Origin of the sequence: Bacillus sp. FSL R5-0286 (assembly GCF_038593245.1) — a bacterium.
Classification (GTDB): Bacteria; Bacillota; Bacilli; order Bacillales; family Bacillaceae; genus Bacillus; species Bacillus altitudinis.
On record NZ_CP151977.1, the window covers coordinates 1,323,068 to 1,438,410 of the forward strand.

122 protein-coding genes and 1 riboswitch (2 of these 123 running past the window's edge) are annotated in these 115,343 nt (G+C 40.2%); of the genes, 89 read left to right on the forward strand and 33 right to left on the reverse strand.

The window, feature by feature from the left end:
- Nucleotides 1-422, reverse strand: the 5' end (the start) of a protein-coding gene (locus tag NST24_RS06700; RefSeq protein WP_007498739.1) for an ATP-binding protein. It extends 1,078 nt beyond the left edge of the window; 422 of the gene's 1,500 nt are visible here — the first part of the coding sequence; it begins with the start codon at nt 420-422; its stop codon lies off the left edge, out of view.
- Nucleotides 423-626: 204 nt separating this feature from the next.
- On the opposite strand from NST24_RS06700, the gene NST24_RS06705 reads away from it, so the two are divergent.
- Nucleotides 627-1,082, forward strand: a complete 456-nt coding sequence (locus tag NST24_RS06705; protein ID WP_003211701.1) for a MarR family transcriptional regulator — start codon at nt 627-629, stop codon at nt 1,080-1,082.
- Nucleotides 1,083-1,268: 186 nt separating this feature from the next.
- On the opposite strand, the gene motB is transcribed toward NST24_RS06705, so the two are convergent.
- From motB to NST24_RS06720, 3 genes are all read right to left on the reverse strand, one after another.
- Entirely contained in the window at nt 1,269-2,036 is a 768-nt protein-coding gene (gene motB / locus NST24_RS06710) for a flagellar motor protein MotB (protein ID WP_024719648.1), read from the reverse strand.
- Nucleotides 2,029-2,823 (reverse strand): flagellar motor stator protein MotA, encoded by a 795-nt coding sequence (motA, locus tag NST24_RS06715; RefSeq protein ID WP_008346088.1) that lies wholly within the window; start codon nt 2,821-2,823, stop codon nt 2,029-2,031. The genes motB and motA overlap by 8 nt, the downstream gene beginning before the upstream one ends.
- A 562-nt stretch (nt 2,824-3,385) precedes the next feature.
- Nucleotides 3,386-5,491 carry an ATP-dependent Clp protease ATP-binding subunit gene (locus NST24_RS06720; protein WP_039169142.1) on the reverse strand — a complete coding sequence of 702 codons (2,106 nt, stop codon included), beginning with the start codon at nt 5,489-5,491 and terminating at the stop codon, nt 3,386-3,388.
- A 245-nt stretch (nt 5,492-5,736) separates the two neighbouring features.
- On the opposite strand from NST24_RS06720, the gene NST24_RS06725 reads away from it, so the two are divergent.
- From NST24_RS06725 to NST24_RS06750, 6 genes are all read left to right on the forward strand, one after another.
- Nucleotides 5,737-6,780 (forward strand): membrane protein, encoded by a 1,044-nt coding sequence (locus NST24_RS06725; protein WP_039169140.1) that lies wholly within the window; start codon nt 5,737-5,739, stop codon nt 6,778-6,780.
- 71 nt (nt 6,781-6,851) lie between these two features.
- A riboswitch (PreQ1 riboswitch) is annotated at nt 6,852-6,896 on the forward strand.
- A 159-nt stretch (nt 6,897-7,055) separates the two neighbouring features.
- Nucleotides 7,056-7,712, forward strand: a complete 657-nt coding sequence (queC, locus tag NST24_RS06730) for a 7-cyano-7-deazaguanine synthase QueC (protein WP_008348090.1) — start codon at nt 7,056-7,058, stop codon at nt 7,710-7,712.
- Nucleotides 7,713-8,153 carry a 6-carboxytetrahydropterin synthase QueD gene (gene queD / locus NST24_RS06735; RefSeq protein ID WP_024719651.1) on the forward strand — a complete coding sequence of 147 codons (441 nt, stop codon included), beginning with the start codon at nt 7,713-7,715 and terminating at the stop codon, nt 8,151-8,153.
- Nucleotides 8,146-8,877, forward strand: coding sequence for a 7-carboxy-7-deazaguanine synthase QueE (gene queE, locus NST24_RS06740; RefSeq protein WP_047946004.1), 732 nt, complete (start codon nt 8,146-8,148; stop codon nt 8,875-8,877). The genes queD and queE overlap by 8 nt, the downstream gene beginning before the upstream one ends.
- A gap of 15 nt (nt 8,878-8,892) precedes the next feature.
- Entirely contained in the window at nt 8,893-9,390 is a 498-nt protein-coding gene (gene queF / locus NST24_RS06745; protein WP_003211403.1) for a preQ(1) synthase, read from the forward strand.
- Nucleotides 9,391-9,648: 258 nt separating this feature from the next.
- The gene (locus NST24_RS06750) at nt 9,649-9,867 is read left to right on the forward strand and encodes a nitrile hydratase subunit beta (RefSeq protein WP_136944411.1); all 219 of its coding nucleotides are present in this window, start codon (nt 9,649-9,651) and stop codon (nt 9,865-9,867) included.
- A gap of 124 nt (nt 9,868-9,991) precedes the next feature.
- Here the strand turns inward: NST24_RS06750 and NST24_RS06755 are convergent, their stop codons facing one another.
- Nucleotides 9,992-10,180: a DUF2187 family protein gene (locus tag NST24_RS06755; protein ID WP_003211747.1), complete on the reverse strand. Its 189-nt coding sequence runs from the start codon at nt 10,178-10,180 to the stop codon at nt 9,992-9,994.
- Nucleotides 10,181-10,347: 167 nt separating this feature from the next.
- Between NST24_RS06755 and NST24_RS06760 the strand changes: the two genes are divergently transcribed.
- From NST24_RS06760 to NST24_RS06835, 16 genes are all read left to right on the forward strand, one after another.
- Nucleotides 10,348-10,542 carry a hypothetical protein gene (locus NST24_RS06760; RefSeq protein ID WP_008348081.1) on the forward strand — a complete coding sequence of 65 codons (195 nt, stop codon included), beginning with the start codon at nt 10,348-10,350 and terminating at the stop codon, nt 10,540-10,542.
- Nucleotides 10,543-10,851: 309 nt separating this feature from the next.
- Complete coding sequence (locus NST24_RS06765; RefSeq protein WP_096881334.1) at nt 10,852-11,511, forward strand: cell wall hydrolase; 660 nt, start codon at nt 10,852-10,854, stop codon at nt 11,509-11,511.
- A gap of 113 nt (nt 11,512-11,624) precedes the next feature.
- Nucleotides 11,625-12,941: a polysaccharide biosynthesis protein gene (locus NST24_RS06770; protein ID WP_110487279.1), complete on the forward strand. Its 1,317-nt coding sequence runs from the start codon at nt 11,625-11,627 to the stop codon at nt 12,939-12,941.
- Nucleotides 12,942-12,995: 54 nt separating this feature from the next.
- Complete coding sequence (gene stoA, locus NST24_RS06775; RefSeq protein ID WP_045035136.1) at nt 12,996-13,484, forward strand: endospore biogenesis thiol-disulfide oxidoreductase StoA; 489 nt, start codon at nt 12,996-12,998, stop codon at nt 13,482-13,484.
- 294 nt (nt 13,485-13,778) lie between these two features.
- Nucleotides 13,779-15,698: a heavy metal translocating P-type ATPase gene (locus tag NST24_RS06780; protein WP_342462471.1), complete on the forward strand. Its 1,920-nt coding sequence runs from the start codon at nt 13,779-13,781 to the stop codon at nt 15,696-15,698.
- A 104-nt stretch (nt 15,699-15,802) separates the two neighbouring features.
- Nucleotides 15,803-16,897, forward strand: coding sequence for a Xaa-Pro peptidase family protein (locus tag NST24_RS06785; protein WP_007498720.1), 1,095 nt, complete (start codon nt 15,803-15,805; stop codon nt 16,895-16,897).
- Between the two features lie 292 nt (nt 16,898-17,189).
- Nucleotides 17,190-18,179 (forward strand): LacI family DNA-binding transcriptional regulator, encoded by a 990-nt coding sequence (locus NST24_RS06790; protein ID WP_342462472.1) that lies wholly within the window; start codon nt 17,190-17,192, stop codon nt 18,177-18,179.
- Between the two features lie 55 nt (nt 18,180-18,234).
- Entirely contained in the window at nt 18,235-19,089 is an 855-nt protein-coding gene (locus NST24_RS06795; RefSeq protein ID WP_017359435.1) for a transcription antiterminator, read from the forward strand.
- A gap of 202 nt (nt 19,090-19,291) precedes the next feature.
- Complete coding sequence (gene ptsG, locus NST24_RS06800; RefSeq protein WP_342462473.1) at nt 19,292-21,391, forward strand: glucose-specific PTS transporter subunit IIBC; 2,100 nt, start codon at nt 19,292-19,294, stop codon at nt 21,389-21,391.
- 93 nt (nt 21,392-21,484) lie between these two features.
- A complete protein-coding gene (locus tag NST24_RS06805; RefSeq protein WP_003211078.1) occupies nt 21,485-21,751 on the forward strand; it encodes a phosphocarrier protein HPr in 267 nt (88 codons plus the stop codon).
- Nucleotides 21,751-23,469 carry a phosphoenolpyruvate--protein phosphotransferase gene (ptsP, locus tag NST24_RS06810; RefSeq protein WP_008348058.1) on the forward strand — a complete coding sequence of 573 codons (1,719 nt, stop codon included), beginning with the start codon at nt 21,751-21,753 and terminating at the stop codon, nt 23,467-23,469. The genes NST24_RS06805 and ptsP overlap by 1 nt, the downstream gene beginning before the upstream one ends.
- Nucleotides 23,470-23,568: 99 nt before the next feature.
- Entirely contained in the window at nt 23,569-23,811 is a 243-nt protein-coding gene (locus tag NST24_RS06815) for a transcriptional regulator SplA domain-containing protein (protein ID WP_034646394.1), read from the forward strand.
- An 80-nt stretch (nt 23,812-23,891) separates the two neighbouring features.
- Nucleotides 23,892-24,920, forward strand: coding sequence for a spore photoproduct lyase (gene splB / locus NST24_RS06820; protein ID WP_007498710.1), 1,029 nt, complete (start codon nt 23,892-23,894; stop codon nt 24,918-24,920).
- 115 nt (nt 24,921-25,035) lie between these two features.
- Complete coding sequence (locus tag NST24_RS06825) at nt 25,036-26,997, forward strand: methyl-accepting chemotaxis protein (RefSeq protein ID WP_268382274.1); 1,962 nt, start codon at nt 25,036-25,038, stop codon at nt 26,995-26,997.
- A 76-nt stretch (nt 26,998-27,073) separates the two neighbouring features.
- Nucleotides 27,074-27,859, forward strand: coding sequence for an SDR family oxidoreductase (locus NST24_RS06830; protein WP_342462474.1), 786 nt, complete (start codon nt 27,074-27,076; stop codon nt 27,857-27,859).
- 13 nt (nt 27,860-27,872) lie between these two features.
- The gene (locus tag NST24_RS06835) at nt 27,873-28,745 is read left to right on the forward strand and encodes an NAD(P)-dependent oxidoreductase (RefSeq protein ID WP_024719662.1); all 873 of its coding nucleotides are present in this window, start codon (nt 27,873-27,875) and stop codon (nt 28,743-28,745) included.
- A 113-nt stretch (nt 28,746-28,858) separates the two neighbouring features.
- Here NST24_RS06835 and NST24_RS06840 read toward each other — a convergent pair whose 3' ends face one another.
- Nucleotides 28,859-29,656, reverse strand: a complete 798-nt coding sequence (locus NST24_RS06840; protein WP_007498701.1) for a CAP domain-containing protein — start codon at nt 29,654-29,656, stop codon at nt 28,859-28,861.
- Between the two features lie 336 nt (nt 29,657-29,992).
- Here NST24_RS06840 and NST24_RS06845 point away from each other — a divergent pair, with 336 nt between their 5' ends.
- Together NST24_RS06845 and NST24_RS06850 are read left to right on the forward strand one after the other, a co-directional pair.
- Nucleotides 29,993-32,119 carry a penicillin-binding protein 2 gene (locus NST24_RS06845; RefSeq protein WP_342462475.1) on the forward strand — a complete coding sequence of 709 codons (2,127 nt, stop codon included), beginning with the start codon at nt 29,993-29,995 and terminating at the stop codon, nt 32,117-32,119.
- Nucleotides 32,120-32,275: 156 nt separating this feature from the next.
- Entirely contained in the window at nt 32,276-34,102 is a 1,827-nt protein-coding gene (locus NST24_RS06850) for a PAS domain S-box protein (RefSeq protein ID WP_342462476.1), read from the forward strand.
- Between the two features lie 25 nt (nt 34,103-34,127).
- On the opposite strand, the gene NST24_RS06855 is transcribed toward NST24_RS06850, so the two are convergent.
- Nucleotides 34,128-35,300 carry an aminotransferase A gene (locus NST24_RS06855; RefSeq protein WP_007498694.1) on the reverse strand — a complete coding sequence of 391 codons (1,173 nt, stop codon included), beginning with the start codon at nt 35,298-35,300 and terminating at the stop codon, nt 34,128-34,130.
- A gap of 294 nt (nt 35,301-35,594) precedes the next feature.
- Here NST24_RS06855 and NST24_RS06860 point away from each other — a divergent pair, with 294 nt between their 5' ends.
- Entirely contained in the window at nt 35,595-36,479 is an 885-nt protein-coding gene (locus tag NST24_RS06860; RefSeq protein ID WP_342462477.1) for a cation diffusion facilitator family transporter, read from the forward strand.
- A gap of 64 nt (nt 36,480-36,543) precedes the next feature.
- Here the strand turns inward: NST24_RS06860 and NST24_RS06865 are convergent, their stop codons facing one another.
- On the reverse strand, nt 36,544-36,696 hold the full coding sequence (locus tag NST24_RS06865) for a hypothetical protein (protein WP_017367142.1): 153 nt from the start codon (nt 36,694-36,696) through the stop codon (nt 36,544-36,546).
- Nucleotides 36,697-36,996: 300 nt separating this feature from the next.
- Here NST24_RS06865 and NST24_RS06870 point away from each other — a divergent pair, with 300 nt between their 5' ends.
- The 3 genes from NST24_RS06870 (at nt 36,997) to NST24_RS06880 (ending at nt 39,954) form a co-directional block, all read left to right on the forward strand.
- The gene (locus NST24_RS06870) at nt 36,997-37,536 is read left to right on the forward strand and encodes an RDD family protein (RefSeq protein ID WP_045035146.1); all 540 of its coding nucleotides are present in this window, start codon (nt 36,997-36,999) and stop codon (nt 37,534-37,536) included.
- Between the two features lie 125 nt (nt 37,537-37,661).
- Entirely contained in the window at nt 37,662-38,972 is a 1,311-nt protein-coding gene (locus NST24_RS06875; RefSeq protein ID WP_007498688.1) for an MFS transporter, read from the forward strand.
- Between the two features lie 73 nt (nt 38,973-39,045).
- A complete protein-coding gene (locus NST24_RS06880; protein WP_024719666.1) occupies nt 39,046-39,954 on the forward strand; it encodes a chemotaxis protein in 909 nt (302 codons plus the stop codon).
- A gap of 36 nt (nt 39,955-39,990) precedes the next feature.
- On the opposite strand, the gene NST24_RS06885 is transcribed toward NST24_RS06880, so the two are convergent.
- Together NST24_RS06885 and NST24_RS06890 are read right to left on the reverse strand one after the other, a co-directional pair.
- The gene (locus NST24_RS06885; RefSeq protein ID WP_007498684.1) at nt 39,991-40,452 is read right to left on the reverse strand and encodes a YkyB family protein; all 462 of its coding nucleotides are present in this window, start codon (nt 40,450-40,452) and stop codon (nt 39,991-39,993) included.
- 477 nt (nt 40,453-40,929) lie between these two features.
- The gene (locus NST24_RS06890; RefSeq protein ID WP_008348016.1) at nt 40,930-41,145 is read right to left on the reverse strand and encodes a hypothetical protein; all 216 of its coding nucleotides are present in this window, start codon (nt 41,143-41,145) and stop codon (nt 40,930-40,932) included.
- A 167-nt stretch (nt 41,146-41,312) separates the two neighbouring features.
- Between NST24_RS06890 and NST24_RS06895 the strand changes: the two genes are divergently transcribed.
- Nucleotides 41,313-41,489 (forward strand): hypothetical protein, encoded by a 177-nt coding sequence (locus tag NST24_RS06895; protein WP_340959700.1) that lies wholly within the window; start codon nt 41,313-41,315, stop codon nt 41,487-41,489.
- Nucleotides 41,490-41,636: 147 nt separating this feature from the next.
- On the opposite strand, the gene NST24_RS06900 is transcribed toward NST24_RS06895, so the two are convergent.
- The 4 genes from NST24_RS06900 to NST24_RS06915 all read right to left on the reverse strand — a co-directional run bounded on the left by NST24_RS06900 (nt 41,637) and on the right by NST24_RS06915 (nt 45,990).
- Nucleotides 41,637-42,989, reverse strand: a complete 1,353-nt coding sequence (locus NST24_RS06900; protein WP_096880954.1) for an IS1182 family transposase — start codon at nt 42,987-42,989, stop codon at nt 41,637-41,639.
- A 138-nt stretch (nt 42,990-43,127) separates the two neighbouring features.
- Nucleotides 43,128-44,405: an MFS transporter gene (locus tag NST24_RS06905; protein WP_234879695.1), complete on the reverse strand. Its 1,278-nt coding sequence runs from the start codon at nt 44,403-44,405 to the stop codon at nt 43,128-43,130.
- 73 nt (nt 44,406-44,478) lie between these two features.
- A complete protein-coding gene (locus NST24_RS06910; protein ID WP_073414335.1) occupies nt 44,479-44,976 on the reverse strand; it encodes a L,D-transpeptidase family protein in 498 nt (165 codons plus the stop codon).
- Between the two features lie 156 nt (nt 44,977-45,132).
- The gene (locus NST24_RS06915) at nt 45,133-45,990 is read right to left on the reverse strand and encodes a metallophosphoesterase (protein ID WP_342462479.1); all 858 of its coding nucleotides are present in this window, start codon (nt 45,988-45,990) and stop codon (nt 45,133-45,135) included.
- A gap of 139 nt (nt 45,991-46,129) precedes the next feature.
- Between NST24_RS06915 and fadH the strand changes: the two genes are divergently transcribed.
- The 15 genes from fadH (at nt 46,130) to NST24_RS06990 (ending at nt 57,183) form a co-directional block, all read left to right on the forward strand.
- A complete protein-coding gene (fadH, locus tag NST24_RS06920) occupies nt 46,130-46,894 on the forward strand; it encodes a 2,4-dienoyl-CoA reductase (RefSeq protein ID WP_061418951.1) in 765 nt (254 codons plus the stop codon).
- 64 nt (nt 46,895-46,958) lie between these two features.
- Entirely contained in the window at nt 46,959-48,179 is a 1,221-nt protein-coding gene (locus tag NST24_RS06925; protein WP_024719569.1) for an EAL-associated domain-containing protein, read from the forward strand.
- A 262-nt stretch (nt 48,180-48,441) separates the two neighbouring features.
- Nucleotides 48,442-49,338 carry a manganese catalase family protein gene (locus tag NST24_RS06930; RefSeq protein WP_335352726.1) on the forward strand — a complete coding sequence of 299 codons (897 nt, stop codon included), beginning with the start codon at nt 48,442-48,444 and terminating at the stop codon, nt 49,336-49,338.
- Nucleotides 49,339-49,522: 184 nt separating this feature from the next.
- Nucleotides 49,523-49,765, forward strand: coding sequence for a DUF1797 family protein (locus NST24_RS06935; RefSeq protein ID WP_003212254.1), 243 nt, complete (start codon nt 49,523-49,525; stop codon nt 49,763-49,765).
- A 139-nt stretch (nt 49,766-49,904) separates the two neighbouring features.
- Nucleotides 49,905-50,420 carry a ribonuclease H-like YkuK family protein gene (locus NST24_RS06940; RefSeq protein ID WP_024719568.1) on the forward strand — a complete coding sequence of 172 codons (516 nt, stop codon included), beginning with the start codon at nt 49,905-49,907 and terminating at the stop codon, nt 50,418-50,420.
- Between the two features lie 149 nt (nt 50,421-50,569).
- Entirely contained in the window at nt 50,570-50,761 is a 192-nt protein-coding gene (gene abbA / locus NST24_RS06945; RefSeq protein ID WP_008347999.1) for an antirepressor AbbA, read from the forward strand.
- A gap of 146 nt (nt 50,762-50,907) precedes the next feature.
- Nucleotides 50,908-51,351, forward strand: a complete 444-nt coding sequence (cbpB, locus tag NST24_RS06950; protein WP_007498671.1) for a cyclic-di-AMP-binding protein CbpB — start codon at nt 50,908-50,910, stop codon at nt 51,349-51,351.
- Nucleotides 51,352-51,447: 96 nt separating this feature from the next.
- Complete coding sequence (locus tag NST24_RS06955) at nt 51,448-52,329, forward strand: LysR family transcriptional regulator (RefSeq protein WP_039168691.1); 882 nt, start codon at nt 51,448-51,450, stop codon at nt 52,327-52,329.
- A 95-nt stretch (nt 52,330-52,424) separates the two neighbouring features.
- The gene (locus NST24_RS06960) at nt 52,425-52,832 is read left to right on the forward strand and encodes a DUF4275 family protein (RefSeq protein ID WP_342462480.1); all 408 of its coding nucleotides are present in this window, start codon (nt 52,425-52,427) and stop codon (nt 52,830-52,832) included.
- A gap of 190 nt (nt 52,833-53,022) precedes the next feature.
- Nucleotides 53,023-53,499, forward strand: coding sequence for a flavodoxin (locus NST24_RS06965; protein ID WP_008347992.1), 477 nt, complete (start codon nt 53,023-53,025; stop codon nt 53,497-53,499).
- Complete coding sequence (locus tag NST24_RS06970) at nt 53,489-54,382, forward strand: hypothetical protein (protein WP_047946368.1); 894 nt, start codon at nt 53,489-53,491, stop codon at nt 54,380-54,382. The genes NST24_RS06965 and NST24_RS06970 overlap by 11 nt, the downstream gene beginning before the upstream one ends.
- Before the next feature lie 16 nt (nt 54,383-54,398).
- On the forward strand, nt 54,399-54,857 hold the full coding sequence (locus NST24_RS06975; protein WP_008347989.1) for a flavodoxin: 459 nt from the start codon (nt 54,399-54,401) through the stop codon (nt 54,855-54,857).
- A 109-nt stretch (nt 54,858-54,966) separates the two neighbouring features.
- Entirely contained in the window at nt 54,967-55,677 is a 711-nt protein-coding gene (gene dapD, locus NST24_RS06980; RefSeq protein WP_008347987.1) for a 2,3,4,5-tetrahydropyridine-2,6-dicarboxylate N-acetyltransferase, read from the forward strand.
- 34 nt (nt 55,678-55,711) lie between these two features.
- Nucleotides 55,712-56,890: an N-acetyldiaminopimelate deacetylase gene (locus NST24_RS06985; protein ID WP_045034211.1), complete on the forward strand. Its 1,179-nt coding sequence runs from the start codon at nt 55,712-55,714 to the stop codon at nt 56,888-56,890.
- Nucleotides 56,891-56,940: 50 nt separating this feature from the next.
- Nucleotides 56,941-57,183, forward strand: coding sequence for a YkuS family protein (locus tag NST24_RS06990; protein WP_003211408.1), 243 nt, complete (start codon nt 56,941-56,943; stop codon nt 57,181-57,183).
- Between the two features lie 22 nt (nt 57,184-57,205).
- Here the strand turns inward: NST24_RS06990 and NST24_RS06995 are convergent, their stop codons facing one another.
- Complete coding sequence (locus tag NST24_RS06995; RefSeq protein ID WP_135008956.1) at nt 57,206-58,015, reverse strand: mechanosensitive ion channel family protein; 810 nt, start codon at nt 58,013-58,015, stop codon at nt 57,206-57,208.
- A gap of 271 nt (nt 58,016-58,286) precedes the next feature.
- Between NST24_RS06995 and ahpA the strand changes: the two genes are divergently transcribed.
- From ahpA to NST24_RS07010, 3 genes are all read left to right on the forward strand, one after another.
- On the forward strand, nt 58,287-58,829 hold the full coding sequence (ahpA, locus tag NST24_RS07000) for a biofilm-specific peroxidase AhpA (protein WP_007498654.1): 543 nt from the start codon (nt 58,287-58,289) through the stop codon (nt 58,827-58,829).
- A 276-nt stretch (nt 58,830-59,105) separates the two neighbouring features.
- Nucleotides 59,106-59,564, forward strand: coding sequence for a TlpA disulfide reductase family protein (locus NST24_RS07005; RefSeq protein WP_008345174.1), 459 nt, complete (start codon nt 59,106-59,108; stop codon nt 59,562-59,564).
- A 481-nt stretch (nt 59,565-60,045) separates the two neighbouring features.
- The gene (locus NST24_RS07010) at nt 60,046-60,627 is read left to right on the forward strand and encodes a hypothetical protein (RefSeq protein ID WP_007498648.1); all 582 of its coding nucleotides are present in this window, start codon (nt 60,046-60,048) and stop codon (nt 60,625-60,627) included.
- Nucleotides 60,628-60,689: 62 nt separating this feature from the next.
- Here NST24_RS07010 and NST24_RS07015 read toward each other — a convergent pair whose 3' ends face one another.
- The gene (locus NST24_RS07015) at nt 60,690-61,607 is read right to left on the reverse strand and encodes a hypothetical protein (protein WP_041507373.1); all 918 of its coding nucleotides are present in this window, start codon (nt 61,605-61,607) and stop codon (nt 60,690-60,692) included.
- A gap of 83 nt (nt 61,608-61,690) precedes the next feature.
- Between NST24_RS07015 and NST24_RS07020 the strand changes: the two genes are divergently transcribed.
- From NST24_RS07020 to moaD, 6 genes are read left to right on the forward strand one after another with little or no spacing between them, the layout of a single operon-like run.
- Nucleotides 61,691-62,272: a molybdenum cofactor guanylyltransferase gene (locus tag NST24_RS07020; RefSeq protein WP_342462481.1), complete on the forward strand. Its 582-nt coding sequence runs from the start codon at nt 61,691-61,693 to the stop codon at nt 62,270-62,272.
- Between the two features lie 29 nt (nt 62,273-62,301).
- Nucleotides 62,302-63,318 carry a thiazole biosynthesis adenylyltransferase ThiF gene (locus NST24_RS07025; protein WP_113766986.1) on the forward strand — a complete coding sequence of 339 codons (1,017 nt, stop codon included), beginning with the start codon at nt 62,302-62,304 and terminating at the stop codon, nt 63,316-63,318.
- Between the two features lie 9 nt (nt 63,319-63,327).
- Complete coding sequence (gene glp, locus NST24_RS07030) at nt 63,328-64,602, forward strand: gephyrin-like molybdotransferase Glp (RefSeq protein WP_342462482.1); 1,275 nt, start codon at nt 63,328-63,330, stop codon at nt 64,600-64,602.
- Complete coding sequence (gene mobB, locus NST24_RS07035) at nt 64,584-65,111, forward strand: molybdopterin-guanine dinucleotide biosynthesis protein B (protein ID WP_024719560.1); 528 nt, start codon at nt 64,584-64,586, stop codon at nt 65,109-65,111. The genes glp and mobB overlap by 19 nt, the downstream gene beginning before the upstream one ends.
- Nucleotides 65,104-65,595 (forward strand): molybdenum cofactor biosynthesis protein MoaE, encoded by a 492-nt coding sequence (locus tag NST24_RS07040; RefSeq protein WP_041092418.1) that lies wholly within the window; start codon nt 65,104-65,106, stop codon nt 65,593-65,595. The genes mobB and NST24_RS07040 overlap by 8 nt, the downstream gene beginning before the upstream one ends.
- Nucleotides 65,588-65,821 carry a molybdopterin converting factor subunit 1 gene (gene moaD, locus NST24_RS07045; protein ID WP_008345159.1) on the forward strand — a complete coding sequence of 78 codons (234 nt, stop codon included), beginning with the start codon at nt 65,588-65,590 and terminating at the stop codon, nt 65,819-65,821. Before NST24_RS07040 ends, moaD begins: the two co-directional genes overlap by 8 nt.
- Nucleotides 65,822-65,868: 47 nt before the next feature.
- On the opposite strand, the gene NST24_RS07050 is transcribed toward moaD, so the two are convergent.
- Nucleotides 65,869-66,246 carry a hypothetical protein gene (locus NST24_RS07050; protein ID WP_039168668.1) on the reverse strand — a complete coding sequence of 126 codons (378 nt, stop codon included), beginning with the start codon at nt 66,244-66,246 and terminating at the stop codon, nt 65,869-65,871.
- Nucleotides 66,247-66,764: 518 nt separating this feature from the next.
- On the opposite strand from NST24_RS07050, the gene NST24_RS07055 reads away from it, so the two are divergent.
- From NST24_RS07055 to lepB, 8 genes are all read left to right on the forward strand, one after another.
- The gene (locus tag NST24_RS07055; protein WP_047946882.1) at nt 66,765-67,385 is read left to right on the forward strand and encodes a YIP1 family protein; all 621 of its coding nucleotides are present in this window, start codon (nt 66,765-66,767) and stop codon (nt 67,383-67,385) included.
- A gap of 20 nt (nt 67,386-67,405) precedes the next feature.
- Nucleotides 67,406-68,512, forward strand: a complete 1,107-nt coding sequence (locus tag NST24_RS07060; protein ID WP_342462483.1) for an efflux RND transporter periplasmic adaptor subunit — start codon at nt 67,406-67,408, stop codon at nt 68,510-68,512.
- Entirely contained in the window at nt 68,509-69,195 is a 687-nt protein-coding gene (locus NST24_RS07065) for an ABC transporter ATP-binding protein (protein ID WP_163116680.1), read from the forward strand. Before NST24_RS07060 ends, NST24_RS07065 begins: the two co-directional genes overlap by 4 nt.
- Complete coding sequence (locus NST24_RS07070; protein ID WP_251210762.1) at nt 69,196-70,389, forward strand: ABC transporter permease; 1,194 nt, start codon at nt 69,196-69,198, stop codon at nt 70,387-70,389.
- 335 nt (nt 70,390-70,724) lie between these two features.
- Complete coding sequence (locus NST24_RS07075; RefSeq protein ID WP_008345143.1) at nt 70,725-71,480, forward strand: DeoR/GlpR family DNA-binding transcription regulator; 756 nt, start codon at nt 70,725-70,727, stop codon at nt 71,478-71,480.
- Entirely contained in the window at nt 71,477-72,388 is a 912-nt protein-coding gene (gene pfkB, locus NST24_RS07080; RefSeq protein WP_342462484.1) for a 1-phosphofructokinase, read from the forward strand. Before NST24_RS07075 ends, pfkB begins: the two co-directional genes overlap by 4 nt.
- A gap of 13 nt (nt 72,389-72,401) precedes the next feature.
- Nucleotides 72,402-74,294, forward strand: a complete 1,893-nt coding sequence (locus NST24_RS07085) for a PTS fructose transporter subunit IIABC (RefSeq protein ID WP_008345139.1) — start codon at nt 72,402-72,404, stop codon at nt 74,292-74,294.
- Between the two features lie 210 nt (nt 74,295-74,504).
- The gene (gene lepB / locus NST24_RS07090) at nt 74,505-75,077 is read left to right on the forward strand and encodes a signal peptidase I (protein WP_342462627.1); all 573 of its coding nucleotides are present in this window, start codon (nt 74,505-74,507) and stop codon (nt 75,075-75,077) included.
- A 63-nt stretch (nt 75,078-75,140) separates the two neighbouring features.
- On the opposite strand, the gene NST24_RS07095 is transcribed toward lepB, so the two are convergent.
- Entirely contained in the window at nt 75,141-75,416 is a 276-nt protein-coding gene (locus tag NST24_RS07095) for a hypothetical protein (RefSeq protein ID WP_024719551.1), read from the reverse strand.
- Nucleotides 75,417-75,560: 144 nt separating this feature from the next.
- On the opposite strand from NST24_RS07095, the gene NST24_RS07100 reads away from it, so the two are divergent.
- The gene (locus NST24_RS07100; RefSeq protein ID WP_007498620.1) at nt 75,561-77,180 is read left to right on the forward strand and encodes an ATP-binding cassette domain-containing protein; all 1,620 of its coding nucleotides are present in this window, start codon (nt 75,561-75,563) and stop codon (nt 77,178-77,180) included.
- A 40-nt stretch (nt 77,181-77,220) separates the two neighbouring features.
- Here the strand turns inward: NST24_RS07100 and NST24_RS07105 are convergent, their stop codons facing one another.
- From NST24_RS07105 to mreBH, 3 genes are all read right to left on the reverse strand, one after another.
- Nucleotides 77,221-78,453: an aminopeptidase gene (locus NST24_RS07105; protein ID WP_008345134.1), complete on the reverse strand. Its 1,233-nt coding sequence runs from the start codon at nt 78,451-78,453 to the stop codon at nt 77,221-77,223.
- A 107-nt stretch (nt 78,454-78,560) separates the two neighbouring features.
- Nucleotides 78,561-78,692, reverse strand: coding sequence for a protein YkpC (locus NST24_RS07110; protein WP_003210922.1), 132 nt, complete (start codon nt 78,690-78,692; stop codon nt 78,561-78,563).
- Between the two features lie 74 nt (nt 78,693-78,766).
- Nucleotides 78,767-79,774, reverse strand: a complete 1,008-nt coding sequence (gene mreBH / locus NST24_RS07115) for a rod-share determining protein MreBH (RefSeq protein WP_017359401.1) — start codon at nt 79,772-79,774, stop codon at nt 78,767-78,769.
- 276 nt (nt 79,775-80,050) lie between these two features.
- Here mreBH and NST24_RS07120 point away from each other — a divergent pair, with 276 nt between their 5' ends.
- The 5 genes from NST24_RS07120 (at nt 80,051) to ade (ending at nt 85,333) form a co-directional block, all read left to right on the forward strand.
- Nucleotides 80,051-80,329, forward strand: a complete 279-nt coding sequence (locus NST24_RS07120; RefSeq protein WP_017359400.1) for an AbrB/MazE/SpoVT family DNA-binding domain-containing protein — start codon at nt 80,051-80,053, stop codon at nt 80,327-80,329.
- Between the two features lie 144 nt (nt 80,330-80,473).
- The gene (locus tag NST24_RS07125; protein WP_110487262.1) at nt 80,474-81,763 is read left to right on the forward strand and encodes an ATP-binding protein; all 1,290 of its coding nucleotides are present in this window, start codon (nt 80,474-80,476) and stop codon (nt 81,761-81,763) included.
- Between the two features lie 27 nt (nt 81,764-81,790).
- Nucleotides 81,791-82,633, forward strand: a complete 843-nt coding sequence (locus NST24_RS07130) for a gamma-glutamylcyclotransferase (protein ID WP_342462485.1) — start codon at nt 81,791-81,793, stop codon at nt 82,631-82,633.
- Nucleotides 82,634-82,670: 37 nt separating this feature from the next.
- The gene (locus tag NST24_RS07135) at nt 82,671-83,339 is read left to right on the forward strand and encodes a TrkA family potassium uptake protein (RefSeq protein WP_008345123.1); all 669 of its coding nucleotides are present in this window, start codon (nt 82,671-82,673) and stop codon (nt 83,337-83,339) included.
- Between the two features lie 263 nt (nt 83,340-83,602).
- A complete protein-coding gene (gene ade, locus NST24_RS07140) occupies nt 83,603-85,333 on the forward strand; it encodes an adenine deaminase (RefSeq protein WP_342462486.1) in 1,731 nt (576 codons plus the stop codon).
- 99 nt (nt 85,334-85,432) lie between these two features.
- On the opposite strand, the gene rnjA is transcribed toward ade, so the two are convergent.
- Nucleotides 85,433-87,100: a ribonuclease J1 gene (gene rnjA / locus NST24_RS07145; protein WP_008345116.1), complete on the reverse strand. Its 1,668-nt coding sequence runs from the start codon at nt 87,098-87,100 to the stop codon at nt 85,433-85,435.
- Between the two features lie 5 nt (nt 87,101-87,105).
- Nucleotides 87,106-87,315: a DNA-directed RNA polymerase subunit epsilon gene (locus NST24_RS07150; RefSeq protein ID WP_008345114.1), complete on the reverse strand. Its 210-nt coding sequence runs from the start codon at nt 87,313-87,315 to the stop codon at nt 87,106-87,108.
- A gap of 394 nt (nt 87,316-87,709) precedes the next feature.
- Between NST24_RS07150 and NST24_RS07155 the strand changes: the two genes are divergently transcribed.
- The gene (locus NST24_RS07155) at nt 87,710-88,489 is read left to right on the forward strand and encodes a Cof-type HAD-IIB family hydrolase (protein WP_047946859.1); all 780 of its coding nucleotides are present in this window, start codon (nt 87,710-87,712) and stop codon (nt 88,487-88,489) included.
- A gap of 38 nt (nt 88,490-88,527) precedes the next feature.
- Here NST24_RS07155 and def read toward each other — a convergent pair whose 3' ends face one another.
- Nucleotides 88,528-89,085 carry a peptide deformylase gene (gene def, locus NST24_RS07160; RefSeq protein ID WP_342462487.1) on the reverse strand — a complete coding sequence of 186 codons (558 nt, stop codon included), beginning with the start codon at nt 89,083-89,085 and terminating at the stop codon, nt 88,528-88,530.
- A 112-nt stretch (nt 89,086-89,197) separates the two neighbouring features.
- A complete protein-coding gene (locus NST24_RS07165) occupies nt 89,198-89,377 on the reverse strand; it encodes a YjcZ family sporulation protein (RefSeq protein WP_026050085.1) in 180 nt (59 codons plus the stop codon).
- A gap of 235 nt (nt 89,378-89,612) precedes the next feature.
- On the opposite strand from NST24_RS07165, the gene NST24_RS07170 reads away from it, so the two are divergent.
- The 5 genes from NST24_RS07170 (at nt 89,613) to lpdA (ending at nt 95,813) form a co-directional block, all read left to right on the forward strand.
- Nucleotides 89,613-90,281: a YkyA family protein gene (locus NST24_RS07170; protein ID WP_338704979.1), complete on the forward strand. Its 669-nt coding sequence runs from the start codon at nt 89,613-89,615 to the stop codon at nt 90,279-90,281.
- Nucleotides 90,282-90,847: 566 nt separating this feature from the next.
- A complete protein-coding gene (gene pdhA, locus NST24_RS07175; protein WP_007498599.1) occupies nt 90,848-91,963 on the forward strand; it encodes a pyruvate dehydrogenase (acetyl-transferring) E1 component subunit alpha in 1,116 nt (371 codons plus the stop codon).
- Between the two features lie 3 nt (nt 91,964-91,966).
- Nucleotides 91,967-92,944: a pyruvate dehydrogenase complex E1 component subunit beta gene (pdhB, locus tag NST24_RS07180; RefSeq protein WP_007498597.1), complete on the forward strand. Its 978-nt coding sequence runs from the start codon at nt 91,967-91,969 to the stop codon at nt 92,942-92,944.
- Between the two features lie 108 nt (nt 92,945-93,052).
- A complete protein-coding gene (locus NST24_RS07185; RefSeq protein WP_327878361.1) occupies nt 93,053-94,396 on the forward strand; it encodes a dihydrolipoamide acetyltransferase family protein in 1,344 nt (447 codons plus the stop codon).
- A gap of 4 nt (nt 94,397-94,400) precedes the next feature.
- Nucleotides 94,401-95,813, forward strand: coding sequence for a dihydrolipoyl dehydrogenase (gene lpdA, locus NST24_RS07190; protein WP_003211097.1), 1,413 nt, complete (start codon nt 94,401-94,403; stop codon nt 95,811-95,813).
- Between the two features lie 326 nt (nt 95,814-96,139).
- Here lpdA and NST24_RS07195 read toward each other — a convergent pair whose 3' ends face one another.
- Nucleotides 96,140-96,520, reverse strand: coding sequence for a hypothetical protein (locus tag NST24_RS07195; RefSeq protein ID WP_223255627.1), 381 nt, complete (start codon nt 96,518-96,520; stop codon nt 96,140-96,142).
- A 316-nt stretch (nt 96,521-96,836) separates the two neighbouring features.
- Here NST24_RS07195 and NST24_RS07200 point away from each other — a divergent pair, with 316 nt between their 5' ends.
- Entirely contained in the window at nt 96,837-96,956 is a 120-nt protein-coding gene (locus NST24_RS07200; RefSeq protein ID WP_003212464.1) for a GapA-binding peptide SR1P, read from the forward strand.
- Between the two features lie 43 nt (nt 96,957-96,999).
- On the opposite strand, the gene NST24_RS07205 is transcribed toward NST24_RS07200, so the two are convergent.
- Complete coding sequence (locus tag NST24_RS07205; RefSeq protein ID WP_017359394.1) at nt 97,000-98,472, reverse strand: aminotransferase class I/II-fold pyridoxal phosphate-dependent enzyme; 1,473 nt, start codon at nt 98,470-98,472, stop codon at nt 97,000-97,002.
- A gap of 189 nt (nt 98,473-98,661) precedes the next feature.
- Between NST24_RS07205 and NST24_RS07210 the strand changes: the two genes are divergently transcribed.
- On the forward strand, nt 98,662-98,931 hold the full coding sequence (locus NST24_RS07210; RefSeq protein ID WP_008345089.1) for a UPF0223 family protein: 270 nt from the start codon (nt 98,662-98,664) through the stop codon (nt 98,929-98,931).
- Nucleotides 98,932-99,156: 225 nt separating this feature from the next.
- On the opposite strand, the gene NST24_RS07215 is transcribed toward NST24_RS07210, so the two are convergent.
- Complete coding sequence (locus NST24_RS07215) at nt 99,157-99,792, reverse strand: DUF1054 domain-containing protein (protein ID WP_342462488.1); 636 nt, start codon at nt 99,790-99,792, stop codon at nt 99,157-99,159.
- Nucleotides 99,793-100,079: 287 nt separating this feature from the next.
- On the opposite strand from NST24_RS07215, the gene NST24_RS07220 reads away from it, so the two are divergent.
- The 6 genes from NST24_RS07220 (at nt 100,080) to NST24_RS07245 (ending at nt 104,303) form a co-directional block, all read left to right on the forward strand.
- A complete protein-coding gene (locus NST24_RS07220) occupies nt 100,080-100,268 on the forward strand; it encodes a hypothetical protein (protein WP_008345085.1) in 189 nt (62 codons plus the stop codon).
- 133 nt (nt 100,269-100,401) lie between these two features.
- The gene (locus tag NST24_RS07225; protein ID WP_342462489.1) at nt 100,402-101,208 is read left to right on the forward strand and encodes an inositol monophosphatase family protein; all 807 of its coding nucleotides are present in this window, start codon (nt 100,402-100,404) and stop codon (nt 101,206-101,208) included.
- 183 nt (nt 101,209-101,391) lie between these two features.
- Nucleotides 101,392-103,242 (forward strand): hypothetical protein, encoded by a 1,851-nt coding sequence (locus NST24_RS07230; RefSeq protein WP_342462490.1) that lies wholly within the window; start codon nt 101,392-101,394, stop codon nt 103,240-103,242.
- Entirely contained in the window at nt 103,232-103,495 is a 264-nt protein-coding gene (locus NST24_RS07235) for a hypothetical protein (RefSeq protein WP_058337388.1), read from the forward strand. Before NST24_RS07230 ends, NST24_RS07235 begins: the two co-directional genes overlap by 11 nt.
- Entirely contained in the window at nt 103,495-104,013 is a 519-nt protein-coding gene (locus NST24_RS07240; protein WP_025207276.1) for a sigma-70 family RNA polymerase sigma factor, read from the forward strand. Before NST24_RS07235 ends, NST24_RS07240 begins: the two co-directional genes overlap by 1 nt.
- Entirely contained in the window at nt 104,010-104,303 is a 294-nt protein-coding gene (locus NST24_RS07245; protein WP_274660253.1) for a zf-HC2 domain-containing protein, read from the forward strand. Before NST24_RS07240 ends, NST24_RS07245 begins: the two co-directional genes overlap by 4 nt.
- Before the next feature lie 44 nt (nt 104,304-104,347).
- Here the strand turns inward: NST24_RS07245 and NST24_RS07250 are convergent, their stop codons facing one another.
- Nucleotides 104,348-104,983 (reverse strand): hypothetical protein, encoded by a 636-nt coding sequence (locus tag NST24_RS07250; protein ID WP_047946848.1) that lies wholly within the window; start codon nt 104,981-104,983, stop codon nt 104,348-104,350.
- Between the two features lie 273 nt (nt 104,984-105,256).
- Nucleotides 105,257-105,436: a DUF5325 family protein gene (locus NST24_RS07255; RefSeq protein WP_003211596.1), complete on the reverse strand. Its 180-nt coding sequence runs from the start codon at nt 105,434-105,436 to the stop codon at nt 105,257-105,259.
- 113 nt (nt 105,437-105,549) lie between these two features.
- Between NST24_RS07255 and typA the strand changes: the two genes are divergently transcribed.
- Nucleotides 105,550-107,388, forward strand: coding sequence for a translational GTPase TypA (typA, locus tag NST24_RS07260; RefSeq protein ID WP_012009833.1), 1,839 nt, complete (start codon nt 105,550-105,552; stop codon nt 107,386-107,388).
- A 54-nt stretch (nt 107,389-107,442) separates the two neighbouring features.
- Nucleotides 107,443-107,766: a YlaH-like family protein gene (locus tag NST24_RS07265; protein ID WP_007499841.1), complete on the forward strand. Its 324-nt coding sequence runs from the start codon at nt 107,443-107,445 to the stop codon at nt 107,764-107,766.
- A 29-nt stretch (nt 107,767-107,795) separates the two neighbouring features.
- On the opposite strand, the gene NST24_RS07270 is transcribed toward NST24_RS07265, so the two are convergent.
- Both NST24_RS07270 and NST24_RS07275 read right to left on the reverse strand, forming a co-directional pair.
- The gene (locus tag NST24_RS07270) at nt 107,796-108,029 is read right to left on the reverse strand and encodes a YlaI family protein (RefSeq protein WP_253718762.1); all 234 of its coding nucleotides are present in this window, start codon (nt 108,027-108,029) and stop codon (nt 107,796-107,798) included.
- A 102-nt stretch (nt 108,030-108,131) separates the two neighbouring features.
- On the reverse strand, nt 108,132-108,749 hold the full coding sequence (locus NST24_RS07275; protein WP_342462491.1) for a YhcN/YlaJ family sporulation lipoprotein: 618 nt from the start codon (nt 108,747-108,749) through the stop codon (nt 108,132-108,134).
- 140 nt (nt 108,750-108,889) lie between these two features.
- On the opposite strand from NST24_RS07275, the gene NST24_RS07280 reads away from it, so the two are divergent.
- Nucleotides 108,890-110,212, forward strand: coding sequence for a PhoH family protein (locus tag NST24_RS07280; protein ID WP_024720291.1), 1,323 nt, complete (start codon nt 108,890-108,892; stop codon nt 110,210-110,212).
- Between the two features lie 15 nt (nt 110,213-110,227).
- Here NST24_RS07280 and NST24_RS07285 read toward each other — a convergent pair whose 3' ends face one another.
- On the reverse strand, nt 110,228-110,710 hold the full coding sequence (locus tag NST24_RS07285) for a hypothetical protein (RefSeq protein ID WP_008345056.1): 483 nt from the start codon (nt 110,708-110,710) through the stop codon (nt 110,228-110,230).
- Between the two features lie 120 nt (nt 110,711-110,830).
- On the opposite strand from NST24_RS07285, the gene glsA reads away from it, so the two are divergent.
- From glsA to pyc, 4 genes are all read left to right on the forward strand, one after another.
- Nucleotides 110,831-111,760: a glutaminase A gene (gene glsA, locus NST24_RS07290; RefSeq protein ID WP_019743436.1), complete on the forward strand. Its 930-nt coding sequence runs from the start codon at nt 110,831-110,833 to the stop codon at nt 111,758-111,760.
- A 122-nt stretch (nt 111,761-111,882) separates the two neighbouring features.
- The gene (locus NST24_RS07295) at nt 111,883-112,164 is read left to right on the forward strand and encodes a YlaN family protein (protein WP_003212509.1); all 282 of its coding nucleotides are present in this window, start codon (nt 111,883-111,885) and stop codon (nt 112,162-112,164) included.
- 210 nt (nt 112,165-112,374) lie between these two features.
- The gene (gene ftsW / locus NST24_RS07300) at nt 112,375-113,586 is read left to right on the forward strand and encodes a putative lipid II flippase FtsW (protein ID WP_008345051.1); all 1,212 of its coding nucleotides are present in this window, start codon (nt 112,375-112,377) and stop codon (nt 113,584-113,586) included.
- Between the two features lie 79 nt (nt 113,587-113,665).
- Nucleotides 113,666-115,343: the 5' end (the start) of a pyruvate carboxylase gene (pyc, locus tag NST24_RS07305; protein WP_041507351.1), read on the forward strand. Its footprint extends 1,769 nt past the window's final position; the window shows 1,678 of its 3,447 coding nt (coding positions 1-1,678); it begins with the start codon at nt 113,666-113,668; its stop codon lies off the right edge, out of view.

The following is a 115,343-nucleotide window of genomic DNA, read 5'->3' on the forward strand; positions in this document are numbered from 1 at the left end:
TCTGTAATGACGGTCTGTTTTGTGACTTGAATACGTTTAAAGTAATCTCTAAATGACAGGTTGATTTTTTCCTTTAATGGTGTGGTGCTGGCTGTGACATTTCCTTTTTGGTCTAGGAGATACAGGCCTGAAAAACGAGGTTCTTGTTTATAGATTTTCTCTAGGATGTTTTGTACTCTTTTCGCTTCAAGCGGCTGGTCAAATCCCATGGCAAGGGAAGTTAATCTTGCTTCTGTTTCACTGATTAAATAATTCATTTGGTTTTTGTGAATATTTAACATAAGTGTAGCGGTTTGTTTGTTTTTTACATCAATTTTCTCAGTTTCTTTTTCGTAGATAAAATAACTAATGATGAGGGTTGGAATTACGACCAAAATAAGGTAAAGCTTGATCTTCTTCCAAAACCCTTTCAGTATACTCATGATTCATCGCTCCAACGTATTACCTAATAGACTTATTATAGCATTGAACCTATCTTTATTACGATGACTTGTGAGATTTTTAAAAAATTAGGTGATTCGTTCTGGTCTCTTTTTCATGCTAAAAATGGTTCAACATGTTGACATTTTACTTATTGTTTATTAATGTCACATTAGTGGGTTGCATTTCATAAAGGATGATAAAAAATGGAAAATCATAATGTTGAGAAATCTTTGAAATTATTTATTGTACTATCACGTGCCTATCGCTCCATTAATCACCACATGAACAAACATATTGTGAAGCACGGTCTGAATCCGACTGAATTTGCTGTATTAGAATTGCTGTATCATAAAGGTGATCAGCCGCTTCAGCAAATAGGTGATAAGATCTTACTCGCAAGCGGAAGCATCACGTATGTGGTTGATAAATTGGAGAAAAAAGAACTCCTTAGCCGGAAAGCTTGTGCAGAAGACCGCAGGGTGACATTTGCACATATTACGGAGCAGGGAAGAGCTTTACTTGATGACATCTTCCCAGATCATGCAAAAGAGATTCACGAGATGATCAGTGTGCTTAGTGAAGAGGAAAAGGATGCCTGCATCGATATGCTCAAACATGTAGGACTGCGTGCCAAGCATTTATATGATCATAAAGAATAAACACATAAAAAAGGAAGCCGTTGGCTTCCTTTTTAGTATGTAGACTAATCCTCGCATATGGTGTCAGTCCTGCGCACCGATAAACGACAAGCGCTTTCAATCGCGCTCATAAGAAAGACAAAGGGCTAAAATAAACATCATTTTAGCCCTTTGTCATGATCTGAAAGGAAGCTGCTGGCTTCCTATTTATTTAGCTTTTTTCTCAATTGGCAAAATAAGAACTTCGACGCGTCTGTTTTTACTTCTGCCTTCTGCGGTATCGTTAGAGGCAATCGGTTTAAATTCACCGTAACCTTTTGTGCTAAAGTTCTCTTGGTCTAGGTTGCTGTTTTCAAGGAGAATATTTAAAAAGTTGACCGCACGAATGGCGCTTAAATACCAGTTGGATTCAAATTCAGAATTCCGAATCGGAACGTTATCTGTATGTCCGCTAATGACGATGTCACGAGCAGGGTTAATGACGAGCAGCTTGGATATTTCTTTGGCTAACGGAACATCCTGCGAGCGGATCACCGCTCGCCCAGAATCAAAGAAGATGCTGTCTTCAATTGTAATAAGCAGACCTTCATCCGTCAGCTTTGTTTCAAGCTTCGAACCAAGTTTTTTATCCGCAATGAATGAATCTACTTGCTTTTTAACCTTTGTTAATACCGCTTGGTCACGAGCTTTCGCTTTTGCTTCTTCTTCTTCATCTTCTGCTGATTTTTTGGTTTGATTGCTGTTTTCTGTTTCTTCGGTGCTCTGCATGCTTGATTGGTCCATTACGCCAGTGCCGCCAGTAAAGACAACATTAAACGATTTAGCCATCTGTTCATATTTTGCCGCATCAATGGAGCTAGATGCAAACAGCACAATGAAGAGGGCGAGAAGAAGCGTAAGAAGATCGGCGTAAGGGATCAGCCAAGACTCATCTACATGGTCTTCATGATCATGTTTTTTACGTTTCCTAGCCATTCTGTTTTTCTCCTTCTTCAATGACAAGATTTGCACGTTCTTTTGCTGGTAAGTACATCAGAAGTTTTTGCTCAATGACCTTTGGAGACTGGCCTTCAAGGACAGAAAGAATCCCTTCAATCATAATGAGACGAAGCTTTACTTCTTCCTTTGATTTACGCTTCAGCTTGTTGGCAAATGGATGCCACAACACATACCCTGTAAAAATCCCAAGCAGTGTGGCGACGAAGGCAGCACTAATCGCATGTCCAAGTGCTTCAATGTCTCCCATGTTTGCAAGTGCGGCAATAAGTCCGACAACGGCACCAAGTACCCCTAGAGTCGGAGCGTATGTACCAGCTTGTGTAAAGATTAATGCGCCTGACTGATGTCTCTCCGACATGGCATCGACTTCTTCAGTTAAGACGTCGCGAATAAATTCAGCACTTTGACCGTCAACTGCCATGCTTAAGCCGTTCTTTAGAAAATCGTCATCGACTTCCTCAAGATTTGCCTCTAATGCCAAAAGACCTTCACGACGAGCAATTTGTGCCCAGTTTGAAAATAGAGGAATCATTTCTTGTATCGTTGGAAGCTTGCTATCTTTGAAAATTTTGCCGAATAATTTTGGTGTTTTCTTAATTTCACTAGATGGGAAGGCAATGACAACAGCTGAAATTGTCCCAACCACAATGATCAATATAGCCGCCGGGTTGATAAGAGCGGTTAGACTCACACCTTTCAAAACCATACCGACACTCAGTGCAATAAATGCTAAAATAATACCAATTAACGATGTTTTGTCCATTATCTCACCAAATCCTTTAACTATCTTTTTCTATAGTTAATATCGGTGTCTTCTAGAAGGGTTTTAGTCAGAATATAAAATTAAGACAGTTTATGTGAAGAAATTTTGACGAAAGCGCTTTCTGAAAGCCGTAAAAAAAGAAACTCTCTCATATAAAAGGGAGTTTTCAGCGTGTAGACAAACCCTCGCATTCTTTGTCAGTCCTGCGCTCTGGTGCTCACGAATGCCAAATTCGCTCCGCACAAGTAGCTGTCCTTCCTAGACTGCAAAGGTTTTCTATCACGCTGAAAAGAAGACAAAGGGCTAAAATCAAGTTCATTTTAGCCCTTTGTCAACAATCTGGAAACTTCATCTTTTTTGAGCTGTTTCATCTAAGAGCAATTCTTTTAATTTTTCTTCATGTATGATTTTGATCAAATCGTAGTTCCAATTGATCATGTGATCCATGTAATCCACCTCTTTTTCTTTTATCGTAAAGGAAAAGAGGCGGGGGAGCGTCGGCGCTCAGATGGAATTTAGACACTGCAACATGATGGAGCTGAAGATCCTCCTTAGGATGTACTTAGCTCTTTTTCACAACAATTTCGTCATGTTCAACATCGACTGTAAATCCAGTAAGTTGTTCTTCTTCAAGCAAGATGTCCGTCATTTGATCCTCAACATGCTCTTGAATCGTTCTTCGTAACGGACGAGCCCCAAATGCTGGATGATAACCAAGTTCAGCGATTTTTTCTTTCGCTTCGTTTGTGACGTGAACAGTTAGATTTTGTTCTTTTAACTGCTCTGACAAATCTTTGAGCAGAAGATCCACAATTTTGACTAAATCGTCTTTATCTAATGAATCAAACTGAATGATGCTGTCAAAACGGTTCAAGAATTCCGGTTTGAAATAAGCGCTCAGCGAATCAATCAATGATTGTTCTTCGATGGCTTCTTCTTGTTCAGACTGGAATCCGACTTTGACCGCTTTTTTATCTGTGCTGCCAGCGTTACTTGTCATAATGATGACTGTGTCTTTAAAGCTGACGGTTCTGCCTTGGCTGTCTGTTAGACGACCATCTTCCATGATTTGAAGGAACATATGCTGGACATCAGGGTGCGCTTTTTCGATTTCATCGAGCAAAATGATGCTGTATGGTTTTCTGCGAACCTTTTCCGTGAGCTGTCCGGCTTCATCATGTCCAACGTAACCAGGAGGAGAACCGATGATTTTGGACACGGAGTGTTTCTCCATGTATTCACTCATATCTAAACGAATGATCGCTTCTTTTGAGCCAAATAATTCTTCCGCTAATGTTTTAGACAATTCGGTTTTCCCGACGCCTGTTGGCCCAACGAATAGGAAGGAGCCAGTTGGTCTGTGTTTTGATTTTAAGCCGGCTCTGCTTCTTTTTACGGCTTTCGCCACTTTTTCAACCGCATGTTCCTGACCAATGACGCGGGCTTTTAAGCGGACATCAATTTCTTTCATTTTTGTTTGTTCGTCTGCTTGTAGTTTGCCGACAGGGATACCTGTTTTTTGTTCTACAATCGACTGAATGTCCTCAGCTGTGACGACATGTTCTTTGTCATTTGTTTTGTTTTGCAATCTCGCTTCAATCGCTTCTTCTTCGTCTCGAAGCTTCGCTGCTTTTTCATAGCGTTCTTCATTTAAAGCGGCTTGTTTTTCAGCGGCAATTTGCGCAAGACGGTTTGTTAATTCATCTTCACTTGCTGCATCAATGGAGAGATTCGCTTTTGAACCTGCTTCATCCATTAAATCAATGGCTTTATCTGGCAAGTGGCGGTCTTGAATATACCGCGAAGATAATTGAACACACGCTTTAATGGCTTCGTCAGAATAGGTGACGCCATGATAGGCTTCATACTTATCCTGAATGCCTTTTAAGATCTCGAATGCTTCATCCTGTGTTGGCTCATCAACGATGACAGGTTGGAACCTGCGTTCAAGGGCAGCATCTTTTTCAATCTGACGATACTCTTTTAATGTTGTCGCACCTACTAGCTGCAGTTCCCCTCGAGCTAGAGCTGGTTTCAAAATGTTTCCGGCATCCATTGACCCTTCGGCAGAGCCTGCGCCTACAAGAAGATGAATTTCATCAACGAATAAGATGATATTTTTACGGCTTTGCAATTCTTTGATTAATTGCTTCATCCGTTCCTCAAATTGACCACGTACACCTGTGTTTGCCACAAGTGAAGAGACATCTAATAAATAAACTTGTTTGTTCTTTAATTTATTTGGTACATCTCCATTTGCAATTTTTAGTGCTAGTCCTTCGGCTATGGCCGTTTTACCAACACCAGGTTCACCAATGAGGACAGGATTGTTTTTATTTCTTCTATTTAAAATCTCAATGACTCTTGTGACTTCTTCATCACGGCCAATGACAGGATCGATTAAACCAGCATGTGCGCCATCCGTTAAGTTCCGGCCAAGCTCATCGAGTAAGCCTTTTTGTTTAGGCCGCTCTTGGCTCGTCGCATGTCCTGCTTGCTCAGAGAAGAATGAACCGCCCCCGAAAAGGTTAGGACCCATTTTCATTTTTGACTGTTCCATCAAAGAGGTATAGCAGTCTTCACATAAAACCATTTGGCTACGGGACGAATTTACTTGCATATTCAGGCGAATAGTTGCTTCATTTACTTGACAATGTTGACAACGCATGAGCCATGACCTCCTTAAAATAAAGTTTGACTTTATTTGACCAATGAATGTTAAATAAAATGGTCTGTTGTTTGACCATCTTTGACTATAGTATACTCTGACCTATTTTGACTTTCAACTGTTTTGCTCATAGCTGAATGAAAAATCCTTTTTTGCATTTAATCATGGTTTGTCCTTCTTTTCAAGGAACTTGTTTCATAGGATAAAAAAGAGACAATCGAAAGTGATGGGTGCGGAGGGGTCATATGAAACGTTCAAATGAATCCGCTTTTCAGCTTGCCTTTGTATATGTAGGAACAGTGGTTGGAGCTGGGTTTGCGACAGGAAAAGAAATCGTAGAATTTTTTGTTCGTTTTGGCTGGATTGGATTGATCGGGATTTTGATTAGCGGTGTTATTTTTACCGGCCTTGGCGCAAAAATGATGCTTATTTCCAAACGAATTGAAGCGGAGTCTTATCAAGATATGAATCGGTTTTTATTTGGAGCTGCTGCGAGTCGATATATTAACATCGCCATGTTTTTTATTTTACTAGGTGTGACGTCAGTGATGATTTCTGGCGCAGGCGCTATTTTTGAAGAACAACTTGGCATCTCAAAAGAATATGGTATTTTTTTAACGATTATTTTAAGTGTCATTGTCCTTTTTAAAGGTTCAAAAGGGTTATTTGGTGTCAATGTACTTGTCGTTCCAATGCTGATTTTCTTTTCGCTGATTGTGTTTCTAGATTCATTTGTGTTTAGTAGCGGTGAAAGCCACGTTCTGGGGCTGCAAATGGGAGAGGGCGAATGGATGTTGTCTGCGATTTCATATGGTGCATTTAATTTAGCGCTGTCTCAAGCCGTATTAGTGCCGGTTGCAAACGAAATGACATCCGAAGCCGTCATAAAAAGGGGAGCGGTGCTTGGAGGTCTGATGCTGACACTCATTCTGCTCGCCTGCTTTTTATCCCTTTCTTCATTAGAAATGCTGGAAGCGTATGATATTCCGATGGCCCAAGTGGTGTATCAAGTCGCAAACTCCATTCATCTCATCTATTTATTCGTGATCTTTGGTGAAGTCTTTACATCCGTTATAGGAAATTTATACGGTCTCGAAAGACAGGTGAGGGCGTATATCCGATTGAACAGTATGTATACGATATCCTTTATTCTGCTTTGCTGTTATGTCATCAGTAAAATTGGATACGGCACACTCATTTCAACGGTTTACCCTGTTTTTGGCTATGTCAGTATCTTTTTTATCCTCTTTCTTTGTCTGAAAAAAGTGCCTGCATCACGTGATAAGTAAAGAAGGGATAGCTTGTACACCAATTATGTGGTACACTATCCTCTGTGAAAATTGAACAAAAATCCGTGAAAACGGGAGAGGTTCTAGCAAAACCCTCTATAAAAAACTAAGGACTTGCCGTATCCTTGGATGTGGCATTTTTTATTTTTTATGGCTGGGACACCTCATACACATGTAAAGGTGTCTTTTCTTTTGAGAAAAATAGGGGTTTTCATGAACCTTTCAGATGCAGCTTTGTGCGGAGGTACGGGTCTGCAAAAGGAGGAAAAGGAAAAATGAAAAATGAAAAAGCGGTCGTTGTCTTTAGCGGGGGACAAGACAGTACGACATGTTTACTATGGGCACTTCAACAATTTAAAGAGGTTGAAACGGTAACCTTTCATTATAATCAGCGTCATCAAGAAGAAATTGATGTTGCCAAAAGAATTGCTGACAAGCTAGGTGTGAAAAATCATCTATTAGATATGTCTCTTTTAAATCAGCTTGCACCCAATGCCTTAACAAGAGATGACATTGATATTGAAGAAAAGGAAGGAGAACTGCCTTCCACATTTGTTCCGGGGAGAAACTTAGTTTTCTTATCCTTTGCATCCATTCTTGCGTATCAAATTGGAGCACGTCATATTATCACGGGTGTGTGCGAGACAGACTTTAGCGGCTACCCAGATTGCCGAGATGAGTTTGTGAAATCTTGTAACGTCACGGTGAATTTGGCAATGGAAAAACCATTTGTCATCCATACGCCGCTCATGTGGCTGAATAAAGCTGAAACGTGGAAACTGGCTGATGAACTGAATGCGCTAGATTTTGTGAAAAATGAAACACTCACTTGCTATAATGGCATCATTTCTGATGGCTGCGGGGAATGTCCTGCATGTAAGCTTCGGAAAAATGGCTATGACACTTATATGGACATGAAGGAGGCGAACTAAATGCTTTCTCAAATCTATCCACAGACGAATCATCCATTTTCGTTTGAATTGAATAAAGATATGCATGTATCGGCAGCCCATTTTATCCCGAGAGAAGATGCTGGCGCTTGTAGCCGTGTACATGGTCATACGTATACGATTAACATTACGATTGCAGGAGATCATCTAGATGATTCAGGTTTCCTTGTGAATTTTAGCACGCTAAAAAAACTCATTCATGGACAGTACGACCATACACTGCTCAATGACCATGAAGAATTCTCATCAAATGATCCATACGCGATGCCAACCACTGAGGTTGTCGCAAAGACTGTGTATGATAAAGTGGCCGCATATTTAACGACTTTAGCGAACAAACCAGTATGTGTTCAAGTTTTTGTCAGAGAGACACCAACAAGCTACTGCATTTACCGTCCGAAACGAGTTGAGCTCAATGACTAAAGCGATTCCTGTCTTAGAAATCTTTGGTCCGACCATTCAAGGAGAAGGAATGGTTATTGGTCAAAAAACCATGTTTGTCAGAACGGCTGGCTGTGACTACTCTTGCAGCTGGTGTGATTCAGCTTTTACATGGGATGGATCAGCTAAGCATGATATTCAGTGGCTTCAGGCAGAGGACATTGTAAAAGAGCTGAAGAGAATAGGTGGAAAGGCATTTTCTCATGTCACCATTTCAGGTGGGAATCCTGCGCTCTTGAAACAAATGGAATCACTTATTGATTTATTGCATGAAGAAGGAATTGATACGGCGCTTGAAACGCAGGGAACGATGTATCAAGATTGGTTTTTGAAGATAGATGATTTAACCATTTCTCCAAAACCACCAAGTTCAAATATGAAAACAGATTTTACGAAACTTACGCGTATCATAGATGAATTGAAAAAGGGAAACAGGTTGCAACATGCAAGCCTGAAGGTCGTGATCTTTGATGATCTTGATCTAGCCTATGCAAAGGATGTCCATGCGAAATACCCAGAACTCCCCTTTTATTTGCAGGTGGGAAATGATGATACAACAACAGCTGATGATGCGTACTTATTAACGCACTTATTAAAGAAATACGAAATGCTTGTAGATCAAGTAGCGCAAGATCCTGATTTGAATCGTGTGAGAGTCTTACCACAACTGCACACGCTATTGTGGGGAAATAAACGAGGCGTATAGAAAGGAAGAGACAAAATGACGACAAGAAAACCAGAAGAATTAGAAGGTGTCACTTTACTAGGAAATCAGGGGACCAATTACTTGTTTGACTATGCACCACAAGTGCTTGAAACGTTCCCGAATAAACATACGAATAGAGATTATTTTGTGAAATTCAACTGCCCAGAATTCACATCCCTTTGCCCGCAAACAGGGCAGCCAGATTTTGCGACCGTGTATATCAGCTACATCCCAAATGAAATCATGGTCGAAAGTAAATCATTAAAATTATATTTGTTCAGCTTCCGTAATCACGGTGACTTCCATGAGGATTGTATGAATATTATCATGAACGACCTCATTGAATTAATGGACCCAAGATATATCGAAGTATGGGGCAAATTTACACCAAGAGGCGGTATTTCAATTGATCCGTATACGAACTACGGAAAACCTGGGACAAAGTATGAAGAGATGGCATCGTATCGTATGATGAATCACGATATGTATCCAGAAACGATTGATAATCGCTAATAAATAAGAAAAGACATGTGGATGACATGTCTTTTTTTATGGAATAGATTATGATGGCACATAAAAAAAGAGAAGAGTCATGTCACTCTTCTCATACCAATAGGAATAGAACTTGCTAGGACGGCTGGGGGCTACCAGCTCGTATGTATAGTATACACGACAGAACGTATGTTTGTAAAGGTGTATCATGCTTTTATTCTTCATATATTTACTTTAAGATAAAATTGAAACGAGCGAATGAAAATGGAGGCGTTTGTGTTGGCAAACAAAGAAGACAAAACAGAGAAGCTGCTAATGGAATTAAGGGAAGAGCTTCATATGCTTGAACATCAAAACAAAGAACGATATAAATGGAGTGCCTCCACATTACTTGGAGTGATCGCCCTTTTAATTGATAAAGGCGTGATAACACCTGAAGAAGTTGATATGTACAAAACAAAAGCGGAAATGCAAACCTTTCACGCGCAAAAAGACTGACGCCACTTTATATGGTTGTCAGCCTTTTTCATATGTGATTGTCAAAAGAGAACAGAGCTGTGACACGAGTCAGCTTTGCTGTGTATATCTTTATGTAACGGTAGTCTGAATTGAGGATTGCAAATTAATGTACGGAGTCTTTGATGATTTTATAGTTTTTATGATTAACGACTGTTAGTGAATCCAGTTCTAAATCTCTATAGTTGTCCATAATGGTGACATCCACAATAACAGAGTTTTCATTCACTTTTTCAACTACACCTGTTAAACCATTTCTAAATTCGATCACATTCCCAATTTTTGCAATCTTCAACCGATCCCTCTCCTTTAAAAACAGATTTCATTCCCTATTAAAAAGTATTTTGCAATATTTTCATACCAATGTAAAGGATAAAGACGTTTTTCTTTCGTTTTCGTTGTACGCTTTGAAAACGAATGGTATATTTAATATTTGATCAAGGCTGAAAAGGAGCGATTTTTTTGACTGAAGAACACATCAACACAATACTAGAATCATTACGGAATGGTACTGAAAAACAAGTGACCATTCAAAAGGATGATTTTTTAACATTTCGTTCTGTATTGGTCAATCAAGATGATTTTAAACATTTTCGCGGAATCGCCAAGCATGGTGGAGATGTTATTTTTGAATATCTTAAAGAAGCAAGAAGCTAAAGCTTTTTCTCATTCATGAGAAAAAGCTTTTTATTTTGGTTCTTTTGTCACACTTCAAACCAGCTTGATACATATGAAAAGAAAATGTAATAACCCATAATCAGGAGCATAAGGATGATTATAGGCTAAAAAGAGACTATATTAAACGCTTACATTACCAGTTCATGCGTATTTCAACTAGGACATGCCATTTAATGACGGAATTTGGACAGGCATGAAAATCTTTGTGCGTGAAAATAGAAGAAGCTCTTGTTAGAGTGGACAAGTATCTTACGGCCTACATTAATTAAGGGAGGAATGAGGCGAAAAATGATCAAAATTCATACAGCTCTTTTTGCCATCCTTATGCTCATCTCAGCGATCAAGATGGACAATATACAAGAGCAAGAGGGCACATTAAGTCAGAAACTTGAACAAGCACCTGAAAAGCATCAGCTTTCATATATAGATCAAGATAATAAGCATACCGTGATTCCAGCGTTTTCAGAGGAGAAACATCAGCCGAAAGTGAAAATGCTAAGCACATCAACAGAGGAAAAGGCATCAAAACCGAGGCCGAAGCCGAAGAAAAAGGAAACGGCAAAGCCAGCAAGCTCAAGAAATGAATCACACTATTCTAATGAAGAAATGGACTTGCTTTCTCGCTTGGTACATGCCGAAGCAAAAGGTGAATCTTACGCAGGGAAAAAAGCTGTAGCAAGCGTCGTCTTAAACCGCGTGGAACACCGCTCTTTTCCTGACAGTGTCAGAGGCGTGATTTATCAGCGAAATGCCTTCCAGCCCGTATCAAATGGAAGTATTAATGATAAGGCAGACCAGGATTCCGTAAAAGCTGTGAAGCAGGTTGTCAAAGAAGATGACAGAACAACAAAGGCGATTTATTTTTATAATCCAAAAACGGCGACAGATAACTGGATTCGTTCTCGTAAAATTGTAGAACGCATTGGCCGTCACGTGTTTGCAGTGTAAAGAAAAGCAGCGATCAATCAGTCGCTGTTTTTTTGTCTTCAATTATTAAAATATTTTCAGGACTTGTCTCATAGAATGTGAAAAGAATTTGCTTTTAGACAAGGGGAGGCTACATGAATCGATTTGTAAAAGGGGTCATTCTGCTATCTGTCGCAGCTTTCATTGCTGAGTGTATCGAGTTTTTAGTCAATATGATTTTAGCGAGAGAGCTTGGAGAACATGGAATGGGTTTATATATGAGCATCCTTCCCATCATCATGCTTGTGCTTGTGATCGCCAGCTTAGAGCTGCCAGTCTCCATTTCTAAATTCATTGCAGAATCGCATGAGCGGCTTCATAAAAGTATGCTTCGCCATGCATTTAAAATGACGCTTGTGGTGACATGCACAACAACGACAATAGCAGCCATTGTACTGCCTTTCATTCCTGTATTTCAATCGTATCATCCGCTGATGAAGGGATTGGTTCTGTCACTTATTCCAATCATCGCATTTACGTCCATTGCACGCGGTTATTTTATGGGCAAGCAGCAAATGGGTAGAATTGCTCTAGCCAATATGCTGAAAAAAACGATCCAGCTTATCTGTTTATTTTTGTTTTTTCATTGGTATTCGTTTGATATTGAAACAGCGGTGCTTATCGCGATTGGTGTGATTGTTGCAAGTGATCTCGTCGTCTTTATCTATTTATATTCCCAATACGTCATGGCGAAAAATGCTGTGAATGTCAAATCGGTTGAGTTAAGAGGGATTGACGTCAGAAAACGTTTGTTAGCGGTCTCCATCCCGACAACAGGTATGCGTATCTTTCATGCCATTGCCAATGCGATTGAACCGTTTTTAATCAAAGGAGCCCTTGTTGCAGCGGGCATTTCTGGTACGCTTGCTGTTGATCATTACGGAATGCTTGCTGGCGTAGCGATGTCGATCGGTTTTTTTCCGGCGTTTATCGCTCATTCCATTATGATTGTGATGATTCCGAATGTATCAGAAGCCTATGCCTTGGGGCAGTATGATCTCGTGAAAAAACGTGTCAGACAAGCGATTCTCATTACGTTTGGCTATGGGGTGCCAGCGGTGATGATCATGTATTATTTCGCTTATCCGCTCACGCAGCTCTTTTTTGACTCACCTCAAGCAGCCGTCTACTTGCAGCTGCTCTGGCCTTACTTCTTATGCCACCTGTTCGTGATGCCGTTTCAAGCGTGCTTAATTGGTATGGGTCTCATTAAAGATGTGTTCCTACATAATATATGGGTGCACGTGGTGTCGTTCTCTATGGTGTATTTCCTAGGGTCCATTGAATCCTTAAATATGATGGGCGTTATCTTAGGGATGAACACGGGGATGCTGCTATTAACGGCTTTGCATTATGCAACGATTTGCAAGGAACTCGGCGTCTCCATGTTTCTTACATTGAAAAAAGCTTGAATGTCATGTGCAGCTAGCGGGCAAGCTATAGGAAAATCAGGAAGGAAGATGCTGATGAATCGTAAATATCTACCCGCCAGTCTTCTCGTGATGACCCTTCTTTTATTTCTGATGAACATAGAGGCTGAAGCAAAAGAGCCTGTAATGGCGCCGAGGATAGAAGCACCTACATTAACAGGTGAAACGCAGGTGATCCCGGTGAAAGGGAAGCGGACCATTCTGCATTTTTGGACAACGTGGTGCCCGTCCTGCAAAATGGAGCTGCCAGCCTTTGAACAGATCGTGAAAGAAAATCAAAGTGATGTAGACATACTGACTGTGAATTTACTTGGTGCTGAGCAAAGCAAGCATGCAGTTGCCCAATTTGTGAAAGACAGAAAGTTCACATTTCCGATCGTTCTCGATGAACACGGAGAAATGATGAAGAAATACCAAATCATTACGATCCCGACGACCTTTTTCATCAATGAAAAGGGTGAAGTGGTCAAAAACCATGTAGGTCCGCTGACGAAAAAACAAATCAAAGAGTGGACAAATTCTTAGAACACAAGCTTTCTGTAAGAACCAATGGTCGATCCGTTGGTTCTTTTTTGTGTTCAATTACCTTTCAGATGAATAAAATGTGCTCAGAAAGAGGAAGAAATGTCGGATACTAATAATGATAATTATTATCAAAAAGAAATTATAATAATTATTAATTGAAAATTGATCAGAACCTGTTATAATGAGTTACAGACCTATAAAAAGCTTGAAATAGCAGAAAATATAGATGATAAACGGAACGGGCAACGATTGATAATGTGAAAATCATTATCAATTAGAGAGGAGAAAGTAATCATGAATGAGAATACAGCACTTTATCAAACGACAGATCAAAAGGGATCCAACTCGCTCTTTCAAAAATGGGCACAGCACGGAGAATTAATCGCAGCAGGTATTTCGGGGATTCTCATCTTGATTGGATGGTTTCTAAAGGATGAAACGATGTGGAGTATTCCTCTTTTCATTCTTGCTTTTGTTATTGGTGGTTTTGCAAAGGCAAAGGAAGGAATTGAAGAAACCATTTCATCCAAGACATTAAATGTAGAACTTTTAATGATATTTGCTGCGATAGGCTCAGCGATCATTGGCTACTGGGCAGAGGGTGCCATTTTAATTTTTATTTTTTCGCTTAGCGGTGCGCTAGAAACGTATACGTCAAATAAAAGTAAAAAAGACTTAACGGCCTTAATGAGTATCGCTCCAGATGAAGCCACTTTAATTGAAGAAGATGGAACCACCATCCAAATCGCTGCTTCTTCACTTACGCCAGGCGATCGTATTTTAATCAAAGCGGGCGAACGAATTGCAGCAGATGGTGTGATCATGAGCGGAAGAACAAGTGTAGACGAATCTGCCTTAACGGGTGAATCGGTGCCTCAGGAAAAAGGGCAAGGGGAAGATGTGTTTGCAGGAACAGTGAATTTAAATGGTTCATTAACAGTAGAAGTAACAAAACATAATGAAGAAACACTTTTTCATAAAATCATTAAGCTGGTGGAATCTGCACAAGAAAGTGTATCGCCAAGCCAAGCATTTATTGAAAAATTTGAAGGTGCATATGTAAAAGGTGTGCTCATCACTGTAGCGATTTTAATGTTCCTACCTCATTTTGTACTTGGCTGGAGCATGAGTGAAACGTTTTACCGCGCAATGGTGTTTATGGTGGTTGCCTCGCCTTGTGCACTTGTTGCCTCAATTATGCCAGCAGCTCTTTCACTCATCTCAAACGGTGCAAGAAACGGTATGCTTGTAAAAGGAAGTGTCTTTTTAGAAAAACTGGGCACAAGTACGATGATTGCATTTGATAAAACGGGTACGATTACAAGTGGAAAACCAGCTGTTGAAAAAGTGGTCTTGGCAAAAGGGCAAGATGAATCGACCTTTTATCATGCACTCTATCAAATTGAAAGTCAGTCAAACCATCCATTAGCTAAAGCCATTTCTGATATGGCAAAAGAGCATCATACAGAGCGGACAGCCCACGTAACCATTGAAGAAACATCAGGTTTTGGTGTGGAAGCACAATTAAATGAGGATATATGGCGGATTGGGAAGAAAGATTTTGCCGGAAAAGCTGCAATGGATCGTGACATTGAAGAGAATGGTGATGTTCTTTCATCCAAAGGATACACAGTTGTCTATGTCCAAAAAAATCAAGAAGTCGTCGGCTGTCTCGGTTTGAAGGATCAAATCAGACCTGAAGCCAAAAAAATGATTCAGGAACTGAATGATTTAGGCATCCAAACCGTCATGCTCACAGGGGATCAGCAAAAAACAGCTGAAGCGATTGCAGAGGAAGCAGGCATCCAAACCGTTGTCGCTGAATGTCTTCCAGATGAAAAGGTACACGAAGTCAATCAACTGAAAAAACAAGGTAATTCGATCATTATGGTCGGAGATGGAATCAATGATGCACCTGCACTCGCCACAGCGGATGTTGGCGTCGCAATGGGCGGAGGCACAGATGTTGCTTTAGAAACAGCAGATCTCATTTTAATGAAAAATAACTTAAACAATCTAACAAAGATGATCCGTCTTTCAAGAAAGATGAACCGAATCATTAAACAAAACATCATCTTTTCATTAACAGTTATTTGTTTGTTAATCTGTGCGAATTTCTTACAAGTACTTGATTTACCTTTTGGTGTCATTGGACATGAAGGCAGTACGATTTTGGTTATTTTAAACGGACTTCGTTTGCTTCGTGCTTCTTAAGCAAATCACAAAAGCGCACTGGCTTTAGGTCAGTGCGCTTTTGTGCGAAATACAGTGAAAACTGATACAATAGATCAGTAGTCAAACGTGTGAGGAGGATCACGATGAATCGAATGAAAAACTTGTCTTCTTGGCTTAAGAAAAAAGACATTCAAGGTGCATTTATACATACAAAGGAGAATGTATTCTATCTATCTGGATACTTCACAGAGCCGCATGAAAGAGTGATGGGGCTGTTTGTTTTTCAGGAAGCAGATCCATTTTTCATTTTGCCTAAGATGGAAGTTGAGCAAGCAAAAAATGCGGGATGGGCTGGAGATCTCATTGGATATGAAGACCATGAAAACCCCTTTGATTTCATACAAAAGGCACTAGAAAAACGAGGAGTAAAAGCGACTCGCCTAGCGATTGAAAAAGAATCCATTCCTTTGCAAAGAGCAGAGCAGCTCCAAGCTGTCACCGGGGCAGAAACATTTGTCCGGGCAGAAGATGTGCTCAATCAGCTAAGACTAATTAAAGACGAAGCTGAAATTGAAACATTGAAAAAAGCAGCTCAATTGGCAGACGAAGGCGTCAAAATTGGGGTTCATGCCCTAAAAGAAGGGGTGACGGAAACCGAAGTTCTTGCTGTCATCGAATATGAACTGAAGAAAAAAGGCATTCAGGGCATGTCCTTTTCAACCATGGTACTATTCGGAGAAAAATCAGGAGAACCTCATGGAAATCCGGGGCAGGCAGCCTTGAAAAAAGGTGATTTTGTTTTATTTGACCTCGGCGTGATTGTGGATGGCTATTGTTCAGATATTACAAGAACCTTCATCTATCAAGAAGCGTCTGAACAACAAAAAGATATTTACAACACCGTCTTGAAAGCCGAATTGGCAGCACTTGATATGAGCCAGCCGGGTGTGAGAATTGGCGACCTTGACTTAAAAGCAAGAGGGCTGATCGCAGAAGCAGGATATGGCGAATACTTCCCGCACCGTCTAGGGCATGGACTCGGGGTTTCTGTTCATGAGTTCCCTTCTATGAGTCAAGCAAATGATGACCTTCTAAAAGAAGGGATGGTCTATACGATCGAGCCGGGTATTTATGTACCAGGAGTCGGCGGGGTTAGAATTGAAGACGATGTTCTCATTACAAAAGATGGCCCAGTCACCTTAACCAATTATCCAAAAGAGTTGACGATCATCAAGTAATGAAAAAAATCACGATGAACGTCCAAGTATTGGGAGCGTCATCGTGATTTTTTTGTCACTCTTTGCGATCCTTATCAACAAAAAAATCATCAATTGATTGAAACGGCTTGATTTTATGTTCTTTTCCTAAAGGATGTAGTGCAAATCGAGCAGAAAACAAAATAGTCAAACATAATATGATCCATATGATAATACCCATCTTGAATTCCCCTTTCCACCCAGTGATTTGTTCAGCTCACATACATCTTAAAGTATGAAACGCTTACCATATCAAGAGAAAGTAGGAGAAAAAATGCCTAACATAAGGGATATTGCGAAAAGAGCGGGTGTATCTGTTACCACCGTATCACGAGTGATGAATGATCATCCTTATGTCAAAGAAGAAAAGCGAGAGCGCGTACTTAGTGCGATGAAAGAGCTCAAATATACACGGAATATTCAGGCAGTGCATTTAGCAAAGGGCTATTCCAATATGCTTGGAATTGTACTTCCGACAATTGATCACTCCTATTTCAGCGGAATTGTCACAGGGATTGCAGAAAAAGCACAGGAGTGCGGAATGCATTTTGCCTTGTTTCAAACAGGATATGACCCATTAAAGGAAAAAGAAGCATTAATGAGCTTAAAAGAGCAGCGTGTGGATGGTTTAATCTTTTGCTCAAATGCGTTAAGTGATCGAGAAATTTTAAAGTGGCAGGAATCTGGTCCTATTATCTTTTGTCATCCTACTCCGCATGATACATGTTCATCGGTATCGATTGCGCATGATCAGGCTTTTAAGGAAGGGCTTGAACACTTAGCGGCATGCGGTCATGAGCGAATCGCAATCGTTCTTGCTAGAACAGAAGGGGAGAATAGCCAAGTTCGCATTCAGACTTATCAAGAAATGATGCGGTCGCTTGGGCAGGACATTGATGATGAATGGGTCATTGAAGGAAAACTAACCATTTTTGATGGCAAGCAATTATTTACAGAATGGAAAGAGATGCAAAATCGTCCGACAGCCTTATTGATTACGAACGATGATGTATCAGCAGGTTTTTTACTAGAAGCACAGCGTCACCAAATAAACGTTGGAGAATCACCAGCCATACTTGGCTTTCAAAACGATCAATTGAGTGAAGCATTGGGGATTTCTAGTATAGACATTCCTCTCAAACAAATGGGGCAGGAAGCATTTGACTTGTTTAATCGAGTGTTACAAGGTGAAGCACCAGAAAAAAGGGTGCTGTCATATCGACTCGTTGAGCGCACAACGACTATTTTGAAAAACAATCGTTGACGCACGTTTCATCTGTTTTGTACGATAAGAAGGATTGAATAAGAAGGAGGTGGGGATGTTCATGGAATCCTTCACCGTTGATAAAGCGTTAAATAATAATGTCATCATCGCAAAACACCCTTCTTTAGGCGAAGTGGTCCTGATTGATAAAGGGATCGGCTTTGGGAAAAAATCGGGTGACGTTCTCGATCAAGCGGCATTTGAGAAAATGTTTGTGTTAAAGAACACAAAAGAGCAAACAGAATACAAACAATTGCTGCACCACATTAATGAGGACATGATTGAGCTTGCCAATGACGTCATTTATCATATACGAGAAAAAATGGGGCATCGTTTAAATGAGCATATTCATATTGCACTAACAGATCATATTGCCTTTAGTTTTAAGCGAGTTAAGCAAGGCTATGATATCACCAATCCTTTTATGCTTGAAACGAAATCCTTATACCCGAAAGAATACGAGGTCGCAAAGGAAGTCGTGGAACTGATAAATGCGCGGCCAGATGTTGAAACAAAGCTGCCCGAAGGAGAGATTGGGTTTATTGCGCTCCACATTCACTCTGCTTTAACGAACCGGCCTTTATCCGAGGTCAACCGTCATTCGCAGCTCATGACACAAATGGTCCAAGTCATAGAAGATGCATTTCATATGAAAGTAGACAGAGAAAGTATTCATTATTTACGCTTACTGCGCCATATTACGTTTTCGATTGAGCGTATTAAACGGGAAGAATCATTAGAGGAGCCAGAAAAGTTGCTTCATCTATTGAAAAATGAATATCCTTTATGCTACAATACTGCTTGGAAAATGATCAAAATTTTGCAACATGCATTGAAAAAGCCTGTACAAGATGCCGAAGCTGTCTATTTGACACTTCACCTGTACAGATTGACGAATAAAATTTCATAGTTTCCTTGAAACGTGTAACTGATTCGATCAGGCATGAGTGACTTAAGGTAAATACAGGATAAGATCCTGTTATTTGCGCAACCTTATATCACCATGCCTTTTTTGTGTTCTGAAAGTGAAATGTAAACGGTTAATTATGAAATGTACGTCAGTGTGTAATTGAAATGCATGTTGTAAGCGAAAACAAAAGGAGGTTCAACCAGTGTTTAAATCACTTTTTGGTGTGTTGCAAAAAATTGGACGAGCACTTATGCTTCCAGTTGCGATCCTTCCTGCTGCTGGTATTTTACTAGCACTCGGAAATGCGATGCAAAATCCGCAGCTGATTGATGTCGCTCAATTTTTAAGCAATGATACAATTCAGCTTGTTGCAAGTGTTATGGAGAATGCGGGGAATATTGTCTTCTCGAATCTTCCACTCCTATTTGCTGTAGGGGTTGCCATCGGTCTTGCCAATGGAGACGGTGTGGCAGGGATTGCCGCGATCATCGGTTACCTTGTCATGAACGTAACGATGAGTGCCGTATTAATGGCCAACGGTTCCATTCCATCCGATTCAATCAAATTGGCTAAGTTCTTTAAGGAAAGTCATCCAGCGTATGTGAATATGCTCGGCATACCGACCTTGTCTACCGGCGTGTTTGGCGGGATTATTGTCGGGGTATTAGCCGCTTATATGTTTAATAAATTTTACAAAATTGAGCTCCCGCAATATCTTGGCTTCTTTGCTGGTAAGCGTTTTGTTCCAATCGTTACGTCGATTTCAGCACTTATTTTAGGGCTTTTGATGCTCGTCATTTGGCCGCCAATCCAAGGTGCATTGAACTCATTTTCAACTGGACTGCTTGCAGCGAATGAGCCGCTGGCTGCCTTTGTATTCGGTGTCATTGAACGCTCATTAATTCCGTTTGGTCTGCACCACATATTCTACGCACCATTCTGGTATGAATTTTTTAGCTATAAGAGCTTATCAGGAGATATTATCCGTGGTGACCAGCGTATTTTCATGGCGCAAATCAAAGATGGTGTTCAGCTGACAGCTGGGACATTCATGACAGGGAAATATCCGTTCATGATGTTTGGACTTCCAGCAGCAGCACTTGCGATTTACCATGAAGCAAAACCTAAGAATAAAAAACTTGTAGCAGGAATTATGGGATCAGCGGCCCTTACTTCTTTCCTAACAGGGATCACTGAACCGCTTGAATTCTCATTCTTGTTTGTTGCACCGATATTATTTGCGATTCACTGTGTATTCGCTGGATTATCCTTTATGATAATGGATATTCTAAACGTGAAAATCGGGATGACCTTCTCAGGAGGGTTAATCGACTTCTTCCTATTTGGTATCCTGCCAAATAGAACCGCTTGGTGGCTTGTTATTCCAGTCGGTCTCGTACTGGCTGTCATTTACTACTTCGGATTCAGATTTGCGATTCGCAAGTTTAATCTGAAAACGCCAGGACGAGAAGATGAAGCAGCTGACAGTGCAAGCAGCGCTCAATCTGGAAAAGGCGATGACTTACCTTATGAAATTCTTGAAGCAATGGGTGACCAAGAAAACATTAAACACCTAGATGCTTGTATTACGCGTTTACGTGTCACTGTAAATGATCAGAAAAAAGTGGATAAAGACCGCTTGAAAAAGCTTGGCGCTTCAGGTGTCCTTGAAGTAGGGAATAACATCCAGGCCATCTTTGGACCACGCTCTGATAATTTAAAAACACAAATGCAAGACATTATTGCAGGGCGCACACCTCGACCAGCGAAAGACCCTTCTGCAAAAGAAGAAGTCAGTCAGCAGGTTGAAGAAGTCATTGCAAAACCGCTTCAAAACGAACAAGGGGAAGAAACGTTTGCTTCACCAATTACAGGGGAGCTGCATCCAATTACAGATGTGCCAGATCAAGTATTCTCAGGGAAAATGATGGGTGACGGTTTTGCTATCTTGCCAAAAGAGGGAACAGTGGTTTCACCAGTAAGAGGAAAAATCTTAAATGTGTTCCCAACAAAACACGCCATCGGCCTCCAGTCTGATGGTGGACTTGAAATCTTGATTCACTTCGGGATTGATACAGTCAGCCTCAAAGGAGAAGGATTTGAAGCATTTGTACAAGAGGGAGACCAAGTAGAAATCGGTCAAAAACTTTTAGAGGTTGATATTGATAAAATTAAGTCAGAAGTACCATCTTTAATGACACCAATTGTATTTACAAACTTAAGTGAAGGACAATTTATTGACCTTCAAGAATCCGGTGAAATCAAAGCTGGCCAAGAAAACATCATGAAAATTTCAAAATAATTTTCATAACTGCCGTTCTTGTTAGATGACAAGCTCGGCAGTATGATATAATATTGTGGATGTATGAAATGTATAAAAAGGAGATTGATAAAAATGGCTCAACAAACATTCAAAGTAACTGCAGATTCTGGAATTCACGCACGTCCTGCAACAGTTCTTGTACAAACTGCTAGTAAATATGATGCTGATATCAACTTAGAATATAATGGTAAAACAGTGAACCTGAAATCTATTATGGGTGTAATGTCTCTAGGAATTGCGAAAGGTGCTACAATCACAATCTCTGCTTCTGGTTCTGATGAAAATGATGCACTTGCTGCGCTAAAAGACACAATGAAAAGTGAAGGCCTAGGCGAGTAATGCAACAACTGAAAGGAATCGGTGCTTCAGCAGGCGTTGCGATTGCAAAAGCATATCGTCTAGAAGAACCAGATTTAACAGTTCACCAAAAAGACATCAATGATCCAGAGACAGAAGTGAAACGCTTTGAAGAAGCAATTCATGTTTCAAAGCAAGAACTTGAAGCAATTAAAGAGCATGCGCTAAAAGAACTTGGCCAAGATAAAGCGGATATTTTTTCTGCACACCTTCTTGTGTTAAGTGATCCAGAGCTGCTCAACCCAGTGAAGGATAAAATCACATCGGATAAAGTAAATGCTGAATTTGCTTTAAAAGAAACAGCAACAATGTTTGTTACAATGTTTGAAGCAATGGACAATGAATACATGAAAGAACGTGCAGCGGATATTCGCGACGTTACAAAACGTGTCACTGGTCATTTGCTAGGCGTTGACATTCCAAACCCAAGTATGATTTCTGAAGAAGTCATTATCATTGCTGAAGATTTAACACCTTCTGATACAGCTCAGCTGAACAGACAATTCGTCAAAGGTTTTGCAACAGATATCGGTGGTCGTACTTCTCACTCAGCGATTATGGCAAGATCAATGGAAATTCCAGCAGTTGTTGGGACAAAAGAAGCAACAAAAACGGTGAAAAACAATGATCTGATCATTGTTGATGGTATTAGTGGAGACGTCATCATTCAGCCTTCTGAAGATGAAGTGAAAGCGTATCAAAAAAAGCATGAAGACTACTTAGCTCAAAAAGCGGAATGGGCGAAACTTGTTGACCAGCCAACGGTCACAAAAGACGGCGTTCACGTAGAGCTAGCTGCAAATATCGGAACACCTGAAGATGTAAAAGGTGTACTTGAAAATGGCGGCGAAGCAGTTGGATTGTACCGTACAGAATTTTTATACATGGGCAGAGATCAGCTCCCAACAGAAGAAGAGCAGTTCGATGCGTATAAAACCGTTTTAGAGAAGATGGAAGGCAAAGCAGTGGTTGTCCGCACACTAGATATTGGTGGCGATAAAGAACTTCCTTACTTGCAGCTTCCAAAAGAAATGAACCCGTTCCTTGGCTATAGAGCGATCCGCCTTTGCCTTGAAGAGCAGGAGATTTTCAGAACACAGCTACGCGCGTTACTTCGTGCAAGTACATATGGAAACTTGAAAATCATGTTCCCTATGATCGCGACGTTATCAGAATTTAGAGAAGCAAAAGCTATTTTACTTGAAGAAAAAGAAGCATTGGTTGCTGCTGGTACAGAAGTATCTGATTCCATTGAAATCGGAATGATGGTAGAAATTCCATCAACAGCTGTTATCGCAGATCAATTTGCAAAAGAAGTAGATTTCTTCAGTATTGGAACAAATGATTTGATTCAATACACAATGGCTGCTGATCGAATGAACGAACGAGTGTCTTATCTTTACCAGCCATACAATCCAGCTATTTTACGCCTCATAACGCTTGTGATTGAAGCAGCGCATAAAGAAGGTAAATGGGTTGGCATGTGCGGTGAGATGGCAGGAGATGAAATCGCAATCCCGCTCCTACTTGGATTAGGATTAGATGAATTTTCAATGAGCGCAACATCGATTCTTCCAGCAAGAACGCAGTTAAGCAAGCTTTCTAAGGAAGAAGCTGCATCATTTAAAGAGCATATCTTATCACTGAGTACAACTGAAGAAGTGGTTGATTTCGTGAAAAAAACGTTTCAACATAACTAGGTGATGTAAACCAGACAGGTCAAACTGTCTGGTTTTTTTGTCGAATTTTATCATAATCAGTCATATCGCTTGCAGAGAAGGGCATCCTAAAATAAAAAAATGGAGGTGACCAGTTTGTCTTTCTCTAACTATAAGCCGGGTGATCAAGTATATGTCATTTATCGAAATCCACATGCAGCCAATGTCGCACAAATTAAAGAAGCGGAAATCGTTTCACACCCTTACAATGAGCAAGAGCTTGCGCTATTTCTACTTGAAACATATCACCCATTAGCCCCTGATGATGCCGTATTTCCAACATACGAAGAAGCAGAAGCCCTTTATCAAGATCTGTTTGAATAAGGGAGATTTTAGAAAGGATAGAAGCCATCCTGAGAGGTTAAAGTAACGGTATGAACCTATAAGGTAAGGATGTGCTAAATATGATCAAACCGTTCGTTCCCCAGCTTGTGTATATTGAACCTCGGGCGCTAGAGTACCCATTAGGACAAGAGCTGAAGGAAAAATTTGAAGGCATGGGAATTGAAATTAGAGAAACAACCTCACACAACCAAGTGAGAAATATTCCGGGGAAAAATGATTTGCAAAAGTACCGTAATGCAAAGTCGACGCTCGTTATCGGCGTGAGAAAAACCTTAAAATTTGATACATCTAAACCATCTGCAGAGTATGCCATTCCGTTTGCGACAGGATGCATGGGGCATTGCCATTATTGCTACCTGCAAACGACTATGGGGAGTAAGCCGTACATTCGCACATATGTCAATGTAGAAGAGATCTTAGATCAGGCTGAACAGTACATGAACGAGCGTGCGCCTGATATCACGCGATTTGAAGCCTCGTGTACATCTGATATCGTAGGAATTGACCATTTGACTCACACACTCAAACGAGCGATTGAATACTTTGGCCAAACCGATCTTGGCAAACTACGCTTTGTTACAAAATTTCATCATGTAGACCATTTGTTAGACGCAAAACACAATGGGCGAACAAGATTCCGCTTTAGTATCAATGCCGATTATGTCATTAAATATTTCGAACCTGGAACATCACCACTCGATCAGCGGATTGAAGCGGCTGTAAAGGTAGCAAAAGCAGGCTATCCACTTGGCTTTATTATTGCCCCTATTTACATTCATGAAGGGTGGCAAGAGGGCTATAAAGTCCTATTTGAAAAACTTGATGCAGCTCTCCCTGAAGAAGTGAGACAGGATATCACCTTTGAAATGATTCAGCACCGTTTTACAAAACCGGCGAAGCGTGTCATCCAAAAAAACTATCCAAAAACAAAACTAGAACTAGATGAAGAAAAGAGAAGATATAAGTGGGGTAGATACGGAATTGGAAAATATATCTATCAAAAAGATGAAGAACAAGAACTTAGACAGACATTAGAATCATATATCGAACAGTACTTTCCGTCTGCAAAAATTGAATATTTTACTTAAAACAAGTCATTATGGCTTGTTTTTTCTATTTAAATTTTCTTACAACTATTGAATGCGGTACCAATTTTGCCGATATACACATTAAGATGCGAAAGTAGGATGTAGGGGTGATGAGATGTTTAAGAAACTTCAAGTGAGAATAGCTGTTTTCATCTCAGTTATTTTAATTTTAACCGTTGTCGCAGTTCAAGTGGGTTCCAATTTAGTATTAAGACCACTGATTGAACGAGATGCGAAAACAACGACAGCAGCAACGGCAGAAAGCATGAGAGACATCATAGCACTAAAGCTTGAGAATTACGGTGATACGATTAACAAATTGGCAACAAGTACACTTACTGAAGATTTTGCACAGAAACAAACAAAGCAGACATTGGCATTTGAAAACGATGAATTAAAAGGATTGCAGGAGCAGGATGAACTCATCTCGCTTGCCTATATAGGAACAAGTGATGGTAAAATGTTCGCTTTCCCGGAGTCCGATTTTGGTGAAGGGTATGATCCGTCTAAACGAGACTGGTATATTCAAGCGGCTGAAAAGCCTGACGACGTCCTATGGACAGATCCGTATATTGATAAAGCAACAAATGAAATGGTCGTTTCAGCCACAAAGGCGATCGTACGAAACGGGAAAGTAGTCGGTGTCGCTGGACTTGACTTGAAACTGGCTTCCATCCAGTCTTATATAAATGAACAAAAGATTCCTTATATGGGAACGGCATTCTTAGTTGACGGCACAGGGACCATTTTGGCACATCCAACAGAGCAAGGAAAAAATATCTCAAAAGTCGCTTCTGTGAAAAAAGCGATCGACAACTCGGGTATTGATGATGACAAACAGCTGACCGTCATCTCAAAAATTAAAGAGGCCAACTGGACGATCGGTGTGAGCTTCGAGAAAAAGAAACTTCTTTGGATCACTGAACAAATGAATCAGACAAGTATCATTATTTCTGTCATTGCCATTATACTTGCCATGATTCTAAGCTACTTATTGGCTAGAAGCATTACAACACCAATTAAACGCCTCATCGAGCATGTTCGTAAAGTGTCTGAAGGCGATTTAACCAGCTCGCTTGAGTCGAAGTCTCAGGATGAGATAGGTTTCCTGACGAAAAGCTTTAATCAAATGACTGAAGGCATCAGGGATTTAATTGAAAAAGTGAAAGAGTCTTCAGATCAGGTTGTGAAATCAACGGATGAAGTGACCCAAATTTCAAACGAGACCTTGCTGTCTAGTGAACAGATTGCAACGGCTATTCAAGAGGTCGCTGTAGGAGCGACGAAACAAGCATCAGAAGCGGAAACCATTAATGAAAAATCAGAGCATTTGTATGAAAAAGTTCGTCATATGGGTGAGCTTGCCACGCAAATGCAAACCAACTCAAAATCATCGGAAGATGCAAGCTATAGAGGACTTGATGCTCTTGGTCTGCTCGTCCAAAAATCAACACAAGCGAATGAAGAATCGAAGAAGGTAGAGCAAATGCTGCTTGACCTTGAGCATAAAACAAAAAATATTGAAAACGTCGTAACAGCGATCTCTGAAATCTCAGATCAAACGAATTTACTCGCACTGAATGCAAGTATTGAAGCAGCGAGAGCAGGAGAAAGCGGAAGAGGATTTGCTGTTGTTGCAGAAGAAGTCAGAAAGCTGGCTGAACAATCTGCAGAATCAACGAAACATATTAGTGAAACCGTAAAACTCATTCAAGATGAATCGAAAAAGGCAGCTGAAGCGATGACAGCAGCAAGCAAAATGAATGAAGAACAAGGTGATGCCATCAATTCAACAGGTGAGGCACTCAGCAGTATCACAATGGAAATGCAGGCACTTGTCGGCTCCATTGACAGCATTCATACACAAATCAATGAAATGACTGAAGAACAGCAGAAAATGAATGATTCCATTCAAAGTATTGCGGCCATTTCACAAGAATCCGCCGCTTCAGCTGAGGAAGTACATGCTTCCACAGACGAACAAGTACAAGCTTTAGAAAGAACGAAAACATCAACAGAAATGTTGAACGAATCAAGTCAGGCACTGCGTCAGGCAGTCAATCGGTTTAAACTATAATCTTGTAGAAAAGAACCTTGCCATGTGAGCAAGGTTCTTTTTGTATGATAAAATATGAACAGAGGAGGGTGCCAACATGCATGTTAATCTATCTGGAAAAAAAGCATTGGTCGCAGCAAGCAGTCAAGGTATCGGTAAAGCCATTGCCTTTCATCTTGCAAAAGAGGGAGCAGATGTGATGCTCTCGGGAAGACATGAGCACACGCTGCAAGAAGCGGTCAAAGAATTATCCCCGCTTGTAAAAGGGAAGCTGACGTATCAAGTATGTGATGTATCTGATGCCAAGCAAATTAAAGCGCTTGTCGTCGCAGCAGCAGGTGATGAAAAACGTCTTGATATACTAGTGAACAATACAGGCGGTCCTCAAACAGGAACACTTGAAACCTTAACAGATGAAGATTGGATGGAATCATTTCAGCTTCATTTACTCAGCTATATTCGGTTATTAAAAGAAGCCTTGCCGTATTTAAAAAAACAAAGTGCACGAGTGTTAAATATTGCATCTATGTCGGTCAAAGAACCGATCCCAGGCTTGATGCTGTCGAATACATTTAGACCGGCCATTACCGGCTGGACAAAAACAGCTGCCCAGGAGCTTGCCAAAGATGGCATTTTGATCAATACCTTAGCCCCGGGGAAAATTGAAACAGAGCGCGTGAAACAGTTGGACAAACACCGTGCACAAGAGGAGCAACAATCGGTTGAAGAGATCAAAGCACAAGCTGAACGTATGATTCCGCTGGGCCGTTACGGACAGCCAGAGGAATTTGCAGCATATGCGGCTTTTCTTTTATCTGAAGCCAATACATATATGACAGGTCAAACCCTCATCATTGATGGTGGATTGACAAAGTCTCTATAAGGAGGAATTCTTGATGGCACAAATCAAAACAGTTGGTTTTATTGGAATCGGTGTAATGGGACGTAGTATGGCAGGGCATTTAATGGATGCTGGCTACGAAGTTCTCGTTTATACAAGAACAAAAGCAAAGGCAGACACATTGGTTCAAAAAGGTGCTCTTTGGAAATCGACCGTAAAGGAGATCGCAAAGGAGGCAGATGCCGTCATCACAATGGTCGGGTATCCATCAGATGTAGAAGAAGTCTATTTAGGAGAAGATGGACTCTTGGAACATGCTGCGCCTGGTACATACCTCATTGATATGACCACATCGAAACCTCAGCTGGCAAAAGAAATTGAAGCGAAAGCGAAGGAAAAAGGACTATTTGCATTAGATGCGCCGGTCTCTGGCGGAGACGTTGGAGCCCAAAACGGCACGCTGGCCATCATGATTGGCGGAGAAAAAGCAGCCTATGAAGCGTGCCTGCCGCTATTTCAGCAAATGGGCGAAAATATTCAATATCAAGGACCTGCAGGAAGTGGTCAGCATACAAAAATGTGTAACCAAATTGCTATCGCAGCAGGGATGGTAGGTGTGGCAGAGGCAATGGCTTATGCGGAAAAATCAGGACTTGATCCAGAGCAGGTACTTAAAAGTATCACAACAGGAGCAGCCGGCAGCTGGTCTTTGTCAAACCTTGCGCCAAGAATGCTGAAAGGTGATTTCGAGCCAGGATTTTATGTGAAGCATTTTATTAAGGATATGGGCATTGCACTTGAAGAAGCAGAGCTGATGGGAGAAGAGATGCCAGGCCTGTCACTAGCGAAGTCATTATATGAAAAGCTCAGCGAACAGGGCGAAGAAAACAGCGGAACACAAAGCATCTATAAATTATGGGTGAAATAAAAAAACTGCCCCGCCTACGTGGAACAGTTTGTAGCGTGTAAACAAGCCCTCACATTGCTGAAAAAAGAAGACAAACTAAAAACCTGTCCCGAAAAGAGACAGGTTTTTTGATCTTATTTTCCGATGAATTGCTGCGTCCAGTAGTTACCAGATTTTACATAACCTACACCGATATGTGTATAGTTTTTGTTTAAAATGTTCGCTCTGTGACCTTCACTGTTCATCCAAGCTGTGACTACTTCTTGAGGTGATCTTTGACCTTGAGCAATGTTTTCACCTGCTGTTTTGTACGTGATACCAAATTGCTTCATTTGATCAAATGGAGATCCGTAAGTTGGGCTTGTATGAGAGAAATAGTTTTTATCTTTCATATCTTGTGATTTAGCGCGAGCAGATTTGCTTAATTTAGAATCAACAGAAAGAGCTTTTAAGCCTTGTTTTGCACGCTCTTTATTTGTCAGCTCAACCACTTCTTGTTCAAATGCATTTAAGCTGCTGTCTGCTTTTGTTGCAGTTGTGTCTTTTTGATCAGATTTTGAGCTGTTGTTCGTTGTATTTTCTTTTGCTGGTGTGCTTGGTTTAGAAGCAGCTGGTTTTTTCACTGATTCTTGTTTTTGCTCATTTTTTGCTTTGTTTACTTCTTTCACCACTTTTGTTCCAGTAACAGGTTGACCACTTTTGATCAGCTTGTTTAATAGAGCTTCGATCTCTTTTTGATTTGAAGTGCTTAGCTTATTTACATCTGAAGAGATATGTAATTTTGCAGCTAATGTATGAAGATCAATGGCTTGATGCTGTACGTTTATGACTTGTTTCAGGTTAAGCTCTTTCGCATCAGCTGAATGCCCTCCAGTGAACGTGATCAATGCAGCAGCTGTCAGCGCTGAAAAAATGAATGATTTCTTTTTCATTTTGTAACTCCTCCTAAAATCTTTGTTTTGTTTTCTCACAGAAAATCATAACATGGACTTTTTGTTATAAACGTACCAGCATCCTCCATTGACAACGCCCATTTGTCATTTTTGTTAAAGTCATAGAAAGAATCTCCTTATATCAATGAATGGAGAATCTTTCTATTTAAAGAAAACGACATAAACATACCAATATTTTAAAGTGTTAGTATATTTTTTTGCAGAATAGGGATTGACAGCTTTTTTTCACTTGTTTCGCTGTAACAACTATTACAAAAGTGTTACAATAATGAGTGGTAATTGTAAAAGATTGAAAGGATGAGAGGAGCTACATAAGTGGGAGAGAAACAGCATCAAGGTGCTGCCGAGCAGAAAAAAATGAAGCGCCGGAACGCCTGGAGAATTAATCTCTTTTTCTTCGCTGTATTTAGTTTATTTGCTGGACTTGTCATCAAGCTCGGTGTGCTGCAAATCGTCAATGGTGAGGATTATAAAAAGCAAGCCAACCGAACTGAGGTCAAAACAGCATCATACCCGTCTCCAAGAGGAAAAATGTATGACGCGAGAGGAAGAGTCGTTGTTGATAACGAAAGTGTACCTGCCATCGTTTATACATCAGAAAGCGGTGTGAAAGCGGAGGATAAGATTAAAGTAGCAAGAAAACTTGCGTCTTATATAAAAATGGATACAGATTTTTTGAGAGAGCGTGACATTCGAGATTTTTGGCTGGCCAGCCATCCGAAAGAAGCGGATAAGCTCATTTCAAAAGCAGAGCAAAAGAATCTTAAAGCAAAAGATGTCTATCCACTTCAAGTAGAGCGTGTGCCTAAGAAAGAAATCAAGGCGATCGAAAAAGATGCAGAGGAAAAAGCAGTTGCAGCGATCTATCGCAGGTTTACAGGCGGATATGCCTTTGAACCTCAAATCGTGAAAGCAATGGACCCGAACGAAGAGAAAAAAGGGGACGAAAAAGTTGCGCTGCTTGATGAAACAAAAGAATCAAAACAGACATCATCCGTAAGTTTGACATACGAAGAGATCTCACTTGTATCAGAGCATCTTGATGAACTGCCTGGTGTAAATGTCATCAATGACTGGACAAGGAAATATCCGTATGAAAAAACCCTCTATAATGTCCTTGGCGGTGTCACCACCCCAGAGCAAGGCATTATAAAAGAGCGTGAAGATTACTATATGGCAAGAGGTTACTCGAGAAATGACCGAGTAGGAAAAAGTTATTTAGAATATCAATATGAAGATTTTCTCAATCCAGAAAAAGCAACTGTTCAATATACACAGGTCGGCGGCAAACTGCTTGATGAAATCAAGCGGACAGAAGGACGAAGAGGACTTGACCTTGCACTCACATTTGATATGGAGCTGCAAAAGGAAGTCGACAAAATCGTTGAATCAGAGCTAAGATCCGCTAGTGCAAGAAACTATATGATGGACCGTGCCTTTGTTGTGATGATGGACCCTAACACAGGTGATGTTCTCGCAATGTCAGGGAAGAAAATGGACGGAAGAGACGTCACAGATTATGCGATCGGAACATTTACGACACAGTATGAAATGGGCTCTGTTGTCAAAGGAGCTACTGTCCTCTCTGGTTATCAAGATGGCATGTCACACAACCAATCCTATATGGATACACCGCTGTATTTTGCGGGAAGTGGAGGAAAGCCAAAACAGTCTTACAAAGTTCTTGGATGGGTTAACGACCTTCAGGCACTCCAAAAAAGTTCCAATGTCTACATGTTCCAAGTGGCGATGAGAATGGCAGGGATCACCTATCAAAAGGATGGCCCGTTACCGGCAAGACCTGAACACTTACAAAAAATGAGAAACTACTATGCTCAATTCGGTCTTGGCGTAAAAACAGGCATCGATTTGCCGCAGGAATCAAGCGGAATGCAGACGCATCCTAAGACAGTCGGCGGACTCTTACTTGATGAAGCGATTGGCCAGTATGACACGTATACACCACTTCAAGTTGCACAATACATGTCGACCATCGCAAATGGAGGTAACCGTATTCAGCCAAGAGTGGTGAAAAGTGTTCACTTCCCAACGAATAAGGAAGAAGTAGGTCCTGTTGTGAAGAAATATGAGCCGAAGGTGCTGAACACCATTAACAACTCGAAAGCAGATATCGACCGCGTCAAAATGGGACTAAAAATGGTCACATCAACAGGCGGGACTGCCGCTGGCCGGTTCGGTCAGCATGATGTCGCAGGGAAAACGGGTACAGCCCAAACCTTCTACTATGGTGCCAACCGGAGCTGGTGGGGGAATGCCACGTACAATTTAACCTTTGGAGGATATTATCCTTCTTCCAATCCGAAAGTGGCATTTAGTGTCGTCACACCGTATGTATCAGATAAAGATCCTGTCATTAAAACCATTCCAAGTAAAATTGTTGATAAGTACGTTGAATTACAAAAGAAATATGAAAAGCAATAAACAGCAGGGAGCACAGCAAGAGAAAGTGCTCCCTTTTTGCTGAAAATATGGACGTTTCACACGAGATTGGGAGGAAAATACGGTTTTTCTAGCGAATCCTTTTTATACATCAAACTAAGGACAACCCTAAAAAAATTAAAGGAGGGTCGGACGACGATGGAACAAAAAATGAAAGATTCGAATCAGCTGTACTCGAATATTGATTTACATGCCGTTCTTTCTTCTAATGGCCGCTTTCTCTACATTTCTTCCAATTGTAAGCAGCTTTTGCTCTATGAACAAAAGGATTTACTAGGGTGTTTTTTGAAAGACTTTGTTCATACCGAAGATCAATTTCTCGTCGAAAGTTATTTCTATAATCAGCACATGCTAGAGATTTGCCACTTTAGACTGCTTAGAAGTGATCTTACAGCTGTATGGGTAGAAGCAAGCATTGATTTTGTAGCTTGTGATGGGTTAGACAACGATTTAAGTAGAGAAATGATCCTGAAAATGAGGGTAATGAATACAGAGCCTCAAAAAGCAGCATTTCAACCAACAGAAGTGTCAGAACAGCCGTTAGGCAGTCTACCGGCTTTCCAAGATGTCAGTGAAGCTGAAAATCTGATTGCCATGCTGCCAAATCCGTTATGTATTACGGCGCTTGGGAAAATTGTGTATGCCAACGATGCGATGCTGCAATTAATGGGTGTATGTACAAAAGATGAAATGATCGGCAAGTCTGCGTTTGATTTTATTGCCGAGGAGTACCATGACATTGTGAGAAGCCGAATCAAAAGACTGCAGCAAGGCCTTCCAGTCGGAATGATTGAACAAATATGGAAAAGGAAAGACGGGAGCATGATTCATATTGAGGTGAAGTCATCTCCGGCAATTTATCAAAATCAACGGGCAGAACTTTTACTATTAGTGGACATCTCTTCCCGTAAAAAATTTCAAACCGTTCTTCAAAAAAGTAGAGAGCGGTATCAGCTGCTTATCCAAAATTCTATTGATACCATTGCCGTCATCCACGATCATAAATGGGTATTTATGAATGAATCAGGTATTAAATTATTTGAAGCCGAACATTACGATAAATTAATCGGAAAAGATATCTTTCATCAAATCCATTCATGTGATCAGCAAAAAGTCAAAAAGAGCTTATCACGTATAATCGAAAGAGCATCAGATTCTGAGATTGTGACGATGAGCTGCCATACGTTTAAACACCGGTTGATTTATACAGAAATGGTGTGTATCCCTACCACATTTTTTGGTGAAACAGCCGTTCAAATTATTTTAAGAGATATATCTGAACGAAAACAGACAGAAGAACTCATGCTGCGCTCTGAAAAATTATCAATCGCAGGTCAATTGGCAGCAGGCATTGCACATGAAATAAGGAATCCACTGACGGCGATTAAGGGCTTTTTACAGCTCATTAAACCAAAAACAAAAGACCGTGATCAATATTTTGAAATTGTCTTCTCTGAGCTGAGCCGGATTGAAATCATCTTAAGTGAGCTACTAATGCTTGCGAAGCCGCAGCAAACAGCATCTATGCAGACGCTTGATTTGAAAAAAATCATTAGCGAAGTCACCGCTCTGCTAGAAACACAGGCCAACTTAAATGGAATTTTGATGAACACAAGTGATATCGAGGAGGATCTCCTGATGAATGGGGATCAAAACCAGCTGAAGCAGGTGTTTATCAATTTAATCAAAAATGCCGTCGAATCCATGCCGGACGGAGGGAAGGTAGACATTACCGCCAAAGCCGAAAAAGAAGGGATACTTGTCACGATTAGAGATGAAGGAATTGGTATTCCTGAATCGGTCATGAAGCGGATCGGCGAACCTTTTTTAACGACAAAAGAAAAGGGAACAGGGCTTGGGCTCATGGTGACATTTAATATTCTAGAAAATCACAACGGAACCATCCGGGTAGATAGCGATCCAGAGAAAGGGACTGTGTTTCACATCATGTTTCCCGCAAAATAAAAACAACGGCAAGAGAGCCGTTGTTTCATCCGTCTATTGATTGTATGGAACGCTTTTCAAGAACAAATTGTTCGAGACGGTCAAGTCCTTCTTTTAACGTTTCAAGTGAATATGCATAGGAAAGGCGCACATATCCTTCTCCGAGTGAAGAGAAAGCAGAACCAGGTACGACCGCAAGTCTTGTACTTTCTAACAACTCCATGCAAAAATCAAATGAACTCATCCCAAACGATTCAATGGAAGGGAAAATATAAAAAGCGCCGGAAGGCTTAATGACCGGAAGCCCCATAGAAATGAGTCGATCATATACATAGTCGAGTCTTTTCTTATATTGCTCTCTCATGATCAGTGCATCATCCACACCATTTGTCACTGCTTCAAGTGCCGCCTTTTGTGAGATAGCCGAGGCACAAGACACGTTATATTGATGTACTTTTAATACATGTTTAGCAATAGGAGCGGAAGCAAATAAAAAGCCGATTCTCCATCCGGTCATGCTATGAGATTTTGACAGTCCATTAATGACAATCGTCTGTTCCTTTAAGAAAGAAGCAATGGAATGATGCGGACGATCAAATGTCAGCTCACTATAAATTTCATCAGATAGAATAAAAATATCCTTTCCTTCAAGAAGCTGTGCAATTTCTTTCAATTCTTCTTCTAATAGCGTGACCCCAGTTGGATTTGAAGGGTATGGAAGGACAACACACTTTGTCTTTTCCGTTAATGCATCTTCAATCAGCTTGGCGTTTAATTTAAAACCGGCATTTGTTGTGTCGATATGCACAGGCACCGCACCGCACATCCGAATGATCGGTTCATAGCCAGGGTACACAGGGCCGGGCAGGATGACCTCATCGCCTTCAGTCAAAATGGTTCGAAACGCAGCATCAATTGCTTGACTCGCACCTGTTGTCACAATGATTTCTGTCTCTGCATCATAATCAAGATGGACTTTCTTTTTGATGTACTGCTGGATCGCTTGTCTTAGCTCTAAAAATCCAGCATTATGAGTATACGAGGTGAAATTCTCGTCAATGGCTGTTTTGGCAGCTGTTTTGACATGATGCGGCGTATAAAAATCGGGCTGACCTATGGTCAATGAAACGACATCCTCATATGAAGATACGAGATTTGAAAATGTTCGAATGCCTGAAATTTCAATATCCTTTACTCTTGGATTCAGCAAATGCTCCATTTCTCATCACCTTAAAAATTTATGTTTTTATCCTATTTTACCATTCACTGCATAAATGTCACCTGCGGAAAGGCTTCGGATATCGTTATATGTAGTCTATTCTCCTATCCATCACAGCATGAGTGATATATGAAGAAAGAGCAACATTTATTATAGCGTAACCTGCTCGGAAAATACAGCTCTGCTTAAGATGATTAGAATAAGGCAAAACGGTATAAACTGAAAGAACGAGAGAATCAAGTCATGGGAATTGCTTTCACAGGCATACGATCTCCTGAAGGAGGACGATAATAGATGGATCAATCAGCAAAGACATCGAAAATAGCCTTTTTATCCGTCATGAGTAATACGTTTGTTGTGGTCCTTAAAATCATTGTAGGGGTGTTAACTGGATCTGTTGCGGTTTTATCAGAAGCCATTCACTCTTTTCTCGATTTAATGGCCTCTTTTATTGCATTTATCTCTGTTCGTATTTCAAGAAAGCCGGCAGATTCAAAACATCCTTATGGACATGGGAAAGTTGAGAATATTTCTGGAACGATTGAAACTTTGTTAATTTTTGTTGCTGGGATTTGGATCATTTATGAGTGTGTTCATAAATTAATGCATCCTGAGCCTGTTAAACTGCCGGTACTTGGTATTGTGGTCATGCTGATCGGGGCACTTATCAATTTTTTTGTGTCGAGAGTTGTGAACAAAGAGGCAGAGCGAGTACATTCTGTTGCCATGAAATCGAATGCACTGCATCTTTTAACAGATGTGTTTACGTCACTAGGGGTTGCCATTAGTTTATTGCTTGTTGCATTAACGGACTGGTATTTCCTCGATCCGATTATTGGAATGGTGCTAGCGCTCTATATTATGCGTGAAGCGTTTAAACTCATGAAGGAAGCCTTCCCGCCGCTTGTCGACGCCCGGTTAACCCCGGAAGAAGAACAAGCGATAGAGGCCATCATTCAAACATTCAGTCAAGAATTCATTGAATATCATGACTTTCGAACAAGACGATCCGGTGCTGAAGAATATATTGACTTCCATTTGATTGTTCATGGAAAAACAACCATTGAAGATGTTCATCAATTATGTGATCGAATTGAAGAGAACATTCAGCAGGCGTTTCCGCATGCACAAATCTTTATTCATGTAGAACCTGAAAGTGAAAGAAGCACACAAACGTAAAAAGGCGATACCACCTCTTTGAAGGTTGTATCGCCTTTTTTTACGCTTCATCTATGAAATGAAATCAATATCCATAAGCAGTATCGTAATCTTCATACCAAGAGATATAAGCAGCATCTTCATTAGATAAACCATGTTTCATATCTAAAAAATCAGCTTCGCAAATATCTTCAATCACAGTCATTTCGTTGTTCTTTAATAGTACGACAGTTCCCATCATGAACACCTTTCTTTAAAAAATCCTTGACTATTGTACCATGTGAAACGTGATTGTCAACAGAAGAATCGAAATGAGACAAAAATATCACAAAATGTTAAAAAATCAGGCGTTGAAAGAACTAGATGTGCCATAATTTCTGTGAATTTTCAGTATTTATTCACATAAATCATCATTGAAAAATGATCTAAAATTCATGTAAAAATGTAAAGCTCCATTGATCTTGCGATATTCATAAGATATAATAACGAATGATTATAAGAAATTTATAGAAAACATACATAATAAAGGAGAAATAGGATGGAAACAAACATGTCAGAAGCACCTATTCAAGAAGAAAAACATCCTGAACTAGCTGGTGTAGGTTATCGTTTTCTTGCTCATCTTTTAGACGGTGTCATTATTAGTGTACCATTTTCATTCATTGTATTTATTCTCGCAACACTCTTTTTTGTCTCAAGCCCTGAGGCGGCATTTTTAATGTATGATGATAGCTATTACTATTCTTCAACGGTGATCACGGATGAAGAATGGGCAGTCATAATGGGCTTTATCTTTTTCTATGGCGTAACGATTTTAGTCGGTATCGCGGTGACTTGGCTGTATTATGCGATCATGGAATCATCAAAGCTGCAAGGAACTCTTGGTAAAATGGCTCTTGGAATCAAAGTGACAAAAGTAACGGGTGGAAAAATAACATTCGGGCGCGCGACAGGCCGCTTTTTTGCAAAAGGCTTTTTGTCTCCAATCTTATGTATTGGCTACATCATTGCGTTTTTCACAGAAAAAAAACAAGCACTTCACGATTTGATTGCAAGTACCATTGTCGTAAAGAAATAATGAAAAGAAGCACCTCTGCTAAATAGTAAGGGGTGCTTTTTGTATAGATTGCTTGTATGGAAGAGGGAAACGTCACATAAAGTAGAATGATAGTGAAAATAAAAGCAGAGAAGGGAGTCAATCTATTGAAAAGAGGGAAAATGACCGTTCAGAAAAAAGGGGCAAGCTTCGGGCTCTTTTTCACCGCACCTGTTTTGGCCTGGGCATTGTATGATTTTGCAAATACGATATTTTCATCGAATATGATCACCATTTTCTTCCCATTTTACTTGCAGGAGACGATAGGCGACAGTGCGAGGATGGATCAAATCGCCAGTACATTTATTTCTTATGCGAACGCACTTGCAAGCTTTTTCCTCGTCATTTTTACGCCTTTATACGGTGTGCTGATTGATCGTACAGGGAAAAAGAAGCGGTATATCACGGTGTTTACCCTGATTTGTATTGCCTGTACCTTTATGATGGGGATCTTTGCTGGGATTGATTTCTCAAGCGAATGGTTTGGTCTTCCTGTCTCCTTATTGGTGGTGGTTACCTTGTTCGTCATCGCCAAATTTTTCTATCACTCTAGTCTTGTTTTTTATGACACCATTTTGCCCGATCTTGGGACAAAGGATGAAATCCCCCTCATTTCTGGATTCGGTATTGCTGTCGGCTATTTAGGTACACTTGTCGGCCTTTCTGTTTATTTACTTGTAGGAAATGACCAGTTTCATGAAGCATTTATTCCGACAGCCCTTTTATTCTTTCTCTTTTTTCTTCCCTTTCTCTTTATTATAAAAGATCCTCAACCTCTCCCGCAGCAAGAGAAAAAGGCGTCTTTTTTCAGCGGGTATAAAGAGATTATTCGTACGTTTAAAGAGATGAAGCAGTACAAACCGGCTTTTATTTTTATGATCGCTTTCTTTTTTATGAATGATGCGTTGCAGACAGCGATTGCGATGATGGCTGTTTATGCGAAAATTATCATTGGCTTTACGGCAGGTCAATTTATTTTGCTTTATCTTGTGTCCACGATTTCAAGTATCATTGGCTCGTTTCTATTCGGATATGTCACAAAGGCCATCGGGGCAAAGCGCTCGATTACAGTCGTGTATGTCATTTTAATTGTGGCGCTCATTCTAGCTGTGACAGCGACAACTGAATGGGTCTTCTGGGTAGCAGGCAGTCTATTCGGAATTTCACTTGGCGCAAGCTGGGGATCATCACGAATCCTCATTATTGAGCTGACGCCTAAAGAAAAACGAGGGCAATTTTTTGGTCTCTTTGCGTTTTCGGGAAAGGTGTCTTCAATCGTCGGTCCCATCATTTATGGCTCCGTCACACTGCTATTTGCAGCACATGGGAATCTCGCAAGCCGTCTTGCATTAGGGTCTTTGCTCATCCTTGCAGCCATAGGACTTGTGATTCATCAATTCGTACGAGAGAAAGCGTAAAGAAACGTCAACTTTTTACCCATGCTGCCGATATAAAAAGTACAATCTTATATTGAAGAATAGAGGGATTTCCGTGGCTTTAAACAAACAAGAAATTTTACTTGACTCTGGTACTAATGAATTGGAAATTGTGAAGTTTGAAATTGGTTCAAATCAATTCGGCATTAACGTCATGAAAGTAAGAGAAATTATTCAGCCAGTTGAGGTGACAGTTATACCGCACTCTCACCAAGATGTAGAAGGGATGATTAGTTTACGAGGCGAGATTTTACCAGTCATCAATCTATTTTCCTTTTTTAATGTCGAGTCAGATCAGTCAGAACAAGAGAAATACATTGTGACTGAATTCAACCAACGGAAATTTGTGTTCCATACAGGAACGGTATCACAAATTCACCGTGTCAGCTGGGAAGAGATTGAAAAACCAACTGCACTCAATCAAGGAATGGACCGTCATTTAACAGGGATCATCAAGCTTGACGAGAAAATGATTTTCCTTCCAGATTACGAAAAAATCATCTATGATATTGAATCCGCATCTGGCGTAGACACATATCATATGTTTGACGGTGAGAAAGACGAGAGAAGAACAGGGAAGAAGCTGTATGTTGTTGAAGATTCTCCGCTTCTCATGCGCTTATTAACAAATGAATTAACCGAGGCAGGCTATAAAAACATTGTAACCTTTGAAGATGGGAAACAAGCATATGACCATGTCATGGATCTTGTCAGTAAAGGCATTAGTGTGACAGAAGAAATTGATATGATTATTACAGATATAGAAATGCCAAAAATGGATGGACATCGATTAACAAAGCTGCTGAAGGACAATCCTTTAACACAGTCCATTCCAATTCTCATTTTCTCTTCATTAATTACGGACGATCTGCGTCATAAAGGGGAAACCATCGGTGCAGATGATCAAATTAGTAAACCAGAAATTCATCAGCTGATTGAAAAAGTAGATCATTTTATTATCTAAAGAAAAAAACCACTCGCTTTGAGTGGTTTTTTCTGTTTAAAAATAACTTTCCCCGAGCCGTTTGAAGACGGGTTTTGTATAATGTGATTTTTGTTTTGTGGCGGCAGGTTTTTCTTTTAAACCGACATACGTTTGAAGTATTTGTTTTGCTCGATTTAATGACATATTCGCTTTCGGATTGCGATATGATTGATTTAAATTTCCTAAGTGTGGCAAAAATTCGAAGTCTTCTTTAGTAGGTGGCAGATGAAAATAATAATCTCCGATTTCAATCAGCACGTCGGACTGTTGTTGACTATATCTGGGATTGTTAGAGAAATGTAGGCCCACTTTTCTTCCTTTACCTTCTTGCAATAGTTTTTGCAGCGCACGTTTTTTCAAAAGATAAAGAAACTTGGGATTTGGTGCGGTTTTAGCATGGCGGTTAACAGTATAAATGGCTTTTGCGATGTTTTCTGCTGTAGGTTCTATGTCTTTAGTATGAGCATAATCGTCCATTTTTTCTCTCCTTTGTCTTTCGTCTTCCTGTGCTTAGTATAAATTATACGTTTTTATTAGTAAATTGCAAATAGTCTTATTGTAAAAAGCAATGAGATTACATGGTTATTATTTAAAATAGCCAAAAATCATAATGTTGAAACCTTGCTGAAATTTGAAGAGGTCGACACATCTTTCTATCACTTTTATGATGAATGTCTCGCTGTTTTAGATGAAAAGCATACCATTATGTTAAATATTCAAGTGGTAGGAATTGGCTGAGCATTGGTAGAAGATGCAGTAGGGGTGCATAAGTTAAAAGATCGTTTGTTTTCGATCATTAGAGGATGTAGTGAAATGTATACAAAGTGAACTATCATAACAAGATAACTACCTATTTGAATCAATGGGTAGTTTATCAATGTATAGATGGTTCATCGTGTAAAATTTACCATATGCAAGACAATCAAAGTCGAACATATGGCTTAAAAACATGGACTATTTCGTATGGCTAGAATAAGCACAGTAAAAACAGCCGTTAAAATCAGTTTCACTCGTCATTTTTTTGGCTTCATCCATGGCGCTTTCACTGTTCATGTGTAAACCAATCAACGTACGGCTTGCTGCATCACCTAAAAATGCGCAGTCTTCTGTATGTACAACGTATTGTCCTTGATCATTTTTTGTATGAATAAAATAATAGCTTTTTAGCATACCCCTCACCTCCAACCTGACTATCCTACTATAAAACTTCCAATAATGTAAAGGTTTTTTATTAAAATTGTTGCAATTTTATGCACATTCCTTTTATTTCATAAAAAGGGAAATGTGTTATAAAATATGAAGATCAAAGTCAATGAGAACAGAAAGGACGGTTTAGATTGAAAGATATTTTAACGCCTTTATTGGTCGCTTTTGTCGTTGGAGGCATTGTGTACGTGATAGATGTTCAGCCGATTCATCCTTTTCTTCTTTTTCTCATCTTATTTATTAGCATTTATACAGTCGATAGAATCGTTCATTTTGCTTCAATTCATTTCGATGAGCAGAAAAAATAAGCGTCGTTTATGTTATTGCCATGAAAAAAGGACTTTCTATAGAAGAAAGTCCTCAGATTGTAGAGAAACTCATGTTTTTCTACAATCTTTTTTATTTTCATCGTAATGATGATGGATGAGATTGATTGAAAAAGGCCTCCCACACACCTAACCTAGCTTCGCTAGATGTGTGGCAATCTTCTTCATGTTCTGACAGGCAGCTGTGAGAAGAACTTGCTCACTCACATTTTGTTTTCCCCTCAACCGGCAGTAGCGAAGCCCGTGCAGTTGTTTTGAATCTGCAAAGCTTCGCTCTATTTTTTCTTTTCTTTTTTTATATAGCTCTTTTCCAGAGACAGATAGACGATTTTGTCTGATCTTTTCTTTATGTTCTTCCCATATGTGTCTTGAGATGACTTTTTGATGATTTTTCGACCTTGTGCATCTTTCAAGGAAAGAACACGATGCACATTTTTTAGGATCTGATTTGTAGAATCGATAACCCTTTCGATCAGTTGTTGTATATAATAGCTTCTCACCATTTGGGCATATGTAATGATCATGTTCAGAGTCATACTTGAATTTCCACTTCTCAAATAAACCTCTTGTTGGATGAAAGCGTCTATGTGCGATGACACCAAAAATACGGCGATCTGATAAACCTTTACAGATTGGGGTCGTCAAATAACCAGAATCAAGGGCAACAGCTTCTACTTGAAAACCAAATCGTGCGATTTGGTGATCCAACCGATCAAGATACGGAACAGAATCATGGACATTACCGGGCGTGATGTGGGCATCCGTGATGATATTGTACTTCATATCCGTTGTACGGTGGTCTAGGTAGAAAAAGCCTTCCGGTTTGTTTTCACGATAAAGATAGCCACTTTCAGGATCAGTCGTACTTTGACGAATGTCTTTTTCCGTTTTCACCTCCTCTTTTACCTTTAAGGGCTTTTTTCCGTGTGCCACCCGATCTTCTTGGATCGCTTCTTCTAAATCATTTATATAGTTCTGGGTATCTTGTTCAATCGTTTTTCTCATATATTTATGTTTATTGGCATTGGCTTTAAGATGAGTTGAATCAGTAAAAAGAACGCGGCCTCCTACCATATCATGATTGATAGCTTGAAGCACAATCTCGTCGAAAATGTCTTGAAAAATCGTTGTATCTTTGAATCGAGTACGACGATTCCAGCTAATGGTCGAGTGATGAGGAACGGGATCATTGATGTTCAAACCTAAAAACCATCTATACGCCATGTTATAGTAAATTTCTTTTTCAAGTTGTCTTTCAGAACGGATACCGTACAGGTATCCGATAAACATCATTTTGAACAAAATAAGTGGATCAAGAGAAGGACGACCTTTATTCTCGCTATAATACGGTCTTACTTTATCTACGATAAATGAAAAATCAATGTACTGATCAATTTTACGAAGCAGGTGATCCTCTTCGACCAGTTGATCTAGCAATACAAATTCAGCTTCGTGCTGAGAAGAATTTCTAGTGTGGAACATGAGAAAAACACCTTCCTTTAGTGGGCTTTTCTCTATTATAAAATGAGGAGATGTAAATTTTAAGGAAAAAAATAAAGCTGTCGAGATTTTCTCGACAGCCTGAGGACTTTCTATAGAAGAAAGTCCTTTTTGCTTCATCTATTGTACTCCCTGACCTTTTAATTCACGCTGTACATCTAAGTCAGCAGCTTCTCTGCTGAACTTTGGCAGTGTAATGAAGTAAAAAAGGAAGACGAGTAAAATAATAATACCCATTCCGTAATAAATGTAAGAAACATTGGTGATGAGCTTTGGAAATAACACGGCAATTAAACCTAGCGTCATTGATTGTGCAAACATGGTGAGCGGATCAACCCACCCTGATACGCGTCCCATCAGACGAGGATGAACAATTCTTGGGAGCCAGCCTCCAATGACAATGTTGACTGGACCAATACATGTACCAATGACAAATGATGTGACATAAAATAACCATAATGTATGGGTAGAACCAAGGACAAAAATTAAAATACCTGCAACTAGAATTGGAATCGACATGAGATATTGCATCTTTACCTTTTTCGCAAGAATAGAGCCAAGTAAGCTTCCAACTAGAAGTCCGGCACCGATTGCGATCGTAAAAAAGGATGTATGCAGTTCAAAATGGTCCGGTGAAAGACCGTATTTCATTGTAAACATCGGAAGAACGGCAAATGCGCCATTCACAAGACCAAAAACAAAAAAGCCAAAAATTAAAGAAGCCAATAATTTATTTTTTAAAATATAGAGAATGCCTTCTTTAAAATCTTTTAGAGACGTTTTAACGGTCATGCCTTTCCAGCCTGCTTGTCCATTAGGCTGTCGTGCTTCAATTGGAATATTGCATGATCGAATGAGAATACCAGAAATAATAAAACTGACCAAATCAATGGTAATGGCACCGTGAAGTCCAATCGTTTTATACATAATGGCACCAATTCCAACACCAAATACCATAAACAAACTAAACAGCATCTGATTTAAACCAGCAGCTTTTGCATATTGATCTTTATTTAAAATGGCCTGAACGAGAGAGGCTTCAGCTGGATAGAAGAACTTCGTAATGGCACTTCGTATAAACAAGATCAAGAAAATAAGCGGCAGTGAATTAAAATAAATGACGATAAATAAAACGATCGTCAGCACAGCTCGTATCCAATCACAATTCTCTGCGACTTTTTTACGATCAAAACGGTCTGCGACCACACCGACCATAAAAAAGACAAAGATCGTAGGCAGTGAATACATTAACTCTGCTAAAGTGGCGTAAGCGGGCTGATGACTAAAATGGTCGAGCAAATAAAAGGCAAACGCCATATTGCCTACTGTTGTCCCCATTTGCGAGGCAAGTGCTGCAAAAAAGAGACGAACAAAATTTCTGTTTTTAAAAATATCCATAAATACGCTCCTTAACCTGAAGATCCCACTTTCTATCATATAAAATTTTAACCATTCGTACAATTAATTTCTCCTACTGGCTAATGGTCACAGGTGTTCCATTTGGAACAATTGAAGCAAGTTCGATAACATTCTGATTGTACATGCGAATGCACCCTCTAGACACAGCTTTACCAATTGAAGACGGGTTATTCGTTCCATGGATGCCATAATGAACTTTTGAAAGGCTCAGCCAATAGGCGCCAAAGGGACCTCCTGGGTTTGGCTGTCTGTTGACAATATAATAAGAACCTGTTGGTGTCATGTTTAATATTCTGCCGGTTGCAATCGGGTATGAGCGCAAGAGCTGTGATCCAGAAAACAGCACGAGACGTTTCGCTGAAATTGACACAGATATGCGGTAAGGGATCGTGTTAGGATCCGGTAACCCAGGGATGATGATGACTTCATTTTGTTCTGGCTCGCGGGCTTGAAGTGACGGATTTGCAGCCTTTAAATCCTCTGTCGTTGTTCGAAAATCAAGTGCTATAGAAGCAAGTGTTTCTCCACTTTTTACCGTGTATCGCAGCACGAAAGCACACTCCTTTTACTCAAATAAAAGAAGCCATGATCCCCGCCTCACATATACTATATGGACGGGATCAGGCCCAGTAAGGTTTCTCCTAACATTTGTCATGAGAATGATCTTTGTTTATACATATGCAGGAAAAGGTGATTTGGCTTCTCTTTACACGTGAGATGTTAAGGTGAAAAAAGTGATTTCAGGTTTGGCTAAAAACCGAAGCGGCAGTCTAGTTGTCCCAATCCCTCGGTTGACATAGATACGGTGCTGATAGCTACCGTATAAGCCTTCAACATATGTACGCCCAAAAGGTGCTGTGAGAATCGGTCCATAGAAAGGAAGCTGTATTTGACCACCATGCGTATGCCCAGAAAGCTGCAAGTTAATAGGTGTTGTTTCAAACTCTAGTGCGGCATCAGGCTCATGCACAAGCAATAACGTAAAGAGATCAGCAGAGACTTCTTGTTTGATGTAATGGTAATCAGGCATACTCATCATGAGATCATCTAGTGTAGCAATCTGTATCCGTCCGCCTTCTTTTTCTAAGTGAAACACTTCATTTTTACATAATGTAAAACCGCAAGCTTTCATCGTTTCCTCATATAGATCAATGCCAAATGGTCCGTAGTCATGATTTCCGCATATGGCAAACTTTCCAAACGGAGCATCAAGCTTAGACAAAGAGGATTTGGCTTTTTCATGTTCTTTAATCGATGATTCAAAATCAACAAGATCACCTGTAAACACAATGAGATCGGGAGATGCGGCGTTGATCTTTTGGACAACAGTCTCTAAATCTTTTGCCGGGAATGTCTCACTTAAATGAACATCACTAAATTGCGCAATTTTAAACTGGTCAAAAGAAGCCGGTAGCTGAGCATCATGAATGGTGAGTGATACGGTGTCGATCATGCGCGGCTCAATGTACCGAGCATAGCCATAACCGGATGTGGTTGCCAAAAGCCCGAGAATACTCGCACCAGCTGCTCCTTTTAAAAACTGCCTACGGGAAAGTTGCTTCATATAAGACTCCTTTAAAAATAAAATTAAGTATAGCATGATTTTTGATGAATCTCCCATATGGTGTATGGAGGGGAAATCATGATATGATAGATAGATAATGAATGAATAGTCATTCAAAACACACAAAGGGGGAGAATAAATGACGAAGCAAACAGTGATTGTCACAGGAGGATCAAGCGGAATGGGAAAGGCGATGGCGACTCATTTGGCACTCGGGGGCTGGAATGTTGTGATTACTGGAAGAACAGAAGAGACCCTTGAAACAACGGCAAATGAAATCAAACAGCAAGGTGGTTCGATCGCTTATTTTCCAATGGACGTGCGACATCCAGAAGATGCTGATCAAATGGTGAAGTTTGCGGTAGATACATTTGGTGATGTGGATGCACTTATTAATAACGCGGCAGGCAACTTTTTAGTTCCAGCAGAAAAACTGTCTCCTAACGGCTGGAAAGCGGTCATTGATATTGTGCTAAATGGCACCTTTTTTTGCAGCCATGCAGTGGGCAACTATTGGATTCGTCAAAAGAAAAGCGGAAGTATGATCAACATGGTCGCCACATATGCATGGGGGGCTGGTGTTGGTGTAGCGCATTCAGCAGCCGCAAAAGCAGGCGTACTGTCGCTTACCCGAACGCTTGCAGTCGAATGGGGAAAGCAATATCGGATTCGCGTAAATGCCATTGCGCCGGGGCCAATTGAAAGAACAGGTGGTGCAGATAAACTGTGGGAATCAGAAGAGGCTGCCCAAAGAACATTAGATAGTGTTCCGCTCGGTAGACTTGGCACACCAGAAGAAATTGCAGAACTTGCGAGTTTCTTATTATCTGAGCATGCATCTTATATTAATGGAGATTGTATCACGATGGATGGGGGGCAATGGCTCAACCAATCACCATTTTGAATGACCGTGTAAGACCTGCTTTTGATATGGTATAATCACACAAAGAGAGAAGCAGGTGATGAAAATGGTCGATCCATTGGATATTTTAACGAATATTGAAGATGTTTTCCCGCACTATCAAGCGATCTTCAGTGCGGAGGAACAAAAAGTGATAGGCTATGAGATTCTTGGAAGAATGAAGCTTGAGTCGGGAACAGTTAGTCTAGGCTCCTTCTTTACGGATTCATCTATTCCTGACGAATATAAATTGGAAGTAGATCACAAAGTATTAAGTCAAGCGCTTGATCTCTTCACAACCGCAGATGAAGATTTGCTCATCTTTATTAATCATGATGCGAATGTCCTCATGCTTGATCATGGCGAAAGTTTTTTAGAACTTTTAAAAGAATATGAAGCAAGGGGTATTCAGCTTAACCGGTTTGTCATTGAAATTACTGAACATACGTTTAGCGGCGACATTGAACAGCTTTACCATACGTTAACGTATTATCGTACATATGGGATCAAAATCGCCGTATCTAATATAGGAAAAGAAAGCAGCAATCTTGACCGGATTGCTCTGCTTTCACCTGATCTATTAAAAATAGATCTACAGGCTTTAAGGGCTTCGTCTCCATCTCCTTCCTATGAATATGTGTTATACAGCATTTCACTTCTTGCAAGAAAAATAGGAGCGGCTTTAATCTATGAAGACATTGAAGCGAATTTTCAGCTGCAATATGCATGGAGAAATGGCGGAAGATATTTTCAAGGCTTCTACCTTCACGAGCCTGCCGCACAATTAATTGACCGTAACAAACGAAAAGAGCAGCTTAAAGAAGAATTTCAACAATTCATTGCCCATGAGAAAAAGAAACTCCAAGCTGTCTATGAACATTCTGAAACCTTTTATAAGCGAATTCATCAAGCCGTCAGTACGTTAAAAAAATCATGCAGCACAAATGATGAACTTATACAAAAACTGGCACTTGAACTAACCGATTGCAGCTTTCGCATTTATATGTGTAATGAAGAAGGGTTTCAAATCACTGGAAATGTGTTTAAGAAAGAGAAAGAATGGCTGTTTCAGCCAGAGTATATAGAGAAAAACTGGAGCTGGCGCCCTTATTTTCTAGCAAATATTCTTCAAATGAGAATTAGCGGAAAAGGATTTTTCAGCGATATCTACAGTGATTTAGAAACTGGAGAACGAATACGTACGTTTTCTTATCCGTTAGAGGGAGACGTGTATTTGTTTGTAGATCTTCCGTATGCTTATCTATATGAGCAGGAAGGATTAATTTAAAAGCAGCCGTCATGGCTGTTTTTTTTTATTAGAAAAAAGATAGAAAAAATGGTTGACAATGAAACTGATAATCATTATCATTTAGTTATAGAGAGAAGCTACTCTCTGTTCCCCAACCCCTCTATCAGATCAAGATCCAAAAAACTTGGCGCTACCCCCGCCAAGTTTTTTTTGTGCGCCAATCATTCCCTTCATGCATAGGACATCCCAATTCATCCATACACCTTAAATGATGATAGTTAGACAGTAGGAGGGAAAAGTCATGATCAAACGTGACAAGCGGCTGCTGATTGATTTACCAATGCCAAATCACCCAGATGCAAATGGTGCAGCGGCTGTGCAAGAATTACTCGGCGGAAAATTTGGTGAAATGTCCACATTAAATAACTACATGTTTCAATCGTTTAACTTTAGAGGGAAACGAAAGCTCAAACCATTTTATGATCTTGTATCAAGTATTACAGCTGAAGAATTCGGTCATGTAGAGCTTGTGACAACTGCAGTCAATCTCATGATTACGGGAACCACCCATGGGGGCGATCCAGATACGACCCCGATGAAAGCGGCTGTTGATAAACGAAATACGCAGCATTTTATCCAAACGGCACAAACAGGCTATCCGTTTGACTCCATGGCAAAGCCGTGGACAGGTGAGAATGTGTTCTCAAGTGGTAATCTGATTCTGGATCTTCTTCATAACTTCTTCCTAGAGTGCGGAGCTCGCACGCATAAAATGCGTGTATATGAAATGACGGATCACCCTACGGCAAGAGAAATGATCGGTTATTTACTTGTCAGAGGCGGCGTTCATGTTGTGGCGTATGCAAAAGCCCTTGAGGTAGCGACAGGGGTAGATGTTGGGAAGATGCTGCCAATTCCAAATCTCGACAATAAATACTTTGACTCTGCAAGAAAGTTTGAAGATCAGAATATTCATACAAAACTGTATACATTTAGTGATACGGATTATAAGGATATCAATCAAATTTGGAAAGGAAACCATCCGATTGATGGAAAGCCGCTGACAGTTATTGAGGGCACGCCAAAAGGTGCACCCGTGCCAGATTATAGAGATTTGCCGGAAGAGTTTGCTCCAGGTATTTCGAAAGAAGATTTTGACGAAATTGCGAAACGCCTGATGAGATCGGCCGGTTTATAAAAAACAAGATGCATGAGAAAAGAAAAAAGACTCAAAATAAAAAAACAGATTCTTTTTCTTTTTTTGAATTCAAGAGGAAAAATATCATCTGAGAACACTTTATGGTATGATGCTTTGTAGGACTTGTGTATAATCAATACGGGTTCATCTTGAGTTGTTTTTTTGAAAGGAGTCTTTTTTTAGAATGTCACAATTAATGGGTATCATTACAAGGCTGCAAAGTCTTCAAGAGACAGCAGAAGCTGCAAACGAGCCGGCACAGCGTTATTTCGAAGTGAACGGTGAGAAAATCTGTAGTGTTAAGTATTTCGAAAAGAATCAAACGTTTGAATTGACTGTTTTTCAACAAGGGGATAAGCCAAACACTTTCCCATTTGACAACATTGATATGATTTCGATTGAGATTTTTGAGCTTCTACAATCCTAAGCTGAATCGTATGAAATGTTTTTTCTAAGAATTCCTTCGTTGATTGCGGAAGCATACACTTCATAAGTGATGAACAAATGGAAGATGATCATTCAGTGCAATATTCGGATAAGAGACCATTGAAAAGGAGTTCCTTTCTGTGAGTGATTCTTTTTTCTTTAATCTTTCTGAAGAGCATTTAGCGTTTTCTGATGTTGTCATGAGAATGAAAGACTTTATTCAGAAAGACCCGAGATCTGTTTATGTACTATCAATTGGTACGGACTCTCAGGTCAATCAGAATGTCACAAGATTTATGACTGCAATTCATCTTCACCGGATCGGCAAAGGAGCTTGGGGCTGTCTCACGCAGCAAGTGTTGAATCGGCCTGTACAAAGTCTTAGAGAAAAAATTTCATTAGAGACAGCGTTTAGCCAAAAGGTATGTGCAGACATCCTTGAGGGACCTTTAACAGAACTGATGGATTTGCTTCTTCCGTTTGCTGAGGAAGGGGCAGACCTTCGTTTTGAAGTCCATCTAGATATTGGCAAAAAAGGAAGTACAAAAGAGCTGATCCAGGAAATGACCGGAATGATCACAGCCATGGGAATTGAAGCAAAAATAAAACCCGACTCATACGCAGCATTTTGCTACGCCAATCGATACACAAAATAAATTCCGTCATTTTTCTCCAAACGTTGTCGAAACGTGCGGTTGACGATTCGATTCTAGTTCCTTATTCTAGCTGTATAGAGAGGAAGCAGACATTCAAACGCCTGCTAATCAATATAAAAGCATATATGAAACAGGGGGCCTGATGTTGAATGAGCGTCATCGAAAATCGTTTTAATGAAGAAGAGAAAAAGCTATTATTAAACGTATTACTGAATCAGGAATATGCTGTCGAATTACTAAGCAGTGAGATCAATGATATAGAATGTGGAACAAAAAATGTCGACGACAATACGTATAAGAAATTGATCACATTGTATGACAGAGTAAGGTTTGAGAATTAATATCGATTGAACATTCTATTAGATACTCTACGCTGAGTATCTTTTTTATGCAGAAAAAAATCTTTCGACAAAATTCGTTTTAGTTTATGCTTAATGTTAAAGGGGAATGTATGATTGATGATTGAGAGAAAAGGGGTCGAAGAAACATGATAGAGATAGAACCGGCTCAATTACTTGAGTCAACAGTAGCTGAGCATATGATTGATGCAGATAAAGTGGCACACGTTCAAATTGGAAATAATCTTGAGCACGCCCTATTGGTCCTGACAAAAACAGGATATACAGCCATACCTGTTCTGGATGCTTCTTATCACCTTCATGGGTTAATTGGAACAAATATGATCATGGATAAAATCTTTGGCTTAGAACGAATTGAATTTGAAAAGCTCGACCAATTGAAGGTAGAAGAGGTCATGCTATCAGATATTCCAAGACTGAAAACGACGGATCCTGTTTTAAAAGGCGTTCACGCTGTGACGAATAATGGATTTGTTTGTGTGGAAAATGAAGAGCAAGTATTCGAAGGAATTTTCACTCGGCGTGTTGTATTAAAGCGCTTAAATGAAGTCATTCATTCCGCAAAAAAATGAGCTGCAGCCCAGCTTATTTTTTTTGCCTTCATAAGCTATTATTTATATAATGACTATATAAAATAAGAAAAACTTATCAAGAGAAGGAGGGCGTTCATGCAGCTTCAAGAGTTACATATGCTTGTTGTACTTAGTGAGGAATTGAATATGAGAAAGGCTTCAGAGCGGCTCTTTGTCTCTCAGCCTGCCTTATCTCAAAGGCTGCAAACGATTGAAAAAGAGTGGGGAACCAAAATCTTTTTTCGTTCACAAAAAGGCTTGACAGTCACTTCAGCTGGCGAACAGATTATTCAATTCGCCAAAGAGGTCACGACTGAGCAGGATCGAGTGCGAGAGAGAATTGACGAGCTTGAAGGAGAAATTCACGGTACACTCAAGCTTGCAGTTGCGTCCATTATTGGTCAGCACTGGCTGCCAAAGGTGCTGAAGCGGTATGTTGAGAAATACCCAAATGCCAAAGTATCTCTTGTGACAGGCTGGAGCAGTGAGATGCTTAAAAGTCTGTATGAAGACCATGTCCACATTGGCATCATTCGCGGGAATCCTGATTGGAAGGGCACAAAGGAATACTTAATGACCGATCATTTATATTTAGTCGATTCTGTCATCAAGGACGTGGATGAGTTAATTGAGACAGAACGGCCGTTTATTCAATTTAAAAGTGATAGCACCTATTATCAAGAAATTCAGCACTGGTGGCATCAAAAGTTTAAAGTGTCGCCAAAACAGACGATTCTTGTGGACCAGATTGAGACATGTAAACAAATGGCCTATCACGGTATCGGCTACGCCATTTTGCCTTCGGTCACCTTATATGATCATGAGAAAAGTGTACACAAAACCCCGCTCGTAGACGCAAATGGAGAGCAAATCGGACGTGACACGTGGCTGTTAGGATATGAAGCCTCTTTTCAGTTAAAACAAGTTCAAGCATTTGTTGGTGTGGTGAAAGAAATGCTTGAAAGTGAGGCAGTGTAAGTACTTCTAGAAGAGGAGGTGCTTTTTAGGATAAGTGGTTTGATTCGGTTTCTAATAGATTTATCTACTAAAAAAGCAGAAAGCTGGAAGAAATGATGAGAAATCAACAAAAAAAGAAGATGGATATACCGAAGGGGGGAACTTATTTACGCGAGAGATGGCGTGGACGTTTTGCAAGTCATCTTTCTTTAGAAGAACAAAAAGAGATTGGGATGGATGGTTTCCTATGGCACTTATGTAGCTGGGGAAAAGTTGAATGCCTTGAAAAAGAGGCAGCGATAAACGCCTTTCATCAGCAATCAAAGCATACATGTACTATTTTTTATCAATTTGCTCAAGAAGCGTATCTGTTTGAAAACGCCGCTGACCTGTCAGTGAAGGAATTTCCATATACAGACGGACACATGGACTATAGCGATCTGTATGTCATGGATTGGGAAGAAAATTGGACATTTGTGATGACGCACGAAACCGATTGCGGTCCATATTTTATTCAGAAATAAAAAAACGAGTGACATAGGGTCACGATCAATTAGAGCCGCCTTCCAATTGGAATGAGCGGTTTTTTGATGTACGTCATGTTTATTTTGAACAGCACCTTTTCATAAAACATTTGACAATGAAAATCATTATCATTTAAAGTGTACATATAATAATTGAAAATGATTATCATTTAGATGAGGTGACCAATAGATGAAAGCACTAATTGCATTTGCGAGTATGTCTGGCAATACGGAAGATATGGCAGCGATCTTAAAACAAACGCTTGAAGGAAAAGGGATAGAGACAGAGATGATGGAATTTGACGACACAAGTGCAGAAGATCTTTCTTCATACGATTATGTCATGATCGGCTCTTACACATGGGGTGACGGTGATTTACCTTATGAAGCTGAAGATTTTTATGAAGAGGTCTCAGCACTTGAACTTAGTCACATCAAAGCGGCGGTATTTGGATCAGGCGATTACAGTTATCCGAAGTTTTGCGAGGCTGTTCATACCTTTCATGACATGCTGAAATCAACAGGTGCATCCGTATTTCCTGAAACATTGAAAATGGAACTTGCGCCAGATACAGATGAAGATGTGGCGTGCTGTGAGGAGTTTGCAACGAGCTTTTTAACGTGGGCATCATTGTCTGAGAAAAGAGTTGAAAATCATGTTTCATAAAGGTGCGACAGCTGTTGCTGCGTCTAAAAGTGGCGGCTACTTTGTTGCTGTCAAACGAGAAGGTATTTTTCATTACAGTGTGGAGGGCGGATGGCAGCAGCTTTTTAAGCTCAAGCATAAAATCCATGCTATCAGTTATATTGGTCCGTATTTGTTCGGAGTTGGTGAAAATGGAACTGTCATACGCTCAGGAGATGAGGGCCATACGTGGGCGCTATCATCTTTTCCGACAAATGCAGTTGTTTGGTCTATTACAGGACGCAAAGATGGGTTTGTATGCGCACATGGAAAGCATAGTATTTATGTGTCAACCGATTTCGGAATTTCCTGGGAAATTATGAAGCCATTTGCTCATGTAAATCAGCCCCCTGTGATTCGCTCATTATGTGTAGCCGGTGATTATCTTTATATTGGAACACAAATTCATGAGGTGCATGGAGGAATATGGGTGTATGACTTCCAAAGTGAACAGGTTTTTCTCCTAAACAGAGAAGAGCACCGAATGACTGCTTCTATGCTGCTTTGCGGGGAACACCTCCTTGTCTGTGCGTTGGGCTCTAAAAAAGGGAAAAGAGGATCTGTTCAAATTTTAGACTTACATACAAATATGCTGCATGATATTCAATCACAAGCTTTTGCGCGAGAGGAATCATTTTTGGATGTGTCAGAGGATAACGGCATTGTGTACGTGACCACCTCACAGGATGAGCATGGATTTTCTAAAGTGTATCAGCTTGATATAGAGCAAAAAGAGCTCAAATGGTTTGATACGATCAAAGGGCATGGTTTTCGTGTCGCCAATCAAAAGGAGAATTTTTTCTGTGCGGGTTTATATGAAAGTAAGTTTGTCAGGCCTTATGAGGAACCTGCACTGATTCATTAATAAGGAGGAAGAAAAAGTGACGAAAAAAGTTTTATTGGTGTATGCCACAATGTCAGGAAATACAGAAGCAATGGCTGATTTAATCGAAAAAGGATTAAAGGAAGCTGGTGCTAGCGTGGACCGGCATGAAGCGATGGATATTGATGCTGAACTTCTTCATGATTACTCGCACATTCTGTTAGGTGCATATACTTGGGGAGATGGTGATCTTCCAGATGATTTTATTGATCTATATGAGGAAATGGAAGAGCTTGATTTGACGGGTAAAGCATTTGCTGTATTCGGTTCTGGAGATACATCTTATGAACATTTTTGCGGAGCTGTGGATTTAATTGAAGAAAAAGTGAAGGAGCTGGGCGGTGATATCGTCCTACCATCCATCAAAATAGAGCTGAATCCAGAAGGAAACGAGGAAGAGGAATTGATTTCTTTTGGGAGACAATTTGTTCATCTTCACCAGCAAGAAGCGGGATAAAGAGGCCCGCTTGTTTTATTTGCCAAGGCGCAGACAATTCTTTCACTTGTCATTAAAACTCTCCTTTGGTACAGTAATGAAGTATAAATTAAGAGGAGGACATACATACATGAAACAAATGGACGCTAATGAAATTATTTCATTTATTCAAAATAGTACAAAATCAACACCTGTTAAAGTCTACATTAAAGGGGACTTAGAAGGTATTGAATTTGGTGAACATGCAAAAACATTTATCACAGGTAACACTGGTGTTGTCTTCGGTGAGTGGAGCGAAATTCAAGAAGCTCTAGCATCAAACAAAGACAAAATTGAAGATGTTGTCGTGGAAAATGACCGTCGTAACTCTGCGATTCCTATGTTGGATTTGAAAAACATCAAAGCACGTATTGAGCCAGGTGCAATCATTCGTGATCAAGTGGAAATTGGCGATAATGCAGTCATCATGATGGGTGCTTCTATTAATATCGGTTCAGTCATCGGTGAAGGTACGATGATTGATATGAACGTTGTTCTTGGCGGCCGTGCGACAGTAGGTAAGAACTGTCATATCGGTGCGGGATCTGTTCTTGCAGGTGTTATTGAGCCGCCTTCTGCTAAGCCAGTTGTAGTAGAAGATGATGTTGTCATCGGTGCAAATGCTGTTGTTTTAGAAGGTGTGACCATTGGGAAAGGTGCAGTTGTAGCAGCTGGAGCGATCGTTGTGAACGATGTCGAGCCTTACACGGTTGTAGCAGGTACACCTGCAAAGAAAATCAAAGACATTGATGAAAAAACAAAAGGTAAAACTGAAATCAAACAAGAACTGCGTCAGCTTTAATTGACACAATTCGCAACTGAAGACATAGACGTGGATGATATATCCACGTCTTATTCGTATAGAGGAAAGGAAGCGAGTTCACTTGTTAAATCGTGAGCAATTAATATCCATTCGAAGAGATTTGCACCAAATTCCTGAGCTTGGTTTTAAGGAATTTAAAACACAAGCTTACCTCATCAAGCATCTCGAATCGTACCCAACAGATCGAATCGAGATGGAAACATGGCGGACTGGACTTTTTGTGAAAGTAAAAGGGACAAATCCTACGCGCGTCTTTGCGTATCGTGCAGATATGGACGGATTATCTATCCCTGAAGAAACGGGCTACCCATTTCAATCGGTACATGAAGGCCACATGCATGCATGTGGACATGATCTTCATATGACCATTGCTCTTGGTATCATTGATCATTTCGTGCATCAGCCAATCAAAGAAGATCTGCTATTTATTTTCCAACCGGCAGAAGAAGGGCCAGGCGGAGCTGAACCAATGCTTGCAAGTGATGTTCTAAAAAAGTGGACGCCAGACTTTATTACAGCGCTGCATATTGCACCTGAATATCCAGTCGGCACGATTGCAACAAAGCCGGGCCTATTATTTGCTAATACGAGTGAGCTTGTGATCGATCTTGAAGGAAAAGGCGGGCATGCCGCATACCCTCATTTAGCAAATGATATGGTGGTGGCTGCAAGTGCACTAGTAGGGCAGCTGCAATCGGTGATTTCACGAAATGTGGACCCTCTTGATAGTGCCGTCATTACAGTTGGCACGATTACAGGTGGCACTGCTCAAAATATCATTGCGCAGCACGCAAAGCTGGATGGAACCATTCGCACGCTCTCGCCAGAGTCTATGGAAAAGGTGAGAAAACGAATTGAAGCACTGGCAAAGGGAATTGAAATTGGCTACGAATGCAAGGCGACAGTTCGATACCCTTCAGCTTATTACGAAGTGGACAATTCAAAGGATTTGACAGAGGAATTTATGTCATATGTAGCCGAAGAAGGGCTTGCGAATGTCATTGAATGCAGAGAAGCGATGACAGGAGAAGATTTCGGCTACATGCTGAAAAAATACCCTGGGTTCATGTTTTGGTTAGGGGTAGATTCAGAATATGGACTGCACCATGCCAAGCTGACTCCTGACGAAAATGCGATTGAAACAGCTGTGAACGTCATGACGGCTTATTTTAAAAAGCAAGCAGGTGAATGAATAATCAAATGACCTCCTGTACACCTTATGTACAGGAGGTGTTCTTGATTATGACAAGAATTGGTGTAGAACCATCTTTATCCGATGTAGAAGAGCTTTTGAAGCAAAAAGGGTATGATGTCGTACGTATTCAAAATGAACAGCAAATGGATCAGTGTGACTGCTATGTGGTCACAGGACTAGATTCAAATGTTCTTGGCATTTCAGACACAACGACAAAGGCATCTGTCATTACAGCGTCAGGTATGACGGCTGATGAAATTTGTCAAGAAGTAGAACAGCGTGTTCAATAAAACAAACAAAAGAACCAGGATATTATGATCCTGGTTCTTTTTGCTCTTTGGCTAGATCGAGTGCTGCTTTCATTTTTTTGCGCAGAATTCGTTCGACACGCCACTGCTCCATCGTTTCAGTTTTTGCAATGATACGAAGGACGAGGGATGAGGAGCCAAATGATTCCACTCCAACGACTTGAGGACCTTCGATGATTTGCGGCATGCTCTCACGAACTTCATCACAGGCTGCTTGCAAAGTGGTGATCATCTGATCCACATTTTCATCTGGGGATAATTCGATATCAACGAGTGCCTGCATCGTCCCTCGTGAATGATTGCTTACATTAAGTATACTTCGGTTTGGAATGAAATGAAGAGTGCCATCAAAGCTTCTAAGCTGTGTTGTTCTCAGTCCAATTTGTTCAACGATCCCATCGAAACCAGCAACCGTTATATACTCGCCGACATCAAATTGTTTTTCCAGCAGTATGAAGAAGCCTGTCACAATATCACTCACTAATCCCTGAGCGCCAAATCCAATGGCAAGTCCTACAACACCTGCCCCAGCCAGCAAGGCGGTTGGGTTATAATGAAATAAGTCGAGGATCATCACAACTAGAATAAAAATCAGCAAGTAGGCGAAAATATTTAAGGTAAGACTTTGCAGCGTTTGAGCTCGTGATAAAGAGACATCATGCTTCTCAGAGAATGCTGAATAGGCACGCTTAATCATCTTGTTTCCAATCGCTCTGATGATAAAATAAATCACAAAAATAGCGATTAATTTTAACAAAATTATACTGCTGTTCATGATGATGGAAACCCAATCTACTTGTTCAAGTGCTTTCATGATCTTCAAAACCTTTCTATGTATGTGCGAAATGAGAAGCTAATCATTTGTTCCCTTATGCAAGTCATGTTAAACTTTTAATAGTTGGAGCGAGAGATTGTGACAAATCGTTAATTAAATTTATTATTAATTAATATTGACTAAAAATCGCTTAAGTATTATAATTATATTTGTGAAGTTATTAACTAAATGAGAATTTAACCTATTGATTCTCATTTTATATACAGCTAAGAAGTCTGTATAAAGATATTATTTTTGGAGGGATTTACATATGGCAGAGCGTTTTGTAGGAAAACAAGCTCCACGTTTTGAAATGGAAGCAGTACTTGCTAATAAGGAATTTGGTAAAGTGAGTTTAGAGGAAAACATCAAGAATGACAAATGGACAGTTCTTTTCTTCTATCCAATGGATTTCACTTTTGTTTGTCCAACTGAAATTACAGCAATGAGCGATCGTTATGATGAGTTCGAAGATTTAGATGCAGAAATCATCGGTGTATCTACTGATACAATCCATACGCATCTTGCTTGGATCAACACAGATCGTAAAGACAATGGTCTTGGAGAATTAAAATACCCACTAGCTGCTGACACAAACCACACAGTATCTAGAGAATACGGTGTTTTAATTGAAGAAGAAGGAATTGCACTTCGTGGTCTATTCATCATTAACCCAGAAGGCGAACTTCAATATCAAACAGTATTCCACAACAATATCGGTCGTGATGTAGATGAGACACTACGTGTTCTTCAAGCATTACAAACTGGTGGACTTTGCCCAGCGAACTGGAAGCCTGGTCAAAAAACACTTTAATTGATAGTTGAAGAAGCAGTCTAACTGATGTTAGACCTTCAGATTGTTGACAAAGGGCTAAAATGAACTTGATTTTAGCCCTTTGTCTTCTTTTCAGCGTGATAGAAAACCTTTGCAGCCCTAGGAAGGACGAGTACTGGCGCGAAGCGAATGTGACATTTGTGAGCATCAGCACGCAGGACTGACAAAGAATGCGAGGGTTTGTCTACATGCTGGGGTCTAACTGATGTTAGACCTTTTTGTTTCGAGACATACAATGGATGGAGGCGCTTCAAAATGAAATTACGTCAACCAATGCCAGAACTAACTGGTGCAAAAGAATGGTTAAATGGAGAAGTAACAAGAGAAGAATTAATTGGTGATAAACCAACATTGATCCACTTCTGGTCAGTTAGCTGTCACCTTTGTAAAGAGGCGATGCCGCAAGTGAACCAATTCCGTGATGAATACAAGGATCAACTAAACGTGATCGCAGTTCATATGCCACGTTCAGAGGATGACCTAGATCTAGAAAAAATCAAAGAGGTTGCAAATGAGCATGAAATCACACAGCCAATCTTTGTAGACAGCGACCATAAATTAACAGAAGCATTTGAGAACGAATATGTACCAGCTTACTATGTATTCGATAAAACAGGTGCTTTACGCCACTTCCAAGCTGGCGGCAGCGGTATGAAAATGCTTGAAAAACGTGTCAATCGAGTTCTTTCTGAGTCTGAAAAGGCTGCAGAATAGGCTTTCCCCCCATTCATGGGGGTTTTTTCATGGGGAAAAATAGGAGACATATTGCACTGGATGAATATGATTGTAGGTGGAATGCCTAAGAAAAGAGAAAATGAGGGATTTCATTAAAAAAATTTCCTGAAACAAAAAGGTATTATGACCTATTTACATTTTCGTTTTGAAATGAAAATGTAAAGATTTTAACTTTTTACTATTCAGAACGTTTTTGCACAAAAGAAATTTCAGTTTGGTAAATAACTATATAAATCAAGTAGTATAAGCGTTTATTCAAAATTTTTACAATATTTTAAAGGTGGTCAAAAGCCTATAGTGGCAATGAAATGGGTGCCGATTTTTCTTCTTTGGCAAAATTTTAGTTGGAAATACCTATCTGATAGCAAACTGTAAAATGATAAAAAAATAGTTGATAAAATTAGTTTTCTAATCTAATATTTACTATAGAATATTTTTTATATGATGAGGGGGAAATCCATTGTTTAATGAGAGGGAAGCGTTACGTTTACGATTGGAACAATTAAATGAAGCAGAAGTTAAGGTCATCCGTGAATATCAAATTGAACGAGATGCGATTTACGCAAAACTAAGAGAATTAGACCGTCAAGGTACAGGTCTCGTCACAGATACAAAAAAAGAAGTGCGTACAGAGAGAAAAACAGATTCACTGCCTGTATTAGCTGAGCTGGCTGCACAAGAAATGAGAAGCTACAATCAGCCTGCGCAAACGCAGTCAAACGTTACATCATCTTTAGGAACAGGTCAGCTAAATGGTGCACCTGTAGGTATTCCTGAAGGATCTACAAGACGCAGAAGAGGCACAGCTAGACCTGGATCAAAGGCAGCTAAGCTTCGTGAAGCTGCAATCAAAACATTAAAGCGTCATAATGCGGCGATTAAAAGCTCTGAACTTCAAAAAGAGATTGAAAAAGAGAGCGGTCTTGAAATTCCAAATATGACAACGTTTATGCAAAGCTTAATTAAAATGTACCCTGAAGTGAAGAAACCTTATCGCGGACAGTATATTTTAGAAGGCGACATTCAAACAGAAGACGAATAAATAAAAAAGAAACTGCTGGGCGTAAATGCCAGCAGTTTTTTCTTGCGTACGTGATGAACTGATCACTTTTTTTGATCAACTGTATAGACAATCTTTCGTTCTTTGGGCATGTTGTCGCGCTGTTTTTTAAATCCATCGATCTTCACTGTCATGACCTCTCCACTCCGCTGCACCGCATCAACTTTTGCCTGGAGCGTTTCTACTTGTTCGTTTAGTTTCTTTAAAATCGGTCCTATTTCTTCGGTTGTTTGCAAAATAGGGTCTTGTGAGAACGGCTCGGCATTTGTTTGGGCTGACTGGTCGATATCAGCAAAATGAGAAGCGATCCATTCCTCGCTTTCGGCTAACTGTTTTTGGTAGCTCGTGAGCGTTTCATAAAAAATAGCTTCTTTTGCTTTTTCGATTTGCAGTAATTTTTCTTGTGTTTCATAAAAACGCTCCTGTAGATGCCGCACGCCTTCTTGTAATAAATGAAGCTCTGCGTTTTTATCGCCTAGAGTTTGCTGCAGTTTTTCAATCACCACGGATAAAGTATTTCCTTTTTTCTCCTCTTTTGCAAGCTGTTTATCTTGGTCTAGTAATCGCTCCTGTAGTTGCTGAGACATTTCCTTATATTTTACAACCTTCAAATGCAATCGGTGCTTTTCCTCTGTTTCTTTTCGTCTATGATAGGTTTCCTTTTGCAGCATTTCATGAAGAAGGACGATTTTATGTAATAATTCCGATTTGCTATAAGAGAGATCCTGTATTTTAGATGATGCTTCGTCTTGGTCAATGGTCATTTCATCCAATTGTTGTTTTAATTGAGTGAAATCCTTTTTCATCTCATGATATTCTTGAGATAGCTTCTTGTTTTTAGCATACGTATATGTGGACTGTAAATCTGAAATCATCTGTTGATATTTGGCCGTTTCAGCTTTTAAAAATAGATTTTCTTGAGACAGATCATGGAATAGGGGAGAAGCATGGCGCCGGTTCATAGGTAGACCCTCCTTATTCATGTTATCAATAAAGTATGCGAAATGAGTGCGATTAGAACAACCATATCAAAGGGGATGAGATGATGAGAATAGTGAATGTGATACTAGCCGGAGGTGCTTCTAGGCGTTTTGGAGAGCCAAAGGCAAGTCATGTCTATCAGGGGAAACCACTATATGAACATGTGAAAGAGCAACTTTTGAAAGGGGAAACCATCATCATCAGTCACCCGAAGCTTCTGCCTTTTTTCAAAGCGAGAGGGGAACAAGCTGTTTGGTTAGATGATGAACAGGTGCGTGGGTATGGCCCGCTTGCAGGCATATATACCGCTATGCAAAAGCAAGAAGCAGAGTGGTATTTAGTGACGGCATGTGATATGCCATTCATACGAAAAGAGACAGCCGTCGCTTTATCTTCTTATTGCCATGAGCATGTAGATGCTGTGGTCCCGATGGTGCAGGAAAGATTACAGCCGTTATTTGCGCTTTATCACCGCCGCAGTCTTTCGTTTATTTCTGCGTGCTTAAAAGAGAATCAATTAGCTATTAAAGACTTATTACAAAAACTTCACGTCCAGGTTGTTCCAGCCGACGAACTGAACGTGGCACCAAATGAATTTCACAATATCAATAAAAGAAGCGATTTACCTGAAAACGGTATGATATGATACATAAAAACGAGGAGGAGAGAACAATATTGAACGAGCGATATTCAAGGCAAATCTTGTTCCCTCCGGTAGGGGAAAAAGGGCAGTCTGCGCTTGCCGAAAGTCATGTCCTTATTGTTGGAGCTGGTGCACTTGGAACAGCGTCTGCTGAAGGGCTTGTCCGTTCAGGAATTGGTACTTTGACGATTGTAGATCGTGATTATGTCGAATTCTCAAATTTACAGCGGCAGCAGCTGTACACTGAACACGATGCAAAGATGCATGTGCCAAAAGCGGCAGCGGCGAAAAAACGTCTCCAAGAGATCAACCATGAAGTGACCATACACGCTCTTATTGAAGATGCAGGAGTAGAGCTGTTAAGACCTTTATTCCGAAAAGCAAATATCGTCATTGATGCGACTGATAATTTTGAGACAAGAATGGTGATGAATGATTTATCTTTAGAAACAAATACGCCTTGGATTTACGGTGCCTGTGTGAGCAGTCAGGGAATGTATATGACCATTTTGCCGGGCAAAACACCTTGCTTATCCTGTGTGTTTACCTCAATGCCTGTTGGGGGTTTGACATGTGATACAGCTGGTATTATTTCTCCTGCTGTCCAAATGGTGTCGGCTTATCAGCAAACAGAGGCATTAAAATATTTAACAGGGCATGAAGAGCAAATGGAGCGAAAGTTTGTCACGTTTGATTTGTGGCAGTCGTCTTCGTTTAAAATGGATGTATCTCGTACGAAGCAGGAAAGTTGTCCTTCTTGCGGCACAAATAGAACGTATCCATATTTACAGGAACAGCGCAAAAAAACAGCGGTTCTTTGCGGACGTGACACCGTTCAAATCATATCGAAGGATTTAGAAAACCTTTCATTTCAGCATGTAAAAGAGCGTCTGTCCTCTATTTGTGAGGTGGAAGTGAACGATTTTTTAATTCATATACGCTATGAAAGACACCGTATCGTTTGTTTTAAAGGAGGACGTGTATTAATCCATGGGACAAATGATGAAAAAGTAGCCAATTCATTACTAGCAAGACTGCTAGGCATATAGGAGTGAGAAGTGATGGAAAGACGACAGCCAATTCCAGTAGAAGAGGCAGTAAAGAAAGTCCACCAATTTCAAAAACATGGACAAGTCGAATGGGTTCCTTTAAAGAACAGCCTTGGAAGATGGATTGCAGAGGATATTTTAGCAGATCACGATGTTCCTGCCTTTGATCGTTCTCCGTATGATGGTTTTGCACTTCGAGCAGAAGATACAAAGGATGCATCGAGCGAGCATCCGGTTGAATTTGAGGTCATTGATCATATAGGGGCAGGTATTGTTTCTGCAAAAACGATCGGCCCTTTTCAAGCGATTCGCATCATGACAGGAGCGAAGATTCCAAAAGGAGCAAATGTTGTGATCATGCTTGAATTGACGAAAACGTTTGAAAAAGACGGTAAATCAATGATGTCACTTAAAAGACCTCTGAAAAAGGGAGACAATATTTCTCGCCAAGGAGAAGAGACCCTCAAAGGGAACGTCATGATCAAAAAAGGCTCAAAAGTTACCCCAGGCGTGACGGCGATATTGGCAACGTTCGGGTATGCGGTTGTGCCAGTCGTCAAAAAAACGGTCATCGGTATCATCTCAACAGGTACCGAGCTCCTACAAGTAAGTGATGCCATGGTGGACGGTAAAATTAGAAATAGTAACCTAAGTATGGTGTACGCTCAGGTTCTTGAAGCTGGAGGAGAACCGCTTGATTTAGGCGGTGTATCCGATGATTTTGATCAAAGCTATGAAGCAGTAAAAGCAGCCTTAAGCAAAGTTGATATGCTCATCACAACAGGTGGTGTATCGGTAGGTGATTTTGACTTTTTACCTGCTATTTATGAAAAACTAGGTGCAGATGTGTTGTTTAATAAAGTGGCCATGAGACCTGGAAGTGTTACGACCGTTGCTGCGTTGCCAAATGGTCAATTGCTTTATGGGCTGTCAGGAAATCCGGCTGCCTGTTTTGTTGGCTTTGAACTATTTGTCAAACCGATCATTTATAAATGGTGTTTGAAAGAAAATCCATTTCCCGTTTTTGCTGAGGCGAAGCTGACACATGATTTTCCAAAAGCCAATCCGTTCACACGATTTGTTAGAGCATCACTTGATTTCGCTGGCAGTCAGCTAAGTGTGACGCCAACAGGTCTTGATAAATCTAGTGCGGTGACATCGATTGCTCATGCTGATTGTTTCATTGTATTGCCCGGAGGAACAAGAGGGTTTAGTGCAGGTGACCAGGTCAGCGTTCTGCTATTTCACCACGAAGGCGGTGCTCCATGTTGGATGACAAATTAAACATTCTACAAGTCGTGGGCTATCAAAATAGTGGTAAAACGACGCTGATCGAAAAATTATGTCAGCTGGCGGATGAAGAAGAAATGCAGCTAGGCTGCTTCAAACATCACGGACATGGCGGAAAGCCAGACCGTCTGTTCAAACAAAAAGATACGGATCGATATGTTCAAGCGGGTGCATTTGCCGCAGGTGTGGAGGGAGAAGGTGAATGTCACTTTTTCATACGGCACATGACATTCGCGCAACTACTCAACATGTGTCAGCATCTTCCTTTAGATGCCGTCTTGATCGAAGGATACAAACAGGCGCCTTACCGCAAAATCCTGTGTGTCAAAGACGAACAGGAACTCATTGATCTTTCAACACTTTCTCATATACAAGCAGCCATTTATTTCAATAAAGAAATACAATTCACTGAGAAATACCCGTTTCCTGTGTTTTCAGCATTTGATAAGCGCGGGATCACATTTGCTTTTAATTTATTGAAGGGGGAAGCCTCGTATGAATGAACTTTTTAACATCACAAAAGAGCCAATTGATGTGAATGAATTGATTCAGCATGTCACAAGACGCAAAGCGGGAGCCATTACGACATTCATAGGCACGGTAAGAGAATGGACAAATGGCAAAAAAACGCTGCGTTTAACATATGAAGCATACATACCAATGGCGGAAAATATGTTGAGTCAAATTGGACAAGAAATTAAAAAACGCTGGCCCGATACAGAAGCTGCTATTGTGCATCGTATTGGCACTCTTGAGATATGTGACATTGCAGTGGCAATAGCTGTTTCATCACCTCATCGGAAAGCTGCATACGAAGCCAATGAATATGCGATTGAACGAATAAAGGAAATCGTTCCTATTTGGAAAAAGGAATACTGGGAAGATGGAGAGGCTTGGATAGGTGATCAGCTTGAAACCGTTTCATACCCGGAAGGAAAACCTAGTACTCTCCAACTTAACGAGAAAGAAGGGAAGCGGCATGATTAGCGTATTATTGTTCGCCGGCCTTGCTGAGAAGGCCGGTAAACAACAAATCATCATTCAAAAAGATCAAACAACGGTTGATGAGATTAAAATAGAATTACAGGAGGTATATGGAGTTGATACTGCACAAAACGTGATGGTTGCAGTCAACGAAATATATACGAGGGGAAATGCTGAAGTGCGTAGCGGGGACACTGTTGCACTCATTCCTCCTGTAAGTGGTGGATAATAGATATTAGAGGACTTGGTTATGGCCGGCGGCTGTAACCAATTTTTTTATGTGTGAAAAGATTGTAGAGGTACTTGGGTATGATCTTCGTAAATAAAACATCCCCGGCGTGCTTTAGAAATGTGAGGATCGAGCTGTTGAATGAGATCATACAATTCGCTGATTCGTCTCACATTGAAATCTGTTCGTGCTTGAAGCTGTTCTTTTAATTCTTTTGTGCTCACGATGCTTCCCTTTTTTTCTTTAATAATATCTACACACCTTGCTGCGTAGTATATTTTGTCATTAGAAGGTCTGCTCTCTTTCATATCAAGTAATTTAAGCTCATGATAAATCAGTTCTCTTTCCTTTCGAAAGTATTGCCATGCTTCTTGTTCCTTTTCATAAAGTAAAATCAATTGCAGTTTCAATTTTTCTCTTAACATTCACTTGACTCCATTTCCACTATCATTTAACCTACCTCTATTTTACATTATATGAAAAAATAACATTTGATCAAGTAAAATCCTTTTATTTTTATTTTTTTAATATGAAAGTATTGTTACTAAAGGCTCATCTGTTCTATAAAAGGCGCTAAACATAGTCCTATAAAGCCGGGATTCATTGAAATTACTAGGAATATTTTAACAAAAAATTGTTGTGTCTAACTGAGACCATCTGAATCCAAAGGAAAAGGATATTTATTCCGAAAGACATGTTGTTTACTTCATAAAATGTTTTTCAGTCAGTAAAATCATGATTTTTTCATATGAATATGGTCGGATCAAGGTATCATTTGAAGGATGTCGTTCATGAAAATAGAATAATAGATTCAATCCTATCACTATGAAAATAAGAAAATCAAATGATCTATCACTTATTGGCAATCTTTTGATAAAATAGAAACAACAAGAGTATGAAAAAACGTTTCCATACTTACAGCACATGGAGAGGATGACATTTGATGAAAGAAACAACGCAAAAACCCACAATTATAGGCGTAAGTACAAGACCATCAGAGCATTTAAAAAGAGTGTGGGAGCAGCCATTCGTTTGGTGGCCTTTATCATGTGTGCTTGTATTAACAGTTGTTGTCACTTATTTGTCTCAGCTAGTGAATGAAGGAATGTGGGCAGATTTAATTTTACCAATCCCTTTCGTTTATGTGATCACGCTCATTGGTTTGGTCATTGGGATTGTCATTAATACTGCCGTATACAGGTTCATCGTCTTTTTAGCAAAAGGTGATGCAACGTTTCAGCAGCTATTTTCAGGTGTGCTTTATATCACACCTATTACGATCATTGGTACGATCATTTCTCATTTAGCGATCATCATGTTTCATGTGCCAAAAGATATCACTATTACCTCATTAAACGCATTCATTCGAATGTCTGGTTCATGGCATGCTGTGTTAGGAAATATTGACCTTTTTGTGATTTGGAATCTTGTTTTAACAGGCTTTTTATTGATCAAGGTCGGCCGCATTTCGCCAAGAATATCTTGGATTATTGTGAGTGTCTTTTATGTATTATCTTTAATTTTTCAATATGTAGGAACTACGATCACCATCAACATGCAGTAAGCTGGAGGTAGAATGTTTTTATGAGAAAGAAAATCATCATCGGATCCATTATCATTATTGTGATTGGTCTATTTATTGGATTTAATATTGCAAAAAACCAATCAAAGCCTGCCTCTACGGCATCATTTAAAACAGTCCAACTTGCACCAAAAGAAATAACCTCTAAGGTGATGACGCCTGGAACACTTTCATTCTCGGAGGAGCAATTTATTTATACAGAAGAAGAGAAGGGAAGCCTGAATCATATCGCTGTGAAAGAAGGAGAAAAGGTGAAAGCTGGAACACCGCTTCTTACATATGAAAATAAGGAACTGGAGCTTGAAGAACAGCAGCAAGCACTTGCGGCTGAATCAAGTACACTAAAGCTTGAACAATTACAAAATAGACTCAATTCATTAGATGAAAATCAGGGGAAAAAGGCGGGCTCTGATTCGAAAAACGAGCGAGATCAGCTTGAACTCGAACTCAAAGCTGCTGAATTAGAGCAAAAACAAGCGGAGCTTAACCAAGAAAAAGTAAAGGCACAAATAGAAGATTTAACGATACATAGCAAAATTGAAGGAACAGTCATCTCCATCGAGCAAGATGCTGGCGCAGGGAAGCTAGAAGAGAGACAGCCGGTAATCCATATTGGCAATGAGAAAAAAATGATTGTACGAGGCTTAATCAGTGAGTATGATGCTATGAAAGTCAAAAAGAAACAAAAAGTAAAGGTAACGTCTGATGTCATTCGCGGAAAGAGTTGGCAAGGAGTGGTGAAAAAAGTGGGCGCTGTGCCTGCCCAGTCAACAGCAGAAACAGCTGCTAGTGATCAAACGGTACAATATCCAGTCGAAATTGAAATAAAAGGGAAAAAGCCGGATGCAAAACCAGGCTTTAAAATGATCATGGAAATTGAAACGGACAAGCGTCAAGTGCTCACAATTCCTGAAACAGCTGTGAAAAAAGACAAAGATGGTTCATACGTTTATGTTGTTGAAAAGAATGCACTGAAGAAAGTAAAAGTGACATTAGGTGAAACGTCAGGTCAAGATCTTGAAGTGACGAAAGGTTTAACAAAAGAAGATCAAATCATTGCAGAGCCATCAGATGATATGTATGACGGAATGGAAGTGAATGCTGAATGATTCAGCTTTCAAACGTGACAAAAAGCTACGAAGTCGCTGAGGAGACATTTGATGTATTAAGTGATGTGGACCTCGTCATTGGTAAAGGCGAGTATATGTCCATTATGGGCCCGTCCGGTTCTGGAAAATCAACGTTAATGAATATCATTGGCTGTTTGGACCACCCGACCTCCGGACAGTACCATTTTCAAGGTATGGAGCTGTCGGCAGCAAAGGATCAAGAACTGGCAGTGATTCGAAATCGATCCATTGGTTTTGTTTTTCAACAATTTTATTTACTGCCTAGATTAAATGCGAGGCGAAATGTGGAACTTCCGATGATTTACGCTGGTATCAGTCAAAAGGAAAGAAAAGAGCGTGCGGAAATGGCACTTGAAAAGGTTGGTTTGGCAGATCGAATGAAGCATATGCCAAACGAGTTGTCAGGGGGACAAAAGCAAAGAGTAGCCATCGCACGTGCGATTGTCAATGAGCCGGAGCTCATCTTGGCAGATGAACCAACAGGCGCTCTTGATTCAAAAACGAGCGGCTCGATTATGGAACAGTTTACAAAGCTCAATGAGGAAGGAACAACGGTTGTGCTCGTTACTCATGAAGAAGAAATAGCTGCGTATACAAACCGGATAGTCGTTGTGAGAGATGGACGCCTCGCTCAAGATAGATTGATACAAGGAGACGAATGAATGAAACTCTTTGAAAATATCAAAATAGCGCTGAATTCTGTCCTTGCTCATAAATTGCGGTCTATTTTAACGATGCTTGGCATTATTATTGGGGTTGGCTCGGTGATTGCAGTCGTTGCCATCGGTCAAGGCGGCGAGCAAATGCTGAAAGAATCAATTTCAGGGCCAAACAATACCATTGATATGACCTATACACCCTCTGATGAGGAGTTAAATGCGAATCCGAATGCGTTATTTGAAGCCACATTTACTGAAGAAGACATTCAAAGTGTTCAAGCATTGAATGGGGTTAAACAGGTTGCCTCCTCCACGGCACAAGGCATGCAATTAAGATTCCAAGATACAACAATAGATGCAACGGTCAATGGGATTAATGAAGGCTACACGAATGTACATTCATTACATATAGCAGAAGGACAGGACTTACGTGAAATCGATTTTAGGAGCGGAAGAAGGGCAGCTGTTATTTCAGAAGGGATACAAAAAGAATTGTTTAATGGAGAGAAGGCAGTAGGCAAGTTGATTTGGATGAATGGACAGCCGGTTGAGGTGATCGGGGTTTTAGCAAAACAGGAAGGGCTGTTTTCATTTGATATGAATGAAATATATGTCCCATTTGCAATGCTGACAACTGCATTTGGTGTGAAAGAATATGATAAGTTGTCTATTCAAGTCGCACATGCTGATCAAATGAAAGAAGTAGGAAAGAGTGCGGCTGCACGCTTAAATGAAAATCACCATACAGAAGATGCTTACGAAATGATCAATCTGGAAGAGATTGCAGCAGGCATTGGTCAGATTACGTCTGTCATGACAACAATCATTGGCTCAATTGCTGGTATCTCATTACTTGTCGGCGGCATTGGTGTCATGAATATTATGCTCGTATCTGTCACAGAAAGAACAAGAGAAATCGGAATTCGAAAGGCACTTGGGGCAACTAGGGCTCAAATACTCGTTCAGTTTTTAATTGAGTCTGTCGTCCTTACACTGATCGGTGGGTTACTTGGAATCGCGCTTGGCTTAGGAGGTGCTTCACTTGTGTCACTGTTTGCAGGGTGGCCTTCTCTTGTATCGTGGCAGATCGTATGTGGAGGCGTCCTATTTAGTATGCTCATTGGTATTATTTTTGGACTGATTCCTGCCAATAAAGCAGCGAGGCTCGATCCTATTGAATCACTTAGATATGAATAATCCTAAAGTTAACGTTCAAGGTGCTGACAAGAAGGTAGAACGAGATATGTTGCCTGCTGTTCCGCACCTGAAGCCTTTATGCAAAACGCATAAAGGCTTTTTTTCGTTCAATTGAATGAAATGAAAAATGATAGAAATGCTAATATCATGACTTTCTTCTCAATGTCACATATTTTTCAGTTTACAAATGGTACATATAAAGGTAAGATGACCATTGTGAAAGATTTTGATAGTTATTGAATGTATTTGATTGTTTTGTATTGATAATGTTGAAAAAAGCGATTACAATAAAGGTGCGCGCAAAATGAATACGTTTTCAAAAGGGGGTGTTTTCAATGCTAACACCAGAAAGACATCAACTCATTATCGACTATTTAGAAGAAAACGATGTCATCAAAATACAGGACTTAACGATTATGACGGATGCGTCTGAATCTACAATTAGAAGAGATTTATCAGCCCTCGAAGAAAAAGGTTTTCTTAAAAGAGTTCATGGAGGAGCTGCTAAAATATCTAGTATTCGTCTTGAGCCAGATGTGTTTGAGAAATCTGCCAAAAACCTTCATGAAAAGTCATTGATTGCAGAGGCAGCTGCATCACTTTTAAAACAAGGCGATTGTATTTACTTAGATGCTGGTACGACAACACAGCAAATGATTGACTTTATCGATCCAGATCAAGATATCGTGGTGGTGACAAATGGTGTCATGCACATTGAAGCACTCATGAGAAAAGGCATTTCTTTTTACCTGATAGGCGGATCAGTGAAACATCGAACAGGAGCCATGGTGGGAGCCGCAGCTTTGACAGCTATGGAAAATTACCGTTTTGACAAAAGCTTTGTTGGGACGAACGGCATTCATCCCGAGGCAGGGTTTACAACACCTGATCCAGAAGAAGCGCTCATTAAAAAAAGAGCCATGAAGCAGGCGAAAAAAACCTACATCTTAACAGATGCCTCAAAGTTTGGCGAAATATCGTTTTCAACCTTTGCTAGTTTACAGGAAGCCACCATTATCACAAACGACGCAAAAGAGGATTCATTCGATAATTACCATGAAAAAACGGTTATAAAGGTAGTGAAAACATGATTTATACAGTTACTTTAAACCCATCAGTTGATTACATCGTGCACGTGGAGGATTTTGCGGTCGGCGGTTTAAATCGTTCAACCTATGACAAAAAATATCCAGGTGGTAAAGGAATCAATGTCTCAAGGCTTTTAAAACGGCACGGTGTTGAATCAAAAGCACTTGGATTCATTGGCGGTTTTACAGGCAAATATATTCTAGACTTTTTACAAAACGAACAATTACAAACAGCCTTTCATGAGGTGCCAGAAGATACACGTATCAATGTGAAACTAAAAACAGGCGAAGAAACGGAAATCAACGGGCTCGGTCCAAGTATTACTGAAGCACAGTTCGATTCGTTTTTATCCCAATTCACTTCATTAACAGAAGGCGATGTCGTTGTATTAGCAGGCAGCATTCCTTCTTCACTGCCTCATAACACATATGAGCGCATTGCTGAAGTATGTGCGAAGCAAGGGGTAAGAGTAGTACTTGATATTTCTGGAGAAGCCTTAAAAAAAGCAGCAGATCTGAAACCATTCTTAATGAAACCAAACCATCATGAGTTAGGTGAAATGTTTGAAACCAGTATTTCATCTGCAGAAGAAGCCATTCCTTATGGGAAAAAGCTGTTGGAACAAGGTGCTGAACATGTCATTGTATCTATGGCTGGAGACGGCGCTCTCTTATTCAGTAAGGAAGGAATCTTTCAATCTAATGTTCCAAAAGGCAAGCTGATCAACTCAGTTGGTGCAGGGGATTCAGTCGTTGCAGGATTCTTAGCTGGCGTTTCTAAAGGCCTTTCCATAGAAGAATCATTTAAGCTTGGCGTCACATCAGGAAGTGCTACAGCATTTTCTGAGGAACTTGGAACAAAAGAGCTTGTCGATACATTATTGCCACAAGTAAAAGTCACACGCATTTAAAGGAGGAGTCATCATGAAAATTACAGAACTACTCACGAAGCATACGATTAAGCTTCAATTAGACAGCCAGCAAAAAGAAGCCGTTATTGAAGAACTGGTCACTGTATTAGATACAGCTGGTAAATTAAATGATAAAGAAGGCTACAAAGCAGCTGTTGTTAATCGTGAAAAACAAAGCTCTACGGGAATCGGAGAAGGAATTGCGATTCCTCATGCGAAAACAGCAAGTGTGAAAGAACCTGCTATTGCATTTGGTCGTTCAACAGCTGGTGTAGATTATGAATCATTAGACGGACAGCCAAGTCATCTTGTCTTTATGATTGCAGCAACTGAAGGCGCAAACAACACGCATTTAGAAGCACTTTCTCGTTTATCCACACTTCTCATGCGTGAAGAGATCCGAAAGCAGCTTCTTGAAGCGGCTACTGAAGATGAAATCATTGAAATTATCAATACACATGATAAAGACGATGAAGAAGAAGAGGAAGTCAAAGAGGAACCGGCTGCACCGGGAAAACCTGCTAAAATTTTAGCGGTGACAGCTTGTCCAACAGGCATCGCGCATACATTTATGGCCGCAGATGCTTTGAAAGAAAAAGCAAAAGAAATGGGCGTTGACATTAAAGTTGAGACAAATGGCTCTAGTGGAATTAAACATGCCCTGACAGCAAAAGAAATTGAAGAAGCGCCAGCTATTATTGTGGCAGCTGATAAACAAGTTGAAATGGAACGCTTTAAAGGCAAACATGTCATTGAAGTACCTGTGACAGCTGGAATTCGCCGTCCGCAAGAATTGATCGAAAAAGCCATCAATCAAGATGCGCCGATTTATAAAGGTTCAGGCGGCAGTTCTTCAAAAGATGAAAATGAATCATCAGGCAAGGGAAGAAGTGGATTCTATAAGCACTTAATGAGCGGTGTAAGCAACATGCTTCCGTTTGTTGTTGGGGGCGGTATCCTCGTTGCGATTTCATTCTTCTGGGGAATTAACTCAGCTGACCCTAAAGACCCTTCTTTCAATTCATTTGCAGCTGTATTAAAAGGGATTGGCGGAGATAATGCACTTGCCTTAATCGTTGCTGTATTAGCTGGATTTATCGCAATGAGTATTGCAGACCGTCCAGGTTTTGCACCAGGTATGGTTGGCGGATTCATGGCCTCTGCAGCAGGAGCTGGATTCTTAGGCGGATTGATTGCTGGTTTCCTTGCTGGTTACATTGTGGTGCTGCTCAAAAAAGTATTCACTTTTGTACCACAGTCGCTCGATGGTATTAAACCAGTTCTGCTCTATCCATTGTTCGGTATTTTCTTTACAGGGATTATCATGCATTACATCGTCAACACACCTGTTAAAATGGTCATGGACGGATTAACACACTGGCTTGAATCACTTGGTACTGGAAACCTTGTATTAATGGGGATTATTTTAGCTGGTATGATGGCCATTGATATGGGTGGTCCGATTAACAAAGCGGCCTACACTTTTGGTCTTGCGATGATTGCTGCTGGCAACTATGCACCGCATGCTGCGATTATGGCAGGTGGAATGGTGCCGCCTCTAGGAATTGCCCTAGCGACAACGATCTTTAGAAACAAATTCTCTAAACGTGACCGTGAAGCAGGTATTACATGTTACTTCATGGGAGCTGCGTTCATTACGGAAGGGGCGATCCCGTTTGCAGCGGCAGATCCTCTGCGCGTCATTCCTTCGGCTGTGATTGGTGCAGCAGTTGCAGGTGGATTAACAGAATTCTTTAGAGTGACGCTTCCTGCACCGCACGGCGGACTATTCGTTTTCTGGGTAACAAACCATCCAGTTCTTTACATCATCAGCATCTTAATCGGTGCCATTGTTACAGCGCTACTTCTCGGAATTCTAAAAAAACCAGTCCGACAAGAAGCTTAATTTGAAAAGAAGCATCGTGAAGAGCGGTGCTTCTTTTTGTTTAATCATCAGCAAATTAGGAAAAAATATCTAATTGAATGGTTGTCTTGTGAATTTTTAAATAACATGTGATAAAGTAAAGTTATTCAATTCGCGTTTCAAGTCTTTTAGCAGAAAGTCTTAGGAGGAAGCAGTATTTTGAACGAAGAAAACAAACAAAACGAAAATGACATTCAATCTAATGGGAAACAAGCCAAAAAAGAGAAGAAAAGTTCTCTGTTTGAATGGATCAAAGCCATTTTAATTGCACTTGCCCTCGTCCTCATCATCCGTACGTTTATTTTTGAGCCGTATGTGGTGGAAGGAGAGTCAATGGAACCAACCCTTCATGATGGAGAAAAGCTGTTTGTTAACAAAACCATCAACTATCTCGGTGGAGTCAAACGTGGTGACATCGTGATTATTAATGGAAAAGACGGTCAGAAAATTCATTATGTCAAACGATTGATCGGCCTTCCAGGCGACACGATTGAAATGAAGGATGATACGCTTTACATTAATGGTAAAAAAGTAGATGAGCCTTATTTAAAAGAGAACAAGGCGCATGCCAAAGAGTATGAGGTACATTTAACAGGAGATTTTGGTCCAGTGAAAGTACCGAAAAACGATTACTTTGTTATGGGTGACAACAGACTGAATTCTATGGACAGTCGAAATGGACTCGGACTCATTGAAAAGGATCGGATTGTCGGCACATCAGAATTTGTTTTCTTCCCATTTGGCGATATTCGACAAACACAATAAATACACCTTTCTCAATGCGTAAGAAAGGTGCTTAAATGGACGACCCTTCATGTAGGGTCGTTTTTAATTTGGTGTGAGCATCGTGACAATGATGACAATGGCCAAAACAGAAGCGAAAACGGACCCAGTAATCGCCACAACAGAACGGAATAATCCAATTTTCACATTGTCTTTTCCGCGCTTTTGTAAAAACCGTTTTGAAAAGATATGGACCAGTGTGTAAATGAGGACAAGCCCAATATAAAGGCCAAAGTCTCTTGCATTAAAGCCAGTCGCCGATAAATAAATGCCCATAAAGAAAATCAATAAACAGTATTCCATGAGTGTGAGTAATCTCAAATCGCCCGAACTCCTTCAATAAAAACATTCCCACTTATTATACCATATTGGACAAAAAGCCTTTGTTCTTAGCGAGAGACGTTTCTATCAATCGTTATTCATGTTATACTTCATATTGATGAATGAGTGATGGAGGATTAATAAATGATTGCAGTGAATAATGTTAGTTTGCGATTTGCTGATCGTAAATTATTTGAAGAAGTAAATATTAAGTTCACTCCTGGCAACTGCTACGGACTAATTGGTGCCAATGGAGCTGGTAAATCAACGTTCTTAAAGATTCTTTCTGGAGAAATTGAAGCTCAAACGGGCGATGTTCATATGAGTCCTGGTGAACGTTTAGCGATTTTAAAACAGAACCACTTTGAATACGAAGAGTTTGAAGTGTTAAAAGTCGTCATCATGGGTCACAAACGTCTATATGATGTGATGCAGGAAAAAGATGCGATTTATATGAAACCTGATTTCTCAGATGAAGACGGGATTCGTGCAGCAGAGCTTGAAGGTGAGTTTGCTGAGTTAAACGGATGGGAAGCGGAAAGTGAAGCTGCGATCCTATTAAAAGGTCTTGGCATTCCAGAGAGCTTGCAATCGAAGAAAATGTCTGAGCTTGGCGGATCTGAAAAGGTAAAAGTGCTTTTAGCACAAGCTTTATTCGGTAAACCTGACGTTCTCCTTCTCGATGAGCCAACGAACCACTTGGACTTACAAGCGATCCAGTGGCTAGAAGAGTTCCTCATTAACTTTGAGAATACCGTCATCGTCGTCTCGCATGACCGTCATTTCTTAAACAAAGTATGTACGCATATTGCAGACCTTGACTTTGGAAAAATTCAAGTGTATGTCGGAAACTATGATTTCTGGTATGAATCAAGCCAGCTGGCATTAAAACTCAGCCAGGATGCCAACAAGAAAAAAGAAGAACAAATTAAGCAGCTTCAAGAATTCGTTGCTCGGTTCAGTGCGAACGCATCTAAATCGAAGCAAGCGACATCAAGAAAGAAATTGCTTGATAAGATTTCGCTAGATGACATTAAACCATCTTCTCGTAAATATCCTTATGTTCATTTTGCGCCAGAGCGTGAAATCGGAAATGATGTCCTTCAAGTAGAAGGTCTATCAAAAACGATTGACGGTGTAAAAGTACTGGATAACGTCAGCTTTATTATGAATCGTGAGGATAAAATTGCGTTCTTAAGCCGTAATGAGCTTGCTGTCTCTACTTTATTTAAAATCCTTGCTGGTGAAATGGAGCCAGACAGCGGGACGTTTAAATGGGGCGTGACAACATCTCAAGCCTTTTTCCCTAAAGACAACAGCGAATATTTTGAAGGAAGCGATTTAGATCTTGTTGATTGGCTTCGTCAATATTCTCCTAATGATCAAAGTGAAAGCTTCCTGCGGGGTTTCTTAGGCCGTATGCTTTTCTCTGGGGAAGAAGTGAAGAAAAAAGCAAGCGTCTTATCAGGTGGAGAAAAGGTTCGTTGTATGTTATCAAAAATGATGCTGTCTGGAGCGAATATTTTGCTGTTAGACGAGCCGACGAACCATTTAGACCTAGAGTCCATCACAGCGCTGAATAACGGTCTAATGAGCTTTAAAGGGGCTATGCTCTTCTCATCTCATGACCATCAGTTTGTTGAAACAGTTGCAAACCGGATTATCGAAGTGACGCCAAATGGCATCGTTGATAAACAAACAACTTATGATGAGTTCTTATCAGATCAAGAAATTCAAAAAAGACTACAAGAGCTGTATGCATAAACATAAAGAAAAGACATCCACATGAGGATGTCTTTTTTCTTTAAAAAGCCCAATTTCCATTTCGGAAGATCGGTTCACGTTTACCATCTTTTGTGATTCCATCAATATTCATTTCCTTTGAACCAATCATAAAATCGACGTGTGTAATACTGCTGTTCACACCAGCTGCGTCTAGTTCCTCACGTTTCATCTCTTTACCGCCTTCGATATTAAATGCATAACCGCTGCCGATGGCAAGGTGATTGGATGCATTTTCATCGTAAAGTGTATTGTAATAGAGGATATTTGAGTTAGAAATTGGTGAATCATCTGGTACAAGGGCAACCTCACCTAGATAATGTGAGCCTTCATCTGTTTCAACGAGAGAGGTTAAAATGTCTTCGCCCTCTTTTGCTTTCACATCTACAATACGCCCATTTTCAAAGGTTAACGTAAATTCATCGATAATGTTTCCTGCATAACTAAGTGGCTTAGTGCTAGAGACAGTTCCGTTTACACCATCTTTTTTAGGTACGGTAAAGACCTCTTCTGTTGGCATATTGGCCATGAATGATACGCCGCGTTCACTTACGCTGCCAGCACCTACCCAAATATGCTGCTCTGGAAGTTCAATCGTTAAATCTGTACCTGGTGCTTCATAGTGCAGCTTGTGGTAGTGACGTTCATTTAATACTTTTACTTTTTCATTTAGTGATTCATCATGCTTTTTCCACGCTTCAACAGGATCTGGCTGATCAGCGCGGGCGACTTTAAAGATTTGATCCCATAATAATGCAACAGCTTCTTCATCTGCATGCTCAGGGAAAATCTTTTTCGCCCAATCTTTTGATGCAGCCCCGACGACTGTCCATGCAACTTTGTCAGATTGAACGTATTGACGATATGTATGAAGTGCTGAACCTGCAGCTTTTTGTTGTGAAGCAATTTTTTTCGAGTCAATGCCACTTAGAAGATCAGGGCTTTCTGACAAGATCGTAATAAAAGCACCGCCACGTTTTGCGATGGTTTCCATCATCTGTGCTTCCCATTCTGGAAATTGCTCAAACACATCTTGTGGGGCATGTTCATATTTTAAACGGGTCAGAACACCATCACTCCAGCGGATATGTACGTTTTTCGCTCCACGCTCATATGCGTGTTTTGCCACAAGGCGGACAAGGTCTACAGATTCAGTGAACGCAGATACGACCACTTCTTGACCACTTTGAACATTTACACCTACTTCAACGATGGTTTTTGCATATTGATCTAGTTGTTTTTCAAATGAACTCATAAAAAAACCCTCCTTTAGTCATGTTAATCATATCAGATTTAAGACCGAAAAGGAAAATGGGGAGCCGTCCCGAAGCAAAATAAAAAAGCCGCTTTCGTGCGGCTTTTTTAGCGGTTCAGTTGTTTCACAGGCTGTGCATTAGAAGGGGGCATATGTGAAAACGACAGGCTCATTCCTCCTAAAATAATACCGGTTAAAATGACTGTGACAACGACCCGTTTACCTAAATCAAGCAACATGTTCTTCCTCCTTCACGTTTATCCATTCATCACGATATGATCGAAATGAAGAAAAAAGAAGTAGAACATGAAGATTATTTTAATGTTTTTTGCAATTTGTCGATTACTTCTAATGAACGACCTGTTCCAATTGCGACAGATTCAAGAGGATTTGCTGCGATATGAACTGGGACGACAATTTCTTGAGAGAGCCATTCTTGAATGCCGTTTAATAGTGCACCACCGCCAGTTAGAATGACGCCGCGATCTACGATATCACCACTCAGTTCTGGAGGGCTGTCTTCTAATGTAGCCCGAATCGCCTCTAAAATATGAAGAAGTGATTCTCGCATAGCACCTTGAATTTCTGTTGATTCAAGTGTAATTGTTTTTGGAAGACCTGTGACAAGGTCGCGTCCACGAACTTCTAATGACTCAGGTTCGTGTTCAATGAGTCCATAACCAATTTCCATTTTTACCTGCTCAGCTGTCCGTTCACCGATCAGTAAATTGTATTTCTTTCTCACAAAAGTAATGATATCTTCATCCAGTTGATCTCCGCCAATTCGGATCGAGTGGCAAGAGACAACTCCGCCAAATGAAATGATCGCTACCTCTGTCGTTCCTCCGCCAATATCTACAACGACGTTGGCAACAGGCTCGTCCACCGGGAGATCAGCACCGATTGCAGCTGCGACGGGTTCTTCAATTAAATGCACATGCTTTGCCCCACAATTTTTGACAGCATCGCTGATCGCGCGGCGTTCGACAGCTGTTGAACCTGATGGTGTACAAACAACCACAGTCGGCTTTCTAAAGGTAAACCCAATATTTTTTCCTGCTTTTTTCATAATTTGTTTAAGTAAATCGGTTGTCATATCATAATCAGCGATGACACCATCTTTCATCGGACGGATCGCTACAATTTTTCCAGGTGTTTTCCCAATCATCTCTTTTGCTTCTGACCCCACTGCAAGGACAGTTTTTGTTTCCGTATCTACTGCCACAACGGATGGTTCATTGAGAATAATTCCTTTATTTTTACTGTAAACCAATATGTTAGCTGTTCCTAAATCAATTCCAATTTCGGCATTTTGAAACATGTTTTCACCCAATCTCTATTTTTGCTGTTTTAAACAATTTTACATTTAAAAGTTCAGAGGGTTGAGGTCATTTGTGGGGGTTTGTGATCACCTTGAAATGAATCTGTAAAATTCAAGTCTCATTTTGACAATCACAATAAATTTTCCCTTTGGTTTTTCGATTTTGAAAAAAATTTTTATGCAGGAGAAACCTTTTAAGAATCTCTTACGTCTACGATATATCAATTGGTGAAAAACAGATTGATCTTGAGCTAATGAAAGAAAGAGGGAACGAAATTGAAATCTATCGGAGTTGTAAGAAAAGTAGATGAACTAGGGCGTATTGTGATGCCAATCGAATTGAGAAGAGCACTTGATATCGCTATTAAAGACAGTATGGAATTTTTTATAGATGGAGATAAAATCGTCTTGAAAAAATATCAGCCAGAGGGCGTCTGCCTGATGACTGGTGAGATTACTTCTGAGAACCACGAGTATGGAAATGGTCAAATTACATTAAGCGCTGAAGGCGCAGAACTACTGCTAAAAGAGCTTCAAGAAGCCCTTCAGCAGTAAATAAAAATAGCCTGTTCTCTCCCATTGTGCTGAGAGCAGGCTATTTTTTCTAAAAAAGTTCCTTAAAAATGCCGCATCTCCCTCAAAAAATAAGTGGAAAATGGTACAATTGACAAAGAATCTCAGGGCGGCAGGTGGAATTATTTGAACAAAACATATCAAGTACGGATCCTGTTATCCGTTCTTGCATTTATATTAATTTTGAGCTGGGATTTCTTTTATTATCTTAGCGGCTATCACATTAATTGGCCGCTCGATCTAGCCTTTACAGTCGTTGTTTTGGCCGGTATTTGGACCATCTCAGGCTATGTGGACCGGTTGAATTTGCTTGTGTCAGATTTAAATAAACGAGAAAAGGAAGCACACGAACTGACAGAGCGGCTGAATCGAATAACAGATAACTTGCAAGAAATCGTTTTTGAAACCAATGAAAAAGGTGAAATCATTTTTTTAAATCAAGCATGGAAACAAATGACGGGTTACGACATAGAGGAGTGTCTAGGTACGATGTACAATCAGTACTTTGATCAAGAAGAGCATGTCGTTCAGCATTTGTTGTCTGTGATCAAAGAGCATAAGGATGAGGGGCGGGTGGAGCTGCAGCTTCTCCATAAAGAAGGAAAAAAGGTATGGGGAGATGTGCATTATAAGCTTTATTTCGATGAACAGCACCAGTTTACTGGAGGTATTGGAACGGTTGCGGATATCACGAAACAAAAGCAGGCAAAGCTTGAACTTGAAAGATCAAATCAGCAATTGCAAATGCAGGCACAAAAGCTGGCTGTTGCAGGACAAATAGCCGCTGGCATTGCCCATGAAGTCAGAAATCCGCTCACCTCAGTCAATGGATTTTTGCAGCTGATGAAAACGCAATATCCTGAAAGAACCGATTATTTTGATATCATCTTTTCTGAAATTAAACGCATTGATTTTGTTTTAAGTGAGCTGCTTGTCTTAGCAAAACCTCAATCGGTTCAATTTCAAGAAGTACAGCTCCATGATTTGCTAGAGCAGGTGATTACCTTATTAAAGACAAATGCCGTTCTTTCAAATATTGATCTCAAACAGCCATTTAAAAAGCAGGATGCTGGCACGATATTAGCAGACGCCAATCAAATGAAGCAGCTGTTCATTAACTTAATCAAAAATGCGATCGAGGCGATGCCTGAAGGCGGCAGTATATACATATCAACAGAAAAAGTGATGAATGAATGGAAAATCACGATTCAAGATGAAGGAAAAGGAATGTCCGAAGAGGACATTCTGAAAATATATGATCCTTTCTTTTCGACTAAAAAAGAAGGTACAGGACTTGGTTTAACGATCTGTGCGACGATCTTAAAAGATCACCATGGAAGAATGGATGTAAAGAGCGAGCTCAGCAAAGGGACGGCTTTTGATATTTACTTACCTGTGTATCAAAAAAGCAGATAGTAGCAAGGTGAGAGGATGTGATGTGTGATGACGAAAGAGACAAAGACGTTATTTGTGTATGGGACACTTTTAAAGCACGAAAAGTATCACGAGACATTGATGAAAGAAAGCAGTCCATTAGCAGCATCTGCTTGGATAAAAGGGAGACTGTACGATACAGGTGAGGGTTACCCTGTGTGTGTTGTCTTGGAACAAAGCACAGTATATGGAGAATTGTATGAGGTCAGTGATGAAACGCTGCATAAGATAGATGAGCTAGAGGAAGGGTATGACCAGCAGGAAATAGAGGTTATGACAGACCAGGGGCCAAGGTCAGCCGTTGCTTATACAATATGTAAGCAGAAGGCATCGAGCCTGAAGGAGATTGAAAGCGGCTGCTGGAAGTCATATCAACTATGGGAGCGCAAACCGTCTTCCTTCTATTATTTTGCCTATGGGTCCTGTATGGATGATGCAAGGTTTAAGCTTGCGAAAGTGGAACATTATTTCAAACAAATCATCGGCGGCGGCACACTTGATCGTTTTACCACAAGGTTTACATTGGTGCGCCCTGATGGATCAAGAGCAGATTTGGTAGAAGACGGCGGAGAAACAGAGGGTGTTCTATATGAAGTACCTTTTGATGCCATTCGTTATTTGTACAAACGAGAAGGTGTAAATGAAGGGACTTATCGTCCAGCATTTGTCGATGTCACAGTAGGTGATCAAGTGTATGAGGACTGCTTGACGTTTCTCGTTTTAAAAAAGAGCGAAGAAATTGCGCCTCCTGGTCATTATCGCAGTGAAATCGAAAAAGGAGCAGACCTTTACTTAAGTGAAGCGTTCCGTAAAAAAATACGGTCGCATATGGATTCATTAATGAAACCGTAGTAAAATGCATGGTAAGTGATATAAAAGGAGTCTGAACATGAAAAAGGAATATGCAGTCATTGGTCTTGGACGCTTCGGCGGAAGTATCTGCAAGGCGCTAAGCGAAGAAGGACTTGAAGTCATGGCCATGGATATGAATGAAGATCGTGTGAACGAATATGCTAAAATTGCATCACATGCCGTGATTGGTGATTCGACGGACGAATCTGTCCTAAAAAACCTAGGCATCCGCAATTTTGATCATGTGATCGTGGCGATAGGTGAAAACATTCAGGCGAGTATTTTAACAACGATTATGCTGAAAGAGCTTGGTGTCAAAATGGTCACAGTGAAAGCTCAAAATGACTACCATGAAAAGGTTTTGAATAAAATTGGTGCGGACCGTATTGTCCATCCTGAACGAGACATGGGCAGACGGATTGCACATAAAATTATTTCTAACAACGTGCTTGATTATTTAGAGCTGTCAGATGAGTACAGCCTTATTGAAATCGTCGCCAACAGCAGACTTGCTGGGCACTCTTTGTTAGATCTCGACATTCGTGCAAGGTACGGGATCAATATCGTGGCAATTAAGCGCGGGAAAGAAGTGATCGTTTCACCGCTCGCAGATGAAATGATTCAAAAAGAAGATATCCTCATTGTCATTGGGGCAGTGGCAGATATCGGGCGCTTTGAAAAACGAGAAATGCAGAACGACTATTAAACACTCCGAGAAGGGGTGTTTTTTTGCTTTAGAAGTGTACATATGGGGCGGACATTGTGGGAGAGAACAAAGTGGAAAAGAGTCGTTTACTTTCTAAAAGAACAGCAAAATAGAACATGGTTATTTTTCAGCCAATTATCACTATTCAGAAATAAAAATCAATCTTTTGATATGGTTGATTTTCTCTAAATGTCATTGACTGGGCAAACAGATTCGTTTACGATAAGAAACATTATATTGTTTACTCGGAGGAGGCAGTGTCGTTGGATAAGGAGCTTTTCAGACATCAAATTGAGGTAGCTGCAAAGAGAAAAAAAGTAGCCCTAGTGATTAAACATGCGAAGGTTATGGACGTGTTTAACCAGGAATGGATAGACGCTGATGTCGCTGTTGAAAATGGAAAAATAGTAGGAATTGGGGAGTATGAAGGAGAACAGGAGCTGGATGCAACAGGTCAAATGCTTGTTCCCGGTTTCATTGACGGCCACGTTCATATCGAATCCTCGATGGTGACTCCTGCTGAATTTTCCAAAGCTGTCGTTCCTCACGGTGTGACAACTGTTGTAACAGACCCGCATGAAATTGCCAATGTATCCGGTGTTGCAGGTATCCGTTTTATGCTCGAAGAAGCGAGAAAAGCTGCTCTAAATATATATTTCATGCTGCCATCCTGTGTACCGGCAGTCAGCTTTGAACGATCAGGTGCTACACTAAAAGCAAAAGATTTAAAGCCTCTTTATCAGGAGAAAGAAGTGCTTGGTCTTGCCGAAGTGATGGATTATGTCGCGGTGGAACAAGCGGAAGAAGATATGCTTCAAAAACTGCTTGATGCTCAACATGAACATAAACTCATTGATGGCCATCTAGCAGGATTAACGGACCGATTAATTAATGTGTACCGAACAGCTAATGTCCAAACGGATCATGAGGTGACAACAGCTCAAGAGGCCCTTGAACGTGTCAAAAGAGGCATGTATGTCATGCTCAGAGAAGGCTCTGTTGCTAAAAACGTGAAAAACGTATTGCCTGCTGTCAATGAGAAGAATGCGAGACGCTTTTTCTTTTGTACGGATGATAAGCATTTAGATGATTTAATGGCTCAAGGAAGTATTGATGAACAAGTACGGATGTCGATACAAGAAGGATTGGACCCCTTTATAGCATATCAAATGGGAAGTTTAAACGCAGCGGAGTGCTTCGGTCTCAAAACAAAGGGAGCAATTGCACCAGGCTTTGACGCGGACTTTATGCTCATTTCTGACTTACATGAGGTAGGAATTACAAGCGTCTTTATCGCAGGAGAATTGGTCTCTGAACATGGAGAATATTTGCCAAGTGTCGACAAGATCACGCCAAATTCTTCGCTCATTCAATCGGTACATGCAGTGGACGTTCAAGAGAAAGATCTAACGCTGCCTATAACAGATCATCAAAAGATGAATGTCATTCGCATTATACCGAATCAGCTTGAAACGAAATTAGAACAAATATCTCCTTCTGGAAGCGATGGACAATTTACGAGTGATATTGATCGAGATGTATTAAAAATAGTACTTGTCGAACGCCACAAAGGTCTATCTGAAATTGGGATAGGGGTCGTCAGCGGTTTCGGCTTAAAAGAGGGGGCGATTGCAACAACAGTTGCCCATGACTCGCATAACTTAATTGCCGTTGGAACAAATGATGCTGATATGATCAAAGCCATTGAGACGTTAAAAGAAGCAGGGGGCGGTTTGACCGTTGTAAAAGACGGAGAAGTTCTTCATACGCTTCCATTACCGATTTCCGGTTTATTATCAGATCAACCTGCACATACGGTCAATGAAAGCCTTCATGCACTCCATGATGCTTTAAACGAAACAGGCTTTGCCTTAGAATTTAATCCGTTTTTGACATTATCCTTCTTGGCACTGCCAGTCATTCCTGATGTGAAAATGACAACACAAGGATTGTTTGATGTGAGAAGTTTTCAGCATCTCCCGATTCAATCGTAAAACAATGACTGAACCCGCACGTATCGTAAAGATATGCGGGTTTTTTTATTGCGCATAAAAAAGAGACACAGCCAATTGGCTGTGTCTCCTTGTACGTCATTACACTTCCATAATAATCGGTAAGATCATTGGGCGGCGTCTTGTTTTTTCATAAAGGAAAGGAGCAAGAGTGTCAGTAATCTCGTTCTTAATTTCTGACCATTGAGTCGTCTTACGTTCCATTACTTTTTCAAGATGCTTTGAAATGAGATCTTGCGCGTCATTAATGAGGTCTCCAGATTCTCTCATGTAGACAAAACCTCTTGAGATTAAATCAGGACCTGCAGAAATTTTGAATTCTTTCATATCCATGCTGACAACAACAATGACAAGACCTTCTTCTGAAAGAATGCGGCGGTCTCTTAACACGATGTTGCCGATATCACCAATACCGCTACCGTCGATATACACGTTGCCTGATGGAATTTTGCCAGCGACACTTGCTTCGTCACCTTTCAGTGCAAGAACTTCACCGTTATCCATGATAAAGCAGTTTTCCTCAGGGATTCCGCAATCATTCGCAAGTTTAATATGCGTTTTTTGCATGCGGTACTCACCGTGAATCGGCATGAAGAATTTAGGTTTAATTAAACGGAGCATCAGCTTTTGTTCTTCCTGCCCGCCGTGTCCAGAGGTATGAATATTATTGAGTGAGCCATGAATGACTTCAGCACCAGCACGATAAAGCTGGTTAATGGTACGGCTTACGCTAATATTGTTACCTGGGATCGGTGAAGACGAGAAGACAACAGTGTCTCCAGGGTTAATTGAAATCTGGCGGTGCGTACCGTTGGCAATACGAGAAAGAGCGGCCATCGGTTCGCCCTGACTACCAGTACAAAGAATGGTTACTTTGTTTGCTGGAAGGCGGTTGATTTCATTGTGTTCAATGAACGTGTTTTTTGGACATTTGATATATCCGAGCTCTTGTCCAATATCAATGGCAGACTCCATGCTACGCCCAAACACCGCAACTTTTCGGCCGTTGGCAACAGCGGACTCGATCACTTGCTGAAGTCTGTGAATGTTTGAAGCAAACGTAGCAAAGATGATACGGCCGTCGACTTTTCTGAAGATGTCATCAATGCTTTCACCTACACGTCTTTCGGACATCGTAAATTCTGGAATTTCACTATTTGTACTGTCAGATAGAAGACAAAGAACGCCTTCTTTCCCGATCTCAGCCATTTTCGTTAAATTGGCAGGCTCGCCAACAGGAGTAAAGTCAAACTTGAAATCGCCTGTATGTACGATGTTACCAGGAGGTGTCTTCACGACAATTCCATAAGAATCTGGGATACTGTGTGTCGTTCTAAAGAAAGACACAGCTGTTTTTCTAAATTTGATCGTATCTTCTTCTTCAAAGATGTGAAGTTTGGTCTGTCTTAATAGACCATGCTCTTCCAATTTGTTACGAAGTAGGCCGATTGCGAGTTTGCCTCCGTAAACTGGAATATTCACTTGCTTGAGAAGGTAAGGGATACCGCCGATGTGGTCTTCATGTCCGTGAGTAATAAAAAGACCTTTGATTTTATCTTCGTTTTTAACTAAATACGTATAGTCAGGGATGACGTAATCAATTCCAAGAAGTTCATCTTCAGGGAACTTAATACCAGCATCAATCAAAATGATTTCATCTTGAAATTGAACGCCATACGTGTTTTTACCGATCTCGCCTAATCCGCCGAGCGCAAAAACTGCCGCCTGATCGTTTTTTACAAATTTCATTCCTCTCATAGCTCCAATACTTTAAAATTTTCACTTTCTCGTTCATAGTCTAAAAAAGCACCGTCTACAGGCTGAATGAATTCAATATTGTAGTTATGTTTTTTCAACTTATCGCGTACGTCTCTTTCAGAAACCGCTTCAACGTATAGTGAATCTGTGTGTTCTCTCACAGGTACCTCAGTCGTACTTGCCTGAAAAAATACCTTATATATCATCCAAATCTCTCCTTAAATACCGTATGTTACACTCGCTTATTCTATTATATTAAAAAAACGCGCATAAGAAAAGTCTCAGAGAAAAAAGGACCTTCAGCAAATGTGCGGAAGATCCTTTTAAGCAATCGATTTTTTACGAAGCATGTCCTTCCATTGTCTTCGAATTTTCTTGCGCAGACGACGAAGCATCGCGGATCGCCTCCTTTCGGTATGAGTCTCATTCAGCCATTTGTTCCGTTCTCTCTATATACTTGTATTATATGATGTTTCCACTTAATGTTACATGGTTATATGTGGGAAATGGGCGTTTTAAGAGGAAGTGGTTTCGTCAGTGAAGATCTTTCTGTATGATGAAGGGGAGAGGGTATACATAACAAGAGACAGGAGACGAGATATGAATAAAAAAGTCATCTTCTTTGATATCGACGGTACTTTATATGACCATGATAAAAAAATACCTGAATCAACGAAGCGAGCTGTTCGTTTATTAAAAGAAAAAGGGCATCATCTCTTCATTGCATCTGGCCGTTCGCCTTTTCTCATCCAGCCTATTTTAGAAGAAATAGGGCTTGACTCATTTATTGCTTATAACGGTCAGTATGTCATGTACGAAGGAGAAGTCATTTACGACAATCCGCTTAAGCAAGAGCTGATGGATAAAATTTATGAAACAGCGGATCAACATGATCATCCGCTTGTTTTCATGGGAGAGAAGACGATGAAGGCATCTGTGCCGAACCATCCATTTATCCATGAAGGGATTGGCACTTTAAAAACAGAGCATCCCGAGCACGATTTGTCATTCTTTAAAGAAAACGTCATTTATCAAATGCTGCTATTTTGTAAAGCAGAAGAGGAACATCTATATGAAGCGTTCCGTGAAGAAATTGATCTCGTCAGGTGGCATGAGCTGTCTACTGATGTCCTGCCAAAAGGTGGATCGAAGGCTGAAGGAATTAAACGAGTCATTGAAAGACTTCCTTACGATCAAAAGGACACAATTGCCTTCGGTGACGGGCTGAACGATCGAGAAATGATTTCTTTTGTTGGAACAGGCGTTGCGATGGGGAATGCAGTCAATGAATTAAAAACATTAGCTGACTTTGTCACCAAACCTGTAGATGAGGATGGCATATTCCACGCTGTGACTGAATTAGGCCTTATTGATGAATAAAAAACAAGACCCGCTGATGGACGGGTCTTGTTTTTATATTATGATCTGCCGATCGCAACCGCGTTTTCTGGCTCGGCGAATGGATGATCTTTTTGAATATGATCATAAAACATAATGCCATTTAAGTGGTCAATTTCATGCTGAAAAACGATGGCCGGAAACCCTTTTAGGCGAATATCAATGTCTTCACCTTCAAGCGTTGTACCTTTCACCCTGATTTTTTCATAGCGCGGGACGAATCCAGGGATGGCTTCATCAACAGATAAACAGCCTTCTCCAGTAGCTAAATAAGCTCTTTTGACTGAATGGCTAACAATGCGAGGATTGAATAATGCATAGCTGTAAAGTTCTCCGCCCTCGTCTTCACAGTGAACAGCGATCATTCGTTTACTGGTATTGATTTGCGGAGCTGCTAGGCCAACACCGGGTCTAAGTTCATATTTTTCAGCAATGTCTGCATCCTGACTGTTTTTGACAAATTCAATCATGTCAGCTAATTGCTGTTTTTCTTCTTCTGTTGGCGGGAGTTCGACCGCTTCAGCTGTTTGTCTTAAGACGGGATGCCCGTCTCGTACGATATCATCCATGGTAATCACAAAACTTCACTCCTATTTCCTTTGTATGTAAAGTATATAAAATGATACACAACATATGCAATGAAATAAAGAAGACCGGTCGTATGAGACCGGTCAGAGGCTTATTCAGCCATTAGCAGCAGCCACCGCCGCCTAAGAATGCTGCGCCAACAATGATCAATAGAATGAATAGGACGACGATTAAAGCGAATGTACGTCCACCACCGTAACCGCAACCGTATCCACCACCATAACTTGGATAGCAACAACCGCCGCCGTATCCATAACCGTAACCGCCGTATCCACCATACATACTTCCATGACTATAATTAGACATACTTTTGACCTCCTTTGGAAATACACTCGGCCTCTCATAAGTGAAGGCGAAGCGTGTAATATAAACTATGTATGAATGCACTATTTGTATAGTCATGAGCCTAGAGCATGAAAAAAATCTTCTTTCCCCTCAAAAAACCATCCTCTTTCCTTGTCACAACCGCTCTGAAAAATTATAGTGGTATGTGGAGATGTAAAGGGGGACCTTGTAATTGAAACAGATGAAAAGAAGAATAAAAGCAGGTGCAACTTTAGCGGGGATATGTACCCTCTTGCTTGCGGGCTGCGGAGGTCAAAATCCGCTTTATGAGATGCAAGATGCCATGACAAAAATGAGCGAAAAAGAAGCATCCTTTGAAAAAGAACAAGGCGCACTGCAAAGCTATGAAAAAAAAGAGCAGCAGTTGTATAAAAAAATGATTCAAACAACAAAAGACCACACAAAAACAGTCTCAAACTTGTCTGATCAAGCATTAGCATCGGCAGAAAAGCGTGAAGAACATTTAAAAACAGAAAAAGACAGCATGGATCAATCGAAAAAAGAATTTCAAACTGTAAAGGAATTCGCTGGACAGATAAAAGATGCGGAAGTAAAAGACAAAGCAGAACAAACAGTCAAATCAATTGAAAAAAGATATGCATCGTATGATCAGCTTTACCGTGAGTATCAAAAGGCGCTGAAACAAGACAAGCACTTGTATGAATCCTTAAAAAGAAAAGACTTAGGATACGCCGAACTGAAATCCAAACTGAAAACAGTCAATCGTTCCTATAGTAAAGTGAGAAAAGAAAGCAAGAAGTTCAATCAATATACAGATCAATTGAACGAATATAAACAAGCTTTATACAAAACAGCTCAGAAAGAATCACAAAACAGTTAAAAACAGTACTTGCATATTTGCTAGCTCTGTTTATCGCTGCTACTCACTAAGTGCCTGCGTGTCGTTACTCGTTTTTCCAAGATGTCAAACTGAAAAGAAGAGAAAGGGTTAAAATGAAGTTCATTTTAGCCCTTTGTCCATCACGATCAAAAGAGCGAAAATAGCTCTTTTTTTATTTTTCGACAAAAACAAACATGTGCTATTGTAGTACAGTGATCCACTCTATACTAGTACAGTTTGTGCTGTTGATTAAACAGATTGATACAGGTCACCATAAAAAGTAAAGCGAATACATTTATTTAAATAAAGCCGTTAAATCAATTGACGGACTATTTTTCTTGTTGTAAACTATTCCTTGTTAACAGAAGTTGTATTAGTTTTTTGTGAACTATCGTTAATACAGTTAGAAAAACTCAAAAGCAAGCGATCATCCAATGTTTCGACAATGATCTTTGTGGCTATTATATACAGGAGTCATATGAGCATTTTGGGTTATCCTATATCTGTATGTATAAATGGATTCACGACAAATTGACTGTTAAAAGAAAGGAAGAGGTGACTTTAGAATGGCTGCAAAAACAAAAAAAGCAATTGTTGATAGCAAAAAGCAATTCGATGCCATCAAAAAGCAGTTTGAAACGTTCCAAATTTTAAACGAAAAAGGCGAAGTCGTAAACGAAGCGGCAATGCCAGATCTTTCAGATGACCAATTAAAAGAATTAATGCGCCGTATGGTGTTTACACGTGTATTAGATCAACGTTCAATTTCATTGAACCGTCAAGGACGTCTTGGCTTCTATGCGCCAACAGCTGGACAAGAAGCTTCTCAGCTTGCAACTCACTTTGCACTTGAGAAAGAAGATTTCATTCTTCCAGGATATCGTGATGTACCACAATTAATCTGGCATGGTCTTCCACTAACAAAAGCATTCTTGTTCTCTCGTGGACACTTTGTTGGAAACCAAATGCCTGAAGATGTGAATGCACTTTCTCCGCAAATCATTATCGGTGCACAAATCATTCAAGCTGCTGGTGTAGCTCTTGGTTTGAAAAAGCGCGGTAAAAATGCTGTTGCAATCACTTACACTGGTGATGGTGGAGCTTCACAAGGTGATTTCTACGAAGGTATTAACTTTGCAGGGGCTTACAAAGCGCCAGCGATTTTTGTTGTCCAAAACAACAGATATGCGATCTCTACACCTGTTGAAAAGCAATCTGCTGCACAAACGATTGCACAAAAAGCAGCTGCAGCTGGTATCGTAGGCGTACAAGTTGACGGTATGGATGCATTAGCTGTATATGCAGCGACTGCTGAAGCTCGTGAGCGTGCTGTAAATGGTGAAGGTCCAACATTAATTGAAACTCTTACATTCCGTTACGGCCCACATACAATGGCTGGTGACGATCCAACAAGATATCGTACAAAAGAAGATGAAAATGAGTGGGAGCAAAAAGATCCATTGGTACGCTACCGCAAATTCTTGGAAAACAAAGGCCTTTGGTCTGAAGAAGAAGAGAATAAAGTCATCGAAGATGCAAAAGAACAAATCAAACAAGCAATCAAAGAAGCTGACGAACAGCCTAAGCAGAAAGTCACTGATTTGATTGAAAACATGTACGATGTGAAACCATTTAACTTGGTTGAACAGCTTGAAATCTACAAACAGAAGGAGTCGAAGTAAGCCATGGCGCAAATGACATTGATTCAAGCGATCACTGATGCGTTACGCACAGAACTGAAAAATGACGAAAACGTTCTTGTTTTCGGAGAAGACGTTGGTAAAAACGGCGGCGTATTCCGTGCGACTGAAGGATTGCAAAAAGAGTTTGGTGAGGATCGTGTATTCGATACTCCACTTGCTGAATCTGGTATTGGCGGTCTTGCAATTGGCCTTGGACTACAAGAATTCCGCCCAGTAATGGAAATTCAATTCTTCGGATTCGTTTACGAAGTATTAGATTCTGTTTCTGGACAAATGGCTCGTATGCGTTACCGTTCTGGTGGACGCTGGCATTCTCCAGTGACAATCCGTTCTCCATTTGGCGGAGGAGTTCACACACCTGAGCTTCACGCTGACAGCTTAGAAGGTCTTATTGCACAACAGCCTGGTATCAAGGTTGTTATTCCTTCAACACCTTACGATGCAAAAGGACTTTTAATTTCTGCAATCCGTGACAACGATCCGGTTGTATTCCTTGAGCATATGAAACTTTATCGTTCTTTCCGTCAGGAAGTTCCTGAAGAAGAGTACACAATTGAAATCGGTAAAGCTGACGTGAAACGTGAAGGTTCTGACCTTTCAATCATCACTTACGGTGCAATGGTTCACGAATCACTTAAAGCTGCTGAAGAACTTGAAAAAGAAGGCGTTTCTGCTGAGGTCGTTGACCTTCGTACAGTGAGCCCGCTTGATATTGAAACAATCATCGCTTCTGTTGAAAAAACAGGCCGTGCGATCGTTGTTCAAGAAGCACAAAAACAAGCTGGTATTGCAGCAAACGTAGTAGCTGAAATCAATGATAGAGCAATTCTTAGCCTAGAAGCACCAGTACTTCGTGTAGCTGCACCTGATACTGTATTTGCTTTCTCTCAAGCTGAGAGCGTATGGCTTCCAAACCATAAAGACGTGCTTGAAACAGCTAAGAAAGTTCTTGAATTTTAATTAAATGACAGAGGGGAAAAGAATTTATTTCTCTTCCCCTTTATCAATTACATGACCGTGTAATGTTGACAGAACAAGGGTTTAACATAATCTAGGAGGCGAAAAACAGTGGCATTTGAATTTAAACTTCCGGACATCGGAGAAGGTATCCACGAAGGTGAGATCGTTAAGTGGTTTGTAAAACCAAACGACGAAATCAATGAAGATGACGTTTTAGCAGAGGTACAAAATGATAAAGCAGTTGTAGAAATTCCTTCACCTGTTAAAGGAAAAGTATTAGAATTAAAAGTTGAAGAGGGAACAGTTGCAACTGTAGGACAAACAATCATTACGTTTGATGCACCTGGTTACGAAAATCTTCAATTTAAAGGCAGCGAAGAAGAAGGCGAAGCGAAAACTGAAGCTCAAGTACAAGGTACTGCTGAAGCTGGTAACGAGCCTGAAAAGAAAGAAGTTGCTCAAGAAGAAGCGGCAGCAGCAACTGGTGCTGGTGCACAAGAGCAAGTAGATGCTGATCCTAACAAACGCGTTATTGCTATGCCATCTGTACGTAAATATGCGCGTGAAAAAGGCGTTGAAATTTACAAAGTTGCAGGTACTGGTAAAAATGGCCGCGTGCTAAAAGAAGATATCGACAGCTTCCTTAATGGCGGTTCTGCAGCAACTCAAGCAGCAGCACCTCAAGCAGCTGAAAGTGCGAAAGAAGAAGCGGCTCCAAAAGCGGCAGCAGCTCCAGTTTTAGAAGGAGAATTCCCAGAAACTCGCGAGAAAATGAGCGGAATCCGCAAAGCGATCGCGAAAGCAATGGTGAACTCTAAGCACACAGCTCCTCACGTAACATTAATGGATGAAGTTGATGTAACAAACCTTGTTGCACATCGTAAACAATTCAAACAAGTTGCAGCTGATCAAGGAATCAAGTTAACTTACTTGCCTTACGTTGTAAAAGCTCTAACTTCTGCTTTGAAAAAGTACCCAGTACTTAACACTTCTATCGATGATAAAACAGATGAAGTTGTTCAAAAGCATTACTACAACATCGGAATTGCAGCTGATACTGAAAAAGGCTTGCTTGTTCCAGTTGTGAAAAATGCAGATCGCAAAGCGATTTTCGAAGTATCTAACGAAATCAACGAGCTTGCAACAAAAGCACGTGATGGTAAATTGGCTCCAGCTGAAATGAAGGGTGCATCTTGCACAATCACAAACATCGGTTCTGCTGGTGGACAATGGTTTACTCCAGTCATCAACCACCCAGAAGTAGCGATCCTTGGTATTGGCCGTATCGCTGAAAAAGCGGTTGTTCGTGATGGCGAAATCGTTGCAGCTCCAGTCTTAGCTCTTTCCCTAAGCTTTGACCACCGTATGATTGATGGAGCTACTGCGCAAAATGCCCTTAACCACATCAAGCGTTTATTGAATGATCCACAATTAATTTTAATGGAGGCGTAAATTCATGGTAGTAGGAGATTTCCCAATCGAAACAGATACTCTTGTCATCGGTGCAGGTCCTGGTGGATATGTAGCTGCTATTCGTGCTGCACAGCTAGGACAAAAAGTAACAATCGTTGAAAAAGGAACACTTGGCGGCGTATGTCTAAACGTCGGCTGTATCCCTTCAAAAGCATTGATCAATGCTGGACATCGTTTCGAGAATGCAAAGCATTCTGAAGACATGGGTATCAAAGCTGAAAACGTAACAGTTGATTTCACAAAAGTTCAAGAGTGGAAAGCTTCTGTTGTAAACAAATTAACAGGTGGAGTTCAAGGTCTTCTAAAAGGAAATAAAGTAGACATCGTCAAAGGTGAAGCTTATTTCGTAGATAGCAACTCTGTACGTGTCATGGATGAAAATTCAGCGCAGACTTATACATTTAAAAATGCAATTCTTGCAACTGGATCTCGTCCAATCGAATTGCCTACATTTAAATACACAGACCGCGTGATTAACTCAACTGGTGCTTTAGCGCTTAAAGAAGTACCTAAAAAGTTAGTTGTCATCGGTGGTGGATACATCGGTACTGAGCTTGGTACTGCTTATGCGAACTTTGGAACAGAAGTTGTCATCCTTGAAGGTGGAGACGAAATCCTTCCAGGTTTTGAAAAGCAAATGAGCTCATTAGTGAAACGTAACCTGAAGAAAAAAGGAAACGTTGAAATTCACACAAACGCTCTTGCAAAAGGCGTTGAAGAAAAATCTGACGGTGTCACTGTTACTTTCGAAGTAAAAGGTGAAGAAAAAACTGTCGATGCTGACTACGTACTTGTGACTGTTGGTCGTCGTCCAAACACAGATGAGCTTGGTCTTGAGCAAGTTGGTGTTGAATTGACAGACCGCGGAGTTGTCAAAACTGACAAACAATGCCGTACAAGCGTTTCAAACATCTATGCAATTGGTGACATCGTTGATGGACCACCACTTGCACACAAAGCTTCTTACGAAGGTAAAATTGCTGCTGAAGCAATCGCTGGAGAGCCAGCTGAAATTGATTACCTTGGTATTCCTGCTGTTGTATTCTCTGAGCCAGAACTTGCAACTGTTGGATATACTGAAGCAGAAGCAAAAGAAGAAGGAATCGACATCGTTGCAGCGAAATTCCCATTCGCAGCGAACGGACGTGCACTTTCTCTTGATGCAACTGATGGCTTCATGAAAATGATCACTCGTAAAGAGGATGGTCTAGTTATCGGTGCACAAATCGCAGGTGTTGGTGCTTCTGATATGATTTCAGAGCTTAGCCTTGCAATTGAAGCTGGTGTGACAGCTGAAGATATCGCAATGACAATTCACGCTCACCCAACTTTAGGTGAAATCACAATGGAAACGGCTGAAGTAGCAATCGGAAGCCCAATCCATATCGTAAAATAATGAACGTTGAAACCCTCTCCACACGGAGAGGGTTTCAGATTGTTGACAAAGGGCTAAAATGAACTTGATTTTAGCCCTTTGTCTTCTTTTCAGCGTGATAGAAAACCTTTGAAGTCTAGGAAGGACGAGTACTGGCGCGGAGCGAATTTGACATTCGTGAGCACCAGCACGCAGGACTGACAAAGAATGCGAGGGTTTGTCTACACGCTGAAGCCCTCTCCACATGGAGAGGGTTTTTTTATGTATGTGAAACCTCGCTGAAAAAGAAAAACCCTCATGAGCTGAGGGTTTTTTTCATATGGATATATAAGTGCAAAGTCGAATCGTTAATTTGTATTCACTCGATCTAATGCTTGGCATATAGGTGATAAGATATCCTCTTTACTTCGGACATTACCTTCCACCTTCACAATGACCTTTTCATTATTGACAAGTAAAATAGCCGGCAGTTCGTCTACTTCATTTTTCCAGCCTTTACGATCTTCTTTGACAATCATCTTGGACATTTCCTTCGGATATTCATTTTTTAAATCGAGCACTGCGTCATAATAAGGACTTTCTTTATCAAGATTTTCTGCATCAGTAAAAAAGAGAATTCTCGGCTTTTGAATATGACTGACCTGGTCTGTCTGATTCGGTATGATATACGCAAATGAGCATGAACTAAGTACAAAGAGCATAGGGAATATAATGAGAAGGGTCCTCATAAAATTCAATCTATTCACCTCAAAATCCTTTGGGGTTGTACCAACATTTTTAGGAGCCAGTTCCCTGTTAGTCACTCTAGTGTATCACGTCCTTTTTGACAATTTTCGATTGTTACTCAATTGTTACAGAATTGATATGAAGCAAAATACATTTGAAACGTTTCCTCAATATGATGAGAAAAAAGCATATTTTTATAAAAAATGATTAAATGTGTCATACAATTAACCGTTGACAACTTAAATGTGACATCATATTATAGAGGTATGAAATAGATTAAACGCTTTCAAACTTTGAGTAAAGAAAAGGGGAATGTACGTGGGTACAATTATTTGTCAAGATTGCAATGAAACCATTGATCAATTTGAAAATGAAAAAGTGACAACACTTTATGGAACATGTGGTCACTGTCATTGCTGTGATGAAGCCTCTGAATAAATAAAAAAGCATGCAGCTCCAATTGGGGCTGCATGTTTCTTTTTTATAAAATGGCTTTTTGTTCTTTAATGACCCGAATCATATCTAGTGTGGAATCTTCTGGTCCTTGAACAGGAAGACCGATTTCGATATTTTTAAAGATATAGGAGATATTTTCTTCTGTGATGATTTCTCCTGGTATAAAAATAGGAATACCAGGTGGATAAACCATGACAAATTCTGCAATGATCCGGCCAGCCGCTTCTTTAAATGGAATGACTTCCGTTGTTGCGTAAAAAGCGTCACGCGGCGTCATCGCAAGCGAAGGGATCTCAGGCAGTAACACTTCTGTCACGGCTTGTTTGCCGCCTTGACGTGCAGAGGTGGCCGCAATTTCCTTCATAGCCGTTACAAGCGTATCAATCGTCTCATCACAATCGCCAGGCGTTACGATACATAAAATGTTGTATAGGTCAGAGAGCTCTACTTCAATTCGGTAGCTTTCTCTTAGCCATTTCTCCACATCATGGCCATTGAGTCCAAGGTCTTTAATGGAGATGATTAATTTTGTTGGGTCATAATCGTAAGTAGAAGGTGAACCGAGAATTTCTTGACCAATACAAGTAATGCCTTCAATTTCGTTTAAACGAGTTCTTGCTGATTCAGCTAATCGAATGGCTTCATCTGCAAGTGCCTTTCCTTCAGTCGCTAATCGCTTTCTAGCGACATCCAGGGAGGCTAAAAGCAAATAAGAAGTAGACGTAGTTGTCAGCATGCTTAAAATAGATTGTACTCGATCCTTTGAAACAAGCCCTTCTTTTATATTTAAAATCGAGCTTTGGGTGAGAGAGCCGCCAAGTTTATGCACACTTGTTGCTGCCATATCAGCTCCCGCCTGCATCGCAGACAATGGAAGCTCATCGTGAAAATGAATATGCACACCATGTGCCTCATCTACAAGAACAGGTACGTCATATGAATGAGCAATCTCTACAATGGTTTTTAAATCAGCTGAAATACCAAAATACGTTGGGTTAATCACAAGCAGCCCTTTCGCATCTGGATGTTTAGTCAGCGCTCTTTTAGCTGACTCTGGCGTGATGCCATGAGAGATGCCAAGTTCTTTGTCAATTTCCGGGTGAATAAAAACAGGTACTGCACCAGAAAATACAATAGCAGACATAATCGACTTATGGACATTACGTGGAACAATAATTTTGTCTCCAGGGCCACAGACGGTCATCACCATTGTCATGATCGCGCCGCTTGTTCCTTGTATAGAGAAAAACGTATGGTCGGCACCAAATGCTTCTGCTGCAAGCTCCTGTGCTTCTTTGATCATTCCTCGAGGCGAATGTAAATCATCAAGAGGTTCTATATTAATAAGGTCAATGCTTAATGCATTGTCTCCAATGAATGCTCTAAATTCAGGATCCATTCCGGCTCCTTTTTTATGGCCTGGAATGTGAAATTGGACTGGATTGGTTGAAGCGTGTTTTTTTAGTCCAGTGTATAAGGGTGTATCATGTTGTGACAATTGCTTTCCCACCTTCATCGAAATACCTGCTATTATTATCCCAATAACAGCAGATTTCATTGCATAAAACAAAAGAATTATATTATGAACTGATCGGAATGTAAAGCATAAAATCAATCGGATTCTGATCAAACAGATGCTATAATAAAAGTTCAAATAAGAAATGTGGATTAAAGTGAGGGACAAGTAATGGAATATCAATATCCAATGGACGTCGACTGGACAACTGAAGAAAAGATGGCGGTCATTTCATTTTTTCAAGCCGTTGAAAAAGCCTATGAAACAGGAATTGCGAAACAAGCGTTACTAGAGGCTTATAAACGATTTAAAGAAGTTGTACCATCAAAAGCAGAAGAAAAGACGCATTGTGCGGCGTTTGAAAAGGGAAGTGGGTATTCCCCTTATCGCACAGTAAAAAGTGCAAGAGAGGCTGAAGAAACAGCTATGATACGGATGTGAAAAACGAGCCAATATAGGCTCGTTTCAGCGTGTAGACAAACCCTCGCATTCGTTGTCAGTCCTGCGCGCTGGTGCTCACGAATGACAAATTCGCTCCGCTCCAGTGCTCATCCTTCCTAGACTGCAAAGGTTTTCTATCACGCTGAAAAGAAGACAAAGGGCTAAAATAAAGTTCATTTTAGCCCTTTGTCAACAATCTGAAACGAGCCAATAAGGCTCGTTTTTTTATACAGATTCTTTTTGTGTAAAGCGGTATAGATAAGTTACTGTGCGGAAGGCATCTTCAATTTTTGATAAGAATTCTTCATTATTCATTTGAACAACTTCTTCTCTAGGAAGCTGGATGCCGCAAAGGAGTTCGGCCTTTTTGACTGTTTGAACACGTTCAAATAGTGTTTTCAGCTGTTCAGCATCAAGTTCGCTGTGGCGGAGGACGTCCGGTTTCATATGATCCTTAGACCAAACAAAGTTTTGCGGTATTTTCTTTTGGATCGTGCTCAGCTCTTTTTCGAATAGTTGCCCATATTCACCTTTCACTGGAGATTCATAAATGAGCGCAAACCATACAAATACATGAGTTTTCCAAAGCCCAATTTGAAAATGAGGGAGCTTTTTATACCCACGCTTACTGTTAGCGAAAGCCACCCACGTATCATTTGGCGGGTTGACTGATCTTCTTGCATGTTTTGCCACGTGGACAAACATTTCGTCACCTGTAATAGAAGAAAGAAGCGGTGCAAAATGTTCACCAAGTGCTTCAAGCTTTGGACGGACTCTCTCTTTTAATACGGTCATACGTTCATCTAAACCGTCTACTGTGAATGTTTCAAAATCTTCATCTCTAAAACGCATTTCACTCATGTTATGCCTCCTGTATCTTTTCGCTGATCATATTTTATCATAGCTTGGGTCAAGCTCAAAAAAAGATGCACTTTAAAGAGAAAGATAGCAGGGATCTTGGTTCGGCGTTTAAAAACATCGATTTTGTGGTACATAACAAATAGGTAAAAACACAATTTTCAGAATGTCGTTGCGGTTATGCGATCGCTTCATACGATATAAGCAAGAACCATTTCTCTTATCGATTGTATTTTTTATCAATGAAAACTGACAAGGAATGAATCATTCTCTGGAAGGGGCGTTGACCAGTGAAGCAAATCGTGAAGCATGGGTATAGACAAGAGAAGAAGAATCGCATCGCTGTGTGGAGATTAGAGGTTGATTATGAGCTTTCTACGCTTCATGAAGCCATCGAGCAAAAAGATGATATCCAGGTAGAACGCAGCAAACGAAAGCTTGAGCGCCTAAGAAAAGAATGGGAGCAGCTTCAAGGGTAAAACAAGGTGAGGTAAAAACGAACCAATTCATCGGTTCGTTTTTGTATGAAGCTGCTTTTTTCTTGCTTTTACGTACATAATATCAGTATGCTAATACAAATAGGTACTACATAGAAAAGAGGTTTACAGTCCGATGACAAACTGGGTGGAAATTGACCGACTTGCAAAGCTTTGGGTAAAAGAAGCGGGTAGCTGCATTAAAGCATCCATGCAGGAAGGTCTATCAATTGAAACAAAATCAAATCCAAATGATCTTGTCACAAACATCGATAAAGAAACAGAACGTTTCTTCATTGAAAAGATACAGTCGACATTTTCAGATCATCATATTTTAGGAGAAGAGGGCCAAGGGGAAGAAGTGACCTCTCTAGACGGGATAGTATGGATCATTGATCCAATTGATGGCACCATGAACTTTATCCATCAAAAACGAAATTTTGCCATTTCAATTGGGATATTTGAACATGGTGTAGGGAAAATCGGTCTTATTTATGACGTCATCCATGACGAGCTCTATCATGCAGTCAAAGGAGAAGGGGCGTATATGAACGATACCTTACTCCCGCCTTTAAAAGATGTCGCCATTGAAAAAGCCATTGTCGGCATTAACCCAACATGGGCGATTGAAAGCCCCCATTTTGACGCTAAACCGTTTGCACGTCTCGTACGCGATGTGAGAGGAACACGAACGATTGGGTCAGCTGCACTTGAACTAGCTTATATTGCAAGCGGAAGAAGCGATGCATATGTCACGTTAAGGTTAGCGCCTTGGGATTATGCGGCTGGATGTGTGTTACTTGATGAAGTAGGCGCTGTTTACTCGAATATTCACGGAGAACGTTTGACGTTTCTAGAGAAAAATAGCATTGTTGCTGGAAATCGATCCGTCTGTGAAAAAATCTTGCATGATTACATAAAAGGAAGCGGAAATAAAAAATAAACAACATCACTTCATGAGAATGAAGTGATTTTTTGTATTTGATGAAACTTTTTGACAAGTCAAATGTCTATACGAGCGAGGCCTTAATTTGAAGTAAAGGATTGTGTAGCGATGTTTGATTTGTTTAGTGATTTATCCCTCCATTTTGAAAGGTTTTTTATTTTAAATGAGTACAGTATCCACATGATTCAATGGTGTGTGCTTGGACTATTTGTCCTTTTTATTACACTTCCCATATGGAAAGAAAAGAAGAGTAGTTATGTATTTTATGCTGGAATCATATTAAGAGTAGTTCTGCTAGGGAGTATGACACTTGAGATGATCCACCAAGTGCTAGCTAGACAGTATACGATCGAAACATTTGAAGTGCTGACAGATTTCATGCAATTTCTCATCTATGGTTATGTCTTGCTTGCATCACTTTTTTATGTGATTTCTCTTCCTTATTTAAAAAATAGGGGCATGTTTTTTGCGTTTGATTTATCTGTGTTACTTCTGCCTTTATGTCAAACGGTATTTATTGTGTTAGTTGAAAGCAAAAAGTTCTTTCTCAGCGGTGATACGGAGCTGGTATGGAGAAATTTGATGACCATTGTGCTTATGATTGGCTTTGCCGCTTTGGTACTTTACCTATTCTTTCGTTTGTTTTGGCATCAGAAGTGGAAAGAATTGCTGTTTTTCTATGGCCTGATTTTCGCTGCGCTGCTGTATATTTTTTATCCTTCTATCTCGAAGCATGAGCTGCAATCTTCGTTTAAATCCATTGTGATTTTAGTAGCGGCCGCAGGAAGCTTTATGACATTACATTCGTTATGTGCGTTACTACAAAACAAGGTGAAGTTGAGACAGTGGGGTGCTTGGGGAATTGTCGTCTTTTTTATGCTGATGCTGAACCCGATCTTAAATCTTCCACATATCATGTTTCAATTTACTAAAACGGAACTGACAGATACTTTCTCAGAAGAATATCGCCCTTTATCTGAAGCAAGTGCAAAAGCATTCGCTTCAAAGTTTGTACCAGCGGACACTACATTATATTCAACGACTATTAAACAGCCGATCTCTGATAACTACGTGTTTGCAGCCGATCAGTATGAAGTGAATGTTTCTGCGTTTACAGGTGAATTAAACAGCTATTTTTATCATGGTCGCGCAAAGGGTCAGCATTTGACCGATAAAGAATATAGGGAAAAAACCATTGAATTTTTTGAAAGGAGCGGCCGATCCGTTGATCTAGACCGCATTCATGTAGTGGTTGAAAAAGAAGACGGGGAGACAAGCGTTCTTCTTTTGCCAAAAATGTCTCAGAATAAAGATGAGAGCTTAGCGTTTGCCACCTGGAAAAAAGAGACGCTTCGACAAGCGCAATATGGGAACGCCATCTTTCAATTGAAGGATGTAGACGGGATCAATTTAACAAACAAAGAAATGAAAACGAAAATTAATCGTATTTATAAAAAGTTAAATTTACAGCCACCAGCTTACCAGATCACAGACGTTGATGCTTTTTATTTTGAATGGCAGCATGAAGTGGCGGTAAAGACAGCCGATCAATCTGAATTTCTGTTTAATGGTTCAACGAAAGAATTGCTGAAAATACAGCTATCAAAAGCGATTCTTCAACAGAAAAAAGGAAATATCAGTGACGAAGATTTGTTTGAAATGATAGGGGAACAGTCAAAAGACGTGAAGACAGAAACAGGAACTCGTGAACACAAACAATATACTTTTCACGGGTCATCAAATTTACTTCATGTGACGAGAGATGCCGATGGAATTGAGTTGAATTGGCAATCAGACTCTTCTTTACATACGGTATCGAATCAAGAACGTGATGAAGTCTATCAGCAAGTTCTCAAAAAGTATGAACCTTATGCCATCTATAAAAAACAAATCAAGCCGGTGAGAATGATCGACAAAGAGGGGAAAATGAGCATTTCGTGGTTTGTGATCATTCAAACCTTCGGATCGAATGAGCGGAAAATATATGAAGTAAATGGACGAACAAAAGAGGTGCAACGTTTTGACAGATAAAGAAAAACAAGCCATCTTTCAAGACTTATATGAATTGTATCAGGAAGGGGAGCTTGGAGAAGAGGCTTCTAACTGGATGAAGACGCATGAAAAGCAGTTTCAGCATTCTGTTAAGGGAAACGAGTTTGCTCCTGTCCACACTGAGGATCAGAGCGATTATCACGAATTAAAACGCATGAAGTGGTTTATTTCTTCGTTATACTTCTTTTTTATCGTTTTATCAATTTGGATGACTGTGTGGTTTTATTTTTGATGTCTAGACCGACCAATCAAATTGAAAAAATATATGAAGAATATTTTCAGGAAATCACCAAATATTTATATCGCAGAACGGGAAATGTCGAAACAGCCAAGGATCTTGCGCAGGATGTATTTATTAAGGCACTGCATGGATTATCCTCTTTTAAAGGACATTCAAGCATTAAAACATGGCTTTACACCATTGCTTATCATACATTTGTCAACGACTATCGCCGAAAAGTAAAACGAACTTTTACGGATGTAGAAAAAGCTGACTTTTTAGAGCAGCAGATATTCATGACACCTGAAGAGCATTTAGAAACTCAAGCTGATATTCAAAGGCTGTGGAGCCATATCAATCAATTGAAGGATTCTTACCGAGAAGTCCTCATTTTAAGAGATATTCAGGAATTATCGTATGAAGAAGTAGCGGAAATTTTGAATTGGACTTTATCTAAAGTAAAGACAACCCTTCATCGAGCAAGATTAGAGCTGAAACGAAAGCTACATTGTGAGGAGTTCAACAAATGAACTGTTATTTGATTGAAGAACTATTACCACTTTATATAGAAGGGGACACGAGTGAAGAAACAAATCAATTAGTGAATGAGCACTTAAGTTCATGCAAAAAATGCCTTCATCTATATGAAGAAATGAAAGAACCAGTCTCTATTGCAAAGTCAACAGATTTCATACCGTTCATAGATGAAAAAGAAGAAAAAAGAAAGTTTGAAAAGCGCTACTATGGAAAACTGTTATTACGGGCAAGTATCGTATTTAGTATCGTCTATTTCATCATGCTCTTGATTTATTGGATATAAGAAAGAACCCCCATCTGGATGAACCGGATGGGGGTTTTTTGAGCTTAGTTCAATTTTTCTTTTGCAATTTGAACTGCATCATAGAATGTTTTTAATTGCTCTTGAGGAATTTTCTTAAGCAATTGGTTGACAACAAGTAATTCAGTAGAGCTGAATCCAAGACCTTTAGCGATTTTAGAATCAATTACAACGTTTCCTTTTTTGTCTAGAACAAGTGCATCACCAGCAAGATCAGCAATTTTGATCACTGATTTGAAAAGCTTTTCGAATTTAGTTGCTTCTTCTTTAGTAAGACCAAGTTCAACAGCTTTTTCTGCATCAAAAACTAATTTTCCTTTTTCGTTTTTAGTGATGCTTTCACTGAAAACGATTGTAAGAACAGCTGCGCGATCTAAGAATTTCTCAGCAGTCGCCGCTTCTTCTTCAGTCAAACCGAGCTCAACAGCTTTTTTCACATCAAATGTGTAGCTGTTGTCTTCCTCAACAAATGAATTGATGAGAATGCTGATAACACGCTCGTTTTTCTCCAATAAATCTTTAATAATTTGTTGCTGCTCAAAAGGAATCCCTTTGAAAGTTGCAGCGCTTGCTTGCCCAGGAGCTACTGTTGTGAAAGTAAAAATGATAGCTAAAGCGAAAAATACAACAGAGCTGAGCGATTTGCTCAAAAACTTCTTCATGCTTCTTTTCTCTCCCTTTTCTGTTAAATTTTGTTGCAAGAACAGCATACCATGAGAAACTTTGTGGAAGAATAGGAAAAATGTAACTTTGTGTTTGATTTTGGAGAACTATAAAAGTTCTTGTCGAAAAATGGAGGAGTTCAGATTGCTTAGATTTGCCAACACTATATGAAATTTTTAGTTGAATCATTAGTGTTACATAGGTGGTTGGTCTTGTTTTTACCCAAAATAAAAGCCTTCTACATGTAAAATGTAAAAGGCTTTTCATAAATTTTATGATTGTACGTTTAATTTTCGTTTTAATGTAAATCCTGTACCCATGAAAATCATGGCGAACACAATACTTAGACAAATACCCAGCACGTTTTTTTCTGCAAGAGTTACCCCAATAAACGCCATACTGACAACCGCAAGTAATGCACATAATAATAGAAGCCATTTGATTTGTTTCATTTGTCTCCATCCCTTTTTTTAGAGTTAATATAAGTTTACAGAAAAACGATCGGCATTTAAAGGGGATTGTGATATAATATGAAAGTTATCTAATTATTTTAGGAGATGAAAATGTGAAACTTCGAAAAGACCTTCGCAACATCGCAATTATTGCCCACGTTGACCATGGTAAAACGACGCTTGTTGACCAATTGCTCCATCAAGCTGGTACTTTCCGTGCGAATGAAAATATCGCTGAGAGAGCCATGGATTCAAATGATTTAGAGCGAGAGCGCGGTATTACGATCTTAGCTAAAAATACTGCGATCCATTATAAAGATACACGCATTAATATTTTAGATACACCAGGACACGCCGATTTCGGTGGTGAAGTTGAGCGTATCATGAAAATGGTAGATGGTGTACTTCTCGTTGTGGATGCATATGAAGGTTGTATGCCTCAAACACGATTCGTGCTAAAAAAAGCACTTGAGCAAAACTTAACACCAATTGTTGTTGTCAATAAAATTGACCGTGACTTTGCTCGTCCAGCTGAAGTAGTCGATGAAGTCATTGACTTGTTCATTGAATTGGATGCAACAGAAGAACAACTTGAATTCCCAGTTGTATATGCATCAGCAATCAATGGTACAGCAAGTAACGATGCTAGTAAGCAAGATGAAAACATGGAATCGTTGTTTGAAGCGATTGTCAACCATATCCCATGCCCAGTCGACAACCATGAAGAGCCGCTTCAATTCCAAGTGGCGCTACTTGATTACAATGATTATGTTGGAAGAATTGGAATTGGCCGTGTATTTAGAGGAACGATGCAAGTAGGACAGCAAGTTGCTCTAATGAAAGTGGATGGCAGTGTAAAACAATTCCGCGTGACGAAGATTTTTGGTTTCCAAGGGTTAAAACGAGTGGAAATCAATGAAGCGAAAGCTGGAGATCTTGTCGCAGTATCTGGTATGGAAGACATCAACGTAGGAGAAACAGTCTGCCCGGTAGAACACCAAGAGGCATTGCCGATCCTTCGTATTGATGAGCCGACACTTCAAATGACATTTGTTGTGAATAACAGCCCATTTGCAGGCCGTGAAGGAAAGTACGTGACATCACGTAAAATTGAAGAGCGTTTAGAACAGCAGCTTCAAACAGACGTAAGTCTTCGTGTAGATCCAACGGATTCACCTGATGCTTGGGTCGTATCAGGACGCGGTGAGCTTCACTTATCCATTCTGATTGAGAATATGAGACGTGAAGGATTTGAACTGCAAGTATCGAAGCCAGAAGTTATTGTAAAAGAAGTTGACGGTGTTCGATGTGAGCCTGTTGAGCGCGTTCAAATTGATGTACCAGAAGAGCACACTGGCTCTATCATGGAATCAATGGGCGCAAGAAAAGGTGAAATGATTGACATGATCAATAATGGTAATGGTCAAGTTCGCCTGATCTTTACAGTGCCATCACGTGGTTTAATCGGATATACAACTGAATTTCTTTCATTAACTCGTGGTTTTGGTATTTTGAACCATACGTTTGACAGCTACCAGCCGATGCAGTCTGGTCAAGTTGGCGGACGCCGTCAAGGTGTACTTGTTTCAATGGAAACAGGTAAAGCAACTGCTTACGGAATCCAAGGCGTTGAAGAGCGCGGTGTGATTTTCGTTGAGCCGGGTGTTGAAGTATACCAAGGAATGATTGTTGGTGAGCATAACCGTGAAAACGATCTTGTTGTCAACGTGAGCCGTATGAAACAACAAACAAACGTACGTTCAGCGACAAAAGATCAAACGGTTAGTATGAAAAAACCACGTATTATGTCACTTGAGGAATCTCTTGAGTACTTGAATGAAGACGAATACTGTGAGGTTACACCGGAATCTATCCGTTTAAGAAAGAAAATTTTAGATAAAAACGAACGTGAGAAAGCAGCGAAGAAGAAAAAGCTAGCAGGATTATCTTAATTCCATGAAGAATTAAAAAGATAGAACCCTGAAAGATAAGGGGAGGGAATCTTTTTGAATGATCAGGAAGTAAGTGAGAATCTATCCTTTTTCGCGATGCTGTTTCGTGTCGATGAAAATCCGCAAACAGGGATGTGGCTCCTATATGGCACCATCCTTGTTTTAGCGATTATTGTTTTTAAACTCGGCTTTGCTAGACGTTTACCGATTTTAAAAGCACTTGTCATTTATTTGTTTTTGATTTTTGGTTGCACGTTTCTCACATTTCTAGGTATCTTCTTGCCAGTCGCAGAAGGCCTGGTTGTGGCAGCTGTCATTTTGATTATTTATAAAATACGGCTGCATCGTGCGAAAAAAGAAGGAACAGTAAGTACGTAAAAAAGACCTGAACTTGTGTCAGGTCTTTTTTATGTCTTCTGTTCTTTTTTTCCTTTTTTCTTCTTTTTCTCTTTCGTCGCAGGATCTTGATAAAGAGAGAATCTGCCAGTTTTGATGCGTGCCTCTGTCTTTACTTTAATTCTTTCTTGGCATTCATCGCACATATATGTATGAATCGGTCGATTTCTTAACCGTTTAGCAACAAGTGTATCATCATTAATGGTTTCAAGCTTTTCACATAATGAGCACTTCACTCTCATCATTTTCACCTCACTTTGGTCATGCCTTCATTATAGCATGTTTTTTGAGCCACTTAAAATCAGCATAAAAAAGGCTTATATCACAAGAGATATAAGCCGTTCTCATTATTTCTTCTGATTCATATGATGGTTTGATTGATCATTTTGGTTTTTTTCTAATTGCTTTTGATCTTGTTGTTTGAGCTGATGATTCGGATCATTTGTCGGATCTATTTCGTTACGGTCGATTTCATTTCGAGGCATTTCTGGCATAACACGGCCCACAATAGCTGCTAATTCGTCCATAATTCCACTTACTGGCCTGCCAGCTTGTATTTCTTTGCCCATTTCCTTTAAACGGCTCACTGTATCAGGGTCAGCGACGACAACAGCATTCGCACCTTCTGGGTCATTTTTCAGTGCTTTGGCGACTGAATATTTAATGGTTTCAACTTTGCTTCTATCTAAATCATCTTTTACATCAATGCCGACGACAGCATACTTGCCGATGACGATCGCTGTTGCGTCATTTACATCTGCTACATGCTCAGTCACATTCACTAGGTGCTTTGCCACATCTGTTGATGGGCGGGCTTTGTCAGTGTTTTTCTTGGATGAGTCTGATACTCTTACTAAATGCTTGTTTCCGTCTTGATGTTCTTGTGCCAAAGGCTTCTCTTGATGCTTGCAAGCGCCTAATAAAAGAATGGTTTGAACCATGAATAACGTCAAAAATAGTCGCATGTGTATTCCCTCCTTCACAAACTGCATGATTTATTTTATTGTTGAATTAACCTTCTAACTTTATTCATGAAAACATATATTTTAACAATCGTTTTTGGAAAGACAAGGATGAATGAAACCCCGATCAGGAGGCGAAGGACCTGAGTAAAATTTATGTATTAGACACAAATGTGTTATTACAGGATCCGAATTCAATCTTTTCATTTGAAGACAACGAGGTCGTGATTCCGGCCGTAGTGTTAGAAGAAGTAGACTCGAAGAAGAGATATATGGACGAGGTTGGGCAAAATGCACGACGTGTCTCACGTTTAATCGACGGGTTGAGATCGAAAGGGAAACTGCATGAAAAAATTACGCTGGAGTCAAAAGGAACGCTGCGTATTGAGCTGAATCATCGCTCTTTCCATGAACTTCAAGAAATTTTCATCGAAAAAACAAACGATAACCGGATTTTGGCTGTTGCGAAGAATTTGAGCTTAGAGGAAGAAACAAAACCGGATGGCCGGCCTGTTATTTTGGTCAGCAAAGATGTCCTAGTGCGAGTAAAGGCGGATGCCATTGGTCTGCAAGCAGAGGATTTCTTAAGCGATCGAGTGCTACAAAATGAAGACATTGATAACGGCTATCACGAGCTCTATATTCCGACTGAGCAGCTGAATACATTTTATAAGCAAAATCAGTTACCGATAAAAGAAGTCACCCAGGCGCCATTAAACCCTCATCAATTTATCATTATGAAGGGAAATGAAGGTGGTTCTGCTTTGGGGATGCTTGATCAAAAAGCAGAGCATGTGAAACGGCTTATTTATGACCAAGAACATATTTGGGGGATTCGCCCAAAAAATGTCCAGCAAACGATGGCGCTTGAGTTACTTTTACGCCGCGATATTCCGCTTGTGACACTTATCGGAAAAGCGGGAACAGGAAAGACACTGCTTGCACTTGCTGCTGGATTAATGCAGACAGAGGACCTCGGCATGTTTAAAAAGCTCATCGTGGCCCGCTCCATTGTTCCTGTTGGTAAGGACTTAGGGTATTTGCCAGGCGAAAAAGAAGAGAAACTCAGACCGTGGATGCAGCCGATCTATGACAACCTAGAATTTTTATTTAACACAAAAAAACCTGGTGAACTCGATGCGATACTAGCGGGCATCGGTTCAATTCAAGTGGAAGCTTTAACGTATATTCGCGGGAGAAGTATCCCTGATCAATTTATCATTATCGATGAGGCGCAAAATTTAACAAAACACGAAGTAAAAACATTATTAACGCGGGTTGGTGAGGGAAGTAAAATTGTGCTCATGGGAGACCCAGAGCAGATTGATCACCCTTATTTAGACAGCTTAAATAATGGGCTCACATATGTCATTGAGCGTTTCAAAGGGCAGCAAATATCTGGACATGTCAAGCTTGTCAAAGGAGAAAGGTCTGGACTTGCACAGCTTGCAGCTGATTTATTATAGTCCAGACCCGTCATCTTATGTAATGATTAACTCTTTGACGCCTTTAATCGGCTGAGTGATGTTGGACTGATCCTCGAAATAAACGTGGATTGGTCCTTCTTCTGTTATAGGCTTTCCATTTTGGCTGAAATGGGCAATGCTATCCATCGCCTTAGAGAGCGGAACAGCAATTGTTTCTGTTTCTGTGACAAATTCACATGTCTCCGCTTGTTCGAGCGGTTCTGCATTTTTTATCATGTCGCCAAGTTTCATCCCGAAGCTGCCTGTGACAAGTCTTTCTTTTTCGTACTTTTTCTCTGTTTTTAATGTGGGTGGAAGTGTTTGACCTTCTCTTATGACCCGCTCTTGATCGAGTTCCTGATCTAGCTGCTGCTCTTCGTTTGCTGCACTTTTCTCAAAAAATGAATCCATTAAAAATTTACGGTCATCAAAAATCCATACACTCGGATCAATGGTGATCTTGTATTGTACGTTCCCCTTGATTTGAATAATGCTCATGTTCAAGACAACCCCTTTCCAACATAAATTATAGAAGTTTTCGCCCGCTTTGTCACTTTCATAAACATGCACTTCCTTGTACACACTACGATTAGACGAAAAATAGGGAGGATTTTGGGCATGGCATGTCGTGACAATGAAGAGCTTCAGCGATTTGTAGAAGAGGCAAAAAAGGTGGCCAAAAATGGAAAGGTAGCATCCTATATTCCGGCACTCGGTAAAGCGGATCAATCGGATTTATCTGTCGCTGTTTATCATGTGAGTAATACGTGCCACTCAGCGGGAGATGTTGATAAACGATTCACCCTGCAAAGTATTTCAAAAGTATTAGCACTAGCGCTCGTGCTCTCAGAAGAAGGACCGAAAAAAGTGTTTCAATATGTTGGACAAGAACCGACTGGCGACCCGTTTAATTCGATGATTAAACTAGAGACAGCAAGCCCCAATAAGCCGCTTAACCCAATGATTAATGCAGGAGCGCTTGCCGTTACAAGTTTAATAAGAGGAGCAACGCCGCAAGATCAGCTGAACCGGTTGCTTGGTTTTATTAGAGAGCTTGCCAATGACACCACCATTACATATTGCAAAGAAACCGCTGCATCCGAATTTGAAACATCAATGATTAACCGCGCAATGTGCTATTATATGAAGCAATATCATATCATTAAAGGGAATGTAGAAGAGGTGATGGATGTCTATACGAAGCAGTGCGCCGTCATGATGAATAGCTTGGATTTGGCGAAGATCGCATGTGTTTTTTCATTAGATGGCAGGCATCCAGAGACAGGAAAGCAAATCCTTTCGAAAGATGTTGCTAGAATTTGTAAAACGTTTATGGTCACATGCGGTATGTACAATGCGAGCGGGGAATTTGCGATCAATATCGGAATCCCTGCTAAAAGTGGTGTTTCAGGCGGAATTATGGGGGCGGCGCCATACGACTTTGGGATAGGTATATTCGGGCCTGCTTTGGATGAAAAAGGGAATAGTATTGCGGGTATTAAGCTGCTTGAGCTCATGAGTGAAAAATATGAGATGAGTATCTTTTAATGACGAATGGCTTCTTTTTATTTTTACAGAGCGAACTGTACAAATCTGCTTGCAATTTTGGGCGTTTCGCTTTATGATAAATAGAAGAATTAGGTACTCGCCTGGGGAACGGAGGGATACTTTTGGCGTCAGAAATTTTAGTCGATCATCGGCAAAAAGCACTGGCTTTATTAAAATTGGATGCAGATAAAATTTTAAAATTGATCCAAGTGCAAATGGACAACTTAACGATGCCGCAATGTCCTCTTTATGAAGAGGTTTTAGATACTCAAATGTTCGGATTATCGAGAGAAATTGATTTCGCTGTCCGGCTTGGATTAGTTGATCAACATGAAGGCAAAAAACTACTCGATAAACTTGAGAGAGAACTATCCGCACTTCATGATGCGTTCACAAAAAAATAATGATTGAAAACTCAAACTTCCACAACATAAGTTTGAGTTTTTTTGTCCGCCTTTTTATTTTGATTGATGCCAAACGGACTTGATTGTCTCATGAAAGACGAACAATATAAAGAGGTAAAACGGGATCAAACGGAGAAAATGTAGTAGAATAAGAACAGCTAAGAGAAGAGAATATCAAGCAGTAGAAATAGACGTTAGGAAGAGGATTATATGTTAAAGAGAATGCTAAAATCGTATGACTACTCATTATTGTTCGCCATTATATTAATTAGCGCATTCGGCTTGGTGATGGTGTATAGCTCAAGTATGATTACATCTGTGATTAGATATGATGCTGCGCCAGATAATTTTTTCAAGAAACAGCTTTTATTTATGATTGTCGGGGCGGTCATCTTGATTTTTACAGCCCTCATTCCGTATCAGCTGCTCTTAAATAAAAGATTCCAAATTGTGATGCTTTTGCTATCTGTGTTTTCTCTCATCTATGTGTACTTTGGCGGTCACATTGCAGGGAATGCTAGAAGCTGGATCAAATTTGGGCCTTTTAGTCTTCAGCCAGCGGAATTCGTGAAGATCGTTGTCATCATTTATCTTGCTGCTGTCTATGCAAAGAAGCAGCATTATATTGACCATATTTTAAGAGGGGTTACACCTCCAATTGTGGTTGTCTCCATCCTATGCGGATTTATTATTTTGCAGCCAGACTATGGGACAGCTTTTATCATTGGTATGATTGCCCTTGCGATGATTTTATGCTCAGGGTTTAGCGGTAAAACGCTTGCCAAGCTGCTCGCTTTATTTAGTGCGGTGATGGTTGTTGTGACACCGTTTATTATTCTTTTTTGGGATAAAATTTTTACGCAGAATCGTCTTGGACGTTTTGAGAGTTTCCAAGATCCATTTAAAGACGCAGGCGCTTCTGGGCATCAATTGATTAATTCATATTATGCGATTGGATCAGGCGGCTTTTTTGGGCTTGGTCTTGGAGAAAGTGTACAAAAGTATGGATACCTTCCAGAACCGCATACGGATTTTATCATGGCAATCATATCGGAAGAGCTTGGTTTTTTCGGTGTATTTTTTGTCCTTGCTCTCCTTGGCTTTATTGTCGTGAAAGGTTTTTACATTGCGAGAAAGTGTGAAGATCCGTTTGGAAGTTTGCTTGCAATAGGAATTTCTTCAATGATTGCCATCCAAACGTGTATTAATTTGGGCGGTGTTTCAGGTCTCATTCCGATTACTGGGGTCACACTTCCGTTTATCAGCTACGGGGGATCCTCTATCATTTTACTGAGTGGATGTATGGGAATATTGCTGAATATCAGCATGTTTACTGAATATAAAGAGCGTTATAAAAAGAAAAAATCAATCAGCAAACCATCGATTCAAAAAAATGGATTGCAGAAAACTTTGAATCTTTAGAAAACAAAAGTGTACAGTTTTCATTTCTTCCTTTATTATAGAGTACATATAAAATTTTAAGGGATATGGAGGAGTGAGAATGTCACAGAGAACAATTCAAAAGGTTCTAGTTGCAAACAGAGGGGAAATCGCTATCAGAGTCTTTAGGGCCTGTACGGAGCTCAACTTACGTACAGTGGCCATTTACTCCAAAGAAGACTCGGGCTCTTATCATCGCTATAAAGCCGATGAAGCATATCTAGTTGGAGAAGGGAAAAAGCCGATTGATGCCTACCTTGATATCGAGGGGATCATCGAAATTGCAAAACGAAATGACGTGGATGCGATTCATCCAGGATACGGATTTTTATCTGAAAACATTCATTTTGCAAGACGATGCGAAGAGGAAGGCATCCAATTCATCGGCCCAACTTCTCAACATTTAGATATGTTTGGAGATAAAGTAAAAGCGAGAGATGAAGCGAAAAAAGCTGGAATTCCAGTCATTCCAGGAAGTGACGGGCCAGTTGATTCGGTCAAAGAAGTCGAAAAATTCGGTGAAGAATACGGTTACCCGTTTATTATTAAAGCTTCACTTGGAGGCGGCGGCCGAGGTATGCGGATTGTCAGATCAAAAGAGGAGCTGAACGAAGCCTATGACCGTGCAAAGTCAGAGGCGAAAGCGGCTTTTGGAAATGACGAAGTATATGTTGAAAAGCTGATTGAAAATCCGAAACATATTGAAGTGCAGGTGATTGGAGACAATCACGGCAATATCATTCATTTATACGAGCGTGACTGCTCTGTTCAAAGGCGTCATCAAAAAGTCATTGAGGTTGCACCAAGTGTGTCTCTTTCTAATCAATTACGTGAAGACATCTGTGAAGCGGCTGTTCAGCTGGCCCAGAATGTATCGTATATCAATGCAGGGACTGTAGAATTCCTAGTGGCAAATGGCGAGTTTTATTTTATTGAAGTCAATCCTAGGGTCCAGGTGGAACACACGATCACAGAAATGATCACAGGTGTCGATATCGTCCAAACCCAAATTCTTGTCGCAAAAGGACATGACCTTCACAGCAAAGAAGTCGGGATACCAAAACAAGAAGATATCTTTACACATGGATTTGCCATTCAATCAAGGGTCACAACAGAAGATCCTTTGAATGATTTTATGCCAGATACAGGAAAAATCATGGCTTACCGTTCAGGCGGTGGTTTTGGTGTACGTCTTGATACAGGGAACAGCTTCCAAGGTGCGGTGATTACGCCTTTTTACGATTCACTGTTGGTCAAGCTGTCTACTTGGGCACTTACATTTGATCAAGCTGCGGCTAAAATGGTCCGAAATTTACAAGAATTCAGGATTCGCGGCATTAAAACAAATATTCCGTTTCTTGAAAACGTCGCAAAGCACGAGAAGTTTCTAAAAGGGGAATATGATACATCGTTTATTGATTCGACACCAGAGCTATTTAACTTTCCTAAGCAAAAAGACCGCGGAACGAAAATGCTTACTTATATTGGTAACGTTACCATTAATGGGTTCCCTGGTATTTCGGAAAATAAGAAGCCTCATTTTGATCAACCAAATGTGCCGAAACTTGCTGTCCATGAAACGATTCCTTCTGGAACAAAACAATTGTTAGACAAGCATGGACCTGAGGGGCTCGCCAATTGGGTGAAAGAGCAAAGCGGTGTACTCTTAACGGATACAACCTTTAGAGACGCACATCAATCCCTGCTTGCAACACGCTTTAGAACACACGACTTAAAGA

Bases quoted from the DNA above. Each gene is read 5' to 3' on its own strand.
- NST24_RS06705 (WP_003211701.1), top strand. From the start codon at position 627: ATGGAAAATCATAATGTTGAGAAATCTTTGAAATTATTTATTGTACTA.
- motB (WP_024719648.1), bottom strand. From the start codon at position 2,036: ATGGCTAGGAAACGTAAAAAACATGATCATGAAGACCATGTAGATGAG.
- motA (WP_008346088.1), bottom strand. From the start codon at position 2,823: ATGGACAAAACATCGTTAATTGGTATTATTTTAGCATTTATTGCACTG.
- NST24_RS06720 (WP_039169142.1), bottom strand. From the start codon at position 5,491: ATGCGTTGTCAACATTGTCAAGTAAATGAAGCAACTATTCGCCTGAAT.
- NST24_RS06725 (WP_039169140.1), top strand. From the start codon at position 5,737: ATGAAACGTTCAAATGAATCCGCTTTTCAGCTTGCCTTTGTATATGTA.
- queC (WP_008348090.1), top strand. From the start codon at position 7,056: ATGAAAAATGAAAAAGCGGTCGTTGTCTTTAGCGGGGGACAAGACAGT.
- queD (WP_024719651.1), top strand. From the start codon at position 7,713: ATGCTTTCTCAAATCTATCCACAGACGAATCATCCATTTTCGTTTGAA.
- queE (WP_047946004.1), top strand. From the start codon at position 8,146: ATGACTAAAGCGATTCCTGTCTTAGAAATCTTTGGTCCGACCATTCAA.
- queF (WP_003211403.1), top strand. From the start codon at position 8,893: ATGACGACAAGAAAACCAGAAGAATTAGAAGGTGTCACTTTACTAGGA.
- NST24_RS06765 (WP_096881334.1), top strand. From the start codon at position 10,852: ATGATCAAAATTCATACAGCTCTTTTTGCCATCCTTATGCTCATCTCA.
- NST24_RS06770 (WP_110487279.1), top strand. From the start codon at position 11,625: ATGAATCGATTTGTAAAAGGGGTCATTCTGCTATCTGTCGCAGCTTTC.
- stoA (WP_045035136.1), top strand. From the start codon at position 12,996: ATGAATCGTAAATATCTACCCGCCAGTCTTCTCGTGATGACCCTTCTT.
- NST24_RS06780 (WP_342462471.1), top strand. From the start codon at position 13,779: ATGAATGAGAATACAGCACTTTATCAAACGACAGATCAAAAGGGATCC.
- NST24_RS06785 (WP_007498720.1), top strand. From the start codon at position 15,803: ATGAATCGAATGAAAAACTTGTCTTCTTGGCTTAAGAAAAAAGACATT.
- NST24_RS06790 (WP_342462472.1), top strand. From the start codon at position 17,190: ATGCCTAACATAAGGGATATTGCGAAAAGAGCGGGTGTATCTGTTACC.
- NST24_RS06795 (WP_017359435.1), top strand. From the start codon at position 18,235: ATGTTCATGGAATCCTTCACCGTTGATAAAGCGTTAAATAATAATGTC.
- NST24_RS06805 (WP_003211078.1), top strand. From the start codon at position 21,485: ATGGCTCAACAAACATTCAAAGTAACTGCAGATTCTGGAATTCACGCA.
- ptsP (WP_008348058.1), top strand. From the start codon at position 21,751: ATGCAACAACTGAAAGGAATCGGTGCTTCAGCAGGCGTTGCGATTGCA.
- NST24_RS06815 (WP_034646394.1), top strand. From the start codon at position 23,569: ATGGAGGTGACCAGTTTGTCTTTCTCTAACTATAAGCCGGGTGATCAA.
- splB (WP_007498710.1), top strand. From the start codon at position 23,892: ATGATCAAACCGTTCGTTCCCCAGCTTGTGTATATTGAACCTCGGGCG.
- NST24_RS06825 (WP_268382274.1), top strand. From the start codon at position 25,036: ATGTTTAAGAAACTTCAAGTGAGAATAGCTGTTTTCATCTCAGTTATT.
- NST24_RS06830 (WP_342462474.1), top strand. From the start codon at position 27,074: ATGCATGTTAATCTATCTGGAAAAAAAGCATTGGTCGCAGCAAGCAGT.
- NST24_RS06835 (WP_024719662.1), top strand. From the start codon at position 27,873: ATGGCACAAATCAAAACAGTTGGTTTTATTGGAATCGGTGTAATGGGA.
- NST24_RS06840 (WP_007498701.1), bottom strand. From the start codon at position 29,656: ATGAAAAAGAAATCATTCATTTTTTCAGCGCTGACAGCTGCTGCATTG.
- NST24_RS06850 (WP_342462476.1), top strand. From the start codon at position 32,276: ATGGAACAAAAAATGAAAGATTCGAATCAGCTGTACTCGAATATTGAT.
- NST24_RS06855 (WP_007498694.1), bottom strand. From the start codon at position 35,300: ATGGAGCATTTGCTGAATCCAAGAGTAAAGGATATTGAAATTTCAGGC.
- NST24_RS06860 (WP_342462477.1), top strand. From the start codon at position 35,595: ATGGATCAATCAGCAAAGACATCGAAAATAGCCTTTTTATCCGTCATG.
- NST24_RS06865 (WP_017367142.1), bottom strand. From the start codon at position 36,696: ATGGGAACTGTCGTACTATTAAAGAACAACGAAATGACTGTGATTGAA.
- NST24_RS06870 (WP_045035146.1), top strand. From the start codon at position 36,997: ATGGAAACAAACATGTCAGAAGCACCTATTCAAGAAGAAAAACATCCT.
- NST24_RS06885 (WP_007498684.1), bottom strand. From the start codon at position 40,452: ATGGACGATTATGCTCATACTAAAGACATAGAACCTACAGCAGAAAAC.
- NST24_RS06890 (WP_008348016.1), bottom strand. From the start codon at position 41,145: ATGCTAAAAAGCTATTATTTTATTCATACAAAAAATGATCAAGGACAA.
- NST24_RS06900 (WP_096880954.1), bottom strand. From the start codon at position 42,989: ATGTTCCACACTAGAAATTCTTCTCAGCACGAAGCTGAATTTGTATTG.
- NST24_RS06905 (WP_234879695.1), bottom strand. From the start codon at position 44,405: ATGGATATTTTTAAAAACAGAAATTTTGTTCGTCTCTTTTTTGCAGCA.
- NST24_RS06915 (WP_342462479.1), bottom strand. From the start codon at position 45,990: ATGAAGCAACTTTCCCGTAGGCAGTTTTTAAAAGGAGCAGCTGGTGCG.
- fadH (WP_061418951.1), top strand. From the start codon at position 46,130: ATGACGAAGCAAACAGTGATTGTCACAGGAGGATCAAGCGGAATGGGA.
- NST24_RS06925 (WP_024719569.1), top strand. From the start codon at position 46,959: ATGGTCGATCCATTGGATATTTTAACGAATATTGAAGATGTTTTCCCG.
- NST24_RS06930 (WP_335352726.1), top strand. From the start codon at position 48,442: ATGATCAAACGTGACAAGCGGCTGCTGATTGATTTACCAATGCCAAAT.
- NST24_RS06935 (WP_003212254.1), top strand. From the start codon at position 49,523: ATGTCACAATTAATGGGTATCATTACAAGGCTGCAAAGTCTTCAAGAG.
- abbA (WP_008347999.1), top strand. From the start codon at position 50,570: ATGAGCGTCATCGAAAATCGTTTTAATGAAGAAGAGAAAAAGCTATTA.
- cbpB (WP_007498671.1), top strand. From the start codon at position 50,908: ATGATAGAGATAGAACCGGCTCAATTACTTGAGTCAACAGTAGCTGAG.
- NST24_RS06955 (WP_039168691.1), top strand. From the start codon at position 51,448: ATGCAGCTTCAAGAGTTACATATGCTTGTTGTACTTAGTGAGGAATTG.
- NST24_RS06960 (WP_342462480.1), top strand. From the start codon at position 52,425: ATGAGAAATCAACAAAAAAAGAAGATGGATATACCGAAGGGGGGAACT.
- NST24_RS06965 (WP_008347992.1), top strand. From the start codon at position 53,023: ATGAAAGCACTAATTGCATTTGCGAGTATGTCTGGCAATACGGAAGAT.
- NST24_RS06970 (WP_047946368.1), top strand. From the start codon at position 53,489: ATGTTTCATAAAGGTGCGACAGCTGTTGCTGCGTCTAAAAGTGGCGGC.
- dapD (WP_008347987.1), top strand. From the start codon at position 54,967: ATGAAACAAATGGACGCTAATGAAATTATTTCATTTATTCAAAATAGT.
- NST24_RS06985 (WP_045034211.1), top strand. From the start codon at position 55,712: ATGATATATCCACGTCTTATTCGTATAGAGGAAAGGAAGCGAGTTCAC.
- NST24_RS06990 (WP_003211408.1), top strand. From the start codon at position 56,941: ATGACAAGAATTGGTGTAGAACCATCTTTATCCGATGTAGAAGAGCTT.
- NST24_RS06995 (WP_135008956.1), bottom strand. From the start codon at position 58,015: ATGAAAGCACTTGAACAAGTAGATTGGGTTTCCATCATCATGAACAGC.
- ahpA (WP_007498654.1), top strand. From the start codon at position 58,287: ATGGCAGAGCGTTTTGTAGGAAAACAAGCTCCACGTTTTGAAATGGAA.
- NST24_RS07005 (WP_008345174.1), top strand. From the start codon at position 59,106: ATGAAATTACGTCAACCAATGCCAGAACTAACTGGTGCAAAAGAATGG.
- NST24_RS07015 (WP_041507373.1), bottom strand. From the start codon at position 61,607: ATGAACCGGCGCCATGCTTCTCCCCTATTCCATGATCTGTCTCAAGAA.
- NST24_RS07020 (WP_342462481.1), top strand. From the start codon at position 61,691: ATGAGAATAGTGAATGTGATACTAGCCGGAGGTGCTTCTAGGCGTTTT.
- mobB (WP_024719560.1), top strand. From the start codon at position 64,584: ATGTTGGATGACAAATTAAACATTCTACAAGTCGTGGGCTATCAAAAT.
- NST24_RS07040 (WP_041092418.1), top strand. From the start codon at position 65,104: ATGAATGAACTTTTTAACATCACAAAAGAGCCAATTGATGTGAATGAA.
- moaD (WP_008345159.1), top strand. From the start codon at position 65,588: ATGATTAGCGTATTATTGTTCGCCGGCCTTGCTGAGAAGGCCGGTAAA.
- NST24_RS07050 (WP_039168668.1), bottom strand. From the start codon at position 66,246: ATGTTAAGAGAAAAATTGAAACTGCAATTGATTTTACTTTATGAAAAG.
- NST24_RS07055 (WP_047946882.1), top strand. From the start codon at position 66,765: ATGAAAGAAACAACGCAAAAACCCACAATTATAGGCGTAAGTACAAGA.
- NST24_RS07060 (WP_342462483.1), top strand. From the start codon at position 67,406: ATGAGAAAGAAAATCATCATCGGATCCATTATCATTATTGTGATTGGT.
- NST24_RS07065 (WP_163116680.1), top strand. From the start codon at position 68,509: ATGATTCAGCTTTCAAACGTGACAAAAAGCTACGAAGTCGCTGAGGAG.
- NST24_RS07070 (WP_251210762.1), top strand. From the start codon at position 69,196: ATGAAACTCTTTGAAAATATCAAAATAGCGCTGAATTCTGTCCTTGCT.
- NST24_RS07075 (WP_008345143.1), top strand. From the start codon at position 70,725: ATGCTAACACCAGAAAGACATCAACTCATTATCGACTATTTAGAAGAA.
- pfkB (WP_342462484.1), top strand. From the start codon at position 71,477: ATGATTTATACAGTTACTTTAAACCCATCAGTTGATTACATCGTGCAC.
- NST24_RS07085 (WP_008345139.1), top strand. From the start codon at position 72,402: ATGAAAATTACAGAACTACTCACGAAGCATACGATTAAGCTTCAATTA.
- NST24_RS07100 (WP_007498620.1), top strand. From the start codon at position 75,561: ATGATTGCAGTGAATAATGTTAGTTTGCGATTTGCTGATCGTAAATTA.
- NST24_RS07105 (WP_008345134.1), bottom strand. From the start codon at position 78,453: ATGAGTTCATTTGAAAAACAACTAGATCAATATGCAAAAACCATCGTT.
- NST24_RS07110 (WP_003210922.1), bottom strand. From the start codon at position 78,692: ATGTTGCTTGATTTAGGTAAACGGGTCGTTGTCACAGTCATTTTAACC.
- mreBH (WP_017359401.1), bottom strand. From the start codon at position 79,774: ATGTTTCAAAATGCCGAAATTGGAATTGATTTAGGAACAGCTAACATA.
- NST24_RS07130 (WP_342462485.1), top strand. From the start codon at position 81,791: ATGACGAAAGAGACAAAGACGTTATTTGTGTATGGGACACTTTTAAAG.
- NST24_RS07135 (WP_008345123.1), top strand. From the start codon at position 82,671: ATGAAAAAGGAATATGCAGTCATTGGTCTTGGACGCTTCGGCGGAAGT.
- rnjA (WP_008345116.1), bottom strand. From the start codon at position 87,100: ATGAAATTTGTAAAAAACGATCAGGCGGCAGTTTTTGCGCTCGGCGGA.
- NST24_RS07150 (WP_008345114.1), bottom strand. From the start codon at position 87,315: ATGATATATAAGGTATTTTTTCAGGCAAGTACGACTGAGGTACCTGTG.
- NST24_RS07155 (WP_047946859.1), top strand. From the start codon at position 87,710: ATGAATAAAAAAGTCATCTTCTTTGATATCGACGGTACTTTATATGAC.
- NST24_RS07165 (WP_026050085.1), bottom strand. From the start codon at position 89,377: ATGTATGGTGGATACGGCGGTTACGGTTATGGATACGGCGGCGGTTGT.
- pdhA (WP_007498599.1), top strand. From the start codon at position 90,848: ATGGCTGCAAAAACAAAAAAAGCAATTGTTGATAGCAAAAAGCAATTC.
- pdhB (WP_007498597.1), top strand. From the start codon at position 91,967: ATGGCGCAAATGACATTGATTCAAGCGATCACTGATGCGTTACGCACA.
- lpdA (WP_003211097.1), top strand. From the start codon at position 94,401: ATGGTAGTAGGAGATTTCCCAATCGAAACAGATACTCTTGTCATCGGT.
- NST24_RS07195 (WP_223255627.1), bottom strand. From the start codon at position 96,520: ATGAGGACCCTTCTCATTATATTCCCTATGCTCTTTGTACTTAGTTCA.
- NST24_RS07210 (WP_008345089.1), top strand. From the start codon at position 98,662: ATGGAATATCAATATCCAATGGACGTCGACTGGACAACTGAAGAAAAG.
- NST24_RS07215 (WP_342462488.1), bottom strand. From the start codon at position 99,792: ATGAGTGAAATGCGTTTTAGAGATGAAGATTTTGAAACATTCACAGTA.
- NST24_RS07225 (WP_342462489.1), top strand. From the start codon at position 100,402: ATGACAAACTGGGTGGAAATTGACCGACTTGCAAAGCTTTGGGTAAAA.
- NST24_RS07230 (WP_342462490.1), top strand. From the start codon at position 101,392: ATGATTCAATGGTGTGTGCTTGGACTATTTGTCCTTTTTATTACACTT.
- NST24_RS07240 (WP_025207276.1), top strand. From the start codon at position 103,495: ATGTCTAGACCGACCAATCAAATTGAAAAAATATATGAAGAATATTTT.
- NST24_RS07245 (WP_274660253.1), top strand. From the start codon at position 104,010: ATGAACTGTTATTTGATTGAAGAACTATTACCACTTTATATAGAAGGG.
- NST24_RS07250 (WP_047946848.1), bottom strand. From the start codon at position 104,983: ATGAAGAAGTTTTTGAGCAAATCGCTCAGCTCTGTTGTATTTTTCGCT.
- NST24_RS07255 (WP_003211596.1), bottom strand. From the start codon at position 105,436: ATGAAACAAATCAAATGGCTTCTATTATTATGTGCATTACTTGCGGTT.
- NST24_RS07270 (WP_253718762.1), bottom strand. From the start codon at position 108,029: ATGATGAGAGTGAAGTGCTCATTATGTGAAAAGCTTGAAACCATTAAT.
- NST24_RS07275 (WP_342462491.1), bottom strand. From the start codon at position 108,749: ATGCGACTATTTTTGACGTTATTCATGGTTCAAACCATTCTTTTATTA.
- NST24_RS07285 (WP_008345056.1), bottom strand. From the start codon at position 110,710: ATGAGCATTATTCAAATCAAGGGGAACGTACAATACAAGATCACCATT.
- glsA (WP_019743436.1), top strand. From the start codon at position 110,831: ATGGCATGTCGTGACAATGAAGAGCTTCAGCGATTTGTAGAAGAGGCA.
- ftsW (WP_008345051.1), top strand. From the start codon at position 112,375: ATGTTAAAGAGAATGCTAAAATCGTATGACTACTCATTATTGTTCGCC.